Annotated in this window: 128 protein-coding genes, 1 tRNA gene, 1 rRNA gene, 2 pseudogenes and 1 riboswitch (1 of these 133 running past the window's edge); of the genes and pseudogenes, 50 read left to right on the forward strand and 82 right to left on the reverse strand. The window is 57.3% G+C overall.

Going from position 1 to position 109,842, the window contains the following annotated elements:
• Nucleotides 1-1,051: YDG domain-containing protein (locus DEALK_RS10060; protein WP_244881567.1), on the reverse strand; the 1,051-nt coding region annotated here is incomplete at its 3' end.
• A gap of 1,023 nt (nt 1,052-2,074) precedes the next feature.
• Here DEALK_RS10060 and DEALK_RS01290 point away from each other — a divergent pair.
• Complete coding sequence (locus tag DEALK_RS01290; RefSeq protein ID WP_065128659.1) at nt 2,075-3,235, forward strand: HD domain-containing phosphohydrolase; 1,161 nt, start codon at nt 2,075-2,077, stop codon at nt 3,233-3,235.
• A 4-nt stretch (nt 3,236-3,239) separates the two neighbouring features.
• On the forward strand, nt 3,240-4,826 hold the full coding sequence (locus tag DEALK_RS01295) for an HD domain-containing phosphohydrolase (RefSeq protein WP_058437987.1): 1,587 nt from the start codon (nt 3,240-3,242) through the stop codon (nt 4,824-4,826).
• A 128-nt stretch (nt 4,827-4,954) separates the two neighbouring features.
• Here the strand turns inward: DEALK_RS01295 and DEALK_RS01300 are convergent, their stop codons facing one another.
• The 3 genes from DEALK_RS01300 to DEALK_RS01310 form a co-directional block, all read right to left on the reverse strand.
• Nucleotides 4,955-7,768 (reverse strand): hybrid sensor histidine kinase/response regulator, encoded by a 2,814-nt coding sequence (locus tag DEALK_RS01300; protein ID WP_058437989.1) that lies wholly within the window; start codon nt 7,766-7,768, stop codon nt 4,955-4,957.
• A gap of 951 nt (nt 7,769-8,719) precedes the next feature.
• Entirely contained in the window at nt 8,720-9,172 is a 453-nt protein-coding gene (locus tag DEALK_RS01305; protein WP_065128661.1) for a phosphatase domain-containing protein, read from the reverse strand.
• Nucleotides 9,173-9,176: 4 nt separating this feature from the next.
• Nucleotides 9,177-9,749 carry a hypothetical protein gene (locus DEALK_RS01310; RefSeq protein WP_058437993.1) on the reverse strand — a complete coding sequence of 191 codons (573 nt, stop codon included), beginning with the start codon at nt 9,747-9,749 and terminating at the stop codon, nt 9,177-9,179.
• A gap of 96 nt (nt 9,750-9,845) precedes the next feature.
• On the opposite strand from DEALK_RS01310, the gene DEALK_RS01315 reads away from it, so the two are divergent.
• Nucleotides 9,846-10,079: a helix-turn-helix domain-containing protein gene (locus tag DEALK_RS01315; RefSeq protein ID WP_058437995.1), complete on the forward strand. Its 234-nt coding sequence runs from the start codon at nt 9,846-9,848 to the stop codon at nt 10,077-10,079.
• A 369-nt stretch (nt 10,080-10,448) separates the two neighbouring features.
• Here the strand turns inward: DEALK_RS01315 and DEALK_RS01320 are convergent, their stop codons facing one another.
• Nucleotides 10,449-11,123: a site-specific integrase gene (locus DEALK_RS01320; RefSeq protein ID WP_058437997.1), complete on the reverse strand. Its 675-nt coding sequence runs from the start codon at nt 11,121-11,123 to the stop codon at nt 10,449-10,451.
• A 318-nt stretch (nt 11,124-11,441) separates the two neighbouring features.
• Here DEALK_RS01320 and DEALK_RS01325 point away from each other — a divergent pair, with 318 nt between their 5' ends.
• Both DEALK_RS01325 and DEALK_RS10200 read left to right on the forward strand, forming a co-directional pair.
• The gene (locus DEALK_RS01325) at nt 11,442-12,341 is read left to right on the forward strand and encodes a hypothetical protein (protein WP_144437060.1); all 900 of its coding nucleotides are present in this window, start codon (nt 11,442-11,444) and stop codon (nt 12,339-12,341) included.
• Nucleotides 12,342-12,355: 14 nt separating this feature from the next.
• A pseudogene (locus DEALK_RS10200) lies at nt 12,356-13,387 on the forward strand (recombinase family protein); the annotation flags it as partial.
• Between the two features lie 488 nt (nt 13,388-13,875).
• On the opposite strand, the gene DEALK_RS01330 reads toward DEALK_RS10200, so the two are convergent.
• Nucleotides 13,876-13,952: transfer RNA gene (locus tag DEALK_RS01330), tRNA-Ile, on the reverse strand.
• A gap of 193 nt (nt 13,953-14,145) precedes the next feature.
• Nucleotides 14,146-15,640 (reverse strand): 16S ribosomal RNA (locus DEALK_RS01335).
• A 282-nt stretch (nt 15,641-15,922) separates the two neighbouring features.
• Here DEALK_RS01335 and DEALK_RS01340 point away from each other — a divergent pair.
• The 5 genes from DEALK_RS01340 (at nt 15,923) to DEALK_RS01360 (ending at nt 21,044) form a co-directional block, all read left to right on the forward strand.
• On the forward strand, nt 15,923-17,299 hold the full coding sequence (locus DEALK_RS01340) for a TldD/PmbA family protein (RefSeq protein WP_058438001.1): 1,377 nt from the start codon (nt 15,923-15,925) through the stop codon (nt 17,297-17,299).
• A gap of 1 nt (nt 17,300) precedes the next feature.
• A complete protein-coding gene (locus DEALK_RS01345) occupies nt 17,301-18,608 on the forward strand; it encodes a TldD/PmbA family protein (RefSeq protein ID WP_058438003.1) in 1,308 nt (435 codons plus the stop codon).
• Between the two features lie 73 nt (nt 18,609-18,681).
• On the forward strand, nt 18,682-19,497 hold the full coding sequence (locus tag DEALK_RS01350) for a PAC2 family protein (protein ID WP_244881568.1): 816 nt from the start codon (nt 18,682-18,684) through the stop codon (nt 19,495-19,497).
• On the forward strand, nt 19,472-20,491 hold the full coding sequence (locus tag DEALK_RS01355) for a HEAT repeat domain-containing protein (RefSeq protein ID WP_058438005.1): 1,020 nt from the start codon (nt 19,472-19,474) through the stop codon (nt 20,489-20,491). Before DEALK_RS01350 ends, DEALK_RS01355 begins: the two co-directional genes overlap by 26 nt.
• Nucleotides 20,481-21,044, forward strand: a complete 564-nt coding sequence (locus DEALK_RS01360; protein WP_058438007.1) for a GNAT family N-acetyltransferase — start codon at nt 20,481-20,483, stop codon at nt 21,042-21,044. The genes DEALK_RS01355 and DEALK_RS01360 overlap by 11 nt, the downstream gene beginning before the upstream one ends.
• Here DEALK_RS01360 and DEALK_RS01365 read toward each other — a convergent pair.
• Nucleotides 21,041-21,472 carry a MaoC/PaaZ C-terminal domain-containing protein gene (locus tag DEALK_RS01365; RefSeq protein ID WP_058438009.1) on the reverse strand — a complete coding sequence of 144 codons (432 nt, stop codon included), beginning with the start codon at nt 21,470-21,472 and terminating at the stop codon, nt 21,041-21,043. The two genes, DEALK_RS01360 and DEALK_RS01365, sit on opposite strands and share 4 nt — an antisense overlap.
• A complete protein-coding gene (locus tag DEALK_RS01370) occupies nt 21,465-21,887 on the reverse strand; it encodes an FAS1-like dehydratase domain-containing protein (RefSeq protein WP_058438011.1) in 423 nt (140 codons plus the stop codon). The genes DEALK_RS01365 and DEALK_RS01370 overlap by 8 nt, the downstream gene beginning before the upstream one ends.
• A gap of 107 nt (nt 21,888-21,994) precedes the next feature.
• Here DEALK_RS01370 and DEALK_RS01375 point away from each other — a divergent pair, with 107 nt between their 5' ends.
• Nucleotides 21,995-22,750: a methyltransferase domain-containing protein gene (locus DEALK_RS01375; protein WP_058438014.1), complete on the forward strand. Its 756-nt coding sequence runs from the start codon at nt 21,995-21,997 to the stop codon at nt 22,748-22,750.
• Between the two features lie 12 nt (nt 22,751-22,762).
• On the opposite strand, the gene DEALK_RS01380 is transcribed toward DEALK_RS01375, so the two are convergent.
• The gene (locus tag DEALK_RS01380) at nt 22,763-23,188 is read right to left on the reverse strand and encodes a hypothetical protein (protein WP_058438016.1); all 426 of its coding nucleotides are present in this window, start codon (nt 23,186-23,188) and stop codon (nt 22,763-22,765) included.
• 57 nt (nt 23,189-23,245) lie between these two features.
• Nucleotides 23,246-23,683, reverse strand: a complete 438-nt coding sequence (locus tag DEALK_RS01385) for a hypothetical protein (RefSeq protein ID WP_144437061.1) — start codon at nt 23,681-23,683, stop codon at nt 23,246-23,248.
• 103 nt (nt 23,684-23,786) lie between these two features.
• Here DEALK_RS01385 and mtnA point away from each other — a divergent pair, with 103 nt between their 5' ends.
• From mtnA to DEALK_RS01435, 10 genes are all read left to right on the forward strand, one after another.
• Nucleotides 23,787-24,800, forward strand: coding sequence for an S-methyl-5-thioribose-1-phosphate isomerase (gene mtnA / locus DEALK_RS01390; RefSeq protein ID WP_058438020.1), 1,014 nt, complete (start codon nt 23,787-23,789; stop codon nt 24,798-24,800).
• A 223-nt stretch (nt 24,801-25,023) separates the two neighbouring features.
• The gene (gene mtnP / locus DEALK_RS01395) at nt 25,024-25,890 is read left to right on the forward strand and encodes an S-methyl-5'-thioadenosine phosphorylase (protein ID WP_058440001.1); all 867 of its coding nucleotides are present in this window, start codon (nt 25,024-25,026) and stop codon (nt 25,888-25,890) included.
• A gap of 89 nt (nt 25,891-25,979) precedes the next feature.
• The gene (locus DEALK_RS01400; protein WP_058438023.1) at nt 25,980-26,438 is read left to right on the forward strand and encodes a ferritin-like domain-containing protein; all 459 of its coding nucleotides are present in this window, start codon (nt 25,980-25,982) and stop codon (nt 26,436-26,438) included.
• Nucleotides 26,439-26,523: 85 nt separating this feature from the next.
• Nucleotides 26,524-27,549: a uroporphyrinogen decarboxylase/cobalamine-independent methonine synthase family protein gene (locus DEALK_RS01405; protein ID WP_058438025.1), complete on the forward strand. Its 1,026-nt coding sequence runs from the start codon at nt 26,524-26,526 to the stop codon at nt 27,547-27,549.
• Nucleotides 27,550-27,620: 71 nt separating this feature from the next.
• The gene (locus DEALK_RS01410; protein ID WP_058438027.1) at nt 27,621-28,001 is read left to right on the forward strand and encodes a hypothetical protein; all 381 of its coding nucleotides are present in this window, start codon (nt 27,621-27,623) and stop codon (nt 27,999-28,001) included.
• Between the two features lie 11 nt (nt 28,002-28,012).
• The gene (locus DEALK_RS01415) at nt 28,013-29,593 is read left to right on the forward strand and encodes a bifunctional aminoglycoside phosphotransferase/ATP-binding protein (protein ID WP_058438029.1); all 1,581 of its coding nucleotides are present in this window, start codon (nt 28,013-28,015) and stop codon (nt 29,591-29,593) included.
• Between the two features lie 53 nt (nt 29,594-29,646).
• A complete protein-coding gene (locus DEALK_RS01420; protein ID WP_058438031.1) occupies nt 29,647-30,906 on the forward strand; it encodes an adenosylhomocysteinase in 1,260 nt (419 codons plus the stop codon).
• 20 nt (nt 30,907-30,926) lie between these two features.
• Nucleotides 30,927-32,126 carry a methionine adenosyltransferase gene (metK, locus tag DEALK_RS01425; RefSeq protein WP_058440002.1) on the forward strand — a complete coding sequence of 400 codons (1,200 nt, stop codon included), beginning with the start codon at nt 30,927-30,929 and terminating at the stop codon, nt 32,124-32,126.
• Nucleotides 32,127-32,283: 157 nt separating this feature from the next.
• Entirely contained in the window at nt 32,284-33,720 is a 1,437-nt protein-coding gene (locus DEALK_RS01430; RefSeq protein WP_065128663.1) for a phosphoglucomutase/phosphomannomutase family protein, read from the forward strand.
• 76 nt (nt 33,721-33,796) lie between these two features.
• Entirely contained in the window at nt 33,797-34,867 is a 1,071-nt protein-coding gene (locus DEALK_RS01435) for a bifunctional phosphoglucose/phosphomannose isomerase (RefSeq protein WP_058438033.1), read from the forward strand.
• A 106-nt stretch (nt 34,868-34,973) separates the two neighbouring features.
• On the opposite strand, the gene rpsI is transcribed toward DEALK_RS01435, so the two are convergent.
• The 37 genes from rpsI to rpsL all read right to left on the reverse strand — a co-directional run bounded on the left by rpsI (nt 34,974) and on the right by rpsL (nt 54,866).
• Complete coding sequence (gene rpsI, locus DEALK_RS01440) at nt 34,974-35,369, reverse strand: 30S ribosomal protein S9 (RefSeq protein ID WP_058438035.1); 396 nt, start codon at nt 35,367-35,369, stop codon at nt 34,974-34,976.
• 68 nt (nt 35,370-35,437) lie between these two features.
• The gene (gene rplM, locus DEALK_RS01445; RefSeq protein WP_058438037.1) at nt 35,438-35,869 is read right to left on the reverse strand and encodes a 50S ribosomal protein L13; all 432 of its coding nucleotides are present in this window, start codon (nt 35,867-35,869) and stop codon (nt 35,438-35,440) included.
• Entirely contained in the window at nt 35,856-36,641 is a 786-nt protein-coding gene (gene truA, locus DEALK_RS01450; protein ID WP_058438039.1) for a tRNA pseudouridine(38-40) synthase TruA, read from the reverse strand. The genes rplM and truA overlap by 14 nt, the downstream gene beginning before the upstream one ends.
• A gap of 7 nt (nt 36,642-36,648) precedes the next feature.
• A complete protein-coding gene (gene rplQ / locus DEALK_RS01455; RefSeq protein WP_058438041.1) occupies nt 36,649-37,002 on the reverse strand; it encodes a 50S ribosomal protein L17 in 354 nt (117 codons plus the stop codon).
• Between the two features lie 11 nt (nt 37,003-37,013).
• Nucleotides 37,014-38,024, reverse strand: a complete 1,011-nt coding sequence (locus tag DEALK_RS01460; RefSeq protein WP_058438043.1) for a DNA-directed RNA polymerase subunit alpha — start codon at nt 38,022-38,024, stop codon at nt 37,014-37,016.
• A 60-nt stretch (nt 38,025-38,084) separates the two neighbouring features.
• Nucleotides 38,085-38,708 carry a 30S ribosomal protein S4 gene (rpsD, locus tag DEALK_RS01465; RefSeq protein WP_058438045.1) on the reverse strand — a complete coding sequence of 208 codons (624 nt, stop codon included), beginning with the start codon at nt 38,706-38,708 and terminating at the stop codon, nt 38,085-38,087.
• 9 nt (nt 38,709-38,717) lie between these two features.
• Nucleotides 38,718-39,110 (reverse strand): 30S ribosomal protein S11, encoded by a 393-nt coding sequence (rpsK, locus tag DEALK_RS01470; RefSeq protein ID WP_058438047.1) that lies wholly within the window; start codon nt 39,108-39,110, stop codon nt 38,718-38,720.
• A 26-nt stretch (nt 39,111-39,136) separates the two neighbouring features.
• A complete protein-coding gene (gene rpsM / locus DEALK_RS01475; RefSeq protein WP_058438049.1) occupies nt 39,137-39,526 on the reverse strand; it encodes a 30S ribosomal protein S13 in 390 nt (129 codons plus the stop codon).
• A gap of 8 nt (nt 39,527-39,534) precedes the next feature.
• Nucleotides 39,535-39,648 (reverse strand): 50S ribosomal protein L36, encoded by a 114-nt coding sequence (gene rpmJ, locus DEALK_RS01480; protein ID WP_058438051.1) that lies wholly within the window; start codon nt 39,646-39,648, stop codon nt 39,535-39,537.
• Between the two features lie 14 nt (nt 39,649-39,662).
• Complete coding sequence (infA, locus tag DEALK_RS01485; RefSeq protein ID WP_058438053.1) at nt 39,663-39,884, reverse strand: translation initiation factor IF-1; 222 nt, start codon at nt 39,882-39,884, stop codon at nt 39,663-39,665.
• Between the two features lie 14 nt (nt 39,885-39,898).
• Nucleotides 39,899-40,651 carry a type I methionyl aminopeptidase gene (gene map, locus DEALK_RS01490; protein WP_058438055.1) on the reverse strand — a complete coding sequence of 251 codons (753 nt, stop codon included), beginning with the start codon at nt 40,649-40,651 and terminating at the stop codon, nt 39,899-39,901.
• Nucleotides 40,651-41,289, reverse strand: a complete 639-nt coding sequence (locus DEALK_RS01495; protein ID WP_058438057.1) for an adenylate kinase — start codon at nt 41,287-41,289, stop codon at nt 40,651-40,653. Before DEALK_RS01495 ends, map begins: the two co-directional genes overlap by 1 nt.
• Nucleotides 41,290-41,298: 9 nt before the next feature.
• Nucleotides 41,299-42,615 (reverse strand): preprotein translocase subunit SecY, encoded by a 1,317-nt coding sequence (gene secY / locus DEALK_RS01500; RefSeq protein WP_058438059.1) that lies wholly within the window; start codon nt 42,613-42,615, stop codon nt 41,299-41,301.
• Nucleotides 42,616-43,059, reverse strand: coding sequence for a 50S ribosomal protein L15 (gene rplO, locus DEALK_RS01505; protein WP_058438061.1), 444 nt, complete (start codon nt 43,057-43,059; stop codon nt 42,616-42,618).
• Nucleotides 43,059-43,241 (reverse strand): 50S ribosomal protein L30, encoded by a 183-nt coding sequence (gene rpmD / locus DEALK_RS01510; RefSeq protein ID WP_058438063.1) that lies wholly within the window; start codon nt 43,239-43,241, stop codon nt 43,059-43,061. The genes rplO and rpmD overlap by 1 nt, the downstream gene beginning before the upstream one ends.
• Nucleotides 43,234-43,758 carry a 30S ribosomal protein S5 gene (rpsE, locus tag DEALK_RS01515; protein WP_065128665.1) on the reverse strand — a complete coding sequence of 175 codons (525 nt, stop codon included), beginning with the start codon at nt 43,756-43,758 and terminating at the stop codon, nt 43,234-43,236. Before rpsE ends, rpmD begins: the two co-directional genes overlap by 8 nt.
• A gap of 8 nt (nt 43,759-43,766) precedes the next feature.
• Nucleotides 43,767-44,132, reverse strand: coding sequence for a 50S ribosomal protein L18 (rplR, locus tag DEALK_RS01520; protein WP_058438065.1), 366 nt, complete (start codon nt 44,130-44,132; stop codon nt 43,767-43,769).
• Entirely contained in the window at nt 44,132-44,680 is a 549-nt protein-coding gene (gene rplF / locus DEALK_RS01525; RefSeq protein ID WP_058438066.1) for a 50S ribosomal protein L6, read from the reverse strand. The genes rplR and rplF overlap by 1 nt, the downstream gene beginning before the upstream one ends.
• Nucleotides 44,681-44,697: 17 nt before the next feature.
• Entirely contained in the window at nt 44,698-45,090 is a 393-nt protein-coding gene (gene rpsH, locus DEALK_RS01530; RefSeq protein ID WP_058438068.1) for a 30S ribosomal protein S8, read from the reverse strand.
• Nucleotides 45,091-45,127: 37 nt separating this feature from the next.
• Nucleotides 45,128-45,313, reverse strand: a complete 186-nt coding sequence (locus DEALK_RS01535; protein WP_058438070.1) for a type Z 30S ribosomal protein S14 — start codon at nt 45,311-45,313, stop codon at nt 45,128-45,130.
• 9 nt (nt 45,314-45,322) lie between these two features.
• Nucleotides 45,323-45,868, reverse strand: coding sequence for a 50S ribosomal protein L5 (gene rplE, locus DEALK_RS01540; protein ID WP_058438072.1), 546 nt, complete (start codon nt 45,866-45,868; stop codon nt 45,323-45,325).
• Nucleotides 45,869-46,180 (reverse strand): 50S ribosomal protein L24, encoded by a 312-nt coding sequence (gene rplX, locus DEALK_RS01545; protein ID WP_058438074.1) that lies wholly within the window; start codon nt 46,178-46,180, stop codon nt 45,869-45,871. It abuts the gene before it with no gap.
• An 8-nt stretch (nt 46,181-46,188) separates the two neighbouring features.
• Nucleotides 46,189-46,557, reverse strand: coding sequence for a 50S ribosomal protein L14 (gene rplN / locus DEALK_RS01550; protein ID WP_058438076.1), 369 nt, complete (start codon nt 46,555-46,557; stop codon nt 46,189-46,191).
• Entirely contained in the window at nt 46,558-46,848 is a 291-nt protein-coding gene (gene rpsQ / locus DEALK_RS01555) for a 30S ribosomal protein S17 (RefSeq protein ID WP_058438078.1), read from the reverse strand.
• Between the two features lie 5 nt (nt 46,849-46,853).
• On the reverse strand, nt 46,854-47,051 hold the full coding sequence (gene rpmC / locus DEALK_RS01560; RefSeq protein ID WP_058438080.1) for a 50S ribosomal protein L29: 198 nt from the start codon (nt 47,049-47,051) through the stop codon (nt 46,854-46,856).
• Nucleotides 47,052-47,053: 2 nt separating this feature from the next.
• Entirely contained in the window at nt 47,054-47,497 is a 444-nt protein-coding gene (rplP, locus tag DEALK_RS01565; RefSeq protein WP_058438082.1) for a 50S ribosomal protein L16, read from the reverse strand.
• Nucleotides 47,498-47,525: 28 nt separating this feature from the next.
• Nucleotides 47,526-48,386, reverse strand: coding sequence for a 30S ribosomal protein S3 (gene rpsC / locus DEALK_RS01570; RefSeq protein ID WP_058438084.1), 861 nt, complete (start codon nt 48,384-48,386; stop codon nt 47,526-47,528).
• Complete coding sequence (rplV, locus tag DEALK_RS01575; protein ID WP_058438086.1) at nt 48,386-48,724, reverse strand: 50S ribosomal protein L22; 339 nt, start codon at nt 48,722-48,724, stop codon at nt 48,386-48,388. The genes rpsC and rplV overlap by 1 nt, the downstream gene beginning before the upstream one ends.
• A 14-nt stretch (nt 48,725-48,738) precedes the next feature.
• Nucleotides 48,739-49,023, reverse strand: a complete 285-nt coding sequence (gene rpsS / locus DEALK_RS01580; RefSeq protein WP_058438088.1) for a 30S ribosomal protein S19 — start codon at nt 49,021-49,023, stop codon at nt 48,739-48,741.
• Between the two features lie 46 nt (nt 49,024-49,069).
• Nucleotides 49,070-49,894: a 50S ribosomal protein L2 gene (gene rplB, locus DEALK_RS01585; protein WP_058438090.1), complete on the reverse strand. Its 825-nt coding sequence runs from the start codon at nt 49,892-49,894 to the stop codon at nt 49,070-49,072.
• 2 nt (nt 49,895-49,896) lie between these two features.
• A complete protein-coding gene (locus DEALK_RS01590) occupies nt 49,897-50,181 on the reverse strand; it encodes a 50S ribosomal protein L23 (RefSeq protein ID WP_058438092.1) in 285 nt (94 codons plus the stop codon).
• Between the two features lie 12 nt (nt 50,182-50,193).
• Complete coding sequence (rplD, locus tag DEALK_RS01595) at nt 50,194-50,826, reverse strand: 50S ribosomal protein L4 (protein ID WP_058438095.1); 633 nt, start codon at nt 50,824-50,826, stop codon at nt 50,194-50,196.
• Nucleotides 50,827-51,450, reverse strand: coding sequence for a 50S ribosomal protein L3 (gene rplC, locus DEALK_RS01600; RefSeq protein WP_058438097.1), 624 nt, complete (start codon nt 51,448-51,450; stop codon nt 50,827-50,829). It lies immediately after the preceding gene.
• Nucleotides 51,451-51,484: 34 nt separating this feature from the next.
• Nucleotides 51,485-51,793 carry a 30S ribosomal protein S10 gene (gene rpsJ / locus DEALK_RS01605; RefSeq protein WP_058438099.1) on the reverse strand — a complete coding sequence of 103 codons (309 nt, stop codon included), beginning with the start codon at nt 51,791-51,793 and terminating at the stop codon, nt 51,485-51,487.
• A gap of 14 nt (nt 51,794-51,807) precedes the next feature.
• The gene (gene fusA / locus DEALK_RS01610) at nt 51,808-53,901 is read right to left on the reverse strand and encodes an elongation factor G (protein ID WP_058438101.1); all 2,094 of its coding nucleotides are present in this window, start codon (nt 53,899-53,901) and stop codon (nt 51,808-51,810) included.
• 35 nt (nt 53,902-53,936) lie between these two features.
• Complete coding sequence (gene rpsG, locus DEALK_RS01615) at nt 53,937-54,407, reverse strand: 30S ribosomal protein S7 (protein ID WP_058438103.1); 471 nt, start codon at nt 54,405-54,407, stop codon at nt 53,937-53,939.
• 30 nt (nt 54,408-54,437) lie between these two features.
• On the reverse strand, nt 54,438-54,866 hold the full coding sequence (rpsL, locus tag DEALK_RS01620; protein ID WP_058438104.1) for a 30S ribosomal protein S12: 429 nt from the start codon (nt 54,864-54,866) through the stop codon (nt 54,438-54,440).
• Nucleotides 54,867-55,189: 323 nt separating this feature from the next.
• Here rpsL and bfr point away from each other — a divergent pair, with 323 nt between their 5' ends.
• The 11 genes from bfr to DEALK_RS01675 all read left to right on the forward strand — a co-directional run bounded on the left by bfr (nt 55,190) and on the right by DEALK_RS01675 (nt 66,189).
• Nucleotides 55,190-55,660: a bacterioferritin gene (bfr, locus tag DEALK_RS01625; protein ID WP_058438106.1), complete on the forward strand. Its 471-nt coding sequence runs from the start codon at nt 55,190-55,192 to the stop codon at nt 55,658-55,660.
• Between the two features lie 320 nt (nt 55,661-55,980).
• Complete coding sequence (aroF, locus tag DEALK_RS01630) at nt 55,981-57,030, forward strand: 3-deoxy-7-phosphoheptulonate synthase (protein WP_058438108.1); 1,050 nt, start codon at nt 55,981-55,983, stop codon at nt 57,028-57,030.
• Nucleotides 57,031-57,034: 4 nt separating this feature from the next.
• Nucleotides 57,035-58,111: a 3-dehydroquinate synthase gene (gene aroB / locus DEALK_RS01635; protein WP_058438110.1), complete on the forward strand. Its 1,077-nt coding sequence runs from the start codon at nt 57,035-57,037 to the stop codon at nt 58,109-58,111.
• Nucleotides 58,108-58,761, forward strand: coding sequence for a type I 3-dehydroquinate dehydratase (locus DEALK_RS01640; protein WP_058438112.1), 654 nt, complete (start codon nt 58,108-58,110; stop codon nt 58,759-58,761). The genes aroB and DEALK_RS01640 overlap by 4 nt, the downstream gene beginning before the upstream one ends.
• On the forward strand, nt 58,758-59,588 hold the full coding sequence (locus DEALK_RS01645) for a shikimate dehydrogenase (RefSeq protein ID WP_058438114.1): 831 nt from the start codon (nt 58,758-58,760) through the stop codon (nt 59,586-59,588). The genes DEALK_RS01640 and DEALK_RS01645 overlap by 4 nt, the downstream gene beginning before the upstream one ends.
• Nucleotides 59,585-60,115, forward strand: a complete 531-nt coding sequence (locus tag DEALK_RS01650; RefSeq protein WP_058438116.1) for a shikimate kinase — start codon at nt 59,585-59,587, stop codon at nt 60,113-60,115. The genes DEALK_RS01645 and DEALK_RS01650 overlap by 4 nt, the downstream gene beginning before the upstream one ends.
• The gene (aroA, locus tag DEALK_RS01655; RefSeq protein ID WP_058438118.1) at nt 60,096-61,361 is read left to right on the forward strand and encodes a 3-phosphoshikimate 1-carboxyvinyltransferase; all 1,266 of its coding nucleotides are present in this window, start codon (nt 60,096-60,098) and stop codon (nt 61,359-61,361) included. The genes DEALK_RS01650 and aroA overlap by 20 nt, the downstream gene beginning before the upstream one ends.
• 501 nt (nt 61,362-61,862) lie before the next feature.
• Nucleotides 61,863-62,960, forward strand: coding sequence for a chorismate synthase (gene aroC / locus DEALK_RS01660; RefSeq protein ID WP_058438120.1), 1,098 nt, complete (start codon nt 61,863-61,865; stop codon nt 62,958-62,960).
• Nucleotides 62,957-64,036: a prephenate dehydratase gene (pheA, locus tag DEALK_RS01665; RefSeq protein ID WP_058438122.1), complete on the forward strand. Its 1,080-nt coding sequence runs from the start codon at nt 62,957-62,959 to the stop codon at nt 64,034-64,036. Before aroC ends, pheA begins: the two co-directional genes overlap by 4 nt.
• Before the next feature lie 3 nt (nt 64,037-64,039).
• Nucleotides 64,040-64,927: a prephenate dehydrogenase gene (locus DEALK_RS01670; RefSeq protein WP_058438124.1), complete on the forward strand. Its 888-nt coding sequence runs from the start codon at nt 64,040-64,042 to the stop codon at nt 64,925-64,927.
• Between the two features lie 74 nt (nt 64,928-65,001).
• The gene (locus DEALK_RS01675; protein ID WP_058438125.1) at nt 65,002-66,189 is read left to right on the forward strand and encodes a hypothetical protein; all 1,188 of its coding nucleotides are present in this window, start codon (nt 65,002-65,004) and stop codon (nt 66,187-66,189) included.
• A 195-nt stretch (nt 66,190-66,384) separates the two neighbouring features.
• Here DEALK_RS01675 and DEALK_RS01680 read toward each other — a convergent pair whose 3' ends face one another.
• From DEALK_RS01680 to DEALK_RS01695, 4 genes and pseudogenes are all read right to left on the reverse strand, one after another.
• Nucleotides 66,385-67,563 carry an aminotransferase class I/II-fold pyridoxal phosphate-dependent enzyme gene (locus DEALK_RS01680; protein ID WP_058438126.1) on the reverse strand — a complete coding sequence of 393 codons (1,179 nt, stop codon included), beginning with the start codon at nt 67,561-67,563 and terminating at the stop codon, nt 66,385-66,387.
• Between the two features lie 57 nt (nt 67,564-67,620).
• Nucleotides 67,621-68,105: pseudogene (locus DEALK_RS01685) on the reverse strand (Lrp/AsnC family transcriptional regulator).
• A 103-nt stretch (nt 68,106-68,208) separates the two neighbouring features.
• Nucleotides 68,209-68,580, reverse strand: coding sequence for a hypothetical protein (locus DEALK_RS01690; RefSeq protein ID WP_133240229.1), 372 nt, complete (start codon nt 68,578-68,580; stop codon nt 68,209-68,211).
• 136 nt (nt 68,581-68,716) lie between these two features.
• Nucleotides 68,717-69,190 (reverse strand): DUF6174 domain-containing protein, encoded by a 474-nt coding sequence (locus tag DEALK_RS01695; RefSeq protein WP_058438128.1) that lies wholly within the window; start codon nt 69,188-69,190, stop codon nt 68,717-68,719.
• A gap of 102 nt (nt 69,191-69,292) precedes the next feature.
• Here DEALK_RS01695 and DEALK_RS01700 point away from each other — a divergent pair, with 102 nt between their 5' ends.
• Nucleotides 69,293-69,595, forward strand: coding sequence for a 2TM domain-containing protein (locus DEALK_RS01700; RefSeq protein WP_058438130.1), 303 nt, complete (start codon nt 69,293-69,295; stop codon nt 69,593-69,595).
• A gap of 32 nt (nt 69,596-69,627) precedes the next feature.
• Here the strand turns inward: DEALK_RS01700 and DEALK_RS01705 are convergent, their stop codons facing one another.
• On the reverse strand, nt 69,628-70,128 hold the full coding sequence (locus tag DEALK_RS01705) for a ferredoxin-thioredoxin reductase catalytic domain-containing protein (protein ID WP_425479139.1): 501 nt from the start codon (nt 70,126-70,128) through the stop codon (nt 69,628-69,630).
• Complete coding sequence (locus DEALK_RS01710) at nt 70,125-70,403, reverse strand: glutaredoxin family protein (RefSeq protein WP_058438132.1); 279 nt, start codon at nt 70,401-70,403, stop codon at nt 70,125-70,127. Before DEALK_RS01710 ends, DEALK_RS01705 begins: the two co-directional genes overlap by 4 nt.
• A 153-nt stretch (nt 70,404-70,556) precedes the next feature.
• Nucleotides 70,557-70,637, forward strand: a riboswitch (ZMP/ZTP riboswitch).
• Between the two features lie 44 nt (nt 70,638-70,681).
• Between DEALK_RS01710 and DEALK_RS01715 the strand changes: the two genes are divergently transcribed.
• Nucleotides 70,682-71,155 (forward strand): hypothetical protein, encoded by a 474-nt coding sequence (locus tag DEALK_RS01715; RefSeq protein ID WP_058438134.1) that lies wholly within the window; start codon nt 70,682-70,684, stop codon nt 71,153-71,155.
• 54 nt (nt 71,156-71,209) lie between these two features.
• Here the strand turns inward: DEALK_RS01715 and gatA are convergent, their stop codons facing one another.
• Together gatA and gatC are read right to left on the reverse strand one after the other, a co-directional pair.
• Complete coding sequence (gatA, locus tag DEALK_RS01720) at nt 71,210-72,670, reverse strand: Asp-tRNA(Asn)/Glu-tRNA(Gln) amidotransferase subunit GatA (RefSeq protein ID WP_058438136.1); 1,461 nt, start codon at nt 72,668-72,670, stop codon at nt 71,210-71,212.
• A 3-nt stretch (nt 72,671-72,673) separates the two neighbouring features.
• Nucleotides 72,674-72,961, reverse strand: coding sequence for an Asp-tRNA(Asn)/Glu-tRNA(Gln) amidotransferase subunit GatC (gene gatC, locus DEALK_RS09725; protein ID WP_083496305.1), 288 nt, complete (start codon nt 72,959-72,961; stop codon nt 72,674-72,676).
• A gap of 67 nt (nt 72,962-73,028) precedes the next feature.
• On the opposite strand from gatC, the gene DEALK_RS01725 reads away from it, so the two are divergent.
• Nucleotides 73,029-73,667, forward strand: a complete 639-nt coding sequence (locus tag DEALK_RS01725) for a carbonic anhydrase (RefSeq protein ID WP_058440006.1) — start codon at nt 73,029-73,031, stop codon at nt 73,665-73,667.
• Between the two features lie 65 nt (nt 73,668-73,732).
• Here DEALK_RS01725 and DEALK_RS01730 read toward each other — a convergent pair whose 3' ends face one another.
• The 3 genes from DEALK_RS01730 to DEALK_RS01740 are packed head-to-tail and all read right to left on the reverse strand — an operon-like array spanning nt 73,733 to nt 77,137.
• Nucleotides 73,733-74,374 carry a response regulator gene (locus DEALK_RS01730; protein ID WP_058438138.1) on the reverse strand — a complete coding sequence of 214 codons (642 nt, stop codon included), beginning with the start codon at nt 74,372-74,374 and terminating at the stop codon, nt 73,733-73,735.
• Nucleotides 74,361-76,136 carry a histidine kinase gene (locus DEALK_RS01735; protein ID WP_058438140.1) on the reverse strand — a complete coding sequence of 592 codons (1,776 nt, stop codon included), beginning with the start codon at nt 76,134-76,136 and terminating at the stop codon, nt 74,361-74,363. Before DEALK_RS01735 ends, DEALK_RS01730 begins: the two co-directional genes overlap by 14 nt.
• Entirely contained in the window at nt 76,133-77,137 is a 1,005-nt protein-coding gene (locus DEALK_RS01740; RefSeq protein ID WP_133240228.1) for a BMP family lipoprotein, read from the reverse strand. The genes DEALK_RS01735 and DEALK_RS01740 overlap by 4 nt, the downstream gene beginning before the upstream one ends.
• Nucleotides 77,138-77,460: 323 nt before the next feature.
• Between DEALK_RS01740 and DEALK_RS01745 the strand changes: the two genes are divergently transcribed.
• Nucleotides 77,461-78,591 carry a type IV pilus twitching motility protein PilT gene (locus DEALK_RS01745; protein ID WP_058438144.1) on the forward strand — a complete coding sequence of 377 codons (1,131 nt, stop codon included), beginning with the start codon at nt 77,461-77,463 and terminating at the stop codon, nt 78,589-78,591.
• A gap of 8 nt (nt 78,592-78,599) precedes the next feature.
• On the opposite strand, the gene DEALK_RS01750 is transcribed toward DEALK_RS01745, so the two are convergent.
• Nucleotides 78,600-79,046 carry a YkgJ family cysteine cluster protein gene (locus DEALK_RS01750; protein ID WP_058438146.1) on the reverse strand — a complete coding sequence of 149 codons (447 nt, stop codon included), beginning with the start codon at nt 79,044-79,046 and terminating at the stop codon, nt 78,600-78,602.
• Between the two features lie 180 nt (nt 79,047-79,226).
• On the opposite strand from DEALK_RS01750, the gene DEALK_RS01755 reads away from it, so the two are divergent.
• Nucleotides 79,227-80,093: a universal stress protein gene (locus DEALK_RS01755; protein WP_058438148.1), complete on the forward strand. Its 867-nt coding sequence runs from the start codon at nt 79,227-79,229 to the stop codon at nt 80,091-80,093.
• Nucleotides 80,094-80,108: 15 nt separating this feature from the next.
• On the opposite strand, the gene DEALK_RS01760 is transcribed toward DEALK_RS01755, so the two are convergent.
• Genes DEALK_RS01760 through uvrB form a run of 3 tightly spaced genes read right to left on the reverse strand, consistent with a single transcriptional unit; the run spans nt 80,109 to nt 82,835 of the window.
• Nucleotides 80,109-80,678, reverse strand: a complete 570-nt coding sequence (locus tag DEALK_RS01760) for a class I SAM-dependent methyltransferase (RefSeq protein ID WP_058438150.1) — start codon at nt 80,676-80,678, stop codon at nt 80,109-80,111.
• Nucleotides 80,675-80,836: a hypothetical protein gene (locus DEALK_RS10065; RefSeq protein WP_165802780.1), complete on the reverse strand. Its 162-nt coding sequence runs from the start codon at nt 80,834-80,836 to the stop codon at nt 80,675-80,677. The genes DEALK_RS01760 and DEALK_RS10065 overlap by 4 nt, the downstream gene beginning before the upstream one ends.
• Nucleotides 80,826-82,835 carry an excinuclease ABC subunit UvrB gene (gene uvrB / locus DEALK_RS01765; protein ID WP_058440007.1) on the reverse strand — a complete coding sequence of 670 codons (2,010 nt, stop codon included), beginning with the start codon at nt 82,833-82,835 and terminating at the stop codon, nt 80,826-80,828. Before uvrB ends, DEALK_RS10065 begins: the two co-directional genes overlap by 11 nt.
• A 66-nt stretch (nt 82,836-82,901) precedes the next feature.
• Here uvrB and dxr point away from each other — a divergent pair, with 66 nt between their 5' ends.
• The 5 genes from dxr (at nt 82,902) to DEALK_RS10070 (ending at nt 87,000) form a co-directional block, all read left to right on the forward strand.
• On the forward strand, nt 82,902-84,026 hold the full coding sequence (gene dxr, locus DEALK_RS01770; RefSeq protein WP_058438152.1) for a 1-deoxy-D-xylulose-5-phosphate reductoisomerase: 1,125 nt from the start codon (nt 82,902-82,904) through the stop codon (nt 84,024-84,026).
• Nucleotides 84,027-85,064, forward strand: coding sequence for a M50 family metallopeptidase (locus DEALK_RS01775; protein ID WP_058438154.1), 1,038 nt, complete (start codon nt 84,027-84,029; stop codon nt 85,062-85,064). It abuts the gene before it with no gap.
• 24 nt (nt 85,065-85,088) lie between these two features.
• Entirely contained in the window at nt 85,089-86,153 is a 1,065-nt protein-coding gene (gene ispG, locus DEALK_RS01780) for a flavodoxin-dependent (E)-4-hydroxy-3-methylbut-2-enyl-diphosphate synthase (protein WP_058438156.1), read from the forward strand.
• 33 nt (nt 86,154-86,186) lie between these two features.
• Nucleotides 86,187-86,774 carry a hypothetical protein gene (locus DEALK_RS01785; RefSeq protein ID WP_058438158.1) on the forward strand — a complete coding sequence of 196 codons (588 nt, stop codon included), beginning with the start codon at nt 86,187-86,189 and terminating at the stop codon, nt 86,772-86,774.
• Nucleotides 86,775-86,862: 88 nt separating this feature from the next.
• The gene (locus DEALK_RS10070) at nt 86,863-87,000 is read left to right on the forward strand and encodes a hypothetical protein (protein WP_165802781.1); all 138 of its coding nucleotides are present in this window, start codon (nt 86,863-86,865) and stop codon (nt 86,998-87,000) included.
• Nucleotides 87,001-87,127: 127 nt separating this feature from the next.
• Here the strand turns inward: DEALK_RS10070 and DEALK_RS01790 are convergent, their stop codons facing one another.
• The 8 genes from DEALK_RS01790 to DEALK_RS01825 form a co-directional block, all read right to left on the reverse strand.
• Nucleotides 87,128-88,114, reverse strand: coding sequence for a radical SAM protein (locus DEALK_RS01790; RefSeq protein ID WP_058438160.1), 987 nt, complete (start codon nt 88,112-88,114; stop codon nt 87,128-87,130).
• An 82-nt stretch (nt 88,115-88,196) separates the two neighbouring features.
• The gene (locus tag DEALK_RS01795; RefSeq protein ID WP_058438162.1) at nt 88,197-88,463 is read right to left on the reverse strand and encodes a hypothetical protein; all 267 of its coding nucleotides are present in this window, start codon (nt 88,461-88,463) and stop codon (nt 88,197-88,199) included.
• A gap of 15 nt (nt 88,464-88,478) precedes the next feature.
• Nucleotides 88,479-89,009, reverse strand: a complete 531-nt coding sequence (locus DEALK_RS01800) for a hypothetical protein (RefSeq protein ID WP_133240227.1) — start codon at nt 89,007-89,009, stop codon at nt 88,479-88,481.
• A gap of 45 nt (nt 89,010-89,054) precedes the next feature.
• On the reverse strand, nt 89,055-90,518 hold the full coding sequence (gene gltX, locus DEALK_RS01805) for a glutamate--tRNA ligase (protein ID WP_058438166.1): 1,464 nt from the start codon (nt 90,516-90,518) through the stop codon (nt 89,055-89,057).
• A gap of 127 nt (nt 90,519-90,645) precedes the next feature.
• Entirely contained in the window at nt 90,646-91,164 is a 519-nt protein-coding gene (locus DEALK_RS01810) for an RDD family protein (RefSeq protein WP_058438168.1), read from the reverse strand.
• A 65-nt stretch (nt 91,165-91,229) separates the two neighbouring features.
• A complete protein-coding gene (locus DEALK_RS01815) occupies nt 91,230-92,123 on the reverse strand; it encodes an RluA family pseudouridine synthase (RefSeq protein ID WP_186007568.1) in 894 nt (297 codons plus the stop codon).
• Nucleotides 92,124-92,126: 3 nt separating this feature from the next.
• Nucleotides 92,127-92,588, reverse strand: coding sequence for a signal peptidase II (lspA, locus tag DEALK_RS01820; protein WP_058438170.1), 462 nt, complete (start codon nt 92,586-92,588; stop codon nt 92,127-92,129).
• Between the two features lie 4 nt (nt 92,589-92,592).
• Complete coding sequence (locus DEALK_RS01825) at nt 92,593-92,964, reverse strand: TraR/DksA family transcriptional regulator (RefSeq protein WP_058438172.1); 372 nt, start codon at nt 92,962-92,964, stop codon at nt 92,593-92,595.
• Between the two features lie 200 nt (nt 92,965-93,164).
• On the opposite strand from DEALK_RS01825, the gene DEALK_RS01830 reads away from it, so the two are divergent.
• Nucleotides 93,165-93,779, forward strand: a complete 615-nt coding sequence (locus tag DEALK_RS01830; RefSeq protein WP_058438174.1) for a YqaA family protein — start codon at nt 93,165-93,167, stop codon at nt 93,777-93,779.
• Here DEALK_RS01830 and DEALK_RS01835 read toward each other — a convergent pair.
• Entirely contained in the window at nt 93,757-95,016 is a 1,260-nt protein-coding gene (locus DEALK_RS01835; RefSeq protein WP_058438176.1) for an MFS transporter, read from the reverse strand. The genes DEALK_RS01830 and DEALK_RS01835 overlap by 23 nt on opposite strands.
• An 87-nt stretch (nt 95,017-95,103) precedes the next feature.
• Between DEALK_RS01835 and uppS the strand changes: the two genes are divergently transcribed.
• The 3 genes from uppS to DEALK_RS01850 all read left to right on the forward strand — a co-directional run bounded on the left by uppS (nt 95,104) and on the right by DEALK_RS01850 (nt 98,080).
• Nucleotides 95,104-95,814 (forward strand): polyprenyl diphosphate synthase, encoded by a 711-nt coding sequence (gene uppS, locus DEALK_RS01840; RefSeq protein ID WP_058438178.1) that lies wholly within the window; start codon nt 95,104-95,106, stop codon nt 95,812-95,814.
• Between the two features lie 3 nt (nt 95,815-95,817).
• Nucleotides 95,818-96,612: a phosphatidate cytidylyltransferase gene (locus DEALK_RS01845; RefSeq protein ID WP_058438180.1), complete on the forward strand. Its 795-nt coding sequence runs from the start codon at nt 95,818-95,820 to the stop codon at nt 96,610-96,612.
• Between the two features lie 364 nt (nt 96,613-96,976).
• Nucleotides 96,977-98,080, forward strand: coding sequence for an aminopeptidase (locus tag DEALK_RS01850; protein ID WP_058438182.1), 1,104 nt, complete (start codon nt 96,977-96,979; stop codon nt 98,078-98,080).
• Nucleotides 98,081-98,179: 99 nt separating this feature from the next.
• Here the strand turns inward: DEALK_RS01850 and DEALK_RS01855 are convergent, their stop codons facing one another.
• From DEALK_RS01855 to DEALK_RS01885, 7 genes are all read right to left on the reverse strand, one after another.
• Entirely contained in the window at nt 98,180-98,641 is a 462-nt protein-coding gene (locus DEALK_RS01855; protein ID WP_058438183.1) for a zinc ribbon domain-containing protein, read from the reverse strand.
• 26 nt (nt 98,642-98,667) lie between these two features.
• Nucleotides 98,668-99,327: a zinc ribbon domain-containing protein gene (locus tag DEALK_RS01860; RefSeq protein WP_058438186.1), complete on the reverse strand. Its 660-nt coding sequence runs from the start codon at nt 99,325-99,327 to the stop codon at nt 98,668-98,670.
• Entirely contained in the window at nt 99,328-99,819 is a 492-nt protein-coding gene (locus DEALK_RS01865; protein WP_058438187.1) for a zinc ribbon domain-containing protein, read from the reverse strand.
• Nucleotides 99,820-99,822: 3 nt separating this feature from the next.
• Nucleotides 99,823-101,313 (reverse strand): hypothetical protein, encoded by a 1,491-nt coding sequence (locus tag DEALK_RS01870; protein ID WP_058438189.1) that lies wholly within the window; start codon nt 101,311-101,313, stop codon nt 99,823-99,825.
• Between the two features lie 86 nt (nt 101,314-101,399).
• Complete coding sequence (locus DEALK_RS01875; RefSeq protein ID WP_058438191.1) at nt 101,400-102,221, reverse strand: S1C family serine protease; 822 nt, start codon at nt 102,219-102,221, stop codon at nt 101,400-101,402.
• A 13-nt stretch (nt 102,222-102,234) separates the two neighbouring features.
• Nucleotides 102,235-103,188 carry a trypsin-like peptidase domain-containing protein gene (locus tag DEALK_RS01880; RefSeq protein WP_058438193.1) on the reverse strand — a complete coding sequence of 318 codons (954 nt, stop codon included), beginning with the start codon at nt 103,186-103,188 and terminating at the stop codon, nt 102,235-102,237.
• A gap of 203 nt (nt 103,189-103,391) precedes the next feature.
• Nucleotides 103,392-103,595, reverse strand: coding sequence for a hypothetical protein (locus tag DEALK_RS01885; RefSeq protein WP_058438196.1), 204 nt, complete (start codon nt 103,593-103,595; stop codon nt 103,392-103,394).
• A gap of 146 nt (nt 103,596-103,741) precedes the next feature.
• Here DEALK_RS01885 and gatB point away from each other — a divergent pair, with 146 nt between their 5' ends.
• From gatB to trmD, 4 genes are all read left to right on the forward strand, one after another.
• Nucleotides 103,742-105,217 (forward strand): Asp-tRNA(Asn)/Glu-tRNA(Gln) amidotransferase subunit GatB, encoded by a 1,476-nt coding sequence (gatB, locus tag DEALK_RS01890; protein ID WP_058440009.1) that lies wholly within the window; start codon nt 103,742-103,744, stop codon nt 105,215-105,217.
• A 3-nt stretch (nt 105,218-105,220) separates the two neighbouring features.
• The gene (secG, locus tag DEALK_RS01895) at nt 105,221-105,439 is read left to right on the forward strand and encodes a preprotein translocase subunit SecG (protein ID WP_058438198.1); all 219 of its coding nucleotides are present in this window, start codon (nt 105,221-105,223) and stop codon (nt 105,437-105,439) included.
• 45 nt (nt 105,440-105,484) lie between these two features.
• A complete protein-coding gene (locus DEALK_RS01900; RefSeq protein WP_240608335.1) occupies nt 105,485-106,315 on the forward strand; it encodes an SAM hydrolase/SAM-dependent halogenase family protein in 831 nt (276 codons plus the stop codon).
• Between the two features lie 557 nt (nt 106,316-106,872).
• A complete protein-coding gene (gene trmD / locus DEALK_RS01905; protein WP_058438200.1) occupies nt 106,873-107,628 on the forward strand; it encodes a tRNA (guanosine(37)-N1)-methyltransferase TrmD in 756 nt (251 codons plus the stop codon).
• Here trmD and DEALK_RS01910 read toward each other — a convergent pair.
• The 3 genes in view from DEALK_RS01910 to DEALK_RS01915 are tightly spaced (at most 59 nt apart) and all read right to left on the reverse strand, a layout consistent with a single transcriptional unit that may run on beyond the window.
• On the reverse strand, nt 107,625-109,094 hold the full coding sequence (locus DEALK_RS01910; RefSeq protein ID WP_058438202.1) for a dihydrolipoyl dehydrogenase family protein: 1,470 nt from the start codon (nt 109,092-109,094) through the stop codon (nt 107,625-107,627). The genes trmD and DEALK_RS01910 overlap by 4 nt on opposite strands.
• A gap of 59 nt (nt 109,095-109,153) precedes the next feature.
• Nucleotides 109,154-109,297 carry a hypothetical protein gene (locus DEALK_RS10075; protein ID WP_186007569.1) on the reverse strand — a complete coding sequence of 48 codons (144 nt, stop codon included), beginning with the start codon at nt 109,295-109,297 and terminating at the stop codon, nt 109,154-109,156.
• A gap of 6 nt (nt 109,298-109,303) precedes the next feature.
• A protein-coding gene (locus DEALK_RS01915; protein ID WP_058438204.1) for a DUF1295 domain-containing protein crosses the window boundary here: on the reverse strand, nt 109,304-109,842 show its 3' portion. It continues 238 nt past the right edge of the window; the window shows 539 of its 777 coding nt (coding positions 239-777); the start codon falls outside the window, past its right edge — the gene reads right to left on this strand; it ends in the stop codon at nt 109,304-109,306.

Consider the following 109,842-nt stretch of genomic DNA (forward strand, 5'->3'; position numbering starts at 1 on the left):
TTGGCTGAGTCAGCGTGTAGTTGGCAACATCAGCGCCACCGATGGTCAATCCGGAGATAGTCACTGTTTTACCGGTGCCGATATTTTTATCTGCAAAAGCGCCAACTGCACCGGCCGTGTTCAAGGTGACGGTTTGGCCACCAAGTACACCTACCAGAGCCGCGCCGCCTGTGTTCAAATTGGCTGTAGTGTTGCCATTATAAACTTTGTTCACCCCGGTTATGCCACTGACCGTTAGAGCCTTCGGTGTGACAGTGACGGAGGCGGTGTTTGACAGGACCGGGGAAGCCAGAGTACCTGTAACGGTCCATGGGCTACCAGTAACGGTCGCCGCACTAAAGATATTGGCTGCAAAAGAACCGCCGCCACTGGTCGTGAAAGTGGTCGATCCAGTGACATCCCAGGTGTTGTTAAATTGATCATGGGCAGTGGCGGTGTAGGCTTGAGTACTGGCTACAACAACACTCGCACTACCCGGAGTGATAGTAATGCCGGTGGCGGTACCATGTACGGTGGTGAAGTTCCCGAAACTGGTTACGCCATCTGTAACGCCGACAATCCCAGGACCAGAATGGGTCACGTTAACCGAACCCACAACTGTGCCCGTAGGTCTGACCTGGATATTCGAAAAAGTTAAGACCGCCGGAACGGTTGTAGAATGGGCAGTAACATTGAAAGTCAAGGTATTAGTGCCTGGTGTGATGACCCCATTTCCCAAGGTTAAATCAGTACCGTTGAGGCCAATAGTCACGTTTTGCCCAATATTAAATTCCCAGCCAGCAGGTAGGGTCAAAACATGCAAGCCGGTGGCGATTCCGCCGACAGCATTCTCTGTAATTATCGGCCCTGAAATCGTACCCAAAGCGGTCCATGTGCTGGTGCCACCGGCGGCTGAGGTGGTATCAATTGAGACCGTTGTCGCCGTCGCCGGAGTTATGGATACCCCACTAACGGCAGACATTGGAAGAGAGAGCATCGCCATTGCTACCAGCGCGATTGGCGCCGCGACCAGGATCCTTTTTAACCATTTCAGAAAACCATTTGAGTCCATTTGAACCTCCATCTTTGTTCAGATTTTTGCAAACAATAAGTCAGCTTTCTTAAAAAGCTGACTTACCTTAGAGATAGCCTGTCAGGGTTCCCTGAAAACGCATCAAGGAAACCAGCGGGGTTCCGAGAACCAGAAACCCGAGATATTTCAGACTTGCACCTCCTCAATCCGGAGTAGTTAACAAACAGTGGAGAGACCAGAACAAGCGAAACAAAAGAATTAGAGATATTTAACTCCACATTATTAAACTTGTCAATAACTATTTTTAACTTACCAGAAAATTTCAGAATCGTTGCGAAAAATCTTGGGTATATTCAACACTGCCTGTATAACGAAACACAATAGTACTTTAGGCTAACTAAGAAAAAACTTTAGTAATGGTCAATCATCAATAAAAATATTTATGGTTATCTTTAGTCTGGTAGGACAAACAGAGCCATTGTTTCCGGCCTGTGCCTGAGTGAACAAAGAAGAACACCCTCACCTTTTGCATTTCCCACTTGGGCGAGGGAGTTGGGGAAATTTCGGTTCAGCCTCCGAACTGCTCAAGACGAAGGGACGAATAATCAAGACAATTCAAATTTAATTTCTGCATAAACACGATCCACATTGAATCCTGATAGTCGCCTTCCTCAACAATCTAGAGTTCAACGGCTTTACTTGCACATATTCATGGGTGTTTCTTGGGTTCTTTGCGATTCTAAATTTCAATTGTGTATTTTGTTCTTCCTTATGCTCAGGTTTAACCCGAACGGTATGGAACAAGGTATATTCTCGATGGTAAAGAAGAGCAGCGGGACCATGTTCCTGTTGTCCCAATCATGCTGCTTGGTATTAATTTTACGGAGATGATGAAGGAACAGTTTCGAGCATTAAGCTACCACCGTTTTGCGGGGCGAGTGCTTCTAAAAGATTGTTCTGCGGGCTACCTCGTGCTACCATGTGTTCTCAAATCGTATCGAGATAGCCTGAATGCTATGAATATCAATGGCTAAGAATACCACGAGATAGAGGAAGCCTAGCGTGAACAAGATCAGAGAGATAGTCCTTATCGTCGACGATGAGGAGCCCATACGGAAACTCCTCTACCTGGCGCTGTCCAACGAAGGCTATGCATGCCTTACCTCCACGACCGGCGCCGAAGCCTTGTCCATTCTCCTGGAGCAACATATTGATTTGGTCCTGCTTGACCTTAGCCTCCCTGACAAATCAGGCGTCGAGATTCTTTCTGAAATCAAGTCCCAAGGCATTGACACTGCAGTTATCATGGTGACGGGAAATAGCGACGCCAACACGGCGATGCGCTGCGTTCGGCTCGGTGCTTACGACTACGTCACCAAGCCATTCACTCTCGAAGTGATTGCCTTAAGCGCCCGGCGAGCGCTTGAAAAAAGGAGTCTTGAACATAAAATCATAGAATACCAGGCGACTCTGGAGCAACGAATAAATGACCGATCGAAGGAGTTGGCCCATGCTGTGGCCAGGCTCAAATCTGCCTCGATCGACACCGTTATCCGCCTGTCGCGAGCGGCCGAGTATAAAGACGGTGACACGAGCAGCCACATTTTGCGGGTAAGCAGGTATTCCACAATTATCGCCGAGCGTTTAAACTTGTCCCCATCTGAGATTGAAGGAATCCTTTACGCTTCAATGATGCACGACATCGGGAAAATCGGCGTCCCCGACAAAATCCTCCTTAAGCCTGGCCGGTTGGATGAGGCAGAATGGGAGTCGATGAAGCAGCACACCACGATCGGCTTTGGGATTCTTGATGGCGCCGATTCTGACATCGTTAGGCTGGGAGCCAGTATCGCTCTCAACCATCATGAAAAGTGGGATGGCACCGGGTATCCCTTCGGACTGAAAGGTGAGGTTATCCCACTCCCCGCCCGAATCGTCTCTCTAGCCGATGTCCTCGACGCCCTGACCTCACGGAGGGTTTACCGCAAGGTGTATTTCACCCCATCCGAAGCCCTAAAAGTCATCGAGCAGAGTGTTGAGCGGCAGTTCGACCCTTCGGTTTTTGCCGCATTGAGGGCTGGCTGGAATGAAATTCTTTCCGAGGCTGAAAGGTTCCGCGATTCTAATAAGGGCCAAGACGGAGGATTTGTCAAAGATACTCCGCTCTCAGAACTGCCTGATTTCCAAGCATTGCTGAATGATCTCGACTTAACGAAAGAATAAAACGTTGAACGAGCATAGACTCGACAATCGAGTTATCGGTACCGAGGAAGAAATTTCAGGAAGTGGCGCTCAAAAGACCTTCGCGACCGAGAAGGGAATTACGTCACTCCCGGGTGCTATCGGAGTTCAGGAACTGCTGGATTCCATGCCGTTCTACGTGCTTCTCGTAGACAGCGATCATCATATTGTCGGCGCCAACAAGGCGTTCTGCGCAAGAATGAGATTGGATTTCCGGGACGTCATCGGGGCATATTGCCCCAAGTTAGTTCATGGGGTCGATCATTTCAACGGATGCCCCCTCGAGGACGTTGTGCGTATGGAGGTCCAGGGTCCCGTCGAGAAGGAGTATCAAGATCCGAGATCCAAGCACTGGATAAAAGCCGCGATATACCCCACCGGACGCTTCACCGAGGCTGGTAAGCCGATCTACCTCCACACGGTACGGGATATTACCGAACATAAGCTAACAGCTCTTAAACTTGAAAAACAACACCGTCTTCGGGGAGCTATTCAGGAGATATTGAATCTCTCATTGAAAGATGTGTCCCTTGAAGAACTCCTTTCTCAGGCTCTTGGTATCATTATCTCTGCGCCGGGTCTCACTATCGAATCCAAAGGCGCGATCTTCCTTGTCGAGGACGATCCTCAGGTGTTGGTAATGAAAGCCCAGGCGGGGCTGGACCTGCCGGTCAAGGAGATATGTTCGAAAGTGCCTTTCGGCAAGTGCCTGTGCGGGATTGCGGCATCAAGCCAGGCGATCCAATTTACCCAGGGCCTTGACGATAAGCATGAATTTCGATATCCGGAGATCAAAGAACACGGCCATTATTGCCTGCCGATGGTATCGAATGGAACTACCCTGGGCGTGATCAACGTCTATCTCAAGGAAGGCCACCAAAAGGATTCGGAAGAGGAATCGTTCCTGGTTTCCGCCTCTGATGCTTTGTCCGGGGTGGTTCTCCGTAAAAAGGCAGAGCTTAATCTGACCCAAACCCTTTCAAGGCTTCAGCGTACTTTCAAGCAGACAATAGTGGCGATTTCAAAGGCCAACGAAGAGGTAGACCCATATACCGCCGGGCACCAGAGACGCGTCGCCCAGCTCTCCAGTGCAATTGCCTCGGAGATGGGTTTGAGCTCCGATCGGGTCGAAGGCATCGAAGTGGCCGGGTTAGTCCATGACTTCGGTAAAGTCGCCATTCCGTCTAGCATATTGGCAAAGCCGGGGCGTCTGAACGAATTTGAAATGGGTTTAGTGCGTATCCACTCAAAGATCGGGTATGAAATCCTGAAAGAAGTTGATTTCCCATGGCCAATAGCTCAAATGGTCCTCCAGCACCACGAAAGGCTTAACGGCTCGGGTTATCCTGACGGGCTGACCGGCGATGCAATCTTAGAAGAAGCAAAGATACTTGCCGTGGCAGATGTTTTCGAAGCAATGTCTTCACATCGGCCATACCGGCCGGCATTAGGTGTCAGCGCGGCCTTGAATGAAATTATGTCTCAAAAGAGTGTGCTCTATGACCCCAAGGTGGCGGATACTCTTCTAAAGTTGGTGGTCGAGAAAGACTTCAAATTCTCCTTAATTGAATAGAGACGCAGTAAAACACATTAACGGCATCGTGGAAATCGATTCCTTCGGAAAGCTTAACCTTTAAACGCAACAAAGCTCAGCTTCATTACAGTCGAGACAATCCCGTTTTTTCCGGCTTAGGGGAAATCCTAGACACTCCCGCTTGTCAAAACCAGCCTAGCCAATTGGTTCAACACCTCTTGCCGGTCGAATGGTTTGGCCAGGCAGGGGACTCCCTTGGCGGCGATGAACTGGGAGGTGACTGCATCGTTGGTATCACCGGTAGTAAAAACGATGCGCATGGCTAAGTTCGGCCATCTCGAGGATATCTGATCAAATAATTCGATACCACTTGTCCCCGGCATACGGATGTCAAGCAGAATCATGTCATAATTTTCGTTGGAAAGTGTAACGAGTGCTTCGTCGGCGGTTTCTGTAGTTTCAACCGAGTGCCCTTCCCTGACAAGCATAGCTTCAATGAACAATCTCACTGAAACTTCGTCATCTATTACGAGCACTCTCGCAGTCCTTGTTGGCACCATGGCCGCCACTTCCATCGGCAAACCAGTATCGCTTGAACACGCCAGTCCCAGCGGTAGTTCAACAATAAACGTGGCCCCACTGCTGCCAATGCCCCCAAGTACAATATCTCCGGCGTGCTCGAGGACGATCCCTCGCGATAGGCTAAGGCCAAGACCGGTGCCCTCCCCGGGCACCTTGGTAGTGAAGAATGGCTGGAAGATCTTGTCCCTAACCTCTTTGGGAACGCCAGGCCCGTCGTCACTGAAAAGAAACCGAAACTTGTCAGGGTCTTTGCGAGCGGTGATGGTCAACCTGCCGCGGCCATGCGTCTTCTTCATAGCATATTCAGCGTTCACGATCAGGTTCAGGAAAACCTGCTGCAACTGCCCCGGGTCGATGTTCAATGCTGGCATATCGGGACTGTAATCGCGGACGACCTCGATGTTGGCTGTGTCAAGGACATATTTACGGAGTTCTAGAGTGTTGTCGATAAGGTCTGTGACACTAATGCACGTACGCAAAGGTTTCTGTTGGCGGGCGAACGTAAGCATGCGCCGAATGATCTCTTTGACCCGCTGGCTTCCCTCGTTGATCGTTTCAAGATCTTGCCTAACGTCATCCGGCAGATCTGTACGCCCCAGTAGGAGTTCGGCGAAGCCTATGACCCCGCTAAGGGGGTTGTTGATCTCATGGGCGATGCCGGAGGCCATCTCACCTACCGCAGCCAGGCGGCTAGTCATTTCAGCTTTGTCGCGGAGGTGCTGCTTCTCGGCCTCCTCCAATTTACGTTGCGTGATGTCATGGAACACATGAATGGTGAATGTCACCTTGCGATGGTCATCCATGATGGGGAAGGTACGAACCTCAGAGTGATTGTTGTGCTCCGGATCAAATGACTCAAAACAGGCCGGTTTACCAGTCTTAAGGGTCTGAAGGTGCGGGCAGCCAGCTATAGGTGTTTTAGTTCCGTGGATCAGTTCAAAACATGTTTTGCCTATGATCTCCCGGAATGGTTTACCCAATGCCTCGGCGTAAGCTTTGTTAACGCGGGTGATTTTAAAATCACGGTCCTGAATCGAGATCATGTCGCTCATGGAATCGAAAGTTGTTCTCCACTCACGGGATGCCCGGCGGGCTTTCTCTTCTATTTGTTTGCGTTCGGTGATGTCCTGGGCAGCCGATAACGCACCGATCACTTTGCCACTAGAGTCTTTCAAAGGTCTGCACCACCACCCAAGCAAACGTTTCTGACCGTCGCGCCTCCTCTGCCAACTTTCGACATAAACCGTTTGCTCATCGCCATCGAAGACCGGTTGCACGGAGTGGTAGGTGTCCTGAGCTCCTTCAAAATAAAAAGACGCCTCTTTGCCAACCATGTCGGATCCGAAGAACGCAATCGCAGCTGGGTTCGCCCAAGTGTAAACTTTTGTGAGGTCTACCTCGACGATCATGTCGGGGACGGTGGAAAGCACCGTTTTTTGATGCTCAGACACTTCCCTCAGTATCGATTCGGCCTTTTTGCGCTCAGTGATATCTCTGATGACACTGACTAGCATCCTCCCGCCCAAAATATCTGCGCCGCGAGAACTGACCTCCACCGGGAAAATACTGCCGTCCCTGCGGAGATGGAGAGTCTCGAAGATAATACCAGAGGAGTCGGCCTGCCGGATCTGGCTGGACACTGACGCCCGGGTGTCGGGTGCCCGCAGATCGGAAATTGTCCTAGAAAGCAATTCCTCACGAGAATACCCATATGACTCGACGGCTGCCAGATTGGCCTCGAGGATATGGCCATCGTCACAACTCAAGAATAGAATGATGTCCTTGGTGTTGTTGGCGATAAGTTCGTATTTGCGCAGTTCGTGCTCAATTTCACGCCGCTTGATATTTTCATCGATCTCATTTAAGCCAAAAGCGATATCGCGGGCCATTTCGTCAAGCAACTCAAATTCTTTGGGACCAATTACAGTCTGAGCGGTGACTATTGCAACGAAAGTCCCCAGAAAATCGTTCTCAAAGATAAGTGGAACGACGATCTTATGGCTGGCTAAAAAGTGTGGTGACACCGGGCAACCGGCACAGATAATTGAAGGATTATTGATTAGACGAGCCTTCATACTTTCCAATGCGATGTTAACGCATGGTGGGGCCCCTCTCTTTAGTATTTCGTTGAGTTGGCTCTGAGCTTCCTCGGTCAACCCAGATTCAGCGACAAATTCCATCGCCCCATGATGGTTGAAGAGCATTGCCCAAGTTTCGACGAGCCCATAATCCCTAGCCAATATCCGGCTAGCTCGTCCGAGCAGCTCTTTAGCATCATTTTTGTTACGAATGATAAGCTGGTTTATGTTACGAACGGCAAGAAGTAACTGGTTTATATGTTGGATCCTTGCCTCGGTGCCTTCATCGGATGTGAAAGATGGGATTTTAATATCGGTCATCGCTGCGATTCAACTTCCAAGAAACACTTTTTCTTTGATCTTGCCTCGGCAAAAAAACAGCCAGCATCGCTGCTGGCTGTGAGGTTTCTTGAAAATGCTTTCCCAAGAGTTGACGGGTGCCCGGGCTTTCATAAACTCTTCTCCTGTTGGCTAAGAAGTTCTGATGGCCATTACCTTCGTGAGGTGCCCAGGAGTTATAAATTGGTTGGATTATCCCATCAGAATATTGGGTTGTCAATAATTATGTTAATGTAAATATAATCAATATTAGTCGGATGTGATATCCAACTTAATCTGCTTTTGTGACCACCACATCCAACGTATTACGCCCGCGAACCATCTAATGCTCCTCTTGGGAAGTTTTTAGGGTTTCAATAGATTTGTCTGGACAGAATTTGATCACCGTAACTGAAGAGAATATTAGTGTGGCGGGGTAAGGGGGCGGAAGAGTAACGATTGAGAGTCGAGGGTGGCGATTTACTAATTGATTCTCAGGCCACCTTCATTCAAGTGCCACACGAAAAACCGCCCCCACCAATAGTAGCTTGGAATTCAAGTGATCTTATGGACGGCCAGGAGCGGCACTTAAATATTATTCAGCCTGAGAATCATGGAGTCCTCCCGAGTTGAAGTGTCGTCCCTCGTTCCAACGCTGACGTTTCCGGATTATTGAGCGCCCCCTTAACGTAGTTTGTTCGCTAACATGATGAGGTGACTTACGTTCAAGGGGCAGAGGGCGGTGGCGGGGGCGGGGTGGTAGTGTATTATATAGATAATTTCAAGTCCACCCCGTCCTCCGAAAACCGCCCCCCAAAAACCGCCCCCTTAACCCAAACCCTCAACGCTCGATCAAGTGGTTGACCGGTTCTCCACGGCACACTTCAGAAATAAAGATGTAGATATATATATAACATAGATGTATAAGGGGTTTGCTGGAAAAGGAGAAAACGCTCAGCGTTTTTTGGCGTACTCTATGACCGCATGTTCTTGGGCTTTGGTTTCAATCGATCCCGGCCTGAGGCTCCGGACATAAGTCATAGCTTTTTGAGCGTCCCAACCCTGGCTTACAAAGTAGCAGGCAAGTATCGTCCCGGTCCGCCCCATGCCCGCTCCACACGAAACACCCACCGGTCTATCTGTTACTAGAGCTTTTGCGATGAACCCCATGATTCTTTTGATTTGATCCTGCTCCGGAGCCGTGAAGTCAGGCACCGGTTCGTGGCAGTCCCACATGCCAAGATGTTCTATCTGGGAACTAGTTATTCTTGTTACCTCGGGCTGCGCCATTCTCACCAGGGCGAGGATACCCTGTTGTTTTAGCCAGAGAAGATCTTCCATGGACGAGGGAGCCTGGTGTCCAGACAGTCTGCCGGCAATAACCCAACTGAAATTATATTGATCCACAAATTTAGTCCCAGCCTAAAGCCAAAATCCGATCATCCCCCAAAATTTTGGCATTCCATGTCATTTGGGAGGCGCCGATGAAAGAAATCTCCGCCTGCTTATCCAATTCCTGGCCAAGTTTAGTCAGAAATTCCTCATTGGAGGCGCGGTTAAAACGCATAAATTCCTGTAGGTCATCCGCAAGGATGACGATGTGGCTCGCCGGTTTCAAACCTCTCCTGTAGGCGGCTTTTGCCAGCGCCAAGGGCAAAACGATTGATAATGGCATCGGATACAAGGCGTAGGGAGATAAGCCCGAGTCTTCTTTCAGCCTAACGCATTGATAGTGTCCGGGCTCGAGATCTGCCAAAATTTCCCAAACAAAAGCAGGGACATATGACTTAACCGTTTCAGGAGAGTCCTCTACCTGTTGAATCATGTTCAGAAAATATGATTTGTTCGCCTTCTCGGGATTATCGGGAGTCCCGCCCCAAAGAACCATCAGTCCCGGTCCCTGCCCCTGAACCAGCCTTGAAAACACACTGTAGGCAGCGTTTTCGAAGTTTACGGTTTTGGCAAGTTCGGTCATCTGGCTCATTTCCGACAACCTCCTTGGGAAAATGATACTTATAGTCTGTAGACTCATAGTATACATCAACATATCATGCGGTCAACATCTTTTTATCTAACTAAAATGACCGACGATACGATACAGAAACGATTCGGCGAGAGAATAAGAACTCTCCGGCAGCTAAGAAAACTATCCCAGGAAGAATTAGCCTTTAGGGCCGGTATCCACCGCACTTACCTCGGTGGTATCGAGCGCGGGGAGCGGAACCCGGCTCTAAGGAATATCAACGCACTCGCCGAGGCGCTCAGCGTCAGCCTCTCCGAACTCTTTAAGCTCGGCGATAAAACCAGGTTTTAGTTCGACCAGATCACACAATTTGTTGAGCCCATTTTTTGAAGGCATTGTCTATAATCGCCCGCCAAGGCTTTACACGCCCAAATAGAATCCAACAATTTGTCTTTTAACTTGATCGATTGTGCAACCCAATTACGGTGAATGGAATTGGTTAACTGGTGATAAATAGAGGCTAATTCTGGATTACGGTGGCGGTAGGAAGGCTTCTTGAACTCTTTCCGGCCCCCCAAGTTTTAGACGTCCACATCTTCATGATGTCGGCAAGTGGGACACCGTTCCGAAAGTGAGAGACAAATCATGAAGAATGCCGGGTACTTAAAGTAGAGGATAGAATTAACCCACAGGTTTGGATAGAAGATCGTTAAGGCCGTATTACCAGAGCTGTTGGTACCATTTTCGGTGTTCTTCGCCCGCGATTTTACGGTATTTTGCTGTCGTATTGAACGACGCATGTCCTAAGTGTTCCTGGAGCAAACGCATACCGTTTCCAGAGTCGTCGCATTTCATGGCGTGGACGGCGAAAGCGTCCCGCAGCTTATGGGGTGAGACCGAATGAATCTTGCCGGTATCAGCGTTAATTATCTGCGGTAATCCGGCTTTTTCTGCCAAATTCTTGACGATTTGCCAGGCGCGGTGGCGGTTGATGCCGAAAAGCACCAGCCGGCCGTTACGCTCCACCGGACCTCCGGAGGAAATAAATTTCTTGATTAGTCCCAGAAGATTATCTTCAAGCGGCAGGATACGCTGGCGCCTCACATCTTTGATTTCCTGTACGGCCGACTCCACTTTCACCCCACATGTCGGGCAGAATATTGTTGTTAGACTCAAAGCGGCCTTGCAATCCGGGCATTTGAGTTTGATTCTGCTTTTAAGGTGCTTGATGGTGACCGTGCTATTCGTAAAGTCGATGTCCTCAACCGCAATGGCCAGCATTTCGCTGACGCGGCAACCGAGACGAAAGAGCGTTAACACAAGTAGCTTATCCCGGGGATTGATCGCGGTTTCGGCTAACTTCGAGACATCAACAGGCTCAAGGTAGATTTTCATCGGATCTATTTCTCAGCTTTATCGTTGGAATCAGAATCCGTTGCGTGTACATGGCATTCGGACGAATGTGGATCAATGACATCTCGATAGGCTGGATGCAAGCCGGACGCCTTGAGACGACGCCGGATGATCAGTTTGGCGAGGATCCTTATGGCCAAACGACGGTTTTCAGAGTAGTCAGAATTTGTTGCGGTGCCCACAATTCTAATTATAAGACTGGCATCAACGCAGATATCTATGTCAGTTACGTATTGACAATAGCATATTTGTATGGTATGGAATATGATATCAAAGTTAAAAAGCATCCGGGAGGTCGTTATGCCCAGAAAGAAAATCCCCTCCCCCAAAGAGGTTAGAGAATGGTTGGAATGGCGGGAAAATGGAACCTCTGAGGTCGCCATCGCCAGGAAAACCGGCCGGGACATCCGCACCATTAGGGCTGGCCTTCAAAAAGCAACTGATGAGCGAAGACTCAACCTTGCTCAAATCGAGCTTTTAAGGAACGCTCTAAAACTCCATCAGGAGCAACTCATGGGGGCTGTTGATTGGCTCCAGCAGTCGAACACCTTGCCGCTACGCGATCTATACGTACAATGGAGGACAGAGATTGAAGAAAGCAGTTCTTCCAAAGGGGCGGAACCGCCACCGGCAGTTGCTTTGCTTAAGGAGCACCTGCCCAAGGACCAGTTGTGGACTAGACTCGAAAGCTGGCAGAAAATTTCGAAAAACTATATTGACAGTCTGATTAGATTCAAACAAATAGCAGCCGAAAAGCTTAAGCAAAGAACAGGTGGTGTCTTCGTCGACGCCAACTTCAATCCTATCGAAGATGCTCCAACAGTCGAAGAAGGAGTCAAGCTCGTTGCTACCAACGTCTTGGAACTAGCCTATTCCAGGTCTATAGATCGGGTATTTGGGATTAAACCCCGGCTCATGGAGAAGATTGAAGAACGTATCCAGTTAGATACCCGTAACGGCGAAGTTCGCCTGGGTCCAGGACACACTCTGGCGGTTTGCCCAAGACAAGAGGAGGCGTGTCGCAGTTCGATTCTTTCGGTTTTGGAAGAATTGCCCACAACACCCGAAGCTAAAAAAATTGCATCGTCCTGGGACGAACTCGCCGCCGCTAAAACGCAACTTGATGAGGCGCTTCAGGAGATAAAACTCAGCCTGTTGATTACCGGTCAGTGCCGGATTTGTAAAAGACTTAAGGGATAATAAAAGAGGCTGCTATGAAAGTAGTTCTTTACGCGAGGGTATCATCAGAAAAACAGGACACTGATCTGTCGCTGACAGCTCAGTTGAAAGCATTGAGGGCTTTTGCTAAAGCCAAGGGTTATGAGATCTACAGAGAGTTTGTCGATGAGGCTGAAACCGGCCGCACCACCTCCCGTCCAGCATTTAAGGAGATGATATCGATTGCCAGACGCCAAAGCAAACCATTTCAGATGGTTCTTGTTTGGAAATACTCGAGGTTCGCCAGGTCCCGGGAAGATTCCATAATATTCAAAACCCTGTTGCGTAAAAACGGGGTTCAGGTTGTCTCCATCAACGAGCCCTCAGAAGACACTCCTGTAGGCAGGCTCATGGAAGCAATTATCGAAAGCCTCGACGAATTTTACTCCGACAACTTGGGCGAAGAGGTTACCCGAGGGATGAGGGAAAGCGCCTCTAGAGGCTTTTATCTTTCCTATAGGGCGCCCTATGGATATTCCAAGGTTAGGGTAACCGATGGCGGCAAGGTCAGGACCAGGTTGGAACTGAACGCCGCTCAAGTGCCGATAGTCAAGTTCATCTTCGAATCAGTGGTCTCAAGTAAGGGTGTCGTGGACGTGGTGAGGGAATTAAACGCAAAAGGTGTCCCCAGCGCTAAAGGCAAGAACTGGACTAAGGGCACCATTTATTCCATGCTAACCAATGAGATTTACACAGGAACGGTAGTGTGGGGTCGACACAGTAAACGCGGTGTTGAGCCGGTTAGGGTGCCCGGCGCTTGCCCTGCCATAATCGACATGGAAACGTTCGATGTAACCCAAAGGATGTTGGCATCGAGAGCGCCGAAAGTTGTTCACCCCAGAGTTGTGTCCAGTCGATTCCTGTTAAGCGGTCTGGCAAGATGCGGCTATTGCGGTCGCGCCCTCACCGGGCAGGAAGCCAAGAGCGGCAAGTTTGCATATTACGTCTGTGGCAGCCTAACTAAAAAGGGAGCCGGATCCTGTGACTGCAAATACCTGAGTGTGCCGAAGTTTGAAAAAGCTGTCATTGACGAAATCAGGAAATCAATCCTTACCCAGGACAACCTAATGGAGCTTGCCAAGGCAGCCAGTGAAGAGTGGAATGAGTCCCTGGCTGGTTTTAGGCAGGAGATAGATTCCATCGATGACGGCATTAAAGATACCCAATTGCGGCTATCTAACATCTACGATGCAATAGAATCAGGAAAGATTGAATTGTCTGATCTGGCGCTCCGGATCAAAGAACTCCGCATGCGCCAAGATAAGTTGATCGCACGAAAAGTTGAAATCGAAGCTCAATATTCCGAACATCGGTATGAGGCCTTGGATCCCGTTGAGATGGCGACCTACGTTGAGGATCTGAGATCATTACTTGAAGATGGTGAGATCTGCGAACGGAAAGCTTTCATTAAAGGCTTCGTTAAAGAAATCCGAGTCAAAGGTGATGAAGTTACCGTCGAATACACGCCTCCGTTACCTGACGGCAAGAGGGAAACGGTTCTGGCTATTGAAGGTCATGGTGGGCCATCTTGGTCTCGAACCAAGGACCTCGGTCTTATCAGGACCGCGCTCTAACCAGCTGAGCTAATGGCCCGGGGTGAAACAAGCGAGGTTAATTCTAACCCACGGCCGAGGCCAAAATCAAGCGCCGGCATACTGAAAAAGTCTGTAAAAACAGTTTCACCTTAACCCCTGGATAGCGGAAGGAAAAATTAGGCCAATCTTTACTCCGGCTTGCGCCGGAGACCGACCTAGGAGTGGAGAGCCGAAGCTCTCAAGCTCCCTAGAAAGGAGGTGATCCAGCCGCAGCTTCCGCTACGGCTACCTTGTTACGACTTCGTCCCAATTACCAGTCCCACCTTGGGCGACTGCCCCCCTTGCGGGTTAGCCTATCGACTTCAGGTGTTACCAGCTTTCATGACGTGACGGGCGGTGTGTACAAGGCCCGAGAACGTATTCAACGCGCTATGCTGACACGCGTTTACTAGCAACTCCGACTTCACGCAGGCGGGTTTCAGCCTGCGATCCGAACTGAGGGCGGTTTTGGGGATTAGCTCCCGGTCACCCGGTGGCAACCCATTGTGCCGCCCATTGTAGCGTGTGTGTAGCCCAAGGCATAAAGGCCATGCTGACTTGACGTCATCCCCACCTTCCTCCCCGTTTTGCGAGGCAGTATCGCCAGAGAATATAACTGGCAATAAGGGTTGCGCTCGTTGCAGGACTTAACCATACACCTCACGGCACGAGCTGACGACAGCCATGCAGCACCTGTGATAGCTCCTGATTTGACAGGTCGTTCCCCTTTCGGTTCACTACTTCTAACATGTCAAGCCTTGGTGAGGTTCTTCGTGTAGCATCGAATTAAACCACACGCTCCGCTGCTTGTGCGGGCCCCCGTCAATTCCTTTGAGTTTTAGTCTTGCGACCGTACTCCCCAGGCGGGGTACTTAAAGCGTTAGCTTCGGCACAGAGAGGGTCGATACTCCCTATACCTAGTACCCATAGTTTAAGGCGTGGACTACCAGGGTATCTAATCCTGTTCGCTCCCCACGCTTTCGGGCCTCAGTGTCAGTTTCAGCCTGGAAAATCGCCTTCGCCTCTGGTGTTCCTCCCGATATCTACGCATTTCACCACTACACCGGGAATTCCATTTTCCCCTGCTGTACTCAAGTCCAACAGTATCGGATGACCCCTCCCAGTTGAGCCGGGAGATTTCACATCCGACTTGAAAGACCACCTACGCCCACTTTACGCCCAATAAATCCGGATAACGCTCGCCTCCTACGTATTACCGCGGCTGCTGGCACGTAGTTAGCCGAGACTTATTCCTCAGGTACCGTCATTATTCTTCCCTGAGAAAAGAGGTTTACAACCCGAAGGCCGTCATCCCTCACGCGGCGTCGCTGGGTCAGGCTTTCGCCCATTGCCCAAGATTCCTTGCTGCTGCCTCCCGTAGGAGTCTGGGCCGTGTCTCAGTCCCAGTGTGGCTGACCATCCTCTCAGACCAGCTACCGATCATCGCCTTGGTAGGCCGTTACCCCACCAACTAGCTAATCGGAGACAAGCCCCTCCTCAAGCACCTTGCGGTTTTAGTGATCCTTCTTGTGAAAGAGCACCACATGCGGTATTAGCACTTCTTTCGAAGTGTTATCCCCCACTTAAGGGCAGGTTACTTATCCATTACTCACCCGTTTGCCACTGTCCCTTGCGGGACCGTGCGACTTGCATGCATAAGGCGCGCCGCTAGCGTTCATCCTGAGCCAGGATCAAACTCTCCAGGCTATTTAAACGAATTTACGCTGCAATAAAATTGGCTTTTCCTTCCGCTATCCAGTTGTTAAGGTGCTCCGTCAATCGCTGACGAATTGAAATAATATCATAGCCGTATAATCAGTGTCAAGACCTGGAATTGTGCCCCCCGACGTTCATCCGTACGTCATTCTGGTTTTCATAAAAACAAAGTCCGCCGCCGGGATCCGGTTTTCAAGCGCGGCTCCCTGAATGGAAATTGACACCTTGACCATGCCGCCTTACACTTTAATTATCCCCAGAATAGGAATGAACATGCCAGATATCGATTCCGTCGCCGAGCGCCTCGCCGGCAAATTGAGAAGTTACCGCGCCGACCATATAGAAGTCCGCCTGGAAGAGACCGAATCCTCCGCCGTCTCCTATCGCGGCCGGGAGCTGGAAGCGGCTACCCGCAGCCGGGACGCCGGGGGCAACGTCCGCGCCCTCGTTGACGGCGGCTGGGGCTTTGCCACCTTCAATTCTCTTGAGGCTATCGAAAAACGCATCGCTCAGGCGGTGGAGCAGGCGCGCCTCGCCGGTAAGGCAAAAAGTGAATTCGCCCCGATGCCCCCAGCCTCCGCCGACGTGACCATCGACGCCAAACACGACCCGCGGCGAATCAGCCTGGCTGAAAAAAAGGCCTTGCTCGACGAATACAACCAGACCATCTGGTCAGTATCCGGTCTTCAGACCTCCAGCATCGGCTACGGCGACTCGCGCCGCCGCTGCATCCTGGTCAACTCGGACGGCTCGGTCATCCGCCAGGAGCGCGCCGATATCACCCTGCGGGTCACCGCGGTGGCCGCCGGCTCCGGCGAGGTGCAGCAGTCAGGCATCTCCATGGGCTCCCGCGGCGATTTCGAGGAAATCAAAGGCCTCCACGCCCGGGTCAAAGAGACCGCCGAGCGGGGGGCGGCCCTCCTCAAAGCACCCCAGGCCAGGGGCGGCGAGTACACCGTGGTGCTGGACCCGGTGCTGGCCGGCGTTTTCGTCCACGAAGCCTTCGGCCACCTGTCGGAGGCGGACCACATCTACGAGAATCCCCAGCTCAAGGAAGTCATGGTGCTGGGGCGCGAGTTCGGCGGCGGGCACCTTAATATCATCGACGATGCCACAATCGACAACCTGCGCGGTTCCTATGCCTTTGACGACGAGGGTGTCCCGGGCCAGCGCGTCCACCTCATCCGGGAAGGCAGGCTCTCCGGACGACTGCATTCCCGGGAAACGGCGGCCAAGATGGGCGAGAAGCCATCCGGCAGCGCCCGGGCTATCTCCTTCCGCCACCCGCCCATTGTGCGCATGGCCAATACCTACATCGAGCCGCGTGACGTTACTTTCGACCAGATGATCGGCGATATCAAAGAAGGCATCTACGCCCGCAACTGGTACGGCGGCACGACTTCCATGGAGATGTTCACCTTCTCCGCCGGCGAAGCCTTCATGATCCGGAACGGCCGCGTCGAGGAACTGCTGCGGCCGGTGGTCCTCTCCGGCAATGTCTTCGAGACATTAAAACGAATCGACGCCATCGGCAACGACCTGGAAATGAACCAGGGCGGCGGCTGCGGCAAGGGCGGCCAATCGCCCCTGCCGGTATCCAACGGCTCGCCCCACATCCGCATCCAGAAATGCCTGGTAGGAGGCCGCTAGAATGGCTTACGATTTCGAACGCCTCCTGGAGCGGGCAGCCAGGGTCGCCGAACAAGCCGACCTCTTCATCGTGGATTCCGAGGAAACGCCGGTCCATTTCGAGGCCAACCGCCTCAAGAGTCTGCAGGCCAGGCAGAGTTCCTCCGTCGCCCTGCGCGTAATCAAGGAAGGCCGCCTGGGTTTCGCCGTGTCCACCCGGCCTGACGACGGCGAGAAACTGCTGGAGATGGCCCTGGAGACGGCGCGTTTCGGCCAACAGGTCGATTTTGAACTCCCCGGTCCGGGCGCATACCCTTCGATCGATGTCTACGACAGCGCGGTGCTCGGCGTGCCGACAGCCAGGATGGTTGAACTCGGCGAGCGGATGATCTCGGCGGTCACCGGAAAACACCCCGACGTGCTGTGCGACGGCGGCGTGGAGACCGCCGCGGTTTCGGTGCGGGTGATGAACTCCCGCGGCGCCGACGCCGGCTACCGGAAAACGGTCATGGGGCTCGGCCTCCAGGGGACCCGCGTCCGCGGCACCGATATGCTTTTCGTCGGCGACGACCGGGATGACTGCCGGGTCATTCATGATGTTGATGAGGTTATCAGTAACACCCTGACTCAACTTGAGCGGTCCGGCAGGAATGCCTCGGTCAGGTCGGGGGAACTGCCGGTGCTCTTCACCCCGTCCGGCGTTGTCTCGGCTTTCATCCCGGCGCTGGCCTCAGCCCTGAACGGCAAACTGGTCTTCGAGGGCGCTTCCCCCTTGTCCCGGCGCCTCGGAGAGGTCGTGCTGGATGAAAATTTCTCGCTCTACGACGACGCCGCCATCCCGATGCGCCCCACCTCCCGCCCCTGCGACGACGAGGGCGTGCCCTGCCGCCGCACCCCGCTCATTGAAAACGGCCGCGTCGCCAATTTCTATTACGACCTGAAAACTGCGGCCAAAGCCGGCAAGACCTCCACCGGCAACGGCTCGCGCGGCCGCGGCGGCGCCCCGGCGCCGTCGGTCAACGCCCTGGTGGTGGCCTCCGGTCAGGCGAGTTTCGAATCGCTGTTGTCCGGCATCAAAGAGGGGCTGGTGGTTGAGTATCTGATGGGCGCCGAGCAGGGCAACGTCCTGGGCGGCGATTTTTCGGGCAATGTCCTGCTGGGCTACAAGGTTGAAAACGGCGAGATCGTCGGCCGGGTCAAGGATACGGTGGTCGCCGGCAATGTCTACAAGCTGTTGTCCGGCATCACCGTCGGCGCCGATGCCCGCTGGCAGGGCGGCGTCTTTACCCCCTCGATCTTCTGCCCGGCGGTGCCGGTGGCGGCCAAATGATGCCCGGTTTTGAAGACCGAAGGTATGCCGGCGGGCGGCATTTGGAAATATATAAGCACAGGAGCGTCAACATTTGAGCGGCATCATCAAGATCCACGCCCGTCCCAAGCTTCATGAGCCCAACATGCTGGCCGCCTGGCCCGGCATCGCCAATGTGGCCATGATCACCGGAACCTACCTGGCGCACAAACTTAATCCCAAGCCGCTGGCCGAGGTCATCGCCCCCTATTTTTTTGATCCCATCGGCGTGCTGGTACGGGACAACCTGGTGGAGTCGCCGCAGTTTCCGGAGAGCCGCTTCTTTTACTGGAAGAACAAGCCGGGCAAACGCGACCTGATCCTCTTCCTGGGCGATGACCAGCCGTCCTCCAAGACCTATGAACTGGCGCATGCCGTCATTGATGTCGCCGAGCGCTTCGGCGTCAAACGCCTGTACACCTGCGCCGCCGCCCTGACCCGGATCCATCATTCGGAGCAGCCCAAGGTCTGGGGCGCCGCCACCCGCGATGCCATCCTGGACGACCTTAAGGCGCAGCGGCTGGTCATGGGCGGCGACCTGCAGATCTCCGGCCTGAACGGCCTGTTGCTCGGCGTGGCCAAGGAGCGGCGGCTGGATGCCGTCTGCCTGCTGGGTGAAGTGCCGCACTACGCCTCGCGCTTCCCCAACCCCACCGCCGCCCTGGCCATCGCCGAAGCGATGCAGAAGATGCTGGACATTGAAGTTGACCTGGCTGAACTCAAGGAACAGGCGGCTGAGGCCGCCGGCCGTCTCAAAGAGATGACCGCCGAGGCCATGGGCGACTATATAGACTATTTCACTGAACCCATCTGGGAGCGGGGTGAGAATGAGGAGGAGGAAGAGGATGGCAGCCCCGGGTCGCAAAACTAAGCCTGAGAAACCATCATTCCAAAGCGTCATCCAGAAGCTGACGCAGGGAGACCGGAAGCTGTCGAGTACCGACATCGCCGCCCTGTCATTGGCGGCGCCGCAGGACCAGGCGCTTTTCAAGGAACGCTGGCCGGATATCGCCGCCGAGGTCAAGGCCGGCCTCCTGGGACGCATGGAGGAACTGGCTGAGGGCGACGCCACGCTGGATTTCTCCGCCCTCTACCGCGTCATGCTGGCCGATCCCCTGCCGGCGGTGCGCGCCGCCGCCCTGCGGGGCTTGTGGGAGTCCGAGGACCCCACGCTCATCCGAAAACTCATCCCCGTTATGCAGTCCGATCCGGATGCCGGGGTGCGCGCCGCCGCGGCGGAGGCGCTGGGCAAATTCGCCATGCTGGCCGAACACGGCAAGCTGCGCCCGGAGACTGAAGAACTGCTGGCGGCAAGCCTGCTCGGCGTTTTCAGCGACGCCGGGGAGGAAACCGCGGTGCGACGGCGGGCGCTGGAAGCGGCTGCCTACCTGTCGCGGCACGAGGTCAGGCAGGCGATCACCGACGCTTATGATTCCGGCGACCCGGAACTCAAGGCGGCCTCCCTGTTCGCCGTCGGCCGTAATTTGGACTCGTCGTGGCTGGAAACACTGCTGGATGAGACGACCGCCGAGCTGCCGGAGATCCGCTACGAGGCGGCGGCGGCCCTCGGTGAATACGAAGACGAGCGGGCGGTGCCCTGCCTCATACGGCTTACCGCGGATTGCGATGCCGAGGTCCGGCTGGCCGCCATCACCGCGTTAGGCAAGGTCGGCGGGAAATTGTCCAAAGCCCACCTGGAGGAACTCACCCGGTCTGAGGATGAGGCGGTTAGGGAGATGGCCGCCGAGGCGCTGGAAGACCTGGCGGAAGCCGCCGGCTTGCTTTCCGGCGAGATCGAGACCGTCAGGCCGGTTGACGCCGAAGAGGAAGAGCGGTATTGGGACGGGGAGACGTATGCCGGCTGAACTGCCGAAAGTAAACCTCCGGCCGAAGCGCCTGGAGGATGCCGAGCTTGATTACCAGTGGCAGACCGACCCGGAGTTCGCCAGCCTCCACGCCAAGGAAGCCGTTACCCTGTCGTTCGCCCAGTTCCAGGAAGAGTACGCCGAGGTCTTCAAGAACCGCTGGCCGGGGCGGCTCCATTTCGCCATCGAGACCGAACAGGGCCTCTGCATCGGTGACTGCGCCTGTCACAACATCAGGCATGACGAAGCCGAGGGGGAGGTGGGCATCAATATCGCCCGCCGCGAATACTGGGGGAAGGGCTACGGCGCCGCCGCTTTATCCCAGTTCGTCGAGTACATCTTTTCCTGCACCGGCCTGAAGAAGCTTAAGCTGCGCACCCTGGAAGGCAACCTCCGGGCGCAGCGGAGCTTCATCCGGGCCGGTTTCCGGCCTGCCGGCGTTCTCGAAGACGGGGGTCATCGCTTCCTGCGCATGGAACTGTCCCGCGAGGAATGGCTGAAAATGACCGGCCACCATGACCGGATGCCGGCCGATTCCGCTGAAGAGAGCTAAACCGGCCGCCGGGGCAGTTCGACGACGGCGGTTCCGGTCACCGTCTTCTCCCCCCTCGGGTTCTCCGCCCAGATGGACAGGGTTACCAACCCGTCACCCGCCTCCGATTTCCTGGCGACGACGCCGCGCAGCAGCAGCTTTTCGCCTGGGAAAGTCATCGCCTTGTAGCTGACCGAGTGCTTCTTAAGCGAACCGGCTGGCCCCAGCCAGTCGGTGACCAGCTGTATCAGGCAGGACGAGACCAGCTGCCCGTGGACGACAATGCCCGGCAGCCCCCTGGCGGCGGCGGCTTCCCGGTCGTAATGGATGGGATTGAAATCACCGGAAGCCCCGGCGTACATCACCAGTTGCCTCGGCGTGGGCAATTTTTCCAGCGCCGGCAACTCGGCTCCGACGGCGGTATCCTCGAAGTACGGGGTGTCAGCCATTTTTCTGCACTATGGCCGTCTGGCGGCAGGCCGCCACTGGCTGACCGAGTTGATTGGTGTAAGCGGCGTCGACGTTGACGAAAACCATCGTCTTGCCGCCGGAGACGCGCTCGCGCGCTGAAGCGATCCTGGCCTTCATCGTGACGCTGTCCCCCAGGCGCGCCGGCTGGAAAAACTCGACCTCGGTAGCCCCGTGCAGCACCGCCACCTCATCAGCGGAAGCCAGCATTTCGTAGACGCGGTCGAACCCCAGCGCCGGGATCAGCGACGGCGGCGCCTCGGTTTGCCAGCGCGGGGACCGGTCGCCGACCGCCGCGGCAAAACGCCGGATGAGCGTCCCGTCGATATCGAAAGACATGACCGGCAGCTCAAATCCCGCTCTGTCCTTGAGTTCGTTGAAGGGGATGCGTTCCACCGGAATAGATTAGCGAACCGCCGAGCCAGTGTCAAAACGGCGCTCAAAATGTGCTATCATCACCGCGGTGAAAATAATGGCTGAAAATATGCGGCGGGATACCGGCGATGCCGGATAATGCCGCTCGTTTCTCCAGCAGGGTTGCCGACTATGTAAAATACCGGCCCTCGTATCCGGCGTCATTCCTGCATTACCTTGCCGCCGAGGTCGGCTTCGGTCCGGAATCCGTGGTGGCCGATATCGGCGCCGGCACCGGCATCCTGTCTAAGCCCCTTGCCGGGCAGGTGAAGCAAGTTTTCGCCGTTGAGCCGAATGCGGAAATGCGCCTGGCCGCCCTGGAATACTGCAAAAATATCCCGAACATCGAGATTATCGATGGCGCCGCCGAAGCCGCGGGCCTGCCGGACGGCAGCGTCGATTTCATCACCGCCGCCCAGGCCTTTCACTGGTTCCGGCTCGATGAAGCCCGGCAGGAATTCCGCCGCATCCTGCGCCCCGGCGGTAAAGTGGTTCTCGTCTGGAACGTCAGAGGTGTCACCGCCCCTTTCGGCGCGGAGTACGAGGCGCTGGTCAGGCAGCACTGCCTGGAATACCTCGGCTCAGGCGGCGGCTCGGGTGAAACTCTGCCTTACCGGTTATTCTTCAAGGACGGCTGCTACCAGCACGGGGACTTCCCCAATGACCGCCGCCTGGATCTGGAGACCCTTATCGGCTATTCGCTGTCCACTTCTTACGCTCCGGTTAAAGGCGATTCCGCCTACCCCCGGTTCATCCAGGACCTGGTGGATGTCTTCAACAAGTATGCCGAAAACGGTACGGTGCTGCTGGCAACGACGGCGCAGAGCTATGTCGGCGAGGTGTGATCCGTACCGGCTTTAACCTTCGTTCATAATGACTGACAAGCCGAATCCGATGCACCCGCCGAAAAAAGCGGCGACACCGCTGTCGAACAGCGTCATCCCGAGTCCGGCATTGATCAAACCGAAGGCTGAAGCGGTGACGTGGACAACAAAGCTGGCGGTAAATCCCAGCACCGCCCCCGCCGCGGTGTTGAGCACCGGGAAAAAATTGAAGGACTCGGTCTTGTTCCGGGTTCTGGCAACAGCGTATACAAAGTAGGCGGCGGTGAACACAGCCAGCCCGACGCTGGCTCCGGCGGCGATGGTGTAATTGTGATAAGGCAGTTCATCCACGTGAAAATCCGGCTGCTTTGCCGAACCAATGGATAAAAATCCGGCCAGGGCGCCGTATCCGGCGCAGATTATCGCCAGTAATACAACAGGGATAAACCTCTTTTGCATCAGACAGCATTGTACCACGGGCCACGCTCTAAGAAAGCCCACTAGGCCGCAAACTGGCTAGTTATTCTCGTTGATAACAACAGCCGCCAGCAGTCCAATCCCACCACCGAAAAACGCGGCAATTCCGCTGTCAAGCACCACGGCGCCCGTACTGCTGGCAAGCAGCCCAAATTCCTCGGCAAAAAAGTGGGTCGTTGCCGTGGCACCAGCGCCGATGGCGATGCCGGTGAACGTATTAAGGATGTAAAAGAAATTGTATGTATCGGCCTTGCCATTGTTCATTGCTTGCCTGTAGAAACCATACGCCAGGATAAATCCCAGCAAACCGATGCCCGCGTCGGCAGCAATCGCGAAATTATGATACGACATCGGGTTGAACATCAGGTTGGGGGCTTTAACCTGGGTTGCGAAAAAATAAGCGATAAAAGAACCGTACGCCACACAGACAAGGATCAGTAAGACCATTCTCAAGATTTTCGTGCTTATTTTCGTCATCAGCCTCATTATACCTCTCGGTTCAAGTGTTCATCGCCGTCGTTTCACCTTGCGCCTGTCTCATCCTCTGCTATAATGACCTAATCCCGCTGTCGGGGGTGATATGACCGCCATCAGACCTGTGGAATGGCTCGGCGACCGGCTGATGATCATCGACCAGACCCGGCTACCGCAGCACGAGGTTTACCTGGAGCTGGCCGACGTCCACCAGGTGGCCGAAGCTATCAGGAGCCTCAAAGTCCGCGGCGCGCCGGCTATCGGCGTGGCCGCCGCCTACGGCATCGCCCTCGGCGCCCAGCAGATCGAGACCCGCGACCCTGAAAAGTTCCGCCGGGAATACCAGTCGGTATCCGCCGAGATCGCGGCGACACGGCCCACCGCCCGCAACCTGTTCATGGCCGTGGAACGCCTGGCGGCGGCGGTCGGCAAAGCCGGCGGCGTCATCGAGGCCAAGGAGGCTGTCGTCGACGAGGCGGAAAAGATCCACTCCGAGGAAATTGAGGCGACCCGGAAAATCGCCGAATTCGGCGCTGCCCTGGTTAAAGACGGCGATACCATCCTGACCCACTGCAACACCGGGCCGCTGGCCACCACCGGCCGCGGCACCGCCCTGGGCGTCATCATCGAGGCCTACCGGCAGGGTAAAAGAATTGAGGTACTGGCAACCGAGACCCGGCCGCTGTGTCAGGGGGCGCGCCTCACCGCCTGGGAGCTGAAGCGGGAGAAGGTGCCCTTCCGCCTGATCACCGACTCCATGGCTGGCCATTTCCTCAAGGAAAGCCGGGCGGACTTGGTTGTTGTTGGCGCCGACCGGATCGCCCGCAACGGCGACGCGGCCAACAAGATCGGCACCTACTCCATCGCCGTACTGGCCAGGGAGAACGGCGTGCCGTTCTATATCGCCGCGCCGTCGTCGACTTTCGACGAGAGGATAGCGACTGGCGCCGAGATCGTCATCGAGGAACGCTCGGCCGACGAGGTCACCCACCTCTACGGCAAGCGCACCGCGCCGGAAGGGATAGAGGTCTGCAACCCCGCCTTCGACGTCACCCCGGCCCGCTACATCACCGGCTTCATCACCGAACAAGGCGTGACCGCTCCGCCGCTAAAAATATAGTGCCGAAAACGACAAAAGCCACTTGACAGCCATGGGGAACTAGTGTGCTATAATCTCCTGAAATTTTTCAGGCGCTAGGGATAGCAGGAAAATCGTTTATGTTTTTGACCAATATCGAACCCAAACGCGAGTCATTGAATTCCAAACGCGCCGCCCGGTAATCGTTTCCGGGAAAAAGGCTTCTTTTCAGATGAAACAAAAACAAAACTGGGAGGAAAAGGGCATGACCGACGCCGTGAAACTGGCCGTCATCGGCGGCACCGGGCTCTACGACATTGAGGGGCTGACCGCCAAAGAGGAACTCGACATCGATACTCCTTACGGCAGACCTTCCGACGTCATCGTCACCGGCGAGCTGTCCGGCGTCCGCGTCGCCTTCCTGCCTCGTCACGGCCGCGGCCACCGCATCATGCCCACCGACATCCCGGTACGGGCCAACATCTGGGCTTTGAAGAGCCTCGGCGTGGAGCATATCATTGCCATCAATTCGGTCGGCAGCTTCAAGAAAGACATCGCCCCCGGCCATCTGCTCATCCCCGACCAGCTCATCGACCGTACCTCGCGCCGGGTGAATAGCTTTTTCGGCGACGGCGTGGTAGCCCACATCGGCTTTGCCGAGCCCTTCTGCCCGAATATGAGGCAAATCCTGACCGGCTGCGCCCGGGAGGCCGGTGCTGCGGTCCACGACGGCGGCACCTACGTGGTTATGGAGGGGCCGGCCTTCTCCACCCGGGCGGAGTCCCGGCTGCACCAGTCCTGGGGCGCCGATGTCATCGGCATGACCGCCCTGCCGGAAGCCAAGCTCGCCCGCGAGGCCGAGATATGCTACGGCATCATCGCCTGCTCCACCGACTACGACTCCTGGCATGAGGAAGAAACGCCGGTATCCGTCGACATGATCATCTCGACGCTAAAGGCGAACATGGAAGTCAGCAAGCGCATCATCAAACTGGCCGCCGCCCGGCTACCGCCATCCAGGCGCTGCGCCTGCCCCGATGCCCTGAAGAACGCCATCGTCACCGACCCGGCAGCCATCGCCCCTGACCGTAAGGAGCACCTGAAGCTTATCATCGGCAAATACATACGCTGAACCACAGCGGAGCCTGAGCCGGCGATGGTACTCTTTGCGCCGTCCGGCGGCTGGAGTAAAATAAGGGAAATTCTTAAGGAGCCGGAACGATGACCAAGGCTAAGGCTGGACCCGCGCCGGAGAACCTGGAAGTCATCAGCCTGCTGAACCAGGTACTCAAGCTGGAGTACACCATCGTCATCCATCTACCGCGGATCACCGCCGCCTTTCACGACCGTGAGATCCGGGACAAGGTACTGCACCTCTCCAGCGCCTCGGTAAAACACGCCGATGAAGTTGCCACCGCAATCGAAAAGCTGGGGGGCAAGGCGGAGTGGGACTTCGAACCGTTCCCTGATGACGGCGACCTGATTAAGATGTTCGAAATGCAGGTCGCCAAAGAGGATGAAGCACACCGCCTTCACCTGGAGTGCGCCCGGTTGGCGCCGGGCCTGACCATGAAAGAGCAATTCCGTAAAATGGCCAAGGATGAGGAATGGCACGCCTCGGTTGCCCGCACCGTGCTCAGCTATTTGAAAACCAGCAGACCGCCAGGCATCCAGCCGTAACGGCGTCCGACTGTTTCCCGGCCGATGTGTCGCCATCCTGCTGTTTATGGTTTAATATGGTACAGTCACCCCTCGCGGAGCAAAGATGACCAACACCGAATTCAACCTAATGCCTACCATCATCGGAAGCATGCCTCACCGGGACCCGGCGGCGGCTTGCAGGGTCATCTCCCGCTACCTGACGGAATTGCCGGCCTGGCCGCAGCTCCCCCGCCGCGACTGGCGGGAACTGATGACCGCCCAGTATTCGGAAGGCTTCCCGGGTATTGATATTACCGAAGATAGAATCACCGCCCGCAGACCGGAAGGCTGGGACGATCAACTGATCGCGCTGTACGGGGATTATATCGCCTCTGAACCGGCCAGGTACGCCATTAGCTCTGAATTCGCCGCCGGATTTCACTCATTTTTGACTGCCCATCCTGCCGCTTCCAAGGGCGTCAAAGGGCAGGTGGTGGGACCGGTTACCTGGGGCTTATCGGTTAAGGATGAGTTGGACACGCCCGCCGTGTACGATGAAGTCCTGGCGGAAGCATCGGCAAAGCTGCTGTGCTTGAAAACTATTTGGCAAGAAGCTCTGCTGCGGGAAATATCTCCCCGCACCGTGATATTCATTGACGAACCAGCCTTATCTTCGTTTGGCTCGGCCTACCTGCCGCTGTCCAAAGAAATAATTCAGGCCCTCTTGACCGAACTTCTCGGTTCTATCAAGGGAGTCAAGGGCATCCACTGCTGCGGTAATACCGATTGGACTCTGCTGACCGAAACGTCGGCTGATGTCATCAGCTTCGACGCCTACAACTACGCCTCTTCATTAGCCCTCTACCCGGAAGAGGTCTGCCGCTTCATTCTGCGAGGCGGCGGCATCGCCTGGGGCATCGCTCCCAACACCGACAAGGGTATCCAGGAGGAGAGTTCCTCCAGCCTCAAGGACCGGCTGGAGGAGGCTATGGCGCCTTTCACCCGCCAGGGTCTGGAGTTCCGCCAAATCCTGCGCCACAGTATCATCACTCCCAGCTGCGGTATGGCTTATATGAGCGAGGAAGGCGCCGAAAGGCTGCTGGAACTCATGGTTGAGTTGACGCACAAGATGAGGGAGAGATATCTTTAACCTACCGCCATTTAATCCATAGGTCTTGGTCGGACCTCAAAATACTTAGTTGATCGAAAGGGGCATCAGAGGTGAACAAAAAAAGCCGCGTCGCCCAAATGAAGCACCGCCGGCGCAAGGAGACTCTAAAGGAGCGCGCCAGGGCCGCAAATCCGGCCGCCAGAGCGGCGGCGCCGGTCCGCACCAAGTATGAAATTGAAGAAACGCCGGCCGCCGCGGCGATAAAAGCATCCAAACCCAAAGCCGCCGCTCCGAAGAAGATCGCCGAAGCCAAGCCCGAGGTCGCGGAAGCCGCCGCCGAAGTCAAGACCAAAGCTGCCGCCAAGCCTAAGACCGAAGCCCCGGCCGCCGAGGCCAAGCCGAAGACGACCAAGCCTAAACCTGAAGCCGCAGCTGAAGATAAGCCTAAAGCCGCCAAACCCAAAGCCACCAAGGCGCCCCCTGCGGAGTAACGCCTCAGTCCATGAGCCAGCTGCCTGAAGTCATCGCCGCCCTGCTGAACCCTGCGCACTACCCTGACGATGCCCCGGCTGAGGTGAAACTCGTCCAGACGCAGATGTCATTCGTGCTGCTCACCGGGAAGCACGCCTACAAGATCAGAAAGCCGGTCAACCTGGGCTACGTCGACTACACCGCATTGGAGAAGCGCAGGCTCTTCTCCGAAAAAGAGGTAGTCCTTAACCGCCGAATGTGCCCGGACGCCTACCTGGGGGTCGTCCCGGTGACCAACCAGGACGGTCAAATCTCTCTGAGCGGCTCGGGCGAGGTCGTCGACTATGCTGTTAAGATGCGGCAGCTTCCGGAATCAGGCATGATGGACCGCCGTCTGCGGGACTGGACTCTCGACGCCGCTATGATCGAGGCGGTAGCCGGAAAAGTTGCCGCCTTCCATGCCGCGGCGGGTACCGGTGGTGAAATCGATAAATTCGGCAGCCTAGACTCCATCAGGCGCAACATCGACGAAAATTTCGAGCAAACCCGTCCGTACATCGGGCGCGCTCTTTCACAAAAGCAGTTCGACCGGCTGAAAACCTTCTTCGCCAGCTTCCTGAAAGGCCACGCCGGGATCTTCGCCCGGCGGGTGATCGAGGGGAGAATCCGCGACTGCCACGGAGACCTGCATGCCGCCCATATTTGCTTCACAGATAGCGGCATCTGCGTCTTCGATTGTATTGAGTTTAACGACCGCTTCCGCCACGGCGATACCGCCTCAGAGGTAGCCTTTCTGGCCATGGACCTGGATCGAGCCGGCCGGGCCGATCTGCGGCAGGCTTTTGTCTTCGAATACCTGAAACAGAGCGGCGACACCGGGTTGTGCCACCTTCTCCGCTTCTACCAGTCCTACCGCGCCCACGTACGGGCTAAGGTGGCCTGCTTCAAACTGGATGACCCATTCGTACCCGCCGCGGAGAAAGCCGTCGAGTTGGACAAAGCCCGCGGCTATTTCGACCTGGCTGTGTCTTACACCCGCCACGGGCCGCGCCTGTTCATCACCTCCGGAGTCACCGGCTGCGGCAAGTCGGCTGTCGCCACCGAGTTAGCCCGCAGGCAAGGGCTGTGGTACATCTCCTCCGACATCACCCGTAAAAAGCTGGCCGGCCTGCCGGCGGCTGAACCGGCAGGCGATGCCATCGGCCGCGGCTTGTACTCGCCGGAGATGACTGAAAAGACTTACGCCTCTATGATGGCCGAAGCTGATGCCGCGCTGGCCATGTGGCACGGCGTCATAATTGACGCCACCTTCCTGCGGCGGGCAGACCGCGACAAGGCAGCCGCGCTGGCAGCCAAACACCATGCCGAATACGTCGTCCTCGACTGCCAATTGCCGGAAGACGAACTTAAAAAACGCTTGGAGCGGCGGCAAACGGAGGTGACGGTTTCCGACGGCACCTGGGAGATCTATCTCAGCCAGAAAACCAAAATGGAGCCGGTTACGGAGATACCGGAGAGCCTGAATCATGTTATAATTAATGGGTTGCGCCCAGTAGCCGAAAACGTCCGGCAGATCATCGATTACCTGCCTGACGCCCCTAGTCCGGAATAATATTAAGGCTGCTGGACGTCGGGGTTTCCCCAAGTCTGTTAGAAAGGCCGAACATGCCACAACCTTCCGACATTAAGGACCCTGCGCTCGCCGCTCTGGGTAAAGAACGCATCGCCTGGGCGGGGAGAGAGATGCCCGTCCTGAAACTCATTTCCGAGCGTTTCCAGAAAGAAAAACCCTTGCGCGGCATCCGCATCGCCGCCTGTCTCCACGTCACTTCGGAAACGGCTAACCTGGCCCATACCCTTAAGGCCGGCGGCGCCGCATTGGTGCTGTGCGGCTCCAATCCGCTGTCAACCCAGGACGACGTAGCGGCGGCGCTTGCCGCCGACGGCATCTCCACCCACGCTATTAAAGGCGAGGATGATGGGACTTATTATAAGCACATCATGTCGGCGCTTGACATTAAACCGCAGCTCACCGTCGATGACGGCGCCGACCTGGTAACCACCCTGCATACCAAACGCACCGAACTTCTCCCAGATATCATCGGCGGCACCGAGGAGACGACCACAGGGGTAATCCGCCTCAGGGCGATGGCCGCCGACGGTAAACTGAAATACCCCCTCATCGCCGTCAATGACGCCAAGACCAAATATCTCTTCGACAACCGCTACGGCACCGGTCAGAGTACCCTGGACGGCATCACCCGGGCAACCAACATCCTGTGGGCGGGCAAAAAGGTAGTAGTAGCCGGCTACGGCTGGTGCGGACACGGCGTAGCCCTGCGCGCTCGCGGCATGGGTGCCTACGTCATCGTCGCTGAAGTTGAGCCGGTACGTGCCCTGGAGGCGGTCATGGATGGCTTTGCGGTCATGCCGATGAAAGAGGCCGCCAAAATAGGCGACGTCTTCATCACCGTCACCGGCGACAAGCACGTCGTCAGCGCGGCGGATTTCGCCGTGATGAAGAACGGCGCCATACTGGCCAACTCGGGCCATTTTAATGTGGAAATTGATATCCCGGCGCTGGAGGAGATGGCCGCGTCTAAGCGGACGGTAAAGCCCTTCGTCGACGAGTATACCCTGGGTGACGGGCGAAAGGTCTACCTGCTGGGCGAGGGGCGCCTCATCAATCTGGCCGCCGCCGAAGGCCACCCGGCCGCAGTCATGGACATGAGTTTTGCCAATCAAGCCCTGGGACTCGAGTACCTGGCAAAAAACCGCGGCCGATTAGCCGCCGGGGTTTATTCGATGCCGTCAGAGATCGATGACAACGTGGCGCTGCTGAAGCTGCGCAGCCTGGGTGTGTTCATAGATACGCTAACCCCGGAGCAGCATAAATACCTGTCAACCTGGCAGGAAGGAACTTAGGAGGTAAGATGCTCAGTTTTATGGATTCCGACAAGTACATGTTCACCTCGGAATCGGTTACCGAGGGTCATCCGGACAAGATCTGCGACCAGGTCTCCGACGCCGTTCTGGATGCCATCCTGACCCACGATCCCTACGGCCGCGTCGCCTGCGAGACCGCAGTGACCAACGGGCTGGTCTTCGTCCTCGGCGAGATCACCACTAAAACCTACGTGGAAATCCCTGATATCGTGCGCCGGACAGTACGCGAAATCGGTTATACCAAGCCGGAGTACGGTTTTGACTACCAGTCCTGCGGCGTCATGGTTTCCATCAACAAACAGTCGCCGGACATTGCCTTTGGCGTTGGCAAATCGATGGAAGCCAAGGCTGGTTCCACCGATCCGATGGATGCCGTCGGCGCCGGCGACCAGGGTATGATGGTTGGCTATGCCTGCACCGACACCCCGGAACTGATGCCGCTGCCGATCGCCCTGTCTCACCGCCTGACCCGTCAGTTGGCAAACGTCAGGAAGCAGGGCGTCCTGCCCTACCTGCGGCCGGACGGCAAGAGCCAGGTCACCGTGGAATACCACCTGGGCAAGCCCAAGCGCATCGAAACCGTGGTCATCGCCGCCCAGCACGACGACGTTCCCCAGGCGAAGATCTACGAGGATGTTGTCCGCGAGGTCATTAAGCCAACCATCCCGGCCGAACTCCTGGATGACAAGACCAACTTTTATGTCAACACTACCGGCCGCTTTATCATCGGCGGCCCCGCCTCCGACACCGGTTTCACCGGCCGTAAAATCCTGGTGGACACCTACGGCGGCATCGCCCGCCATGGCGGCGGCGCCTTTTCGGGCAAAGATCCCACCAAGGTTGACCGTTCGGCAGCCTACATGGCTCGCTACGTTACCAAGAACATCGTCGCCGCCGGCATCGCCGATCAAGTGGAGATGCAGGTGTCTTACACCATCGGCCGCGCCCAGCCGCTGTCGGTGTCGCTGGAGACCTACGGCACCTGCCGGGTCAGCCAGGAGCAGTTGATGCAGTTCGTCCATGATCATTTCGACCTGCGGCCGGAGGCTATCATCGAGAACCTGGGACTGCGCCGTCCCATCTACCGCCAGACCGCAGCCTACGGTCACTTCGGCCGCACTGATATTGATCTCCCCTGGGAGCGCCTGGACAAGGTGGCAGCCCTGAAAGCCGCCTTGGCGGTCTGCGCCCAGGCATAGGCGGTGCCGAACTACGGCCGACCCGGAAAAGTGGATATCGGGAATCGCCGCCGGTTTTAACCGCGCAGGTATAAATCTTGGCATGCCGATGCGTTTCGAACAAAGGTCTAAAATCCCTTTGGCTGATGTGAAGAAACCCTCAACGAGAGGAGCCTGAATGACCAACAACCCGGCTGCCGCCATCAAATTCGGCACTGACGGCTGGCGCGGCCTCATCGCCCGGGACTTTACGTTTGACAACGTGGCCATCTGCGCTTCGGCCTACGCCCGCTACTTGAAGGAATCCGGATTTGGTAAACGCGGCATCGTTATCGGTTACGATACCCGCTTCCTGTCGGAAGCCTTCGCTAAAGAGGCGGCGCTCGTCATCTGCGCTGCCGGTATCAAGGTAACCCTGTCCTGCCGCGCCGTGCCGACGCCGATTGTTTCCTGGTCCGTCTTGAACGCCAAGGCCGGCGGCGGCGTGGTCATTACGGCCTCCCACAACCCCGGCATCTGGAACGGCTTTAAGATCAAGTCGGAGACCGGATCGAGCGCCCCGACCGAGACCATCACCCGGGTTGAAAAACACCTTAAAGCATTCATCGACAGCGCAGAAACGCCGAAGAAGATGACCGAGGACGACGCCGGAAAAGCCGGATTGCTGGTGGTCGCCGATCTGGTGCCGCCATACCTTGAACACCTCGGCAAGCTGGTCAACCTGAATGCCCTCCAAAAAACTAAATTCAAGATCGTCGTCGACTCCATGCACGGCGCCGGCGCCGGGCTATTCCGCGACCTCCTCGGCGATGGTTATGACCTTATCGAGATCAAGGGCGAGCCTAACCCAGCCTTCCCCGGCATGCATCAGCCGGAACCGATAGATATCAATCTCAAGGAGCTTGAGGCTAGGGTGGTGGCTGAAGGCGCAGATGTCGGCATTGCCACCGACGGGGACGCCGACCGCATCGGCATCGTCGACGAAAACGGCGTCTTCGTAACCCAACTCCAGGTAATGTCGCTTTTGGCGCTTTACTTCCTGGACACCCGCGCCGAACGCGGTGCCTTGGTCAAGACCATTACCACCTCCAGCATGTTGAACGACCTGGGGAAACTGTACGGCGTGCCGGTTTTCGAAACCCCGGTTGGTTTCAAATACATCGCCCCGATTATGGAACGGGAGAACGCTGTGCTGGGCGGCGAGGAGTCCGGCGGCTACGGCTTTCGAAACCATGTCCTTGAACGTGATGCCATGGCCGCCGGGCTCTATTTTCTGGATTTCATGGCCCACACCGGCAAGAACCCCGCCGAACTTTTACAGTGGCTCTATTCCAAAGTAGGCAAACACGACTACCACCGCATCGACGTCCAGTTCGACGGCGAGGAACGCACCGCCGTCATCGCCCGTCTCGAGGCGGCCAATCCAGCTGAAATCGATGGGCGTAAAGTTACGCGTGACACCGTCGATGGCTTCCGTTTTACCTTCCCTGACGGCGCCTGGCTGTTGTTCCGGGCTTCCGGCACCGAACCGCTGCTGCGCATCTACGCCGAAGCCGACAGCCCGGAACGCGTTGATCGGCTGCTTAAAATTGGTCGGCAGATGGCTGGAGTCTAGAATATTGTCATTCCCGCGAAGGCGGGAATCCATTCGCCATATCGGTGACGAACCTGCCATTCGATAGGAGATTCAGATGAACGAGATCATGCTCGACGAGCTGTCCGCCTACCCGCAATACGATCCAGCCGGTATGGGTCAGCGGATCCGCGAACTGCCGGAGCAAATCCTGGACGCCTGGAAACTGGCAGGGGAATTTCCCCTGCCCGATGACTACGCCGCTGTCGATAAAGTGGTAGTGCTGGGCATGGGCGGCTCAGCTATTGGCGGCGACCTGGTGAAGCGCGTCATCGCCAATGAGTCAAAAGCCCAGGTTTCGGTGTTCAGGGAATATAATTTGCCTGCCTGGGTGGATGGACGAACGCTGGTCATCGCTTCGTCCTACTCCGGCAACACCGAGGAAACACTCTCCGCCTTCGACCAGTCGCTCAAGACACCGGCCAAAAAACTGGTCATAACCACCGGCGGGAATCTTCTGGATACCGCTCGCCAAAACGACGTCCCGGCCTTCGTCTTCAGCTACTCAGCTCAGCCGCGGGCGGCAATAGCCTGGGGTATTTTCCCATTACTGAATTTCCTGGTCCGCCTGGGGCTGGTGCCGGACAAGGCCGCCGAGGTGGCTGAAGCCGCCATGGTCACCGAACAGTTCGCTCGCAAGATCGAACCGAGCAAACTCCTGTCCCACAACCTGGCCAAGGACCTGGCTTACAAGTTAAATGGTCGTATCGCCGTAATCTACGGCGCCGACGTCGCCGCCGAGGTGGCTTACCGCTGGCAGACCCAGATCAACGAGAACTCAAAGCAGTGGGCTTTCTCCCAGACGCTTCCGGAGCTCAACCACAACGCCGTCGTCGGCTACCAGTTCCCCGCCGATCTGCTCCACAAAATTCAGGTGGTCATGCTGCGGTCCAACCAAATTTACAGGCGCAATCTCAAGCGTTACCAGATTACGGCAGAGCTGCTGACCCGGGCAGGGGCGCGGATTACCTTCGCCGACGGTCGAGGCATTTCCCCGCTGGCTCAGATGATGAGCCTGATCCTGCTTGGCGACTACGTGAGCTACTACCTGGCGATATTGAACCGTACCGATCCTACGCCGGTCGATACCATCACATACCTGAAAGAGCAGCTCGCTGACACTGGTTGACAGAACGGCTCCATGGAACCCATCAAGACCTTCATTAGTCAGCCCCTTTAAAAAACGATTCCCGCCAGATAGGCGGGAATCGTCTTTATTAGCTCGCAGGGGATTATTAACGCTTGGTGTACTGAGGCGCCTTGCGGGCTCGCTTGAGGCCGGCTTTCTTCCGCTCTTTGGTCCGCGGGTCCCGGGTCAGCAGGCCGTTCTGACGCAGCACGGCTTTGTTTTTATCGTCAACTGCTATTAACGCGCGTGACAGACCCATGGCAATGGCATCGCTCTGCCCGGAAATACCGCCGCCGGACAGCTTAACCATGACCGAGAATTTATTGATTGTCTCTGTAACCTCGAGAGGCTTCATCACCGTCCTGACGTATTCCGGCCGGTTGAAGATCTCCTCGAACGGTTTACCGTCGACGACGATGGCGCCTTTGCCCGGAGTAAGGCGCACCTGGGCTACCGCCGACTTACGACGGCCGGTGCCCTGAAAGTAGTTCTTCTTTTCCATTCATTTTCCCCTTCGCGCGGTTGGCAATTCCACCGCCGCAATATCTGATAGTCTGTTGAATCGGCTTTCTATTTGGCCTCGGCGGCGGCTGACACCTGAGCCAGGTGCGGGTGCTCGGCGCCGGCGTAAACGCGCAGCTTCCTGAACATAGCTGAACCCAGCCGGTTGCGCGGCAGCATGCCGCGGATGGCGTGTTCCAACGGGAAGGTCGGCTTTTTTTCAAGCATCTGATTCAAGCTCTCCTGGCGGAAACCGCCCGGATAGCCGGAGTGGCGGTAGTAGAACTTGTCGGTGCCTTTTTTGCCGGTGAAGATTATCTTGCCGGCGTTGATAATAATAACACCGTCGCCGCAGTCCAGGTGCCGGCAGAAAATCGGCTTGTGCTTCCCCATTAACAGCTTGGCAGCTTGAGCCGCCACCTGCCCCAGAACTTTACCCTCGGCATCGATAACATGCCATTCGCGGGTGATGTCCCCCGCTTTAACGCTAAGTGTTTTCATTGTAATCTCCCAAATCTTTCCGGTAGTTGATCTTAATAAGGCAAAGCCCTTTGCCCGGCACTGCCGGCCCAGCCTTGCCTGGTGCATTAATCAATAACAGTCCTTTAAACTCCTCAACGGTCAGATCACCCGTCCCGACCTTAATCAGGGCGCCTACTGTGTTCCTGACCTGATGGGTCAGAAAGGAGTTGGCTACGATCCTGAAAGTCACTTCAGCCCCGTTACGGCTGACACTGGCTTCGTAGACGGTGCGTACCGCACTCCGCTCCGGCCCCTTGTCGGCACTGCCGAAAGCTTTCAAGTCGTGGGTCCCGACCAGAAGCCTGGCTGCCGCGTCCATCGCTCTCTCATCGAGCCTCGGCGCCACCCGGTGGCGAAACCGCTCGTTAAGCGGCGATCGCTCCGGTTCGTTCCAGATACGATAGAGGTATTCCCGGCTGACTGCCGCCCGCCGTACGTCCAGGTCGTCCGGAATCCGATAAGCGGCCTTTATAGCGATGTCCTGCGGCAGGTAGTGGTTCAGTCCCCCGATAATCCGTTCCGGCGCCAGCGTCGATCCGGTTCGGAAACTGGCAACCTGACCCAGAGCCGAAACGCCGGTGTCGGTACGGCTTGAAAGCATTACCCGCAGCTTTTCGCCGGTCAGCTTCTCAATTGCTGACTCTACCTCAGATTGTACGGTGGCCGCTCTCGGCTGGCACTGAGAACCAGAGAACCGCGTGCCGTCATATTCAATTATTAAAGCTACTTTGGTTTTAATCTCGCCGGTCAACGCCGTCCTATTTGACGAACTCGACGATCGCTTCGGCGGCGCCGTCGCCTGCCCGTGGTCCGATCTTAACAACACGAGTATAGCCGCCTGAGCGTTCAGCGTAGCGTTTGGCCATCTCGCCGAAAAGCCTGTCAACCGCCGCTTCATCATATATGTAAGCCGCGGCCTGCCGCCTGGCGGAGAGGTTGCCTTTTTTACCTAAGGTAACCATTTTTTCAGCAACCTTGCGGATTTCCTTGGCCCGAGATTCGGTGGTGGTGATTTTCTCGTATTTTAACAGGTCGGTCACCAGGCCGCGAAACAGGGCTTCACGTTGGCCCTTGTCGCGGTCAAACCGTTTGGTAACTAATCCGTGTCGCATTTATCCAGACCTCACTCTGCCGCCGCTTGAGCGCGTTTGCGCTTTGGCTTCTTTTCTTCTTCTTCAACCGGCGCGACGGCGCTTTCGCCAGGCTGATTGAGTGACAGCCCGAATACTTGCAGTCTTTCCTCAAGTTCGTTCAGGCTCTTCAAACCGAAATTTCTCAACCCCATTAACTCGTCGATTCCCTTGGTCATGACTTCGCCGACAGTAGTAATCCCGGCGTGCCTCAGACAATTCAACGACCGTACCGACAGGTCAAGCTGCTCGATCGGCATATTGAACTTCTCTTCAGGGATGGTCAGTTTTTCAACCCGCTTCTCGCTGATGGGGAACGGCATCCCCCCGAGGCTGGCGAACGGCGCGAATTGCTTGAGCAAAATGTTTGCGGATTGCACTACCGCTTCAGAGGGACTGACGGTACCGTCGGTCCACACCTGAAGATGCAGCCGTTCGTAGCTTGTTTCCTGACCCAGGTGTACCGGCTCAGTGGTGTAATTAACCTTTTCCACCGGGCTGAAGATGGCATCCTGCGGGATCGTGCCGACTGTCGGATTTTCCTTTGAATCGGCCAGGCGATAACCCCGATCAATCTCCACATCCATCTCGACGTAAAAATGAGCGTCTTTGTCGTCCATCGTCAGCAGGTATAAATCCGGGTTAGCCACAGTGAAATCTGACGATGGTTCAATATCACCGGCAGTGACTTTACGCTTTCCTTTGACATCGAGGATGAGCCGCCCCGGGCGTCCGGAAACAGCTTTAAGGCGCAAACCCTTAAGATTGAGCAGGAAATCGATGGTATCTTCCTTGGCCTTGGGCAGCGGTGAAAATTCATGCTGAACGCCTTCAATACGAACCTGCGTGACGGCGGCGCCGGGCAGCGACGACAGGAGCACCCGCCGCAGGGCATTACCCAGCGTGGTGCCGAAGCCTTTGTCCAGCGGTTCGACCACAAAATGGGCAAAGTCACTGCCGTGAGCGCTTTTTATTTCAATTACCGGCTGAGCGATTTCTGACACCAGCCTTACCTCCTTAGTCTCATTGGCGGATTACCGATTGCTTATATCCGCCGGGGTATATTAACGGGAGTAGTACTCCACCGCGGCCTGAGCGTCGAGCTTCATGTCGAGATCGCCAGGTGTCGGTAAAGAAACCACTTTGCAGGCGAGAGTCTTTTTATCAATCGCCAACCAGCCGGGAGTCATCTTGGACCCGATAACCTCGAGCACTTTCTGGTAATACCCGGTCTTGGTGCTCTGTTCTTTAAAAGTGATGACGTCAGATTCTTTTACCAGGTAGGACGGGATGTCAACATTCTTACCGCCGACGTTTATATGACCGTGCCGTACCACCTGCCGCGCTTGAGCCCGGGAATCAGCCAGGCCTGACCGGTAGACGACGTTGTCCAACCGGCGTTCCAGCAGGAGCATCAAGGAGTCGCCGGTAACACCGGGCTGACGTTCGGCTTCGGCAAAAAATCGCCGGAATTCGCGTTCGAGCATACCGAAAGAATAGCGTATCTTCTGCTTCTCCCGAAGCTGGGTACCGCGATCCGAAAGACGCCGCGGCCGAGCCGGCTGCGGCCCGGGCGGCTTGGGCCGCTTGTCAAAGGTGCATTTGCTGAAACACTTATTGCCTTTGAGCATCAGTTTTTCGCCGCTGCGCCGGCACTGCCGGCATACTGCCAAATAGTATCTCGCCATATTTACCTCTTACACCCTCCTTCTCTTAGGAGGACGGCAACCGTTATGCGGAATCGGGGTGACGTCGCGGATGCCGGTGACAATCAGCCCGGAAGCCTGCAGCGACCGGATGGCCGCTTCTCGCCCTGAACCAGGCCCCTTAACGAACACCTCAATCTGGCGCAAGCCGCTTTCCATCGCCTTTTTGGCGCAGTTCTGGGCGGCCATCTGGGCGGCATAGGGAGTGCCTTTCCGCGACCCTTTAAAGCCGGCGTTCCCGGAACTGGTGGTCGCCAGCACATTACCCTGCGGGTCGGCCAGGGTGACGATGGTGTTATTGAACGTCGCCTGGATGTAGGCTTTGCCGACCGGTATCAGCCGCTTTTCTTTCTTCTTAACGCCAACGCGTTTTTTGGTTGCCACTTAATGCCTCCTAATATTTGCTGGGGTTACTTCTTGGCGGCGCCGCGCTTCTGGCCGCGACCGGCTACGGTCTTCCGAGGCCCGCGGCGGGTGCGCGCGTTGGTTCGGGTGCGCTGGCCATTGACCGGCAAACTGCGGCGATGCCGCAGCCCGCGGTAGGAGCCGATATCTATCAAACGCTTTACATTCAATGATATTTCTTTGCGCAGGTCGCCCTCGACACGGAATTCCTTATCGACAACTTCGCGGATCCGGTTGAGTTCTTCCTCGGTCAGCGCCGACACTTTAACGGTCGGGTCGATCTTCAACCGCTCGAGGATCTGTCCGGCAAGGGTTGGCCCGATGCCGTAAATGTACGGCAGGGAAAACAACACCTGCTTGTTTTGCGGAATATCTACACCGGCGATACGTGCCATATTTCCTCCTAACCCTGGCGCTGCTTATGCTTGACGTTGGTGCAGATATTCCTGACCACGCCTTCGCGCCGTACGATCTTGCACTTTTCACAACGGGGCTTAACTGAAGCTTTGACTTTCACTGGTTCTCCTTTAATTACGACTTGAAGCGGTAGGTAACCCTGCCGCGGGTTAAATCATACGGCGATAATTCGACTAATACCCTATCGCCGGGCAGTATTCTGATATAATGGACCCTCATTTTTCCCGAGATATGGGCCAGCACTTCGTGCCCGTTAGCCAGTTCCACCCGAAAACTGGCGTTAGGCAGCGCTTCCAGCACTGTCCCTTCAACTTCAATAGCATCTTTCTTCGGCATAAATACTACACTCGTTACCGGGCGAGGGTCAGAACCTCGGCTTCACCCTCGGTTATCGCGATGGTGTGTTCTGCGTGAGCTGCCAGTTTCCCATCGGCGGTGACCACCGTCCAGGCATCGGCGCCGACTTTATTTTCGCAGCTGCCGGCGCTCAGCATCGGTTCGACAGCCAGAGTCATCCCTTTTCTGAGCTTCGGCCCGCTGCCGGATCTTCCGAAATTCGGAATATGCGGGTCCTCATGCATCGAGCGCCCGATGCCGTGACCACCGTAGTTTTTAACGACATTAAAACCGTGCCGTTTGGCGCAATCCTCTACCGCTTCACCGATATCGCCCAGGTGATTGCCGTCCCGCGCCGCGGCAAGCCCTTCGGCCAGTGAATCGGCGGTGGCTTTGATCAGGTCTTCCACATCAGCCGACACTTGCCCGACACCGGCGGAAATGGCGGCGTCAGCCTGAAAGCCTTCAACCACCGCTCCCAAATCGAGTGACACCAGGTCGCCCTCCTTGAGAATCCGATCACCGGGAATGCCGTGAACGATTTCTTCATTCACGGACACGCATAACGACGCAGGGAAGCCGTGATAGCCCTTGAACGAGGGCGCGGCGCCCATCTTTCGCAGCATCTCTTCTGCTATCTTATCCAACTCGGCCGTTTTCATACCCGGCTTTAATCTATTCCTCAACTCCTCAAGGGTCGTGCCGATGATCCTGCCGGCGCGCCGCATGATGGCGATCTCTCTATCCGATTTTATAATTATTCCCATTAAGATAAGGCTGCTGCAATGCGGCCGGTTACCTCCGATACGTCGCCGGTACCATCGACTTCGGCCAGGATCCCGGCCTGCCGATAGTATTCGACGAGCGGAGAAGTCTCCTTAAAATATACTTCAAGCCTCTTTTTGACTGTTTCCGGCGTGTCGTCGGTGCGCTGGTACAATTCGCCGCCGCACCTGCGGCAAGCGTTGGACGCCGCTTTATCGGCGGCGGTGTACGGAGCCTGACAGCCGCGGCAAATCCAGCGGTCGGACAACCTTTTTACCAGCTCCGCTTCAGGCACCGCCAGGTAAACCACCCGGCTGACTGCCCCGCCGGTGGCCGCCAGCGCCCGGTCGAGGGCCTCGGCCTGTGACAGCGTCCGGGGGAAGCCGTCAAGGATGACTCCGCCCTTGTCGGCCAGCTGACCCATGCGGCCAAGCACCATCGCAACGGTAACTTCATCGGGCACCAACTGCCCCTTGTCAAGGTACGATTTAACCCGCCGCCCCAGCTCGTCTCCGGCCGCGATATGCTTGCGGAACAGGTCTCCTGTAGCCAGGTGAGCAAAACCCATTCTCTCGGCCACCACCGCGGCCTGGGTCCCTTTGCCGGCGCCCGGCGCGCCCAGAAAAATTGCATTATACATTATTTCGGCCTATTTTATAAAGCCTTCGTACCGCCTCATTACCAGCTGGGCTTCAAGCTGCTTCATGGTGTCCAGTACCACGCCGACAACGATAAGCATGCCGAAGCTTGACAGCTGCAGCGTCTGGACGCTGGTGATCTCCCGGGCCAGGAAGGGCATGATGGCCACCGTTGCCAGGAACAGGGCGCCTCCCCAGGTGATATTGCGGATCACCGAGTTCAGGTAGGTCGCCGTCTGTTTGCCGGGACGGATGCCGGGGATAAAGCCGCCCTGCTTCTGCAGAGTGCCCGGCAGGTCTTGCTGTTCGAAAACGACCATGGTGTAGAAAAAGGCGAACGCTATGGTCAACAGGAAGAACATCACCCAGTAAAATGCCCCGATCGGCAGTTCGGTATTGGGATTGAACCAGGTGTAGATAGTGTTCCAAAAATTGGGATCGCTCCCGGCCGGGTTCATGAAGTAGCTGGCGATGGTGCCCGGGAAAATGACCAGCGCCGAAGCGAAGATCAAGGGAATCATACCAGCGGTGTTAACCCGGAGCGGAATATGGGAAGCGCCGCTCTGGCGGTACATTCGGCCGCTCTTGATGACGGTTTTGGCGTACTGCACCGGAATCCGTCGATGAGCTTCGGTAAAGATAACGATGAGGATGGTAGTCGCTAGGGCGATGAGCAGATAGACCCCCAGGCCCAGGAACTGCTCGCGGGCCAGGAAACCTTGACCGATAAGCTGCGGCAGCCCGGCGACGATGCCGGCGAAGATGATTATGGACACGCCGTTACCGATGCCGTACTGGGTAATCTGTTCGCCCAGCCAGACCAGGAACAGTGTGCCCGCGGTCAGCGAAATAATGATGGATACTGTCACCAGGGGGTCGGAAGCCGCCACCACGCCTTCGCGCTGCAGAAGAACCAGCTGCCCCCAGCCACCCAGCGCCGCCAGCGGCACTGTCATCCAGTGAGTAATCAGGTTGATCTTGTTGCGCCCGGCTTCGCCTTCCTGTGACAGCCGCTGCAGGAACGGTATGATCGGCGTCATCAGCGTCATCACGATGCTGGCAGTGATATATGGATAAACGCCCAGGGCTACCAGACTGAAGTTTCTGAGCGCGCCGCCGGAAAAGATGTCGAGCATGCCGAGGACGGCATTTCCTTCCATCAACTCGGCCAGCGCCTGGGAATCAACGCCCGGCATCGGCACGTGGGCAATTACTCGGAACGCCGCCAGAATACCTATGGTAATAAGGATACGCCTCCGGAGATCCGGCAGGCTGAAAGCGTCAACCATCGCCTGGAGCAACTTGGGGCGGCTTGATTTCTCCGGCATTTACGCTACCTCTGTTTTACCACCGGCGGCTTCAATCTTGGCTTTGGCCTCGGCGCTGAAAGCAACGGCCTTCACCGTCAAAGCCCTATCCAGTTCACCGCCGCCAAGAATTTTGAACGGCCGGCTGGCCGATTTAAGCAACCGCGCGCTAACCAGGCTGTCGGCGTCGACAACTGCGCCGCTGTCAAATACTTTCAGGTCGCCGATATTAACTACATCGTATTCAACACGGAATGGATTGTGGAAACCCCGCTTCTGCGGCAGTTTCTTGATCAGCGGGTTCTGGCCGCCTTCAAAGCCGGGGCGGACCCGCCCGCCGGCTCTAGCCTTCTGGCCTTTGTAGCCGCGCCCGGAATAGTTCCCGTGTCCCGAGGCATCACCTCTGCCGACCCGTTTGCGGTTTTTTGAGGCTCCGGGCGAAGGAAATAGCTCGTGTTCTTTCATTATTCCGCCTCCGAGACAGCCACCAGATGCCTGACTTTCTGAATCATGCCCCGGATAGCCTGGTTATCTTCCTGGATAACTGTCTGGTTCATTCTTTTAAGGCCCAGGGACTCCAGGGTGTCCTTCTGGTCGAACTTGTATTTTATGCCGCTTTTAACCCAGGTAATTGCGATCTTAGCCACCGACAACCTCCTCGGCGGAAGTGCCGGCGCGCCGCTTGGCCAGAGTGTCTGCGGGGTTTTTAACCGCCGCTAAAGCGGCTATGGTCGCCCTGGCAACGTTGACCTTGTTGGGACTGCCCATGGATTTGGTTAAAATATCTTTAATCCCGGCCGTCTCCAGCACCGCCCGGACGCTGCCGCCGGCGATGATGCCGGTTCCCGGAGCGGCTGGCTTTAAAAATACCTCGGCAGCGCCGTATTTTATCCGGATTTCATGATGGATGGTGGTGCCTTTCATATCAACTTTGATCAGGTTTTTCTTGGCGATCGCGGAAGCCTTGGCGATAGCTACCGGAACTTCTTTGGCCTTCCCCATGCCCACGCCGACATGACCGGCGCCGTCGCCGGTAACGACGAGAGCGGAAAAGGCCATCCTCTTGCCGCCCTTGACCACTTTGGTCACCCGGTTGATGAATATGAGCTTGTCGTTCAGCGACAGCTCCTGCGCATCGATCTTGGAAATAACCGCTTTTACCATATCAGCTCCTAAAACGATAGTCCGGCGGCGCGGGCGGCATCGGCGAGCGCTTTAACGCGGCCATGATACTTGTACCCGCCCCGGTCAAAAACAACTTCTTTAATACCGGCATCCTGGGCTCGCCTGGCGATGGTTTTCCCCACAAGCTCGGCCTGGGCCATCTTCTCATGGTCCGCGGCGGGTGCTTTAATCTCCGCGTCCAGCGTCGATGCCTGGGCCAGGGTGGCGCCGCGCCGGTCGTCGATAACCTGGGCGTATATATGAGTGAGCGACCGGTATACACAGAGACGAGGCCGTTCAGCCGTCCCGCTCAGGGTTTTGCGCAATCGTTCGTGGCGTTGCTTCCGCGCCGCCAGTGATGTCATTTTAGCCATTACTTAGCCGCCTTTCCGACCGCTTTACCCGGCTTAAGTTTGATCTTCTCGCCGGCATACCGAATACCTTTGCCCTTGTAGGAATCCGGCTTCCTTACCGAACGAATTTCGGCGGCTACCTGTCCGACCTGCTCTTTGTCGATGCCCATAACTTTTAGTTTAGTCGGCGTCTCAAGAGCGAAGCTTATCCCCTGCTTGGGTTTAAACTCGACCGGATGTGAATAACCCACCCTTAGCACCAAATTGTCGCCGGTTTTCTCAGCCCTGAAACCCACGCCGACGATTTCGAGCCCTTTTTCAAAGCCCTTGCTTACCCCGTCAATCATATTGACTAACAGAGTGCGCGATAAACCGTGAAGTGATCGGTGATTCTGGGCATCGGACGGCCGCCGCACCACTATTTTGTCGTTTTCAAAGGAGATCCCCATATCTGGGGAGAACTCACGATATAATTCGCCTTTGGGACCGGTAACGGTCACTTTGCTGCCTTCTATCGTAACTTTAACCCCTTTGGGGACAACCACCGGTAATTTGCCGATACGTGACATTTTAATATCCCTCTAGATTACCAAACTTTGAGAAGCAGCTCTCCGCCGACACCAGACTTCCATGCCTGATAGCCGGTCATCACGCCGCGGGAAGTTGAAAGCACCGCTACGCCCAGGCCGCCGTACACCCGGGGGATTTCTCCCCTCTCGACATACACCCTTAGACCTGGTTTGGAGACTCGCTCGAGGCCGGTAACCGCCGGCGTTCCCTTTTCGTCGTAGCGCAGTGTCACCTTTATTTGCCGCTGCGGCTTGGCGCCGGTAAGCTCAAACCCGGAAATAAAGCCTTCCTGTTTGAGCAACTTGGCAATATTCTGCTTGATTCGCGAAGCCGGTACCAGCGTCGTCTCGTGCCCGGCCATCGCGGCATTGCGGATTCGGGTGAGCATATCAGAAATCGGATCAGTCATTGCAGCCCCCTGGTGTTAGTACACTACTCTTTATCATTTACCAGCTCGATTTCCTGACTCCCGGGATCTGCCCCTGAAGGGCAAGCTCCCTGAAGCAAATGCGGCAAAGGCCGAACTGCCGGATATAACCGCGCGGCCGCCCGCATTTCAGGCAGCGGTTGTGCTGTTGCACCGCGAATTTCGGCGTGCGTTTTGATTTGACGATTTTGGATGTCTTAGCCATAATTCCTCGCTACTCCTTGGCAAACGGCATGCCGATACCTTCTAACAGGGTCCGGCTCTCAGCGTCAGTTTTAGCGCTGGTCACGATGCAAATCTCGAGTCCGCGCATTTTGTCGACCTTGGAAAAATCAATCTCTGGGAAGACTGTTTGCTCTTTTAGGCCCAAAGCGTAAGAGCCGCGTCCGTCGAAGGCGTCAGCCGGCACGCCCTGAAAATCGCGGAGCCGGGGCAGGACGACGCTGATCAGCTTGTCGAGGAAGTTATACATCCGCTGGCCTCTAAGCGTAACCTTGAGCCCGACAGGCATTCCCGCCCTGAGTTTGAAGTTGGCAATAGAGTGCTTGCTGCGGGTGACTACCGGATGCTGTCCGGCGATAGTCGCCAGGTCAGCCTGAGCGGTTTCCACGGCTTTAGGATTGCTGGAGGCTTCTTTGCCCACTCCGACGTTTAACACCACTTTAGTCAGGCGGGGTATCTCCATAACATTGGCGTAGCCGTAGGCCTCTTTGAGCCGCGGCACCGCTTCTTTGACGTATTTTTCTTTGAGTCCGCCCATCTAGTCGATTACCTCGCCGCATGATTTACAGACGCGTACCCGTTTGCCGTCAGCTAACGCCTTGCTGCCCAATCGGGCAGGTTTGCCGCACTTGGCACAGAGCAGCATCACATTGCTGGCATGGACCGGCGACTCTCGTTCGATAATCCCGGCCTGGCGCACCGCGCCGCGCGCCTTGGAATGCTTTTTGGTCATATTGACGCCGTCAACCAGCACCCGGGCGCTGGCGGTGTAGACCATTCTTACCTTGCCGCTTTTACCCCGGTCCTTGCCGGAGATAACCAGCACATTGTCGTCTTTCTTTATCTTCATCTCAGCCTCTAAAGAACCTCAGGAGCCAGCGACAGGATTTTCAGGAATTTTTTATCGCGCAGTTCGCGCGCCACCGGACCGAAAATACGCGTGCCCCGGGGTTCATTCTTATCATTCAGCAGGACAGCGGCATTTTCATCAAATTTGATGTAGGAGCCGTCAGCCCGGCGCAGCGGTGAAACCTGCCTGACGATCACCGCCTTAACCACGCTGCCCTCTTTAACCGCTGAGTCCGGCGCAGCGCGCTTAACCGAAGCGACGATCACATCACCGATGCGACCCCGCAGCTTACGGCTGCCGCCCAGAACATTGACGCACATGATGGATTTGGCGCCGGTATTATCGGCCACCTTGAGACGAGTATAAGCCTGTATCATCTACGTGATCTCCTTGAGTTCGGCAGACTCGGCCACCTCGCCCTTGGTAACGACCCGAAGCAGGCGGAAATTCTTGGTGCGTGATAACGGCCGGGTGGGAATCATTTCAACGATATCGCCGTAATGGGCGGCGCCGTTTTCATCGTGAACCTGATATTTCTTGACCACCTTGTAAGACTTTTTATAAATAGGATGCTCGCGCCGGCTTTCTACCGCCACCACTACCGTCTTGCTGGGTTTATCGGACACCACGCGTCCGATCATCGTTTTTGATGATTTTACTTTTTCCATATAACCTACCTTATGCCCAGGGTTCGTTCGCGTAAAACCGTCTGCAAACGGGCCGCTTTCTTTTTGACTGCCGGAATCTGCCTGTGGTTGACCAGCTGCTTCGTTGCCAGCTTGAAGCGCAGTTCCATGAACTCGCGGTTAGCGGCAACAAGCTGCTTTCTGATCTCTTCGGCTGAAAAAGCCCTTATCTCATCGATTTTCATATCTACGCCTTCTCCTCGGCGGCCGAAACCGTTGCGGCGCCTTCTTTGAGCACGAACTTGCTTTGCAGCGGCAATTTGTAGGCTGCAAGCCGCATCGCCTCGCGGGCGACTGTCTCATCGACGCCGCCCATTTCAAACAGCATGCGGCCGCGTTTAACCACGGCTATCCAGTGATCCGGCGCCCCCTTCCCTGAACCCATGCGGGTTTCAGCCGGTTTGGCGGTTACCGGATGGTCGGGGAAAATCCTGATCCACACTTTGCCGCCGCGCTTGATATATCGCGTCATGGCGCGCCGGGCGGCTTCGATCTGCCTTGCCGTAACCCAGGCGGTAGATGTCGCCTGCAATCCATAGTCGCCGAAATCGACGCGGTTGCCGGCCTGAGCTTCGCCGTGGCGGTGCCCTTTATGGGCTTTTCGGTATTTTACTCGTTTAGGTTGCTGCATGGTCTTCCTCTAGTACAAAGTCGGGGGACTAGGTCTCTTCAGTGTTCGTTTGAGCGCGGCGGGCGGTAGTCCGCTTTGGTTTGTCTTCGGTGACCGCTGCGGTCGAGGTGGCAGCGGCCGGGGCGACTGTTTCGTCCGCTTTCTTCCGGGTGCGCGGCTTGACCTGTTCAACCGGCTTGGCGGCTTCTGTAACAGCAGCCGCAGCTTCAGTCGCCGGTGGTGTCATCTCTGCTGCGCTTAAGTCCTCGTTCTCTGGCTTGGTCTCGGGCAAAATATCGCCGCGGTAGATCCAAACCTTGACGCCGATGCGCCCAAGAGCGGTTCTGGCTTCAGCAAATCCGTAGTCAATGTCCGCCCGGATGGTATGCAGGGGTACCCGTCCGTCATGCATGACCTCGCGCCTGGCGATTTCAACCCCGCCCAACCGGCCGGCGCAAGCAATCTTGATGCCGCGGGCGCCTGCCTGGCGGGTGCGGAACATCGCCTGCTTCATGGCGCGCCGGTAAGCAATACGCTTTTCCATTTGGTCAGCCACGGAGCGGGCTACCAGAAAAGCATCCAGTTCCGGTTGCCCGATCTCATGAATATTGAGTTGGATCCGCTTGCCGGCCAGTTCTTCCAGAAATTTCCGCATCTCATCAACGCGCTGGCCGCCGCGGCCGATCACGATGCCAGGGCGCGAAGTGGCGACCGTTACCGCCACCTTATTGGCCTGGCGTTCGATCTCAATATTTGAGATGCCGGCGTCCGTATATTTCTGTTTGATGCCTTTACGCAGTTTCAAATCTTCCAACAGGCTGGCCGAAAAATCTTTTTCAGCGAACCATTTGGCGTTCCAGCCTTTGATCGCCCCAATACGGAAAGCGTACGGATGTACCTTGCGTCCCATTAAACCTCCTGGTCACCGACGATGACGGTGATGTGGCTCGATCTTTTCAGTATCGGCGAGACTCTGCCGCGGGAGCGCGCTTTATGGCGTTTCATCATTGGCGCTCCGTCGGCAAATATCTTGACGATTTTAAGTGCGTCCGGTTCCATCTGAAAGTTGTTTTCGGCTGAAGCGGCGGCTGATTTGACGGTCTTGGCGACATGAACCGCCGCCGGAGACAAAGCAAAACGCAATATCGCCAGAGCTTCGGCCACTTTCTTGCCGCGCACTAGGTCAAGATACAGCCTGACCTTGCTGGCTGGTACCCCGGTGTTTTTTGACACTGCTTTAACCTGCATGTTTCACCAGTTCCTTATTTTTTGGCAGCCGCCTCGGCCTTGCCGCCGCCGTGGCCGCGGAAAGTCCGGGTAGGAGCAAACTCACCCAGCTTGTGACCGACCATGTTCTCGGTCACGAACACCGGCACGTGTCGCCGGCCGTCATGAACGCCGATGTTCATGCCCACCATGTCGGGCAGGATCGTCGACCAGCGCGCCCAGGTCTTAATAAGAACCTTTTTCCCGGAGCGATTGGCCGCTTCAACTTTTTTCATTAATTTAGGGTGTACTGCCGGCCCTTTTTTAACTGATCGAGACATCGATTAATTCCTCCGCTGCCTGAGGCGCGCTCAGCGCGCGCGATAATTATTTACGCCTTTTAACGATGAGCTTGTCCGAGGGCTTAGACTGGCGCGTCTTGAAGCCCAGGGCGGGTTTGCCCCAGGGGGTCTTCGGTCCCGGCATGCCGATGGGAGTCCGGCCTTCACCGCCGCCGTGGGGATGGTCCCTGGGCGTCATCGCCGAGCCGCGTACCTGAGGCCGCCAGCCCATATTGCGCCGGCGACCAGCCTTGCCGATTGATAAAGTCTGGTGCTCTTCGTTACCGACGGCACCCACAGTGGCGTAGCAGTCGATACGGATCCGCCGCATCTCGCCGGACGGCAGGCGGATTAAGGCGTAATCGCCTTCTTTGGCCATGAGTTGGGCTGCCGCCCCGGCGGAACGCACCAGTTTGCCGCCGCGGCCGGGCTCAAGTTCAAGATTATGGACCAGCGTGCCGGAGGGCATGGAGCGCAGCGGCAGGCAGTTGCCTGGCTTGAGTTCTGCTTCGGGAGCGGTGAGAATGGTCTCGCCCACTTTCAAGCCCTGGGGGGCCAGGATGTAGCGTTTTTCACCGTCGATATAAAACACCAGGGCAATGCGCGCCGAGCGGTGCGGGTCATACTCGATAGCGGCTATTTTACCCGGAATCCCAATCTTATCGCGTTTGAAATCAAGGATGCGGATGATCTTGCGCGCGCCGCCGCCGCGGTGTCTTACCGAAAGTTTGCCCTGATTATTGCGTCCGGCATCCTGCTTGACGCATTTTGTCAGCGATTTCTCCGGCCGGCTCTTGGTTATTTCCTCAAAAGTATAACCAGTCTGGTGGCGCCGCCCGGCGGAGGTTGGTTGGTATGATTTAAGTGCCATAATTAGACCCCTTCAAAGAGCTCGATCTTATCGCCGGCTTTCAATGTAACCAGGGCTTTTTTCCAGTCCGGAGTCCGGAACAATCCCCGGCCCATCCGCTTCATTTTGCCCTTAACCATGATGACATTGACTCCTGTCACCGTAACCTTGTAGGCCGCTTCAACCGCTGTTTTTATCTGCGGTTTGGTCGCTTCCGCCGCAACTTCAAAGGCGTATTTGCCGGTTGCCTGCAGGCGGGCGTTTTTCTCGGTAATCAGGGGTTTGCGTAAAACATCGAATATCTGCATTGTGGTTTCTCCTTAGCTGGACCGGTCGCCCCAGATCTTTTCAACAACCTGAAGAGCCTCTTCAGTGAGCACGAGTTTATCGTATTTCAGCAAATCTACGACATTCAGCAAATCGGCGGGTGTCGTCTTGACCCCGGCGAGATTGCGCGCCGATAAGATAACGTTATTATCGACGCCGGCGGTGGCTACCATGGTGGAGGTGGTGCACTCAAGAGCCGCCAGGGCGCTGGCCATGTCGCGCGTCTTCGGTGGATCAAGGGAAATGGCATCGATTACTTTAAGTCCGCCGCTGGCCGCTTTATCCGACAGCAGGCAGCGTATAGCCAGCTGCCTGACCTTTTTCGGCAGCCCTTTTGAATAGTCGCGCGGCTTGGGGCCGAAAACGATGCCGCCGCCTGGCCGCAGGTTGCTTTTAGCCGAGCCGGCACGAGCTTCGCCGGTGCCCTTCTGGCGGAATAATTTCTTGGTTGAACCCGCGACTTCGGACCGGGTCTTGGTCGATGAAGTACCCTGACGTGCGTTGGCCTGCAGCGCCACCAGCGCCTGATGCACTACCGCGTCGTTCATCGGCACGCCGAACACCGACTCGCTGACCGAAAGGTTTTTAACTACCTTGCCCTGCATACTATAGACGGGTATTTCCATTTAGCTACTCTTCTTAGATTTTTTTACGATTATCAAGCCGTTCTTACCGCCGGGAACGGCGCCGCGTACCAGAAGCAGGTTCTTCTCGGTATCCGCCTTGACCACCTTAAGACAGCGCACCGTGACTTGATCGTGTCCCATGTGGCCGGCCATTCGGGTGCCCTTGTAAACCCGGCCCGGCGTGGTGGTCGAGCCGATAGAGCCCGGCGCGCGATGGCGGTCTGACTGGCCGTGGGTTTTCGGGCCGCCGTGAAAACCATGCCGCTTGACGCCGCCCGCAAACCCGTGGCCTTTGGAAATGCCGGTGACGTCAATCAGTTCGCCGTCGGAAAATAAACTGGCGTCTACCTTACTGCCGACTTCGACGCCGGATACATCTTCCAGGCGGAACTCCCTCAGGTGGCGAAACTCGCCGGTGTCTTTGGTATGGCCCTTCTCTGCTTTGGCAAGCCTCTTAGCGGTGCCGAAACCAAGCTGGGCGGCGACATAGCCGTCATTTTCCAGGGTCTTGACCTGGGTTACAGTACACGGGCCGACCTCGAGAACCGTCACCGGTTCTACTTTGCCGCTGGCGCTGTAGACCTGAGTCATGCCTAATTTTTTGCCGATAATTCCATTTATCATTTCGCGTTCCTAAAGCGTAATCGCTGTGACCGATTTATAGCTTGATGTCGATGCTGACCCCGGCCGGCATATTGAGACTGGTCAGGGAGTCGATAGTCTTCGAGGTAGTCTCCACGATGTCAATCAGGCGTTTATGGGTGCGAACCTCGAACTGCTCCTGCGAATCCTTATCGATGAAGGACGCCCGGATAACCGAGTATTTTTTTATCTGGGTCGGCAGCGGCACGGGGCCGGAAATAACTGCCCCGGTGCGTTCCAGGGCTTCTACGATCTGCTGTGCCGACTGATCGAGCACCTTGTGATCGAAACCCTTTAGCTTGATGCGGATTTTTTGTTTACCCATAGTCCTCAAATCCCCTATTTCGCGACGGCCGCTGACTCCATCACCGTCTTGGCGATGTTGGCCGGCAGTTCCTGATATTTATAGAATTCCATCGACGAGGTGGCGCGACCCTTTGAGATGCCCCGGATAGTGGTGGTATAACCAAACGTTTCCGCCAGCGGCACGTAAGCATGAATCATCGTCGTCTCCCCCCTTGGCTCAATGGAAACGATATGGCCGCGCCGGGAGTTCAGGTCGCCGATAATATCGCCCATGTATTCCTCGGGCGTCATGACTTCCATCTTCATGATGGGCTCAAGCAACACCGGATTGGCTTTGGCAGCCGCGGCTTTGAGCGCCATGGAACCGGCCGTCTTGAAGGCCATTTCGTTGGAGTCGACGTCATGATAGCTGCCGTCAAAAATGGATACCTTGACCCCGACCATCGGGTAACCGGCGAAAACGCCGGTGGCCGCGGCTTCTTTAATACCCTCGGCCGCCGCCTTGACAAAGTTCTTGGGCACCGTGCCGCCGCGGATGTCATCAACGACCTCAACGGCGGTCGACTCGGTGTTGGGTTCAATATCGATTTTGACATGGCCGTACTGGCCGCGGCCGCCCGATTGCCGGACAAACCGGCCGTCGGCCCGGGCCGGCGCGGTGATCGTCTCGCGGTAAGCAACCCGCGGCTGCCCCACTTTAGCCGCCACCTTGTGTTCGGTGAACATGCGGCTGACTAACACGTCCAGATGAAGTTCACCCATGCCGGCAATGATATTTTGACCGGTTTCTTCGTTATAAGTGACCTTGAAGGTCGGGTCTTCATCAGCCAGCTTCTGCAGCGCGTCCACCATTTTATCCTGGTCGGCGCGGGTCTTGGGCTCGATGGAAATGGACACCACCGGTTCAGGGAATTTGATATTTTCAAGCAGCACCGGATGAGCCGGGTCGCACAGGGTATCGCCGGTGAAGGTGCTCTTGAGACCCAGTGAAGCGATAATACTGCCGGTTTCGGCTTTGGTGATTTCTTCCCGGGCGTTGGCGTGCATCACCAGCAACCGGCCGATGCGTTCTTTTTGGTCCCGGGTGGTGTTCATTACCCCGGCGCCGGCGTCCACCGTGCCTGAATACACTCTCAGATACACCAGGCGGCCGACAAAAGGATCGGAAACGACCTTGAAAGCCAGGGCGGCAAAAGGCGCGTCATCACTGACCGGCCTGGAGACTTCAGCCTGAGTCCGGGTATCGATGCCCACAACCGGAGGCGTATCCAACGGGGAAGGTAGGAAGTTGACCACCGCGTCCAGCAGCAGCTTGACGCCTTTTTGGCGGAAGGATGAGCCGCATAACACGGGGATCCCTTTGTTGCCCAGGGTCACCCGCCTTAAACCGGCGATAATTTGGTCGGTCGAGAGGTCACTGCCGTCCAGATAGGCGCACATCACCTCGTCGTCAAGTTCGGCCAGCTTCTCAATCATCTGGTGGCGGGCGGCCTCAACGCGCTCCTTTTCGGACGTCGGGATCGGGATTTCGATCGGCTCGGGAGTATTTTGATCCCCATCGGCGCTGTAGGCTTTGAGTTTGATCAGATCGATGACGCCGCCGAAACTGTCGCCGCTGCCGATCGGCAGCGTGACGGCGATGTGCCGGGCTTTGAGCCGGTCTTCAATCATCTTGAGGCACCGGTTGAAATCGGCGCCGGTGCGGTCCATCTTATTGATAAAACAGATACGGGGCACGCCGTAACGGTTAGCCTGCCGCCATACCGTCTCGGATTGGGCTTCCACGCCGGCCACACCGTCAAAGACAACCACTCCGCCGTCCAGGACGCGGAGCGACCGCTCAACTTCGGCGGTGAAATCTACGTGGCCGGGAGTATCAATGATATTGATACGGTAATCGCGCCAATGGCACGCCGTAGCGGCGGAGGTAATGGTGATACCCCGCTCGCGCTCCTGCTGCATCCAGTCCATGACCGTATTGCCGTCATCGACATTGCCTATTTTGTAGGTACGGCCGGTGAAATACAGCACCCGTTCGGTGGTGGTCGTTTTGCCGGCATCGATATGAGCGATGATGCCGATATTGCGGGTTTTATTCAGTTCCAGGTTTCGATCTTGTTGATTCATAAGAATTTAGTTAAGCCGGCGGTAATCTCTGAGATCTACCAGCGGTAATGGGCAAAAGCGCGGTTCGCCTCGGCCATTTTGTGCGTTTCTTCTCTCTTTTTGACTGCGGCGCCTAAACCCTTGGCGGCGTCGGACAATTCGGCTGACAGCTTCTCGGCCATAGATTTGCCGGACCGGCTGCGGGCGGCTTTGGTCAACCAGCGCAAGGCCAGTGAGAAAGCGCGGTCAGGGCGGACCTCAACCGGCACCTGGTAGTTCGCGCCGCCCACCCGGCGGGCTTTGACTTCTACCATCGGGGTGGCATTTTTTACCGCCTGTTCCACCAGCGTCACCGCATCCTTGCCGTCCTGGGCTGCCATGATCTCCATGGCATCATAAATCACCCGTTCGGCAGTGCTCTGTTTGCCGGCATACATGATGCGGTTGATGAATTTGGATACGATGACACTGTTATACTTGGCATCGGGAAGTGCCGGGTGCCTGATACCTGAACTGCGTCGTCCCATTGTTTTTTAAATGCCTCCCTGAGGGTATCCCTATTTTTTTGCTGCGGCTTTGGCTACTTTGGCGCCGTACTTGGAGCGGCCTTGCTTGCGGTTGGCCACGCCGGCGGTATCCAGAGTACCCCTGACGATATGGTAGCGGACGCCCGGTAAATCGGGTACCCGGCCGCCGCGGATCAAAACGACGGAGTGCTCCTGGAGATTGTGCCCCTCGCCCGGGATGTAAGCCGTTACTTCCATGTGGTTCGATAAACGGACGCGGGCGATCTTCCGCAGCGCGGAGTTCGGTTTCTTGGGGGTTGTCGTCTTCACCTGAAGACATACGCCGCGCTTCTGCGGCGAACCGGCGCCGTACGACGTGCGGTTCTTGAGCGAATTGAAATTATAATGCAGCGCCGGAGTCTTGGCTTTTTTGGCCAGCTTATGGCGCCCTTTTCTGATTAACTGATTCACTGTCGGCATATCGCGCTCCTCTATACCCCCGGACAATGTTAAAGGACGAGACGAGCTCATCCTTCACCCGGGAAGCCCGCTGGCAGACTGTTTTAAGACATCATCTGCCGCCTGCGACTCTAAAAGCCACAGACAATCGGTTATATTATCACCCCCGATATTGGATGTCAATAAGCCAATCCTGACCCCTCAACAACGGCGTATTGCGGCGATAAGCAAGAGGGTGAAGAAATGGGGTATCCCCATTTTCAAACCCGGAGCGCCGATGGTGTTGGGGAACCGGCCGGTTCTCTGATAAGATAAAATAGCATTCGAAAATACAGGAGGTTTTTATGAAAGGCGATCCCCAGATCATTGCGACCCTCAATTCCCTGCTGGCTGACGAGCTGACCGCCATCAACCAGTACATGGTCCATTCGGAGATGTGCGACAATTGGAATTACGGCAAACTCCACAAATCCATCGAGAAGCGCGCCATCGTCGAGATGAAACACGCCGAGAAGCTTATCGGCCGCATCCTGTTCCTCGAGGGCATCCCCATCGTCTCGGATTACCGCAAAGTCTATATCGGCGCCGACGTGCCCAAGATGTTCGAGAACGACCGCATGGCTGAAGTCGGCGCCGTCAAGTCATACAACGCCGCCGTCAAACAGGCCGGGGACCTCGGCGACTTCGCGACTCGCGATATCCTCCAGGCTATCCTTAATGATGAAGACGGTCACCTTGACGAAATAGAGGGGGTGCAGGACCAGATCTCACAGATGGGCCTTCAGATTTTCCTGTCCACCCGCACCGAAGTATAACCTGAGCTTATTAAACCGGCTTTCCCGCCGCCGGCAGGCCTCATCTGTCTGCGGCAAGCCGGTGCAGCGCGCGCCGTCCGACGAAGGGAGCCGTAAAAGCTCCCTTCGTCGTTTCTTGACAAGCCGCCTTCAGGATGTTATCGTTCTTGCCGATGGTTCGTTTTTATTACGCCTATTACTTTACCTGGTGCCTGCAGGGCACGTCGGGGAGGTTCGGCGTTTCTGCATAAGAGCACTTAGACCGCATAGTCCAGGCAGCAAATCCTCCCAACGGAGGATTTTTTAGTTTAAGGGGTCAATAGAAGGGAGCAAAGTAAACCATGATCATTATGAAAAAGGACGCCACGGAGCAGCAGATTCAGCATGCCGTTGACGAAGTGGCTAGAGCCGGCCTGCGCACCGATGTCTCCCGCGGCCAGTACCTGACCATCATCGGCCTTATCGGCGATGAGACCAGGGTCGACTTTACCCACCTGGCAGCCTTGCCCGGAGTGAAGGAGGCCAGGATGATCCAGGCGCCCTATAAACTGATCAACCGCGAATATTCCAGCGCCTACGGCGAGACCGGCACCCGCATCGTCAAGGTCGGCGACGTCCAGTTCGGCGCGCCGGAGCCGGTGTTCATCGCCGGACCCTGCGCCGTCGAAAACCGGGACGACCTGTTCCGCATCGCCGAGCAGTGCAAAGCCGCCGGGGCCCACATTTTGCGCGGCGGCGTCTTCAAACCCCGTTCCTCAGTCCATTCCTTCCAGGGTCTGGGTTCGGCCGGGCATGACGAGGCCATAGAGGCGCTTACCTGGCTGCGGGAGGCCGGCAGGACGTTCGGTATGCCGGTGGTCACCGAGGTCCGCGGCGAGGCGCAGGTGGACCTGGTCGCCGAATTCGTCGATATCATCCAGATCGGCGCCCGCAACATGTACGACCAGGACCTGCTGCAAACCGCCGCCCGCAAAAAGCTGCCGGTGATGTTCAAGCGCCACTTCGGCGCCTCGGTCGAGGAGTTTTTATGCTTCGCCGAGTATATCGCCGCCGAGGGCAACAAGGACATCATCCTGTGCGAACGCGGCATCGTGCCGATGGGCAAGGGTAAGAATTACACCCGTTACATGCTCGACCTGGCGGCGGTACCGGTGGTGCAGAAAGAAACCTTCCTGCCGATTATCGTCGACCCCAGCCACGCCACCGGCCGCCGCGACCTCATCCGTTCGATGAGCCTGGCCTCGATCGCCGCCGGCGCCGCGGGGCTGATGATTGAGGTCCACGACCGGCCGGAGGACGCCCGGTGCGATGCGTCGCAAATGATCCAGCCGTCGGAGCTTAAAGAAATTATCGCCGCCGCGCGACAGTTGAGGACGATTGCTTTAAAATAAGGCCATGAAAACGCAGATTGACGTCAACCTGACCGGCCGAAGTTACCCCATCCGCATCGGGGAAGGGCTGTTAACCGAACTGCCGGCTCTGATGCAAAGCCTGAGCCTGGGCGGCCGGCTGATGGCGGTGACCAACCGGGTCGTAGCCGGCCTGCACGGCGGGCTCCTGTCCGAGACCCTGCGCTCAGCCGGGCTGGAACTGGATCTCATTGTCATTCCGGACGGCGAAGGCACCAAGTCGCTGGCCACCGCGGGCAAGCTCTACGAGAGCCTGGCCCGACGCCATGCCGAGCGCGGCACGCCGCTGCTGGCTTTCGGCGGCGGGGTGATCGGCGACCTGACCGGCTTCGTCGCCGCCACCTACCAGCGCGGCGTACCTTTCGTTCAGGTGCCGACGACGCTTCTGGCACAGGTGGACAGCAGCATCGGCGGCAAGGTGGCGGTCAACGTCGGCAAACTCAAGAACATGGCTGGCGTCTTCTACCAGCCCAGGCTGGTGGCCGCCGACACCCGGCTGCTTCAAACCTTGCCGCTGGCTGAAATCCAAAACGGCCTGGCCGAAGTCATTAAATGCGCCGTGATCAAAGACCCGGAGCTATTCGCCTATCTGGAGCACAATATACCTGAAGTATTAGCCAAAAATATCGGAACGCTTACCCATATCGCCGGCCGGGCAGCCCGGGTGAAAGCGGCGGTGGTTGAGCGGGATGAGCATGATTACGGCGAGCGGCAGATCCTTAATTTTGGGCACACTCTCGGCCACGCCATAGAAGCCGTCTCCAATTTCCGGGTCAAACACGGCACCGCCGTTGCCCTGGGTATGGCGGCTGCGGCTAAAGTGGCTAACCGGATTGGACTCCTCGCCGAACCTCATGTCATTCGGATTACCAGTCTCATTGCCGCCGCCGGCCTGCCCGTCACCATGCCCGTCAAACAACCTGAAGCGCTGATTGCGGCGATGCTCCATGATAAGAAAATCTCGAACGGTAAACTCAAGTTTGTCCTGCCGGACGGCATCGGCAGTACCGTGATTAGAGACGATATCGATCCCAGGATGGCCGTTGAGGCGCTCTCCGCATGAGGCCCCAAATCTGCGGCGTCATTGCCGAAGACGAGCCCCGGGCGATCGCCGCGGCCGAGCCGCTGGTTGACCTCTTCGAACTGCGGATCGATCTTGTTGGCCAAACCTGGCCGGCGGTCGCCCGCAACCTGACCAAACCCTGGATCGCCACCAACCGTCCCCGCGCCGAGGGCGGCCGCTGGAATGGCGGCGAGACCGACAGGCAGTCGGAGCTTCTAAAGGCGCTCAGCCTGGGCGCCGCCATCGTGGACGTAGAACTCGCCGCGCCGGGCCTCGACATCCTTGTCGGCGCGGTCAAGAAGAAAGCCCGGTGCCTGGTGTCCCACCATGATTTCGCTGCCACGCCGCCGCTTGAGGAACTTGAGAAGATTATCGAGCGGCAGATTGCCGCGGGAGCCGACATCTGCAAAGTCGTCACCGCGGCAGCTTCGTTGGATGATAATTTTAAATTGCTGAAATTATACGCAAAGTTTCCTGGCCGGAAAATAGTCGCTTTCGCCATGGGGCTGGCCGGGGTCTTGAGCCGGGTTCTGGCGCCGCTTGCCGGCGCGGAGTTCGCCTACGCTTCCCTGCTTGATGGCAAGGAGTCGGCCCCGGGACAGCTCTCCGCCGCCCGGTTCGACGAAATTTATCGGCTGCTGCAGATATGATTGACTCAAACACCAGGCTGATCGCCCTCCTCGGCGACCCGGTGGCTCATTCGGTATCACCGGCAATGCAGAACGCCGCTTTCGCGGCTGCCGGTTTGAACTTCGTCTACCTGGCCTTCCCGGTGCCCGCCGCGGCCGTCAGCGGCGCCGTCGCCGGGCTGCGGGGCCTGGGAATTCGCGGCGCCAACATCACCATACCCCACAAAACGGCGGTGATGCCGTTCCTCGATAGAATCGATGACCAGGCCCGCCGTATCGGCGCGGTCAATGTCATCTTAAATGACGGCGGCAGGCTGACCGGCTGCAACACCGATGCCCCGGGTTTCCTCGCTGCTCTGAAATGCAGCGGCTTTGAGCCGAGCGGCAAAAAGGCCGTGGTCATCGGAGCCGGCGGTGCCGCCCGCGCCGTCGTCTTCGCTCTGCGGGGCGCCGGTGCGTCGGTCGCAATCGTCAACCGGACGCGGGAGACCGCGGCTTCGCTGGCGGCCGATACCGGCGCCGCCGCTTTGCCGATGACCGATGCTGGTTTTTCGGAAGCCCTGGCCGGCGCCTCTCTGGTGGTCAACGCCACATCTATCGGCCTGTCGCCGGATATTGAGGCTACCCCGCTGCCGGCTAAGTTCCTGCGGCAGGGGCTTGTCGTCTTCGACATTGTCTACCGCCCGCAGCAGACGCGTCTGCTGCGGGACGCTGAAGCCGCAGGCTGCCAGACCATCGGCGGACTGGAAATGCTGGTTGAGCAGGGGGCGCTGGCTTTCGAATTGTGGGCAGGGCAACCCGCGCCGCGCGATGTCATGAGCGGGGCGGCGGCCGGGGCGCTGGCATGAAAACCAACATTGCTCTTATCGGCTTTATGGGTTCCGGCAAATCGACCGCCGGCCAGAGATTAGCCCGACGGCTGGGCCGCGAGTTCATCGAACTCGACCGGCTAATCGAGCAGCGCGCCGGGGACACGATTCCGGAAATATTCAAAGAGAGGGGAGAGTCAGGCTTCCGCGACCTGGAAGAAGCGGTCATCGAGGAGGTCAGCCGGTCGGCGAAGAATGCGGTCATCGCCCTGGGCGGCGGCGCCGTACTTCGTCCGGTCAATGTCGAACGTTTGAAAGCGTCAGCCACGCTCGTTTATATGGAAACCGAGGTCGAAGTCCTCCAGGACCGGCTCGCCCGGAGCCGCAAGCGGCCGCTCCTCGACCGCCCCGACCGCGACCGCATCATCGAGGAACTTCACGAGGCGCGGCGCTCAGTGTACGAAACAGCTGCCGACATCACCGTCCGAACCGGACGCCGCCCTTTCGCCGCCGTCATCAACGAGATTATTGAGAAATTGGTAATCGATGAAAGCCGTAATCGGTAAAGGCTGTGCCGGCGGTGCCGTCGCCGCCCCGCCGTCCAAGAGTTACACCATCCGCGCCCTGTTCGCCGCGGCCCTGGCCGAAGGCCGAAGCGTGATCAGGAATCCCCTGGCGGCCGACGATTCTGAAGCGGCGGCGGATGTCCTGACCCGTCTCGGCGCCGGCATCGAACGCGGGGCAAATACCTGGACGGTCGCCGGCGGCAACCTTGAACCGCCTCATCAGAAGCTGGACTGCCGCCAGTCTGCCGCTACCCTGCGCTTCCTGGCGCCGGTCTGCGCCGCCCTCGAAGGCGTCAGCCGCATCACCTTCGCTCCCGGTTTGGCGCGCCGGCCGATGGCACCCCTTTTCGAAGCCTTCTCACAGCTCGGCGTCGCCTCAGAGTTGGCCGGCAACTATTTCACCGTTCATGGTACTGGCGGCAGGTTTAAATCAAACGCCGTCTCGCTGCCCGGCAACGTCAGTTCCCAGTTCGTCTCCGGTCTGCTGCTGGCGGCACCGCTGGCCGAGGCAGGTCTGGAGATCAGGCTGACGTCGCCGGCCGAATCGAAGGATTATCTGTGCATGACCCTCGACTGCCTGAGGTGCTTCGGCATCGAGGTGACACCAGGCGCCGAATTGACCGGGTTCCGCGTTTCCCGGCAGCAGTACCGCCCGGCGGAATACACCGTCGAAGGCGACTGGTCCAGCGCCTCATACTTCCTTGGGCTGGGCGCCCTGGCCGGACGGGTAAACGTCTCAGGTCTGAGCGAGGCCAGCCTCCAGGCCGACCGTTTCATACTGCGCTGCCTGCGCCGCATGGGGGCGGCCATATCCACGGATTGCGAGACAATAACCGTCAGCCGGGCGCGCCTCAAAGCCATCGACGTTGACCTGAACGAGGCCATTGATCTGCTGCCCACCGTTGCCTGCCTGGCCGCCGCGGCTGAAGGGACCAGCGTCATTACCGGGCTGGGGCGTGCCCGACTCAAGGAGTCGGACCGGATCAGTGCCGTGACCGAAAATTTGAAGCGAACGGGCATCGCCGTCGTCGAAGGGACAGACTGCATGACCATCACCGGCGGCTTGCCGCATGGCGCCGTCGTCGACAGCTGCGACGATCACCGCGTCGCCATGGCCTTCGCCATGCTCGGCGCCGCTTGCGGGGATATGGTCATCCTCGGCGCCGAATGCGTCAACAAAACCTATCCCGGCTTCTGGGAGGATTTCAGGAAAGCCGGGGGAAAGGTGGATCTCCAAATAAAATAGCCAGTGCCGTACACCGGTTGGGCCTGAAATATGGCTGGAAAAACGACAAAAGTCGCTTGACAATCATTATGAACTGGTGTGCTATAATAACTGCTTGATTCTTCCCCTGCCGGAGGGCAAGTAGATAACAGGCAAAGGCAGGACTCAACGCGACCGCCGCCTGCCCGGCCTGGGTATGAGGTTGATTCCGGCGATTGAGATCCCGGCTGCGCGGCAAAAACGAGTCCCGTTGGGAAAACGAATCCCGCGTTTAGTTCATACGTAATGAACCAGAATCGTTACCGCAAATTTCTTATTATATGAAAGACGAAAAACAAATCCTGATTCACGGAAACCGGCGCCATCGACCGGCCCAGTCGTTCCAGTCGTTTTTTATGCCGGCGAAATACCCGAATGATGGTGTGGCGGCTGAAAGCTGAACGCTGGCCGCTATAGTAAAAGGGAGGAAGGGCAGCTGACGGCTGATAGCTGACTGCTATAATAGAATCGAGGCGATGATCATTGAATAACTCTCTGGGCGAAATGTTCCGCATCACTTCCTTCGGCGAAAGCCACGGCGACTGCATCGGCATCGTCGTGGACGGCTGCCCGGCCGGGCTGCCGATCGGCGTCGAGGACATCCAGCGCGAAGTGGATAAACGCAAGAGTTCCCGCGGCCGGCCGCTGGCCACCGGCCGCCGCGAGACCGACAAGGTGGAGGTTTTCTCCGGCGTCTTCAACGGCTTCACCACCGGCGCGCCCATCTGCCTGGCCATCTGGAACCGCGATATCGATTCATCCGCCTACGAGAAGATTAAAAACGTCCTCCGCCCCGGCCATGCCGACTTCACCGCGTATGAGAAATACGGCGGTTTCAACGATTGGCGCGGCTCCGGCAGGTTCTCCGGCCGCATCACCGCCGGCTTCGTCATGGCGGGAGCGGTGGCTAAAAAGCTGCTGTCCACCATCGGCATCGAGGTGACAGCCCACGCTGTCGAGATCGGCGGAATAAAGGCCGCTCCGCCCCAGGATGTCGAGTCCATTCGGGAGAGGATGGCGGGCAATGAGGTCTCCTGCGCCGACCCGGCCGCGGCGGTAAAAATGATCGAAGCCATCAAAGCTGCCAGCCGGGACGGCGATTCCCTCGGCGGTATTATCGAGGCACGGGCAGAGGGGCTGCCTGTCGGTCTGGGCGAACCGGTCTTCGACACCATTGAAGGCTGCCTGGCCAAAGCCTATTTGGCTATTCCCGCGGTCAAGGGCGTCGAATTCGGCGCCGGCTTCGCCGCGGCTCGGCTCAAGGGCTCTGAAGATAACGACGCCTTCGACGTGAAGAGCGGCAGGGTGATCACAACAACCAACAATCACGGTGGCATTCTGGGCGGCATTTCCTCCGGCATGCCGCTGGTAGCCCGCCTGGCGGTCAAACCGACGCCTTCCATCGGCAAACTCCAGCGCAGCGTTGACCTGGACAGCCTGGAACCGACGACGGTAGCCGTCGGCGGCCGCCACGACACCTGTATCGTCCCGCGGGCGGTGGCGGTGGCGGAGGCTATGACCGCGGTGGTATTGGCTGATTTCGCCCTCCGTCACGGGAAGATCGAGAGGGTTTTAAGATGAGCCTGGATGACCTGAGAAAACGCGTTGATGAACTTGACGAAAACATCATCAAACTTCTGGCTGAACGGTTGTCCACCGCCGAAGCCATCGGCCGGGAAAAGGCCGCCGGCGCCGCGCCGACCCTGGACGCCGGACGCGAGCGTCAGGTCATTGATCGGGCAATAAGCCTGGCTGCTGATGCCGGCATGACCGCAGCTGAGGCTGCCGAGATCTACGAGCGCATCATCAAGCTGGCCCGTGAGCGCCAGTCGGTGTCCGCCGCCTTTCAGGGTGAGCCAGGCGCTTATTCGGAGGCTGCCGCTCTGGCCTTTTTCGGTCCTCGGGCGGTGACCCGCTCTTGCGAGTCGCTTGAGGCAGTCTTCGCCGAAGTCGAAAGCGGCCGGGTTCAATACGGCATGATCCCCATCGAAAATTCCATCGAGGGCAGCATCTCCCGCTCCTATGACCTGATGCTGGAGCACAGCCTGATGGTTTCCGGCGAACATCACCTGAGGGTCAACCATTGCCTCATCGGCAACCCCGGCGCCACTCTTGACGGTATCCGGCGCGTCTATTCGCACCCGCAGGCGCTGGGCCAATGCGGCCACTTCCTGCGCCAGCTCAAATTCGAGCTTCAGCCTACCTACGACACCGCCGGCGCGGTCAAACTCATCAAGGAGCAGGGCGTTTGCGACGCCGCCGCGGTGGCTTCGGAACGGGCGGCGGCTATCTACGGCATGAAAATCCTGGCCCGAGACATCATGGATAACCCCCAGAACTTCACCCGCTTCTTCGCCCTGGCCAGGTGCGACGCCCCGCCATCGGGCAACGACAAGACCTCGGTCGTTTTCGCCGTGAAGCACCGGCCCGGCGCTCTGTACGAGTTCCTGCGCATTCTGGCCGAGCGAAAGATCAACCTGACCAAGATCGAGAGCCGCCCCACCCGCAAAAAGGCCTGGGAGTACAACTTCTACCTGGACTTCGATGGCCACCGGGAGGACGAGAGCTTCAAGGCCGCCCTGCCGGCGCTGGAGGATCAGACGCTGTTCATCAAGATTCTGGGATCCTACCCCAGGGCTCGGGCTGAAGGAAAATAGTCGATGGTTGATATCGGACCCAAGAACATCGCTATCGTCGGCGGCTGCGGTAAAATGGGCGCCTGGTTCGCCCGCCTGCTGAAAAGCGAAGGCCACCAGGTTACTCTTATCGGTCGCGATAAGCACAGGCTGGCCACAACCGCCGCCCAACTCGGCGTCGAGGCCGCGGACCGCGTTGACGCGGTCACCGCGGCCGATATTGTCATCATCTCGGTACCTATCGATTCATTCGATTTCGTCTGCAGCGGCCTGGCGCCTCACGTCAAGCCCATCCAGAAGGTTTTTGACCTGACTTCGGTCAAGACCGGGCCGGTGACGGCGATGCACCGCCATTTCCCGCATTCGCTCATCCTCGGCGCCCACCCCGTCTTCGGCCCCGGCGCCAAAGGGCTTGCCGGTCAGAACTTCATCCTCACCCCGACCAGCGATGCCGAAAACGAGTTGGCGCGGAAGTTATCGCATTGGTTGACCGGCCGCGGCGCCCGGGTGCGCCTCACCTCCCCGGAGGAACACGACCGGTTGATGGCCATCTCGCTCGGCCTGGCCCACTTCATCGCCATCGTCACCGCAGACGCCCTGGTCAGCCTGGACAGGCTCACCGAAATGTCCGGCGCCTCCGGCATCACCTACAAGGCGCTGCTGACCCTGGTGGAAAGTGTCCTGTCGGAAGACCCGGCGCTGTATGCTTCGCTGCAGCTCAACCTGCCGCACCTGCCGGAGATAGAAAGCCTTTTTGCCGATAAGGCCGAGTACTGGGCAAGCCTGGTCAAAGACGGCCGCCGCGATGAGTTTGCCAGGCGCATGGCCGCTTTGAAGTCGAAATTGGAAACGGCAAACCCGGACTTCGGCGTCTCTTACCAGGCACTCTATCGCCTGACCGACCGGGGCTAGATCTGGCTTCCGGTGCTTGACTTATAACAAGCGCGCCCCTGATAATTAAGTCTAATAACCGGCATTGGAGCATCATGGGCTTCCTCAAAGGCCTCGCCCTGACACTGATCGGTATACTATTATTTTTATCTATCATGCTGTTCGGCGCCGGATTGACCTTCAATTTCACCGCCTTGAGTCCTACCTTCGTTAACCGTCAGATCGATGACCTGGACGTCGCCGCCATCATCAAGGACTCTATCCTGGAGATTTCAGCCGGCAACGATGTTCCGGATGCGCTGCGGGAATTTTTGGACGGTGAACTGCCGAATTATTCGGTAGAGCTCAAGGCCGCCATCGCCGAAGCGGTCGACCGGCTTTACGATTATATTCTCGGCCGTACCGACACCCTTGACCTTAATGTTGTCATCGGCGAGACCATTCTCGACCCGGAGTTGTTTTATTCCCTGGCCGACAAGATCGACTGGCCGGATCTGGCCGAAGAACTGGTTAAGCGCAAGATCGGGACCGAACTCAATCCGACTTTAAGCTATCTTGCCGATTACGTCGACGATGCCATGCTGGAACTCGATCCCTGGTTCAAGCAAACGCTCCGCAGAGTGGTGCCGCCGGTACACGACTACCTTCTCCAACTGAGCCCAACTCTTCAGGTATCGGTGCCTCTCCTGGAACCGGCGATTGTCATGTACAATACCCTCTACGATATATATACCCGATTCCCGCCTCCGGAACTGGCCGGAGCAACCCCCGAAGAGCGTCTGGCTGAATTTAACAATTTTTTCTTCTTTGAATTGATCCCGAATCTGCCGGCGGCTATTGAGATCGACAACACTTTTTTCGAAGGGGCGCCGCAGAGCCTGACCGACGGTCTGGCGGAAATCAAAGTTGAAATTGACCGGGCTAAACAAAATCTGGTTTATTACTGGCTGGCTTTTTACAGCCTCGGGTTGTTTATCATCATACTGGTGGGGTTGGCCTTCCTGATTTACCGGAAGGCCTACAAAACCCTTCACTTTGCCGGCACCGTATTTTTCATCTTCGGACTGGTTGGCTTTGTCGGTGTAATGGTGACCAACTCGATGCTCAACCCGGGTTCGGTAATAACCTCCGGCATACCGTCAGCGGTTGAGTTTTGGCTGCCCGGAGTCATCGAGAACGCCCTTCGGCCGTTCCTCCTGTTCAGCATCGGCATGGGAGCCCTGGGATTGTCCGGCATCGTAGGCTCGGTGCTGCTGCACCCCCACTCGACTCGCCCGGTCTAAGCACCCAGGCAGGGGTTGGGATGTGTTTCGCAGTTTTTAGCGTGGCGGGAGAGGCTATTCTCTTGAAAAAACTGAACGGTCTTACGCAGCACCGATTCTATCTATTGTTATCCGATGGCAGGAGAGCAGCCTAACCGAAATAGCGACAGCTATGGTCTGGCCTTTCACCCAACAGCCCCGCGGCAGACCGAGCGGTTACAACCGGTTGAGAAAGCGCTGAATACGTTCCAGGGCTTCCTCGATTTGGGACATGGCAGTTGCGTAGCAGCAGCGAAGATAACCCTCGCCCTGCTCTCCGAAGGCTGTGCCGGGAACCACAGCTACCTTTTCCTCTTTCAAAAGCCGTTCGGCGAACTCATCGGAGGACAGGCCGGTAGACTTAACCGAGGGGAAGGCATAAAAAGCGCCGCGTGGATCGAAGCAGGATAGGCCCAGCGAGTTGAAGCCGGAGACCATGACCATACGGCGGCGGTTATAGTCGTCGACCATAGCGGTGATATCGTCCTCGCCGTTTTTTAACGCCTCGACGGCAGCGGCCTGGCCCATCGAGGAAGCGCACAGCATGGTGTACTGGTGAATCTTGGTCATCCCGGCGACGATTTCCTTGGGTCCGGCGGCGTAACCTATGCGCCAGCCGGTCATGGAATAACATTTCGACACGCCGTTGAGGACGACGGTGCGCTCCTTCATACCGGGCAGGCTTGCGAAAGACGGCACAGTGACGCCGTAGGTCAAGCGGTTATAAATCTCATCAGAGATGACGATGAGGTTATAGCGCTCGGCAAGTATGGCGATCTCCGCCAGTTTGTCGGCTGGCATGACGGCGCCGGTGGGATTGGCCGGATATCCGAGAAGAATGGCACGGGTCCGGGGCGTGATGGCACGGGCGACGTCGGTGGGGTTCAGTTCAAAGGATTGACTCTCGTAGGTGGGCACCGGGACCGGCACTCCGCCGGCCAGGGTGACGCATGACGGGTATGAAACATAGCAGGGATCGGGAAGTAAAACCTCGTCGCCGGGATCGAGAATAGCCCGGGCCGCCAGGTCAAGGGCTTCTGAGACACCGACGGTAACGACAACTTCAGACAACGGGTCGTAATCAAGATTGTGGGTACGGCTCAGATAAGAAGCGATCTCCCTCCGCAGTTCAGGCGTGCCTGAATTGGAAGTGTACATAGTCCGGCCGTGCTCCAGGGCATAGATGGCGGCCTCGCGGATGTGCCACGGAGTGGCGAAATCAGGTTCGCCAACACCCAGGGAAATGGCGCCCTCCATCCCTGCTAGAAGGTCAAAGAACTTCCGGATGCCAGAGGGCTTGATGGCTTTAACCCGCCGTGAGGTCAATGAACGGTCGGCTTTGGATTCAATAGTCATAGTATTTTTTGTTCGGTTTAGCGGGCTAAAGATTTGAGTGTCCCCGCAGAGTAGGTATTAAAGGACTACCTGCTGGCGCTGGATCTCCTCGGCGCCGGCTAGTACTTCACCATCTTCTTTATAGCGCTTGAGCATGAAATGAGTGTGGTACCCTGGACGCCTTCAATCTGGGCCAGTTTCTGGGAGACGAAATCGGCCACCTGGTGCATCGTTTTACCTGTAACCAGAACCGCCAAGTCATAGGTACCGGACATGAGATATACCGTGCGGGCTTCCGGGAAGTTATAGATATGCTTGGCTATAGCATCAAAACCGGTATCGCGCTGGGGGGTTACCTTGACCTCGATGATGGCTTCGACACGGTCATTGGAGACTTTTTCCCAATTGACGACTGTTTTGTAGCGGACGATGGTCCGGTCCAACTCAGCATCTCTGATGATTTGCTTGACCTCGTCGAGCAAGCCGCCGGTCATGCGGGCAATCTGTTCCGGAGTGGTACGCGCGTCGCTTTCGAGGATTTTAAGGACTTCGTGCTTCAGCATGGTCAACCTCTTTGTACCGTTGACGAAGTGATTAAACGCCATTATACGCATACAGGTGAAGGGTGTAAAGGCAATTCACCGGCCAAAGGGCCGCGGTCTTGGATCAGATGACTCGACCCTGCTTGTGGGCGATAGCGTCGCCTATAGCGCCTAGGAACAAGCCGATGGCGCTGCCTAAGGCTAATCCAACACCAATATTACCGAATACCAACCCCGCCACCGTGCCGATTCCAGCACCAACCACCATACCCGCCCCTAGACCGTCGCCTTCTTCAGCCAAGCGGTGCGCCCTTTTAAGATGCGTAATTATCGCATCAAGAGACCGATAATAGACCTTCCACTCGTCAATAGACCATGAATCAACAGATTCAATTTTCTCCAGCAGTGAACCGACTGCGGCGTGGTGGCCGGGGCAGTCAGTGCAAGCATTAGCCAGGCCACCCAGCCGCCGGTCAATGCGCACCACCATGTCCAAACGCAGGCGCTTCTGGTTTTTGAGGGACAGGTCGAGGCGGAGAGCCTCAACACGAGCTTCGATTGAATCCGGATTGGAGCGCTGTTCGATAGCGATACCTCGATTACGTTATTGCGGCAATATAACCAAAATAAAATTACGGGGCCGGGTTAAACGTATCAACAAAATATGCGATCTCGTCATCAATGGCATTCTCGATGCGGTCTATGGAGATCGAAACAGGATAACCGTACGCAGGATGGTATTTAACGTCAAGGCTGGCAACCTTGTCATCTAACGCCTTTTGGATGATGACAAAGAGTTTATCGATGGTATCGAAAGGCTTAAAGAAATCATTGGTTACCTCTTTCGGTTCCTTAGAGTACGCCACGCCGATGTTGACGCCGTTCGCCACTTTCACAACCACCGGGGAAACGATATCCGGCGGGCAGAAGCAAGCGACGCGCAAATGATATTCGTAATCAGTGATGCCGGTGGCGCCCCACTTCGCCTTGGCACCGTTAAGGTCCCGCTGGAGCGGCTCAATAACCAGGTCACAGCCGGGAAATAGACTCCCCGCTATCGCCACCAGGAGAAGGACGATCAGTACGGTGCTGGCTTTGTCCCTCATACCATATACAACCTCATGTAAGGTGAAAAGTTAGCGCACAGGACTTGAAACCCGCCGGCGGAGTGTTAAAATACATCTATCGGAGCATCGGGAGGGGCTGTTATGTCTGAAGACACTTCCGAGAGGGAAATCTATGAGCAAGCAAGGAAGCGGGTCGAAGAGAAAAAGGGCTTTTTCGTCCATCTGCTGACCTACATCGTCGTAAATTCTGCCCTGGTGATCATCTGGTTGATGACCGATCCTGGCGGCTATCCCTGGTTTATCTGGCCGTTGTTCGGCTGGGGCATCGGCCTGGTCTTCCATTTCTTGGGCGTCTGGGTTTTCGACCGCAAAACCGATTGGGAACGGAGAGAAATCGAAAAGGAAGCAGCCCGGCTGCGGAAAGAATCCAGACCCCAAAATTGACTTACAACCCCAATCATGTCGAGCCAAATTAATTACACGAAATGCTCGAACCGGTCTTTTGAAGCCTTACAGATGGGACAGACCTCCGGCGGCTCTTCTCGCCCGCAGAGATAGCCGCAAACTTTACAGCGCCATACCGGTTGAGAAAGCTTGATGACCGCTCCGACGGCTGGCGTTTTCGCCTTTTTATCGGCCACTTTTCCCCTCCTTTCAGGCACCGGCCCAAGCTTCCGCTTGCCCTGGAGCACCTCGGCGGAGACATACAGGGCACAGAAACACGCGCCGTGTTCGCTCAAATCAGGATCCCGATAGTCACAAGGACAGATTATATCCAGGTCTTTGGTGCGTTCCCCCGCGGCCAGCCGGCAAGGGCAGGCCTGATAACCGTAACGGGCGGTGTTGGTTAATAAGCCTTCGACCAGCGAACGGGTGAATTCAGCGTCAGGGTTCAGGTTATAACCGCCTTGCCGCGCATCCGCGTCAAGCTCCTCATACAGCCGATCAACCGCTCCGGTGTCTGGCATCGTTGTCATTTCAACGCCTCTTTGATCTCCGCCTCCCGGAAGCCGACAATGGTCTTGTCATTATCGAAAACAAGGGTCGGGAAAGACTTGGACGGATTCCATTTGCTCAATTCTCGAACAGCCGCATCCCGTTCTGCGCCGGTCAACAGATCAACGTATTCATATGTATAGGCAACCCCCAAATCGTCTAATAGTTTCTTGGCCTTACCGCACCAGACGCAGGTGGACAGGGCAAATAACAGGATATCGCCCTTGTTCTTGCCGGGAACTTTGACACGAGCCATGTTTTTCTCCTTCAAAGGCTTTATGAACAATCATCTGGACTACGTTCCAATTGTCCCTTAAGGGGGGTGTTGTGTCAAAAAACTTCGATGTTCGTCCCGGCAACGCTGGTTGACAGCCCGCCGTGTCTGAACTTATAGTAATTACAATCGAATAATTCATCGCGCGACTGGCGGAAGTGGAGTGCACCACACGGAGCGCGATGTTAGTGACTGCCGACCGCCTGGGCTATTTGGCTCAGGCGGTTTTTGTTTTAGGATAAAAGGAGAGGTAAAGAGATATGTTTTCCCGCGAATGGTTCGTTTACGTCTTCGGGCGCTGGATCCTGCTGTCCGGCATCGCCGGGGCTATCATGCAGGTCATCATCGCCGATAAATTCGGCGTACCCACATTCCCGGCCTTCCTGCTGAACCAGCTTATTTTAGCCTCAGTCTTCTGGTATGTGGATAAATACATTTTCCAGCGCCATTTCGGCGCCGTCAAAGAGGTCTTCAAATTCCCCCGCGTCCGCGGCCAGTTCACCCCGGAGCACCAGTTCAACAAGATCGCCGAGGAATACGCCGAGTTCGCCGCAGCCTACAAGAAAAACCCCGCCGACCATGGCAAATGGCTGCACGAGTTTCTTGATCTGTCGCACGCCGTGGAAATGACCGAGCGGGTGCTGAAGGAGAACGGCGCCGATGTCAACGCGGAGTTTTATAAGATTGTGCAGCAGAATAAGGCCAAAGGATTGTATGAGAGAGAGGGATCCTGACCAAAAAAGAGCTTCCGTTCCACATGCTCATCGCGACGGTCTTTTAGGGCTTGCCTAGAGCTGTGGCTGCCGCAGATGCCAGTCGGTGACCTGCTGGAACGCGTGGCCGAGCTTTAATATCGTCTTCTCGGCGAAGGGCTTACCGATGATCTGCAGCCCGATTGGCAGATTGTTGTGGAAGCCGCCTTGGATGGAGATGCCCGGAAGCCCGGCGATGTTGACCGGAATGGTGCAGATGTCGGACAGGTACATCGAGAACGGGTCGGCGGCTTTCTCGCCGATCTTGAACGGAACCGTCGGTGCGGTCGGCGTGATCAGGGCATCGTACCTCTCGAAAGCAGCATCGAACTCACGGCGGATGACGGTGCGCACCTTCTGCGCCTTGACGTACCAGGCGTCGTAATAGCCGGCGGACAGGGCGTAGGTGCCCAGCATAATGCGCCGCTTGACCTCCGGCCCGAAGCCCATAGCCCGGGTCTTTTCCATGGCCTGCCACATGCTGTCGGTCTCTTTATAGGAGAAGCCGTATTTGACGCCGTCGTAGCGGGCCAGATTGGCCGAGGCTTCCGACGGGGCGATGATGTAATAAACGGCCAGGGCGGCGTCGGTGGTCGGCAGGGAACACTCCTCGATGCTGCAGCCCAGATCCTCATAGACCTTGAGTGCGGCGTCGACGGCGGCCTTCACCTCCGGGGTGACCCCTTGGGCCAGGTACTCCTTAGGTACCCCGATCCTCATGCCCTTTACGCTGCCGCCAAGACAGCCGTGGTAGTCGGTCTCGGGCTGCGGCACCGAGGTGGAATCGCGCGGGTCGTACCCGGCGATGGCGTTCAGCATGAGGGCGGTGTCGGCGACGTCTTTGGTGAACGGACCGATCTGGTCCAGCGATGAAGCGAAGGCAATAAGCCCATAGCGCGACACTAACCCGTAGGTCGGCTTCAGGCCGACCACAGAGCAGAAAGCCGCCGGCTGGCGGATGCTGCCGCCAGTGTCGGAGCCCAGGGCGGCCGTGGCCAGGCCGGCGGCCACCGCCGCCGCCGAGCCGCCGCTGGAGCCGCCAGGGACCCGCGATGTGTCCCACGGATTCCTAGTCGTAAAATAAGCTGAGTTTTCCGTCGATGAGCCCATGGCAAACTCGTCCATGTTGGATTTGCCTATGATGACGGCGCCGCAGGCGTGCAGGCGCTCTACGACGGCAGCGTCATAGGGCGGAATGAAATTCTGAAGCATCTTTGACGAACAGGTAGTGCGGATGCCTTTGGTGCACAGGACATCCTTCAGAATGATGGGTATACCGGTCAAAGGATGACCCTCGCCGCGGGCAAGGATCGCGTCGGCTTTCTTGGCCTGATTGAGGGCGACACCTCCGGTGACGGTCATGAGCGCCTGAATTTTTGAATCGACGGCTTCGATACGATCAAGGTAGGCGCGGGTTAGCTCGATTGAGGACAGCTCTTTAGCCCTGAAAAGTCTCCCTGCCTCGGCTATGGTGAATGCACAAACGTCGATGGTCATGGTTTATTCGAGTACAGCTCGGATACGGAAGAAGTCGCCCTCTCGCTCCGGGGCATTCGATAGCACGGCGTCAATCGGCAGCGATGAAATAGGTTCGTCGTAGCCTAGAATGTTGCACTGGGCTACAGTGTGGGCGGTAGGCGGCACGCCGTCGGTGTCCACCTGTGACAATACGGCAAAATGGCCGAGGATGTCCGAGAGTTGGCTTTGCAGTCGATCTACTTCAGCATCATCGATACCGAGCCGAGCCAGCCGGGCTATGTGAAGGACTTCTTCACGCGTCAATTCCATAATTGGAGGATTATAGCATTGCAGGCTACGAGTTGCATCCTCCGACTATTTATGAGCAAATAAGGTGGTGAAAGATATCGAGCGGTTCATCGCTGGTTTCAGGGCTTTCCGCGAAGACTATTTCGGCGCTGGAGGCTCCCGTTTCGACGCCCTGAAGAACAGCCAGCGCCCCCGGACGATGATCATCGGCTGCTCCGATTCCAGAGTCGACCCGGCTATGCTCACCGGCGCCGGACCCGGCGATATTTTCATCGTGCGCAACGTGGCGAACCTGGTACCGCCCTGCGAAGACGGCGGCGGACACCACGGCGTCAGCGCTGCCCTTGAATTCGCCGTTTGCCAGCTTGAGGTTGAACATATCGTGGTACTGGGACATTCCGGATGCGGCGGGATAAACGCCCTGATGGCCGGCGCTCGCGGTGAAAATTACATGGGCTTTCTGACCAAATGGATGGATATTGCGTCGGCGGCTCGGGACCTGGTGCTGTCAGATCTGCCCGGCAAAAGCCCTGAATTACAGCGGCGGGCGGTGGAGATGGCTTCGATATTGCTGTCCCTGGAAAACCTGCATACCTTCCCTTTCATCACCGCCAAAATGGCTGTCGGCAGGCTGTCGCTCCATGGCTGGTACTTCGACCTCCACGCTGGGGAACTGCTCGAATACCACGCCCCGAGCAGTGTTTTCGAGAGGATAGACCAACGGTAGTCAAACAACCGCTCCGCAGCTATTGTCTCAGGAATTCCGAGCAGCTGCGTCGTCCCCTTAAGATGCTATTTGATCAGTTTTTGCTTAAGCGCCATCGACACCGCTTCGGTTCGTGATGTGACACCGAGCTTGGAGAGAATGTTGGATACGTGGAACTTGGCGGTTGAGGCGGAGACGCCAAGTTGATCGGCGATTTCCGAGTTAGGCAGGCCATCCACCATCAGCGTCAGGATCTCCTTCTCCCGTTCCGTGAGGTCATAATCCCGGGCTGAAGGATGCCGCATTTCTTCAATCAATACCTGGGTGGCTTCTGATGACAACTTGGACTGGCCGGCCATGGCGCCGCGGATCGCGGCTACCAGTTCAGCTGCCGAGACTGTCTTAAGCAGGTAACTCATAGCGCCGGCCTTGAGCGCCCCGTCCACCTGTTCCCGTTCCTTGAACGAGGTCAGGATAATCACTCTGGCCGCGGGGCAGCGCTCGTGGATCAGTTTGGTTGCCGCAACGCCGTCCATCACCGGCATCAGCAAATCCATCAGCACAACGTCCGGTTTCAACCTTTCGCACTGACGGACGCCTTCCGACCCGTCGGCAGCTTCGCCGACTAGCTCAAGGTCGTCCTCAGCGGCTAACATGGCGCTCAACCCGCTGCGCACCACGCTATGGTCATCAACCAGCAGAACCCGGATCGGTTTAGTCTCCGCCATGAATTTCCTCCCCGGCCGGCAGGCGCCATTTTAAATTCACCACGGTGCCGCGGCCAATTTCACTCTTTACTTCAAGATCAGCCCCGATATCGCGGGCGCGGTCTCGCATGATGCCCAGGCCAAGGCTTTCAGGCCTGGTTGCTGAACGATCAAATCCCAAACCGTCGTCACCGACGCTGAGTACGGCGGAGCCGCCTTCGCAGCGCATCTGTATTATAATATGATTAGCTTGAGCGTGCTTGGCGATATTGTTGAGCGCTTCCTGGGCGACGCGGTAAAAAGCCACCTTAACCTCCGGAGTCATCTGACACTCTTCGGACACTTGAAGATCCACCGGAGTGGGTTGGCGGGTGTTGAACGATTCCACCAGTTGGCGCAGCAGGTAGCTCATATCAGCGTCCGCCAGCACCTGCGGCCGCAGTTCGAAGAGCAGGGTGCGCATCTCAGCCAGGGCGCCCCGGGTCAGGCGCTGGATCTCATCTAGCCGCCGGCGTCCTTCTTCCGGATTCTTAGCCCACAGCTTGGGTAGGACTTCCGCGATAATACAGGTAGAAAAAAGCGTTTGGCTGACCGCGTCGTGCAGGTCTCTCGCCAGGCGGTTGCGCTCTTCAGCCGCAGCGTGTTCCAGCTTGCCTTCGGTAGCCTGGAGGCGCTCTATCATTCGGTCGAAGGAGCGGGATAATTGCCCAAGCTCGTCCGTTCGGTCCGAAGCTGAGATGCGAGCCAATTTGCCCGTAGCGGCGATGCTGTTGGTAGCCTCGGTCAGCTTGACAATGGGGCTGGTCAGATTGGACACCGCCCGGAAAATGGCGGCGGTGCCGATGACGCCCATGGCTACCCAGAGAGCGACGATAGTAGCTGCCATGCGGTCAATCGGCGCATGCGCATCCGCCTCAGATTGCTGGACAATAACGCCCCAGCCGGTCAAGCCGCCGACCGGGCTGAAGGCCGAAAGCACAACCTGTCCGCTTTCAGCTTCGGTATATTCTACGAAACCCTCATTGCCGGCGATCAAGACCGATATTTCCTCCGGCAGCGGACGGCCTATCATGGCTGGTTCCCGGTGAGCGATGATCTCGCCGCTCCTCGATACCAGATACACGAAACCGGTTTGGCCGAACGTTATCTGCTGGATACCCCCCCAGATGCCCTGAAGATCAATTTCCAGCACTACCGTCCCTAACGCCGGGTTGAGCGGTAAACCCAGATGCATTACCGGGATATTTTCAATCGGGCTGAAGGCCACCTCAGACAGGAAGGTGCCCTGTGTCCGGGATGATCGGTAGGCATCCAGGACTGAGTCGTTGACCGGCACTGCCGGTCGCGCCAGGATTTCGGCGCTGGTCAGCCTGAATAGATTGTCTACGCTATCGTTGATATAAAATCGCAAAACGCCCTGGGAGTCATAAAAATAGATGCTTCGGTATCGTTGGGGCGCCGACAACCGGAGCGACACCGCGGCGCCGACTTGTCCGGATAGATCCGGATTAAGCAGTTCCAGGTGCCGGGTAAAGTTTCGGGCGTCGGCCAGGATCTCCGCCACCTGGGCGTTCAAGTCACGGCCAATGATCGAGGCAATCTGAGTGTTGCGCTGGCTGGTCTCCTGAAGCATATAACTCTGACCGAAACCAAGAAAAGCCAGGCTGACTACGCTCACCGCCACAATCCAGAAGATTACGCTGGAAGTGACCAGTTGCCGCTTGAGGCTGAACTTGACCCAGCCGTTCTTGGGCAGTAACGAAGTTTTTTCTTCCAAAGTCATTCGGTCAGTATCGTTAACAGGCCGCCGGTGATCTGCTGCTTCAACTCGTCGAGGCGCGCCAGCATCTGGGGTGTAACCAGATCGGTATCGAATGGGCCAAGGGAAAAGCCATTCTCTTTCAGACCAAGCGACCGGGTGCCGGGAGTGAATTTTTCATTCTTGACTTCCTCAACGAGCAGCAGCACCGCCGTATCCACCCGTTTTGGGCGGTTGCCGACGACATTGCCCGGAGCCAGATAGCGCTGGTCGCCGCTGGTGCCAGTTGTCAGCTTACCGGTCTGCTGGGCAGCCTGGATGATCCCCAAGCCGGTGCGTGAGGCGGCATTGTGGATTATATCCACACCCTCGCTATAGCGTTTTAGCGCCAGAGCCAGGCCGACCTGCGGATCGGCGAAAGTGCCGGCAAAGTCGGTTATCACTGTGACTGAAGGGTCCTGATGGGCAGCCCCTTGAGTAAAACCTGACATGATGCGGCGAATGGCTGGGATATCTGTGCCGCCAATGACACAGATTTTTTTGGTTTGGGTGAGCATCGCCGCTAAAGCTCCCATTAAAAAGTCGGCTTCCTGCTCCCGGTAGACGATTGAAGACACATTCGGCGCGGTCAGTTCAAAATCAATTCCGGCGAATTTGACGCTTGGGAATTCCGCTGCCACAATCTTCAAAGACTCCAGGTTTTCAAACGCCACGGCAATGATAAGATCATATCCGCTGCGGGCAAAAAGGCGCAGGGCGTCAATATTTGCTTCTTTGCTGCCGGAGGCGATGGTTTCAAACCGGATGTTGTATTTCGTTTGGGCTTCGAGCAGCCCGGCATAGGCAGAGTCGTTAAAAGACCGATCACCCAGACCGCCGCTGCCCAGCAACAGACCGACATTAAGCACTCTGGTCTGCTGCTCAACAGGAGCACACGAGGCTGACGGCAGGATTAAAACAAAGGCGATCAAAATAAAGGATAATCGCCGCAACGACGAAATCATTTCAACACTTTCACCTGACAATGCAATATCCTACCTAGCGGGTCAATTGTTGTCAATCGTTATTTTTTAATGCGTTGAATTATTATTTAAGTTGTTCCACTGCTAAGCTAATTGAGTTCAGTAGAACAAGCACATTGAAGATTCGGTAGCTGTCAACTCGTTTCCTGGTCAAGTCCTATATGTTCAATTATGGCTAATAATATTAACTATCGTAAGATAGAATATGCATTCATCCCGATCTTGTCGACGGTATTATTGCCACTTTCACGTTCGTTTAATCAATACGAAAAATATTTCTTTAAAACCTCTTGTATTTTATTCATTACCAGATATAAACTGGACTCATGGACGTATTAGAATTGGTACGCAAAGCAGTTGACCTGAAAGCATCGGATTTACAATTGGTGATTGACAGCCCGCCGCTCCTTAGAATCGACGGCGAACTCCAGGCGGTTGAAGGGTTCGGGGATCTGACGCCGCACGATATTGATGTCGCTCTGGTTCAGCTTACCGATGAAGATCAGCGTCAGGTTTTCCTGAACACCAAAGAACTGGATTTCGCATATTCGATGCAAGACCTGGGCCGGCTGCGGTGTAACGTGGCCAGGCAGATGAACGGTTTGAGCTTGGCTATCCGGCTTCTGCCGCCGAAAGTACCGACTATCGACGAACTTGAGCTGCCTCAGATTCTGAAGGAACTGGTGCAGCAACCCCGTGGTTTGCTGCTGGTCACCGGCCCGACCGGCTCCGGTAAGAGCACCACTCTGGCGGCGATGATCCACCACCTGAACCAGACCGGTGGTCACCATATCATCACCATCGAAGATCCGATCGAATATGTTCACCGCCGGATCAAATGCGCTATCACCCAGCGCCAGCTTGGAGACGACACCACCTCTTACCCTTCAGCGTTGCGCCACATCCTGAGACAGAACCCGGACGTCATCATGCTGGGCGAAATCCGCGACCCGGAAACAGCCGCCGCCGCGTTAGCCGTGGCTGAAACCGGGCACCTGGTGCTCTCCACCAGCCACGCACCTTCAGCGCCCCAAGCGGTTGAACGCATCATAGATCTGTTCCCGCCGCAAGAGCGGCATCTCGCAGAGACCCGACTTGCCTCGCTATTGGTTGCGGTGGTTTGCCAGACGCTGGTACCCCGTGCCGACAGTTCCGGACGCATCGCCGCGGTTGAGTTGATGATTGCCACGCCGGCCGCACGCGCCCTAATCCGGGATGGTAAGGTTTATCAGCTGCACAATGTCATCACCACCAGTCGGGAGAACGGTATGGTGACGATGGACGAAGCACTGGCTGAACTTTATAAAAACGGCAAAATAAGCCTGAAGGCGCTTTTTGCCCACTGCAACGATTCCAACGAGGTGAAGAAGTACCTTGGCACGACGCTACATCCTTTTGAAGAGACCGTAAAGAAGCAGCCTGCCAAAAAAGGCGTAGCGGCGCCGAAAGAATCCTGACGCCGAATTTAGGTTTGTTCCAGCGAAACGATAAAGGCTTGCAGCGAGGCCACGTCTGCCGCTTCGCCGACAAAATGACCAGCTTCATCAACCTTTAGATTCCAGCACCTTGCCAGCCCATCACGGCAGTCTTTTTTATCCGCGTCGGCGTTCCATTCGACACATGAAGCCGGCTTGAACTTCTGGATGCGGCAAAAGAAGATTCTCCCGCCGGGTTGAGGTTCCAAAAACACACAGTGGCCGCCGCTGTGGCGCAAGAGCACCGTTTTAACGTCTGGCCAAGCATTGTCAAGATAGCCCGACTCGAAGGTGTCCCATTCAATCCTCAGCTTTTCGGCGATACGGTGAGCCTCTCCGATTGTCATCTGCACCTGGTATTTGGAACAACAGACGCCGCAGCAGAAACACCGGAAAGCTGGTTCGGTTTCGGCTTCATTTTGTACCTGAAGTGCCAAATTATCACCTCATAAAGCGAAAGCCCAAGGCGTGAGTCACGGCCTCAGGCTCAGAAATGTTTTATGTCTGTTGCACGAATTATAGCCGAATCAGCTGTAGATGTCACCTGCGTTTGCCGTCGCGGTTTGCGGCGGGTATACTTAAGTTAACGCAGGCGTTGACTGAAAGCGAGGGCTTCCATGCCCCAGATCAAGCAGGTGGTGATACCGCTGGACGGATCGGCCGAGGCCGAAATCACCCTGCCGTATGGCCTAGCCCTGGCGCAGCACTTCCAGGCCGCCCTGGAACTCGTCTCTGTGGACGAAAGCGGAGGCGCCGACACAACCAACCTGTTCCGCAGCTACCATCAGCACCTCGACGAACGACTCAAGTCTAAATACCCGGGTGCGCCAGCCTGGCAGACTTACCTCCGCAGCGGCAAGGCACCCGATGAGATCAACAAATTCATCGCCGAAAAAAATGCCGACCTGGTCATCCTATCCGCCCATGGCTCCTCCGGTCGCGGTGCGGTGCTTTTGGGCAAAACGGCGGCTAAGATATTGTCCGGTATCATCAAACCCGCGATTCTTGTTCAGACCCCGCCGCCGGAGGGCTCGCCATTGTTCAGCAAGATCCTGGTACCGCTGGACGGTTCCGGCATCGGCCAGGCCGCGCTAGACCTGGTTGCTGAACTGGCCCCGGCTTTCGGCGCCGAGGTGGTACTAATCCAGGTAGTTGAGCCAGTGCGCTATATGCCCAGCGTCGACGGCTTGGGCGCCTATACGTTGCCCATTGACGACGCCGAGATCGAAAAAGAGGCGAGTATCTTCCTGGCTCGGCGTGCCGAAGTACTGCAGCAGAAGGGTATCAAGGTGTCAACAGTGGTCAAGACCGGCTCAGCCGCGGACCTCATCCTGAAATATGCATCGGAAAACAAGGTCGATCTGATCGCTATGTCCACCCACGGCCTGTCCGGCATTACTCGCTGGGTCTTCGGTTCCGTCACTGAGAAGATCATGCAGTATGGGACACTGCCGGTTCTCGTCGTCCACCCGCCCGGAGGTTGAACCCGGCTGTCTTGGTTATTTCAGGCCGAGACTGTAATAATGCTTCTCCGTCCAGTTATCGCACCGGAAGTCTTTAAAGCCCGCCCGACGGAACATGGCTTCGATTTTTTCGGCTGATATTCTTATCTTCTGCGGCGGGCCGGGGCTGTCGAATTCCGCCCGCCACTCCATCGCCAGCAGCCTGCCGCCCGACTTTAATAACCGGTAAGCCTCATCGAGTGCCTTCTGCGGCTCTTTGGTCTCGTGCAGGATAAATGCCGCCAGACAGAATTCGGCGATACCGTCATCCAGGCCGGTTTTGGTGAAGTCTGATTTGACCGGCAGGACATTTTTTGGCGGCTTGCGGGATTTCAGGATATCGAGCATGGCGTCAGAGTCATCGACGGCGTAGACATAGCCCACCGTTCCGACGATCTCCGCCATAGGTAAGGCAAACGTCCCTGTACCGCAGCCCAGGTCGACGCAGACCGTCCCGGCTTTCACCCCGCCGGCCTTGCGGAGAAGTTCAGGAATCCTCAGCTCGGCGATGCGGCCTGGGTTGTCCAGGCGGGCGGCATTGCCGGTCTCGAAATGATTATTGGTCATCTGTTAGATTTCTTTTCCCCGGCCCGCCGCTCAACGCTTTGCCTGTATATCAAAGCGATTGACTTGCCGTGATGGGTCATCTTGGAGCGCTTGGCTGTCCGCCGCATTTCACGACGCTCCTGGCGGGTGCCGCAATCTATTTCTTCGTTATTTGCCACGGGGTCTGGCCTCGGGCTCGATCAATTCCCGCTTCAGCTCCACAATGCGATCACGTAGAAGGGCAGCGCGCTCAAAGTCCATCAGCTTGGCGGAACGCTTCATCTGTGTCTCCAGCTCCCGGACGAGGCGCGCCATGTCTTCCTTCGTCAGCGGCGTAACCCTGTAGGCCGCGGCCTGTGAATCGGCCACCACTGCCTCAGCGGTGCGGATGCGCTCGGTGATGTCTTTGATGGCTTTCCGAATGCCCTGCGGTGTGATTCCATGCTCGGCGTTGTAGGCCTCCTGGACAGCCCGCCGCCGCTTGATCTCGGTGATAGCGCGGTCCATGGAACCGGTGACCGTGTCGGCGTACATGATGACTTTGCCGTCCACATGACGGGCGGCGCGGCCCATGGTCTGGATGAGCGCCCACTCCGAACGCAGGAAGCCTTCCTTGTCGGCGTCAAGGATGGCGACCAGTGAGACTTCCGGCAGGTCGAGGCCTTCGCGCAACAGGTTGATGCCGACGACAACATCGTAGACACCGAGCCGAAGGTCGCGCAGTATCTCTACCCTTTCAAAAGTCTCCACCTCGGAGTGGAGATACTGGGTCTTGACGCCGGATTCGCTGAGGTATTCTGACAGTTTCTCAGCAAGTTTCTTGGTGAGGGTCGTCACCAGGCAGCGCTCGCCCTTTTCGACGCGGAGTTTTATCTGGTGAATCAGGTCGTCAACCTGACCTTCAGTGGGTTTGACTTCTATCACCGGCTCTAACAAACCAGTCGGTCGGACAAGCTGCTCGACAGTGTTCTGGGAATGCTCTTTTTCATAAAGCCCCGGGGTCGCCGAAACGTATATTACCTGGGAAAAACGCTGCCGGAATTCCGAGAAGTTCAGAGGGCGGTTGTCCAGGGCTGAGGGCAGGCGGAAGCCATAGTCCACCAGGATTTCCTTACGTGCCCGGTCGCCGTTATACATGCCGCGTATTTGCGGCAGCGACATGTGTGACTCATCAACGAAGAGAATGTAGTCCTTAGGGAAATAATCAAGCAGCGTCCACGGCGAGGAGCCCGCCGGCCGCCCCGCCAGGTGGCGGGCATAGTTCTCAACGCCGTTGCAGTACCCGGCCTGTTCAAGCATCTCCAGGTCGTAGTTGGTGCGCTGTTCCAGCCGCGCAGCTTCAAGCAGCTTGCCTTGCTTCTTGAGTTCGCCGACTCGTTGAACCAACTCCTCTCGAATAGCCTGAATTGCCTTGACGAGCTTCTCCGGCGAGGTAACGAAGTGCTTGGCCGGGTAGATGTCCACTAATTTGAGTTCTTCCAGGTACTCTCCGGTCAGCGGATCAATGCGGAGCATGCGCTCGATCTCATCGCCGAAGAACTCCACCCGGATGGCGGTTTCCTCGTAGGCCGGCTGTAATTCCAGGGTATCGCCGCGCAGGCGGAATTTCCCTCGGGAGAAATCAAGGTCATTGCGCTCGTACTGCATGTCTACCAGGCGGTGTAAAATGTCGCTCCGATTGTACCTCGCCCCCTTCTCAAGATTCAGGATGAACTTCATGTACTCTTCCGGCTCGCCCAGGCCGTAGATGCAGGACACCGAGGCGACGATAATGACATCCCGCCGGGATAGCAGCGAACGGGTGGCGGCGTGCCGCAGCTTGTCGATCTCGTCGTTGATGTCGGCGTCCTTTTCGATGTACATATCCTTGGAGGGGACATAAGCCTCGGGCTGGTAATAGTCGTAGTAGCTGACGAAATACTCCACGGCGTTATTGGGGAAAAACTCCCGGAATTCGGCGTAGAGCTGGGCAGCCAGGGTCTTGTTATGAGAGATGATCAGCGCCGGCCGGCCGCAGCGGGCGATAATGTTGGCCATGGTGAAGGTCTTGCCCGAACCGGTGACGCCGAGCAGTGTCTGGTCCTTGAGGCCGTCAGCCAAACCCTGGGTCAAGCCGGACACCGCCTGTGGTTGGTCGCCCATCAGTCCAAAATCGGAAACGAGGTTGAATTCAGTCATATTTGAATTATAGGGCATCGGCTATAAAAGACAAGACCCCCTCGTTTACGGTATTATATTTATGTAATGACACCGAAAAACCTGGCCGTCCTGGGTTCGACCGGCAGCATCGGACAGCAGGCACTGGACGTAGCCCGCCGGCATCCATCAAAGGTTTCGGTCGTTGGTTTGGCTGCCGGCGAAAATTTCACCCTGGCGCAAAAGCAGGCCGACGAATTCCAGCCCCGTTTCATATCCTGCGCCGCCAAGCAGCTAACTTGCGGCAACTCAGTGTGCTTGCCGCTGGAGACCATGGCGACGCATCCCGATGTCGATATCGTCATCGTCGCTCTGCCTGGGGGCGCCGGACTGGGTCCGGCCCTCGCAGCGGCGCGGGCGGGCAAGATAATCGCTCTGGCCAATAAGGAATGCCTCGTCGCTGCCGGCGAGATATTGCTCGCTGAAGCCCGAAAGCACGGCGCCCAGGTCCGCCCGGTTGACTCGGAACATTCGGCCATCTGGCAATGCCTCACCGGCGAACCCAGCCAACCGGAAAAGCTCCTTTTGACAGCCTCCGGAGGGCCGTTCCGCGAATACCCGGCCGAAAGAATAGCGGCGGTGACACCGGAGCAGGCGCTGGCCCACCCTTCGTGGAAGATGGGCAAAAAGGTGACTATCGACTCAGCGACGCTGATGAACAAAGGCCTCGAGGTCATCGAGGCGCACCGGCTCTACGGCTTGCCTTACGAGCGCATCGAAGTGGTCATCCACCCGCAGTCAATCATCCACTCGATGGTCGAGTTCGCCGACGGCGCGATTAAAGCTCAGCTTTCACCGCCGGATATGCGGCTTCCGATACAATATGCTCTTTCCTACCCTGAGCGCTGGGACAATGCCGACCTGCCAAGGGCGGACTGGGCAAAAATCTCCCGCCTTGATTTTTCAGAGCCGGACTTCAGCAAATTCCCTTGCTTGAGACTGGCAATTGAGGCTGGTAAGCGGGAGAGCACTTTTCCTGCGGTGCTGTCTGCTGCGGACGAGGCGGCAGTTAACCTCTTCCTCGCGCGCAGAATTGCCTTTACCGACATCGCCCTGCTGGTAGCCGGAGCGCTCGATGGGCATAACCCAGAGGGCGAACCTTCGTTAGAAAACATAGCCGCGGCCGAAGTGTGGGCGCGGCAGAAAGTCTTAGAGCTGGCAAGGAGTCTTTAGTTGTTCACCATAATCGTCTTTTTACTCGTTCTAGCGGTAGTGGTGCTGTCTCACGAAGCCGGCCATTTCTTCACGGCCAAAGCCTTCGGGGTAAAGGTCAATGAATTCGGTATCGGCTACCCGCCGCGGTTATTCGCTGTCAAGAAGGGCGAAACCGAGTATTCGGTCAACCTGCTGCCGCTGGGCGGCTTCGTCAAGCTGTCCGGCGAGGAAGACCCGACGGCACCGGGCTCGCTGGCCTCAAAAAGTCACGCCAAACGTATCACCGTGCTGGCCTCCGGCGCGGCCGTAAACGCTCTGCTGCCTATAATTTTTTTCACCGCCGCAATGATCCTGCCACACGACGTAGCTTCGGGGCGGATCGAGGTGGTCGAGGTATCGCCCGACTCGCCGGCCTCAACGGCTGGCATCGTTCCCGGCGATGTCATCACCAGGCTGGATGGTCGTGACCTTATCAACAACAATGAGCTGGGCAGAGTTATTATCCTGAATCTGGGTGAAGCGATCCCCATGGAAATAGTTAAGGCAGATGGTACAACGCAGACGGTGTCCGTGACGCCTCGATGGAACCCGCCCGAGGGACAGGGCGCGGTAGGCATACGCACCCGGACTGCCGATGTGGTCATCGAAGAAACAACTGTGCCCTTTTTCCGGGCAATCGACCAGGGGTTGCGTGAAGCCGGCGAGACCATGGTGCTTTTTAAGAACTCTATTTTGATGATGGTTTTCGGCGCCGACGCCCAGATCGCCGGCCCGGTCGGCATTGCCCAGATGACCGGCGAGGTAGCTCGAGCCGGAATTTCCCCGCTGTTGGAGTTCACCGCTTTCCTGTCGCTCAACCTGGCCATCCTGAATCTGCTGCCGATACCGGCGCTGGATGGCGGCCGTATCGCCTTCGTCGTTGTTGAGTGGGCGCGAAGAGGCAAGCGCATCGACCCGCAGACCGAGGGCAAGATCCACTTCATCGGCTTCGTTATCCTCATCGGCCTGATCATCATGGTAACGTTTCAGGATATCCTCAGAATTGTCGGCGGATAAATCCGAAATACGAAGTATAATCCCATGACTGAATACCAGAGTATTACCAGGCGGCGGAAAAGCAAAGTCATTAACATCGGCGGCGTTATTGTCGGCGGCGAAGCGCCTGTGTCTGTTCAGTCGATGACCAAGACCGACACACGCAAAGTTTCGGAGACTGTTGCCCAGATCAAAGAGTTAGCCGCGGCCGGCTGTGAGATCATCCGCTGCGGCGTGCCGGACATGGAGGCTGCCGAGGCACTGCGGCAAATCAAGAGTCAGAGCCCGATTCCAGTCATCGCCGACATCCACTTCGATTACCGGTTGGCTCTGACAGCCATCGCCTCGGGCGTTGATGGTTTGCGGATCAACCCGGGCAACATCGGCGATGCGGAACGGGTGAAGCAGGTGGTGGTCGCGGCGAAAGAAAGACAGGTACCGATCCGCATCGGAGTCAATGGCGGGAGCCTGCCGCCGGACTTCGAGCCGATGAAACCTCTGCACCAGAGGATGGTTGACTCGGCGATGGAGCAAGTGAGGCTCCTTGAGAGCCTGAACTTCGACCTGATCAAGATTTCACTCAAAGCCTTCGACGTGCCTGAGACGGTGGCGGCCTACCGAATGATTTCTTCGATGGTCGATTACCCTTTGCACCTGGGCATGACCGAAGCCGGAACGCCGCGCACCGGTATCATCCGCTCAGCAGTTGGCATCGGGGCGCTCTTGGCCGAAGGCATCGGTGACACCATCCGTGTATCGCTCTCGGCAAACCCGCGCGAGGAGATCGTCGCCGGTTACGAAATACTGAAAAGCCTTGACCTTCGCCAGCGGGGGGCTGTCCTGGTTAGCTGCCCGTCTTGCTCTCGTACGGAGGTGGACATTGTCGGTCTGGCCGAGCGGGTCGGAGATGCCCTCCTGGTCATCGACAAACCCATCAGGGTGGCCGTCATGGGCTGCGCCGTCAATGGTCCCGGCGAGGCGCGGGACGCCGATGTCGGCATCGCCTGCGGCAAGGGTCAGGGAATTTTATTCCGCCGCGGCGAAAAGGTCCGCGTGGTAGCCGAGCCGGAGTTCTTCACCGCCCTTTTAAATGAACTCAAAAACTTTTAGAATATAGTCCCGACATCCGAACGAGGAGCAGCGTTGGATAATACATTCTGGCAAGCGGTTACAGCTTTATCAGTGGCTGTCCTGACCATTGGCTTCCTGGTCGGCATCGTTAAGTATTTGCAATTCCGCCGCCGCGATGACGCCAAGCTGGCCATCGACCTGTTCCGCGACTTCCGCAGCGACGAGTTCAAAGCCGTAATCCGCAGCATCTATTCCGTAAAGCCGGAGCAATGGGCTACTCTGGCCGACTACCAGCGGGTTCGGATCGACCACCTGGTGGACTGGCTGAATCTGCTCGGCGCCGTCACCCGCAATAAGGAGATCAATGAGAACTTGGCCATCGAGACGCTGGCCGGACCCACCGCCATCCGATGCTGGTACCGTCTGCTGCCCTACCTCCGGCAGGAGACCGAGCGGCGTGGTTTCTATTGCGACGCATTCGAGGATTTCACCCGCCGCTCACTAGCCCACTTCAAACAGAAAAATGTCCCCATCTGGTTCAACTGGGGCGCCGAACGCGTTGAATTGGTCAAGCTCCTCCAGAAGCCGGAATTTAAACCGCGGACGATGGAAGAGATTCGCGGCAGCACCCGGTTAGCGGTTGAGGACAAAGCTGCATAATACGAGCAGTATTTTTCAGGTGGATTTCCCGAACAATGCTGTGTTATAATTCCTGGTTAGTCTCAAATTTTCGGAGTTTATAATTACAATGGCTAAAAAAATTCCAGCCTCTGAAAAACGACAGGTCCCTTTATCGGAATTCACCCAGGGCGTCAATAAGAAAGACGAGGTCTCCGGCCTCAAGATTAAATTCGCTTTCTGCAACCGCAAACGCAAAGGCGGATAATCCCGCTTGCCGCGGGCGGTAGACTTTGAACAATCCCTTTCAAGCTCGACACGGTCGAGCTTTTTGGCGTTTGTTAGAGGACAGCAGTGTTCATGGATTGCCGCACTGAAATAACGGCGGCGCCGGACTACCCCCGCTCGAAGGGGTGACCTTCGAAGTTGAAATCCGGCAGGTAATAGTCCCTGGAGCCCTCGCCCTGAAGCCAACCGTTCTCCAAACCAAGGACGTCCAGCAGGTTAACCACGCGGCGGTATTCTGCGGTGGTGATGCTGCGGGCGATAGGCGGTACTTCCATCGCCTTGTGCCGCGGGTAGTATTGGGCCATCAAGCTGACCGTTACCGAAGGCGACAGTTCAGAAGCGATCCAACGCATCGATTCTTCGCTCCCGGCCAACTCATTAGGCAGGATCAGGTGACGGACAATCAAGCCGCGCACCGCGATATCGTCGCTGTCAACCACCAGGTTGCCGACCTGACGGTACATTTCGGTTATTGCCGCCCGGGCGGTTGGTACATAGTGAGCGACATCTGACAGTTTAGCGGCGATGCTGTTGGAAGCGTATTTAAGATCCGGCAGGTAGATATCCACCACGCCTTCCAATTCCCGCAGCGTATCCACGGCGTCATAAGCGTTCGTGTTGTAGACAATTGGAAGATTCAAGCCGCGCGGTACGGCCTCATAAATGGCGCGCATGATCTGCGGCACATATTGAGTGGGACTGACCAGATTGATATTATGACAGTCCAGGTCGTTCTGAATATACAGCATCCGGTTGGAAAGGCGCGAGGGTGTTATTTGGTTTGGGCGCTGCCGCTCCGGGTCCTGGGAAATCTGATAATTTTGGCAGTAGACACAGCGAAGATTACAATTGCCGAAGAAGACGGTACCGGAGCCGCGGCTGCCCGAGATGGCCGGCTCCTCCCCGCGGTGAGCACAGACTGCAGCGACAGCCACCAGTTTGCCGGCGTTGCAGGAACCGATCTCTCCATTCAGCCGGTTTGCGCCGCAGCGGCGGGGGCAGATATCGCAGTGTTCAAGACGAGCCTCAAGCCGTTGGACCCTCTGTTCAAGCTCGCCGGACTCATAGAGTTGGATATAGCCGGGATCAGTCAAGGCAAAACCTCACCGAGGAGTACCCGTTGCGGTCTTCTAACCCGCTGCTGGGGTGAAGGTCGGCGCTGCGCTGCACCGCGAGTCAATAAAGGAGCTTGCCCTGTTCCTTGAGCAGATGCTCCACGTTCTTCCGCACCAGAGCGCAGTCCGACTCATTTTTTAAGGCTAGAATTTTTATCAGGCCGGGCCAGACCTCTTCTTCAACGTTGCGGGGTACGGATAACACCGACCCCTTTTTTACATCGGCTTTCCTGAAGAGCACCTTATTATCGATAGAATCCCAATAAGGGATAATGCCGTATTTTACGAGCCAGTTTAACGCATCTTGACGTGACAGAGCCGTGCTCATAACAGATCAGCCTCCTTAAACCCGTCGCCTTAACTTTAGCGTCAAACCCTTTTGGGACGCAAGTTGGCTGAAAGTTTGCCTCAGGAGCGCTGTTCTGCCCTTCATTTCAGAGATCCTCGAAAGATCCTCCGATAGGTTCCCGAAAACTGCCTGAAGTTCGTCAAGCGGCAGCAGTTGTACCGCCAGGCAGAAAAATCCCTTGCTTCGGCCATCTTTGTATGTTGCCAGCAACTCGGCGAGGAAAGCCGCCCGCTCCTCTTGCAGCCGGGCAAACTTACTAATGCCCGCTTCACGGATGCGACGATGGTTGGCTGGCACCGGCAGGTATGAGATAAACGAATCAGCGGTGGCTGCGGCTTTGAATACCCGGTCAAGCCTGGCACAGCCCTGGGTCTCGGAACATTCGGCGCAACACTCCATACGGTGTTCCTTAACACAGCACCGCTGCACAGAGCAGCCCGGGTCGACAAGGCCTCGGCGGCACAGCGGGGCATCGCGACGGACCATCGGTATGGTAACGGGAACACAGTCCGCAATCCAGGCCACAGGCGCCGACTGCGGGAATCCGTTTGAATACCTGCGCTTCCGAGGTTACTCCGGCAACTCGTAGGTCTTGGCGATGGCTGATTTCAGACGTTTGGTTGTCCGCTCCCGCCCCAGCACCGCCATGGTCTGGAAAAGCGGCGGTGATACCGTTTGCCCGGTGACTGCCACCCGCAGGCAACCGAAGAGCTGTCCAGGTTTGAGCCTCAGTTCCTCGGCCAGAGCTCTGAGCGAGTTCTCCATAGCGTCGATAGTAAAGCTGTCGAGTGTCAACAGACGCTCGAGGGACGATTCGAGAGCCTGCCGCGTCGATATGGTGGTGAATCCTTTGCCAACCAGGTCGACAGCATGATATTCCAGGTTCTCGTAGAAAAAGAACCGGGTCAGTTCGGGCTGATCACGCAGTTCGCCCAGCTTCTTCACCCGCTCCTGGATAAGGGCCAGGACGCCCTTAAGATATTCCCTATCATATGCTGCCGCCTCCGGCACCCCAGCCTCCAAAAAAGGCTGCGCCCGGTCGGTGAATTCATCCAGTGGCAGCGCTCTGATGTAGGAGCCGTTCATCCAGTCCAGCTTCTCGATGTTGAAGATGGCCGCCGTCTTGGAAATGCGTTCCAGCGAGAAATTATCTATCACCGTTTTAACGTTCATAATCTCGGTGGTGGCGTCCAGCGACCAGCCGAGGAGAGATAAAAAGTTGACCATCGTCTCCGGCAGGTAGCCCTGGTCCTTGTATTCGATAATAGATACGGCGCCGTGGCGCTTGGACAGCTTCGAGCGGTCCGGGCCTAAAATCATCGGCAGATGGGCATAGACTGGCGGCTCGTAGCCCATGGCCTTATATAGTTGGATATGTTTGGGCGTGCTGGACAGCCATTCCTCGGCGCGCATGACATGGGAGATCTTCATCTCGTGGTCGTCGACAATATTGGCCAGGTGGTACGTCGGAAAGCCATCGCTCTTTAAGAGAACAAAGTCGTCGAGCAGTGAATTGTCGAAAGTCACCTCGCCGCGGATGACGTCGTAGAAGGTGGTCGTCCCCGTCAGCGGTACCTTGAAGCGCACCACCGGGGTGACGCCCGCGGGGCTGATATCGCACCTGTCGCGGCATTTACGGTCATAGCCGGTCGGTTGCTTGGCCGCCGTCTGGGCCGCCCGTACATCCTCAAGTCGCTCCAAGGAGCAGTAACAGCGGTAAGCGTGGCCACTCTCGATGAGCTTCTCCGCCGCCGCCCTGTACTTTTCCAGGCGCTGCGACTGGAAATAAGGTCCGTAAACGCCGTCCCTCTCCGGCCCTTCGTCCCAGTCCATGCCCAGCCAGCACAGGCCGTCCAGTATGGCTTCCACGGCGCCAGGGACGTAGCGCGCCTGGTCGGTGTCCTCAATCCGGACAATAAACTTACCGCTGTGGTGACGGGCGAATAACCAGTTGAACAGGGCGGTGCGGATGTTGCCCACATGTGGGTAGCCAGTGGGTGAAGGGGCATAACGGACTCGGACTGTATCGGTCATTTATTCCTCGATCCAATTCTGAAGCGCGTACTCCGGAAACCGAAACAAATCCCAATTCAACCTCGCACAAAGATCAATACATATTGAATATTCGGTCATTCGAGTATGTTTCGGATTTCGTATTTTACTATGCTGCTGCCGTCGGCGGGGCGGCGTGATTGACCTCGGCGACGGGCGGCAGTTTGATTACGACGGTATCGGCGATCTTATCATGCCAGCCCTGCTTGCGGGAATCGAAGGCAATCCAGACGAAGCCGAGGAATAAAGGTATGATCGAAACGATATAGCCGAGATAGCGGATCACGGCATGACCGGCATCGACGGCGGTGCCGTCGGAGCGGATAACTTTCATACCTAAAAGCATCATTCCCAGAGTCTGGCCGCGCCAAACCCAAAAGGCAGCGAAGTATGCTCCACTTAGGATGGCCGACATTACATTGGCCAGGGCGTTGGCCTGGGCAGCCCAGATAGTAGCGTCGAACGAAGTGTGGATTTCGAAAACCCGCCCGAAATCGGGCCACAGCAGCGGCTCAAAGAAGGCTGAGAAGGCGGCGATAACAAAGGCGTCCACGATGTAAGCGCCGAATCGGCGCCAAAATCCCGCGTATTCGAGCGCAATAGCGCCCTTGGTTTTAACTTCAGACATCGGGGTAGACAGCCTCCGGAACTCGAAGGGTGACATGGTATTATACAACGCACGGCGAACGATAGCTATACTAGGCGGGACAGCGGGGCGGCCAGGTCCGGCGGTAATTCCGAGGTGAACTCCAGAATCGCCCCGGTCGAGGGCTGCTTGAATTTAAGCCGGTGGGCGTGGACGAACTGGCGCGGGAAAATCTCCGACCGGACGCCGTAGGTTTCATCGCCGACAACCGGGTAACCAATGGCTGAAAAATGCACCCGTATTTGATGGGTTCGGCCGGTAAAGATGCGCACTTCGAGCAAGGTATAATGCCTGAAATATTTCGCGACGAGATACTGGCTTCGGGCTTCCCGGCCGGACTCGGTGACCGCCATCTTATTGCGAGTGCCAGGATGGCGGCCGATGGCGGCGTCAATAATCCCGGCTGTTGGTTCGACGCGTCCCTTGACCAGCACTAGGTAGACCTTAGTTACTTCCCTCCTCTTGAACTGATCGGAGAGGGCAGCCTGAGCGCGGCGCGAACGGGCTATGACCATCAGCCCGGAGGTGTCCTTGTCCAACCGATGAACGATGCCTGGTCGGTCGCCTTCGGCCTCACTCAGTTCCGGATACAGAGAGACAATGGCGTTCAAGAGGGTCCCGCCTGGGTGACCCGGAGCCGGGTGGGTTGTCAAGCCGGCTGGCTTGATGATGACCGCCAGGTCATTATCCTCATAGATTATTCGAAGCGGGATAGCTTCAGGGATGATGTCGCTGGGCGGCGGCGGCGGAATGGTTACCTCAATACAGTCCCCCGTTTTAACCAGGTGGGACGGCTTGACCTGTCTGCCATTTAAAGTGATCTGCCCACCTTCAATAAGCGCGCGTACCCGAACACGGGGAAGCTCCGGGTCTTTTTCAGAGACGAATTTGTCCAACCGGAGACCGCCGGTCTCTGCGACTAATTCCAGATGGCGGTCCAAATCCTACCGGCCCCCTGGGGTGGATTCTGAACGAATGTAGAGGAATGTGATTAGCAACATGCCGGTGACCATGGAAGCGTCGGCGATATTGAATGCCGGCCACGGACCTGCTTTTAGGAAATCGGTCACGAAGCCATAGTATACCCTGTCGATCAGGTTGCCAAGCGTACCACCGGCGGCAAGGCCCAGCGCCAGACTGCCCCAGGTATTCTCAAGAAAAAAGAAACGTTTAGACACCACCACCCAGACGATCACAGCGAGGGCAATTGAACTGAACACCGCGAGATAGGGAGTGGCGTTTTCAAATATCCCGAATGCAGCGCCGGTGTTCTGGGTATGAACTAACCGGAAAAAACCCGCGTCCGGAATGGAGTCGTACAGCGCGATATTTGAGCGAACCAGATGCTTAGTTAGCTGATCCAGCGCTACTGTTACAAACGCCACCAGTGGCACAATGATGGGCAATCGGTTAAGCCGACCGGTTGAGTTTGCCCTTACAGACGACACAGTACTTGGCATATGGCAGGATCTCCATGCGCGCCGGGTCGATAACTTGGCCGCAGTTCTCGCAACGGCCGAAGACGCCTTTTTCAAGCTTGCCAAGGGCATAGTCGACCTCGGCCATCTGGTCAAGGACGCGCTTCTCCAGTGCCAGCCGGTTCTCCAGATCAGCGGTTTCGGTAGCCTCCTCCTCACGCTTGCCAAACGGTGAGCCTTCGCGGCGATCTTCCTGCGGCCTGGTAGCCCGCAGTGCCTCCAACTGGTCCGAGAGCCGCTGGTATTCACCTTTCAGCCTCGTCCTAAGGTTGTCGAAGTTATATTCTTTATTCTCTGTCGCCATCGTAAAAACCCCTTACGGAAATCCCTCCAGATAACACTTGACTGCGGCTGCGCGCCGCTTCCGGACAATTTTTGGAATCCCGGCTGCGAGGTACGCTAATACAAACCGCAAACGCCGGTACTGTTTAGTGTAGCCTATCAGACACCTGTTGGCAACATTACTAAAGCGCCTGACAGCCACTATGCTACAATGTCAGCCTGATGGCCGATAATACCGACCTTACGCCGCCCCCGGAACTGGAACCTGCTCGCGGCAGCTGGGTCAAGCGCCGCCTGCTGCCGGTTCTGTCTCTTGCTGCCGTGATAACCATTGTCGGGACAGTCCTCTATATTTATCGCACCAATCCCGAATTCATTGAAAATCTGGAGGAATATGGCTACCTCGGTGCTTTCCTTATCAGCATGATTCTTAACGCTACCGTGGTACTGCCGGCAGGTAATTTCCTGGTATTGGCAGCGCTGGGGGCTGCACTGCCGGCACCAACCCTGGTCGGCCTGGCTGCCTCCCTGGGTGCTGCGGTGGGTGAGATGACGGGCTATCTGGCTGGTTACTCCGGCCGCGCTGTAGTGCCGCAGAATAGCCGCTGGTACGCTCGTATCCGTAACTGGCTGGACCGCTACGGCATGTTAGCTATTTTCGGGCTGTCAGCGGCCCCGCTTTTATTTGACGTGGCCGGGCTGGCTGCCGGGGTTATGCGTTTCCCGGCGCCAAAATTCTTTGTCGCCTGCTTTCTCGGCCGCAGCCTGCTATATATCATGCTGGCCTGGGCAGGGGCATTAGGCTGGGAACAGGTCATCGACTGGCTGGCGTCCTAGTCTTTTTAATCAACAGGCCGCCCAGGATAAAATATACGAGACAGGCTCCAAGCATAATCTGGTAGCCGAGATTGACCTCCACCCGGTTGAAGTGGTCAATAGCCGGACCGATTAATCGAGCCAGGGCGGCGCCCCCCGCCGTAGCCATATTAGCGATCGCCAGATAGCGGGCTTCCTCCCCTTTCAAAACCAGGTCCGTTGCTAATGCCCAATTGGCGACGCTGAAAGTGCCGATAGCATAGCCTGTCATACCGGCAGCGATCATAACTGTGGTCGATGAAGGCGACAGCAGCAACAGGATTACTCCCCCGGCGCCGAGAACCACTGCGGCTTGCGACAGCCAGATCTTCCCGTATCGGTCAGCCAGATAACCAGCCGGAAAGATCGCCAGTCCCATCGAGATACCGGCAACGATAATGAAAGCTGCGGCTGAACCGGCCGGATTTTCAACTCCGATAACGTCCCTGAGGTAGAAAAGGGCGAAGGTCTGCAAGGTGGCCGACGCCATGAACACAAAAAGCCGGGATCCAAGAAACCAGCCGAACGACGGATTGTCCTTCGGGCTGAAACGATATGACAGAAGCGGATTCCGGAATGGCGCCAACGAGCCAGCCGTGGGCGTTTCCTTGAGTCTCAACCATAAATACCCCAATATTGCGGCGATAATAAGTGACAAAACCGCCAGCGAGTCCCATAAGCCGCTCTGATTGGCCGTGGTATAGCCTGACATTAGACGGCCGATAATGAAGATGCCAAATGCGCCGCCTAAAAGCTCCATCAAGGCTTTGAAGGAGGAGGCGCGACCGCGCCGGTCGAGCGGCACTAGTTCCGGAAGGTATGCCTGATATGGGCCTTGGGCAGTGTTAGCCGCTAATTGGATCAGGCAGTAGAAAAGGAAAAGTCCGGCAAAGCTCCCAGCCAAGCCGATCCCCGGTAAAAGCACCATGACCGCAACTCCGCCAGCCATGACGTAAGGTTTCCGCCGGCCCCAGCGGGACGAGGTTGAATCCGAAAACGCGGCGGCAACCGGTTGAGACAGCATAGCCAGGACCAACCCTGTGAAGGTAACCGCAGCCAGGGCGGTATTCTTGCCGGCTTCTCCGGCAAAATCCAGTACCCGGAGCGGCAGAAGGATTGCGTGTGAGCTCTGTGAAAGGGCGGCCAATCCCAAGCTAAGCACGGTTATTTTGAAATAGTCCGGCAGCTTGATCACCGGCCGCAGTCTTGGCAGGTTCATCGGCAAAGCTTAACAGAGAGTGTAATTTTTCTCAACGAATGCGATAACCTTGCTGATAGAAGCTCATACGCTTACAATAACGCCTTGATGATACCCTCGCCTGAGTTCCCGGGGTCTGTCCCACGCCATGTCGCCCTGATTATGGACGGCAACGGCCGCTGGGCTACTGCCCGCGGCCTGCGGCGTCTGGAAGGCCACCGGGCCGGGCTGGAAAAAGTGTCTGAGGTAGTGCTGGGCATGGCCGAGGCCGGCGTTGAGTTTGTAACTCTCTTCTCTTTTTCAACTGAAAACTGGAAGCGCCCCAGGGACGAGGTCGCCGGCATACTGAAGCTGCTGGCCGAAGCGCTGGAACGCACCGCCGGCGAGTTGGACGACCGTAATGTTTCCATCCGCCATCTTGGACGGCTCGACCGGCTGGCCTTGCCGCTGCGCCAGGGCGTCGAACGGGTCGTGACGCGGACCGCGGCCAACACCGGCGCCGTTGCCTCCTTCGCCTTCGACTACGGCGGCCGGGCTGAGATCGTCGAGGCGGCGCGCCGGGTGGTAACTGACAAGATCGATGCCCATTCGATCGATGAGACGGTCTTCGGGAAATACCTTCATACCTCCGGACTGCCCGATGTCGACCTGCTGGTGCGCACCGGAGGCGAGAAACGCCTCTCCAACTTCCTGCTGTGGCAGTCTGCCTACGCCGAGCTGTATTTTACCGATACCCTGTGGCCTGATTTCGGCCGCGAGGAAGCCAGCAAAGCGCTGGCGGAATACGCCAAACGACAGCGCCGCTTCGGGGGTCTTTAAGACTTGCTTAAGAAACGACTTGTCTCAGGTGTCTTGTTAGGCATTATCGCCCTGGCGGCTATCTGGTTCGACGAACCGCTGCCCTGGCTGACCATCGGCGCGGCAATCTGGGGCGTCATGGCCATCGCCGAATTCAACCGCGTCGTGTCCCAGGTCAAGGCGCCGCCTTTCGCCGCCATCGGGACTATCGGCGTGGTGCTGTTTATTGCCTCGCCGCATGTCGAGGGCAGCCTGGCGCCGCTGCTGGCCGGCTTTACCGCGCTGTCGCTGCTGTACCTGTTGAAACCCGGCGACCGGTCTCAAAGCTTCGTCCGCTGGGCCTGGACTCTGGCCGGGGTGATTTACGTCGGCTGGCTGCTTTCCTTCCTGCCGGCGCTGCGGCTGCTTGAGAGCGGCCGGGAATGGTTGCTCTTCGCCATCGGCGTTACGGTGGCCTCGGATACCTTCGCCTATTTTATCGGGCGGGCGACAGGCCGCCACAAAATGGCGCCGTCGATCAGCCCGGGCAAGAGTTGGGAAGGCGCCTTCGCCGGAGCTATCGCCGCGGTGATAACCGCCGTCATCTTGAAACCGGTCCTCGGGCTGACGCCGGATTATCTCACCCTGGGCCTGCTGGGGCTCCTGGCTTCCGCCGTCGGACAGGCCGGAGACCTGGTGGAGTCCCTGTTCAAGCGCAATATGGCCATCAAGGACTCCGGCAACGCCATCCCCGGCCACGGCGGCTTCCTGGACAGAATGGACTCGGTGGTGTTTGCCGTCATGCTGGTTTATTACTACGTGGTGGTGTTCGCGGCCTAGCCGGACTGTCATTTGATTTACCCCTAAATATTCTTCTTTTCCGGAAACGATTGCTCTTTGCCGCGTTGGCGGCTCGATTGGGAGTCGTTTATCGATCGCTTTGAAACAACCCCGATCGGCTTCCGAGGACAAAATTCTTCCCCTGGCAGCCAGGTACATAGTCTGAGCGCATGACAGGCATTATAGCACATGTGTTCAGAGCCGAGGTCAAGCGAGTTTTGTCGTTTTTGGCGGCATATTTTATTATGTTGAGTACCTGAAGCGCGGATTTGAGATTGCTTCGTCCCGGCGCCGCCGGTGACTCGCAAAGACGTTTGGCTGCAGTGCTATAATCTCGGCGATAGTGTTAAAAAGGAGAGTCCACATGCAAGACCCCCGCGTTGAAAAACTGGCTGACCTGCTGGTCAACTACTCCGTTGCCGTGAAAAAGGGCGACCGAGTGGCGATTTTCGCCCCTGACGCCGCCCGGCCACTGGCCGATGCCCTATTCGTCGAAACCCTGAAGGCCGGCGGCTTTCCCATCGCCATGGCCTGGCCGGCGCAAACGGCGGAACTGCTCTTCAAATACGGGACTAGAGAGCAGATCGAGTATGTCCATGAACCGATGGCGCACATCACTGAAAAATACGACGTCCGCATCTCGGTGCTGGCGGAGGAGAACACCCGCCACCTTTCCCGCGTCGACCCGCAGAAGATGACCTGGCACTCCGCAGCGCGCCGACACCTGGTGAAGACGATGATGCAGCGGTCCGCCGCCGGAGAATTCCGCTGGACGGTCGCGCCCTACCCGACCAACGCCATGGCCCAGGACGCCGACATGAGCCTTTCGGACTACGCCGATTTTCTGTTCGGCGCCTGCATGCCCGACCTGTCGGACCCGGTCGGCTACTGGAAAAAATTCTCGGCCGACCAGCAGCGGGTCGTCGACTGGTTGAAAGGCAAGAAAACGGTGCATATCACCGCCCCGGAAACCGACATCAAATTCAGCATCGAAGACCGGTCCTGGGTCAACTGCGACGGCAAGCGGAACATGCCCGACGGAGAGGTCTTCACCGGGCCGGTGGAGGACTCCGCCGAGGGGCGCGTCTACTTCTCCTACCCGGCCATTCACCAGGGACACGAGATCACCGGTGTCCGGCTGTGGTTCGAAAAGGGCAAGTGCGTCCGGGCGACAGCCGAAAAAAACGAGGACTACCTCAATAAAATCCTCGACACCGACGCCGGGGCGCGCTGCCTGGGAGAACTGGCCATCGGCACCAATAAAGGCATCAAGTCTTTCACCCGCGAGATTCTCTTCGATGAAAAGATCGGCGGCAGCTTCCACATGGCCTTAGGCGCCGGCATACCGGAGACCGGGTCCAAGAACGAGAGCGCCATCCACTGGGACATGGTCTGCGACCTGCGGCAAGGCGGGCAGATCACGGTGGACGGGAAATTGCTGTATAAAAACGGGGAGTTCGTGATTTAACTGATAACCCAGGTGGGATGTTCCCACCAGTGGGATTATCCCACCCGCGCCTACGGGCGGAGTTGCTGTTCGTGATTTAGCTGAAGTATTCCGGTGATGTTACTCAAAACTGAAATCGGAGAACGAAAAGCCGGATTCGGCCATATCCAGGACGATTACCACGCCGACCCATATCAGGGTAACCAAAAAACCCAGCGCCAGCATTTTGCGCGCCGTCGAAGGATTGGTCCCGGTAGCCGCTGCCCAGGCGATGATACCGCCCAGCCAGCCGAAAAGGACCGGCAGTACCCATAGGGCGCCCGGCGGTTTGCCTGCCGCGGGTTTAGCCGGCACCGCGCCCGCCGGGGTGGCGGGCTGAGCCGCAGGCGCCCCCATGGCAGAACCGCAGCCCTCGCAGAATTTACTGCCGGCCGGATTAGGCGTGCCGCAGCGCTGGCAATAGACCCGAACTGGAGCAGGCGCCGCCGGAGTTACCGGACGGGCTACGGCCAAAGAAGCTCCGCAGACGCCGCAAAAGCGGGACCCTGCTTCATTGGCGCCGCCGCATTTGGGACACCGCATCTCTAGAACCCCCCGATTCATACTACTCAGCGTAACGAACGGCCGCACCGGTTGCAGAAGCTCTGACCGGGTGAAGCCGTGTTGCCGCAGGCCGGGCAGGCGGTTCCGGCGGCCGCCGCCGCCAGTGATCGGCCGCAGGCGCCGCAGAATTTTCGCCCGGGCGCGTTGGCCGAGCCGCAGGCCGGACAGGCCGAAGCCGCCCTGATACCAGCCGGATGACCGGACGCTGAAACCATCATCCGCCTCGCCAGCAGGGTGCCGTTCATGCCGACGGCGATACCGGTGGCCAGGTAAACGGAGGATAACCCGTAAGCGGCGATAGTGTCCTGGCCGAGCATTGCCAGAAGCTGGGTCGCGCTGAAGGACAGCCCCCAGATCAACAGATAGAAAACGGACCTTTTTGCCGTCACCCTGTCGCCGGAGACATCAAGTTTGGTGGTGAAGCCCTGGAAGGCGCCCCCGGCCAGGCCGGCAGCGAGCAGCGCCAGCGAAAGCGTGGTCGGCTCGCCAATATCGAGCAGGAACCGGTACAGCACCAGGAATGCGGCGGAGAAGACAACCTGGAGAAGCAGACCCAAGGCCACGAGAGGCCGCGGCTTGCCGATGGTGCGGACCATGGCGAAGACCGACAGCAGCACCAGCGGCACCGAGATATAGCCTGCAATCATAAGAACGGTATCGAGCACCTATTGCCTCCCGGTCCCGCAGGCGTTGCAGAATTTAGCCGCCGCAGCCACAGGCTGCCCGCAGCGGCGGCAGTAGACGATCCTGGAGCCATCGGCTGGTAAAGCCGAAGCGGCGGCGACCGGAGCGCCGCAGTTCAGGCAGAATTTGGATCCGGCGGGCACCTTTACGCCGCAGCGGGCGCAGCCCTGCGGCTGTCCGATCCGCTGAAAATAATCGTGCCAGCCTTTTAATGCGGTAGGGGTCAGCCTGCTGTCCGGCTCGCCGGCCAGCCACCGGCCGCCGTCCAGCCGGTACCAGCGGCCGGTGCGGGCGCCGATGGTCCAGACCCGCTGGCGTTCATCGTAAAACCGGAAGGCTTTCATGCCTTCAGTGAACTGGCGGAAGGTTATCCGGCCTTCACGATGGACGGCGCAGAAAAAATAGAAAAGCTCGAACGCCTCCAGCGGATGGAGTGACGGCGGTTCAGGGATTCTGGAATCCGTCTGCGCCATGGCCTACCTGCTCTTGATCCTGTTGTACATATCCATAAACTCGTTGACCTGAGCCGGATTGCTCCTGTCCGGCGGCCCGTCATGTTTCTGGAAGAATTCGGCATAGGCCTGATGGGCAGCGTCGTCTTTCTTGACGCCAGCCAGCAGCTCCGCCGCGGCACCGGCATCGGGGGTCCGGTTGTCGAAAACGGCCAGCGGGGCTCCGGACAGGTCGCGGGTAACATTACCGGGCAAACCTTTAACATTTTCTACCGCCGGCGTAATAAGCTGGTTGGCCTGGCGGACAAATCTTATAGCTGCTTTGCCGTTGTCAGCGACGACTTCCCGCTCCACCTGCTGGATCAACTGCTCTGGGGTCTGGCCTAGGGCCCGGGTCAACTCGGCGCCGCTGCCGAACACGCCCTGCCGTATCCGGCGGCCGCCCTCCTGTTCCAACTCTGTCTGCCGCCTGACCTGTTCCGGGGGATCGCCCTCACCCCAGGGAGCGTGGCGTTTGACGTTTTCCCACCAGTCGCTGAGGCGTTTGTCCCAGGGGTCTTTATTGGTCAGCGATTCAAAAATCTGGGGCCGCGTCGTCGGCGGCTCTGCCCTGTTGGCATCCCGGAGTTCCCGGTATTTATCCCATGCCCGCTTGATGTCGTCGATCACATCCTGAAGATTGCCGCCGGCTACCATGACGCCGTCAGCCGGGTCTTCCGGCGGCGGGATTTCGGCGATCTCGATCGGCGGGCGGAGTTCCGGCGGCAGCGTTTCCGGGACGTAGTCCGGCACAATACGATCGTCAATGGCCTCCGGCGATGCGATCATGGACTCTTCATTTTCTTCCGGCCACGGCGCCGGTTCTGTTTCGGCGGAACCGCCGCCGCGTTCGATCCGGTTCAGAAGGAGCGCCGTCCCGCCGGCCAGCGCCGAACCGGCCAGCCCGGCGGCGGCCGCCGCGCCGGCCGCGCCGAAGCCCCCGGCGAGGTCCTGGGCGAGATCGTTACTGGAAATATCGTTGCCGTCGGTATGATGCCAAACCGCGGCCTGGGCGTCCGAACCGAAACTCTCCGCCCGATTGATATTCCTCAGCGTCTGCAGCAGGCTGCCGGTGGCGAAACCGCCGGCGGTGAAGACATCGGAACTCCGCGGGCCGGAGTCGTGCTGTTCGCCGCAAAAGGCGATGATGAGACTCTGGCTGCTGCCGGGGGGAACTGAAATTGTCTCGGCGCCGGCGGTATACATCGTCTGAACGCCGGCATTCTGCGGCAGCAGCGCCAGGCCGATGGGGACCTTCACAGTAAGCGGGGCGCCGGTGCTGTTGGAAAAGGTGGCGCGAATCGACTGGCCGTAGTAGCCCTGACCGGAACCGTTGACGACTACGCTCAGTCCGGGGACGGCCCCGTTCATGACATCGTGGAGTTCGTAGTCAGCGGCGGAAAGCGAAACGGGAAGAACTGAAAAAAGGGCGAGGATAAATAACGCAACCAGCAATATTGGAGCCAGGCGCTTCAATTCGGCGCTCCTGATATCGGCTTGGCTCTACTTTATGCCCGCGATGAGCGGTTGTCAATACTCTATTTCGAGACGACCAGCAGGTGTCAGCCGATCCCGGCCAGCAGCGAAGCCGCGGCGTCAACGGGAATGTAGAGGTAAATGCCATCCGCCTGCGCCAGCGAGGCGACGGCCACCAGCCGGCCGTCCAGGGTGAACAGACCGCCGCCGCCGCTGCCGGGGCCGATGTCAGCATCGCTTTGAACGAAATAGTAGTCAGCGGCGGTGCGCAGCGCCGAAACGATGCCGACGGTGAAAGTGGCGGGACCGTCCAGTTCCGGGCTCAGCGGGAAGCCGGCGGCGATTACCGTCTGGGCGACGGACAGGGTATTGATCGAACCAACAGGCGCCGCCGGGAAATCGGTCCGGGTCGTCGTCATTTTCAGCAAAGCCAGATTGGCGGCGGTGTTTGAGGCAACGATCGTTGCCTGGAACTGCTCCCCGGTGCTCAGGGTGACGGTGATCGAACCGGCGCCGCTGACGGCGTGCAGGACGGTCAGGACGTAGCCGCTGGACCTGACGATCACCCCGGAACCGTAGCCCCTGAGGCCGGGGCCGGTGGCATTGAGCTTGACCACCGAAGGCTTGATGGCCTGCATCACGGTGTTGAATTCAGCCTGAGCCGCTCCGGAACCCTGCGCCAACTGATTGACGGCCGCCCGAAGCGACAGCAGCGACGCCGCGCTTTGAGCCTGCGCCGCGGTCAGGGCGTCAATCTGGGTTTTGACCGCATCGTTGGCGGTCACCAGCGAAGCGATTTGCGACTGGTCGGCCTGAAGCTGGCTGCCGGCATCGGCCCGCAACAGGGCGATGCCCCCGTTAGCCAGGATTACGACGGCGATGATGGCGGCGGCGACGGCGTTTTTCATATCTTACTGCCCGCTAACCCACGGCGCTCTGGATCAGCGCTTTGACCGCGTCGATGGGGATGGAGGCGTTAATTCCGGTGGCGAATCCGTAGGCCGGAATGCCGATGAGCTCCCCGTTCAAATTGAACAGGCCGCCGCCGGAGTTGCCCGGATTTATATCGGCGTCCATTTGAATGTAATCAAGCCTGACATTGGGATTATCGGTATTGGCGGAAGGCAGGTTGCGAATGGCTGAAACGATGCCGGCGGTGAAGGACGCCGGGCCGAACTGGGCGTTGCCGAACAGGTCAGACCCCAGCGGGAAGCCGCAGGTTAGCACCTGCTGGCCGATGACCACCCCGGCCGACGAGCCGAGGGCGGCGAAGGGAAAGTCGGTACGGGTGGTGTTCAGCCGGAGCACCGCGGCATCCAGGTCGGCGTTCGAGTTGATCAGGGTGGCGCTGAAGGATTCGCCGGTTTTCAAAGTGACCCGGATGGAGGTGGCGCCGCTGATGACGTGCTGGTTGGTCAGCACGAAGCCGTTGGGTCTGATGATGGTGCCGGAGCCGGTGCCGGCGCCGGTGCGCCCGGAGGCTTCGATATAAACGGTGTAGGGCTCAATTTTCCTGGCCGCGGCGGTGAAATCGGTAGAGGAAGCCGGGGGCGGCGCCGTCGTGCCCAGGCCGGCGACTGTCTGCTGCAAGGCCGCCAGGTCAGCCTGAAGCGACGAGGCCCCGGCCTGCGCCTGGCTGAGGGATGTCTGCAGGGCGGCGTTCTGGGTGTTCAGCGCCGAGAGGTCGGCGCCGGCCTGGTCCAGGCTGTCTTGTTCCTGCAGCCAGAGGGCGCCGTTGACACCGGTGCCGATAAGGAGAATGGCCAGCAGCAGCGAGACAAGCCAGCCGCCGCCTGATTTTTTCGGCGGCGCCGCAACGCCGGAAGGCCCCGGCCGGTAGTAACTATCCTGAGGGGCGGAGGGCACCGTTTCCATGCGAGCATCCTTTCAGGGCTACGGGGCATAACCCGACCTTATTACGGTAGCACCTTTTTATTATGCCTCAAAATGATGAAGGAATTATGTAGTGGACCTTATTGTAGGGATAATTAGTGCAATCTCAACCTTGCCGCTTTGATCGGAAGACAAAAAGCGGCCTCGCATTCTGACGCCGGTCAGGTTGGGGAGATTTCCAGAACTTATTGCATGCTCTCCTTCCTGCTTTCCAATTCCGCCACCTGCCGCTTGAGTGCGTCAATCTCGGTCTGCAATTCCTGGTTTTCCCGCGCTTGCCGGTTTAAAAGGTTTTTTCTACGAATAAACAGTCCAGCTAACACAATCGGAAAAATCATCAGCGCGACAACTATAGCCATAATCAGTATTTCTACAAACCCGATTCGCATCATCGCCTCCGGTTATTATTGCTAACGTTGTTCCCGGATGATAACACTCGAGTCTCAATATGGCAATACTTCTTTACCTCTTTACCCCGTTAGTAACGGCCGTTGCCCGCCCCATCTGCCCCTGCTATACTTACAAGGTTAATTTCATGACGAACGCCACAACCAACAAATACGAGACGGTCATCGGGCTGGAGGTCCACGCGCAGCTGGCCACGGCCAGCAAGATGTACTGCCGCTGCGCCTCCGACTATGCCGACGCCCCGCCGAACAGCCGCGTCTGCCCGGTGTGCCTCGGCGCTCCCGGCGTCCTGCCGGTGATAAACAAAAAGGCCGTGGAGTTCACCATGCTGACGGCGCTGGCTTTGAACTGCACCATCGCGCCGCATTCAAAGTTCGACCGCAAGAACTATCCCTACCCGGACCTGATGAAGGGCTATCAGATTTCCCAGTACGACGAGCCCATCGGCCGCCAGGGCTGGGTAGACGTTACCGCCGACGGGCGGACCCGGCGCATCGGCATCACCCGCGTCCACCTCGAGGAGGACGTGGCCAAGCTGCTCCACCGCGACGAGATCGGCGGGCCGGGCTATTCCCTGGTTGACGTCAACCGCTCCGGCGTGCCGCTGATGGAGATCGTCTCGGAGCCTGACATGCGCACCCCGGAAGAAGCGCGGCAGTACCTTCAAAAATTACGTTCGATCCTCCGTTACCTCGGCGTGTCAGTGGCCAACATGGAGGAGGGCTCTTTCCGCTGCGACGCCAACATCTCGCTGCGGCCGCGCGGCGAGACCGGGTTCAACCCCAAGGTGGAAGTCAAAAACATGAACTCCTTCCGCGCCGTGTTCCGGGCGCTGGAATACGAGGAAAAACGGCAGGCCAGGGACTATGACGCGGGCGTCCGCATCAGGCAGGAGACCCGGGGCTGGGTTGACGATAAAGACGAAACCGTCTCGCAGCGGAGCAAGGAGTTCGCCCACGACTACCGCTACTTCCCGGAGCCGGATTTGCCGCCGCTGGAGTTCGACGATAAATGGATCGCCAGGATCCGCGCCAGCCTGCCGGAGCTGCCCGAGGCGCGGCAAGCCCGGTTCATGACCGACTACCAGCTTTCCGAATACGATGCCTCGCTGCTGACCGCCGCCCGCGACATCGCCGACTATTTCGAGAGCGTCCTGTCCGCCGATATGAAGCTCTCCCCCAAGGACGCCGCCAACTGGGTAGCGGGCGAGGTTTCCCGCATCATCAACGCCGCCGGTATCGACATCGCCGCTTTTGCCGAAAAGGTGCCGGCCGCGGCGCTGGCCGGGCTGATCACCGCGACGGGCAGGGGTACGGTTAACACCGCCACCGCCAAGACCGTCCTCGACGAGATGTGGCGAACGGGCAAAGGCGCCGAGGCGATCATCGCCGAGAAAGGCCTGGCTCAGATCTCCGACGACGCCGCCATCGCGGCCATGGCGGCTCAAATCATCGCCGATAACCCGACCGCCGTCGCCGACTACAAAGCCGGCAAGGAGCAGTCGCTGAAATTCCTGGTCGGCCAGTTGATGAAGCTGTCCAAGGGGCGCGCCAATCCGGCTGCCGCTTCTGATATAATTCTTACGAAACTCAAAGAAGGATAAGAAATGCTGACCTTTTTATTGATTGCGCAAATCGTCGTGGCGGTAACCCTCGGCCTGTCGACCCTGCTGCAGGTCAAAGGCGGCGGGCTGGGGGGCATCTTCGGCCAGGCCGATACCGTCTTCCGCACCAAGCGAGGCGTTGAAAAAACCCTCTTCCAGATGACCATTGTCCTGGTCGTCCTGCTGGTGCTCATCTCAATCTGGGTCCTCTTAATCATCTGACGCCGGGGCGCGGCAAGCCGCGCCTTTGATTCGTGGAGGGTCGCGGTGGCCGCCATCATCACCCTGACCACAGACTTCGGCGAAGCCGGCGGTTACACCGCCGCCCTGAAGGGCGTCATCCTAGGCATAGCGCCGGATGCACAGATCGTGGATATCAGCCACAAAATCCAGCCGCAAAACGTCTTCGAGGCGGCTTTCCTGCTGTCCACGGTATACCGCTGCTTTCCCCGTTCGACCGTTCACCTGGCTGTTGTCGATCCCGGGGTCGGCACCAGCCGTAAAATCATCATCCTGCGCACGCCGGAAGGCACTTTTGTCGGTCCGGACAACGGCATCTTCTCCTATGTGGCGCGTGATTACGTCAGCGGTCCCGGAGAGACGGTATCAGGTTTGAAACGCATGGCCCTGTCCGGCGATGCCCACGCCTTTGAAATCACAAACCCCCGCTTCTTCAGACAGCCGGTCTCGCCGACCTTCAACGGCCGGGATATCATGGCGCCGGCGGCGGCGATGCTGGCCCAGGGATTCCAGGCGCCGGCCTTCGGCCAGGCCATAAACCTGATCCATATGCTGGATCTGCCGCGGCCGGAAACAGGCCCTGACGGAAACGTGACGGGGCACGCGGTGTATTTCGACGGCTTCGGCAACATCATCACCGACATCAAAGCCTCCGACCTGCCCCAAACCAGAACGCCGCGGGTGGAAATCGGCCGGCACGCCATCGAAGGCCTGGTGAAGACTTATGCCGAGGGCGGCGGGCTGGCCGCCCTTATCGGATCCTCCGGCTATCTGGAAATCGCCGTCAGGGGCGGCAGCGCGGCGGCGCTGACCGGGACCAGGATCGGCGACACGATTAAAATCAGGGCGGGCGACTAGCTAGTCCGCTTAATCGCCCGCCCGGTAACTCCGTTTGAAACCTGTTAACCTTTTGTTGGTTGTTTGGCTCCTCTGGAAATTATTCTGTTTTCGTTGCTTGGGGTTTCCCCCGGCTTCGCTCTTTACTTCTCCAGCCTGATCAAAAAGACCAGATGGGTTTCAATCCATTTATGAAAAGCTCAAGAGCCTTCTTCCAGACTCCTCGCCTCGGACACGGAACCTAGGATTCGCCACCTCCAAGCGAGGAGTGTTTCCAGGGAAACAGCCAAATCCCAAGAACGGCTTGTCTCTCTACCATCCTACCTCCTTTCGCTTATTTGGCCTGCGGGTACCGCCCGGTACCCACATTTCTAATGTACTCCCAAACCAGGTTTTGGTCAAAGGGAGACAGCAGTGAATAGAGGCGATTCAGGCTGATTGCCATGCCAGTCTGCGATGTCCGATCACTCTACCGCTCTCTCTAGCTCCCTAAAGGTTCGATTTTATGCCGCAAACATGATTCGACAATGCCGCCGGCCGCCGCCATCGGAGACAGACGGATATGCTAGAATTAATCCGTGCGCATCGACATCCTGACGCTGTTCCCGGAAATGTTCCAGGGGCCTTTCGCCGCCAGTATTTTAAAACGGGCGGCTGACCGCGGCCTGCTGGATATCCGGCTGCACAACATCCGGGACTGGGCGCACGATAAACACCGGGTGGTTGACGATTCCCCCTACGGCGGCGGCGCCGGCATGGTGATGAAGCCGGAGCCGGTGGTGGCAGCTATCGAGGCGGTCAGGTCGTTGGACGATGCCGAGGCGAGGGTCGTCCTGCTGTCGCCGGGCGGCCGGCTGTTCAATCAGGCGCTTGCCGCCGAACTGTCGATAATACCCCGGCTGATCCTCGTCGCCGGGCACTACGAGGGGTTCGATGAGCGCATCCGGAATTATGTAGACGATGAGCTTTCCATCGGCGACTACGTGCTGTCCGGCGGCGAACTGCCGGCCATGGTGGTGGCCGATGCCGTGGCCCGGCTGATACCCGGAGTGCTGGGCTGCGGCGAGTCTCACCTTGAGGAGTCTCACAGCCCTTCAGCCGAAGGACTGCTGGAATACCCCCACTACACCCGCCCGCCGGAGTTCCGGGGGCTTAAGGTGCCGGATATCCTGCTTTCCGGCAACCATGCCGCCATCGCCAGATGGCGCCGGCAGGAATCGATCCGGCGGACACTGACGCGGCGGCCTGAGCTCCTCAGCGGCGCGGAGCTGTCCAAGACCGACCAAAAAACGATTGAAGAGATACGCTCCGAACAGCCGCCGGACCCTGGCTAAAGCTTTTTCTTCAGTTTTTCCAGGTTGTTGACAAAGCCCGGCATCAGCTCCAGGCCGAGCCGGATAATGGGATTGGCGGCCATCCTGTCCAGGTAGCTGATATCGCCCATGCGCTTAAAGATGGCCTCCGAATAGGTCGGATAGGCGTGGTTGACGAAATGCAGGGTATGAAGCGGCTTGCGGTACACCCGCAGCAGTTCGGCTTCATGAGCCATTTCTTCGGCATGCAGTCCCAGGATATGGATGCCCAGCGGCTTGCCCCCGGCGTCGGTGATGAACTTGGCGACGCCGAAATCCTGCCGGTCCACCCGGGCCCGCCGCATTCGGCTGTATTCATAGTGATAAATCTTGACCTTGTCGCCGTACCGTTTCCGGGCTTCTTCTTCTGTCAGACCGACATGGGCCAGCGGCGGGCTGGTGTAGGTGATCCACAGGATAGTCCGGTAATCAGCCCGTTTTTTGATTAGCGGGATCAGCGCGTTGTTGGCGGCGATAAGCGCCTGGTACTCGGCCACCGCGCCGGTCTGGAACGGGCCGACGACATCGCCGGCGGCATAGATGTTATCCGCCGTGGTGCGCATCCCCAGGTCGGTTTTGATGCCGCGCGGGGTGACGGCCACCCCGGCCTTATCCAGCGACAATCCTTCTATGTTGGGGACGCGGCCGATAGTCATCAGCAGGGCTTCCGCGGTCAATACCCTGGTTTCGCCGGAGGCGTTCTTGATTTCGGCTGACACCTCTTTGCCGGAGCGGTAGAGCCTGACCGTCTGCCAGCCGGTCAGCAGCGCCACCCCGTTCTGGCGCATCCGGTCCGCCACCAGTTTGGTCATCTCCCGGTCTTCGCGGGCTAGGATGGTTTCGGCCAGTTCCACCACCGTCACCTTAAGCCCCAGCATGCAGTAGGCGGTGGCGTATTCAATGCCGGCGGGCCCGCCGCCGAGGATGATGATCGAGGCCGGAAGCTTGTCCTCGCCGAAAATGTTTTCGGTGGTGAAATACGGCGTTTCGGCGGCGCCTTCGACGTTGAGACGCGCCGGGCTGCTGCCGGTGGCGATGATAAATTTGTTACCGGAAATAATCCGGCTGCCAAGCTTGATGCGGTGCCGGTCCACGAACGAGGGGGCGCCGAACTCGATGTCGATGCCCATCTGTTTGAAGCTTTCGGGATTGTCGATGGCGCCGACTTCCTCGATGACGCGCCGGACGTATTTGTTGACCAGCGAGGTGTCGATTGAAGAAAGCTGGCACTCCAGCCCGAATTCAGACGCCGCTTCCAGGTTGCCGAAGGCTTCGCCGGCGCGGATAAGGGCTTTGGTGGGAATGCAGGTCCGCAGCGAGCAGTTGCCGCCGAGGCGGCCCTTCTCAACCAGAAGAACTTTCTTGCCCAGCCCGGCGGCCATGCCGGCGGCGGAGAAACCGGCGATGCCGCCGCCTAGAATGATCAGGTCGTAGTCATATCTGGACATCGGCTCCTCTACTGGGCTGGGTTATTTGTCTGACCCTCGACCGAGGGCCTGGCGGATTCTCAGCAGCCGGGCTCGCCCGGATGGCCGCAGCAGCTCTGCCGCCGGCTGATTTTTATCCAGTTGTTTCTGAAGGCTAGATAAATCTTGCGGCGCAGCGGCATCGGCGCCCACCAGTTGGTGAAAAAGGCTTTCAGGCTCGGCATGTCGGATCACCCTTTCTTCGGCGGCAGCGGGATAAAACTGCTGGTGCGGTGCTGATAGTCAACATATTCCGGATTTTGGGACAACGTTTTTTCCAGCATCGGAATCCCGGAGACCTTCAGAATCAGGAACGTAATCGTGACCGGGCTGATAATGCCTGCCCAACCATACTCCACGCCGAGGGCCATGGCAAATATGCCCCACCACTGGACCACTTCGCCGAAATAGTTAGGGTGCCGCGAATAGCGCCACAGCCCGGCCTGAAGCACTTTGCCTCTGTTCTGGGGACCGGCGATAAACCGGTCCAGCTGATAATCCGCCGTCGCTTCGATAACAAAGCCGGCCAGCCAGATTACGGCGCCGACCGCGGTTAATAGACCGAACGGGGGCGCGGCAGCCCGGTTGATCAGGACGATCGGCACGGCGACCAGCAACATCAAAACGCCCTGGACGATGAACACCCGTAAGTAGCTGTTCAGCAGCCAGGCCCGGCCCCACCCCTGCCTCATTTTCCGATACCTGAAATCCTCGCCCCGGCCGCGGTTGC

Origin of the sequence: Dehalogenimonas alkenigignens, assembly GCF_001466665.1 — a bacterium.
GTDB lineage: Bacteria > Chloroflexota > Dehalococcoidia > Dehalococcoidales > Dehalococcoidaceae > Dehalogenimonas > Dehalogenimonas alkenigignens.

Bases quoted from the DNA above. Each gene is read 5' to 3' on its own strand.
- aroB (WP_058438110.1), top strand. From the start codon at position 57,035: ATGAAAACGCAGATTGACGTCAACCTGACCGGCCGAAGTTACCCCATC.
- DEALK_RS01495 (WP_058438057.1), bottom strand. From the start codon at position 41,289: ATGTATAATGCAATTTTTCTGGGCGCGCCGGGCGCCGGCAAAGGGACC.
- rpsH (WP_058438068.1), bottom strand. From the start codon at position 45,090: ATGACTGATCCGATTTCTGATATGCTCACCCGAATCCGCAATGCCGCG.
- mtnA (WP_058438020.1), top strand. From the start codon at position 23,787: ATGACCGCCATCAGACCTGTGGAATGGCTCGGCGACCGGCTGATGATC.
- DEALK_RS01810 (WP_058438168.1), bottom strand. From the start codon at position 91,164: ATGTCTGAAGTTAAAACCAAGGGCGCTATTGCGCTCGAATACGCGGGA.
- DEALK_RS01715 (WP_058438134.1), top strand. From the start codon at position 70,682: ATGTTTTCCCGCGAATGGTTCGTTTACGTCTTCGGGCGCTGGATCCTG.
- DEALK_RS01415 (WP_058438029.1), top strand. From the start codon at position 28,013: ATGAGCCAGCTGCCTGAAGTCATCGCCGCCCTGCTGAACCCTGCGCAC.
- bfr (WP_058438106.1), top strand. From the start codon at position 55,190: ATGAAAGGCGATCCCCAGATCATTGCGACCCTCAATTCCCTGCTGGCT.
- rplR (WP_058438065.1), bottom strand. From the start codon at position 44,132: ATGGCTAAAATGACATCACTGGCGGCGCGGAAGCAACGCCACGAACGA.
- DEALK_RS01695 (WP_058438128.1), bottom strand. From the start codon at position 69,190: ATGAGGGACAAAGCCAGCACCGTACTGATCGTCCTTCTCCTGGTGGCG.
- rplM (WP_058438037.1), bottom strand. From the start codon at position 35,869: ATGAAAACACTTAGCGTTAAAGCGGGGGACATCACCCGCGAATGGCAT.
- infA (WP_058438053.1), bottom strand. From the start codon at position 39,884: ATGCCGAAGAAAGATGCTATTGAAGTTGAAGGGACAGTGCTGGAAGCG.
- DEALK_RS01910 (WP_058438202.1), bottom strand. From the start codon at position 109,094: ATGTCCAGATATGACTACGACCTGATCATTCTAGGCGGCGGCATCGCC.
- rpsS (WP_058438088.1), bottom strand. From the start codon at position 49,023: ATGTCTCGATCAGTTAAAAAAGGGCCGGCAGTACACCCTAAATTAATG.
- DEALK_RS01325 (WP_144437060.1), top strand. From the start codon at position 11,442: ATGCCCAGAAAGAAAATCCCCTCCCCCAAAGAGGTTAGAGAATGGTTG.
- gltX (WP_058438166.1), bottom strand. From the start codon at position 90,518: ATGACCGATACAGTCCGAGTCCGTTATGCCCCTTCACCCACTGGCTAC.
- DEALK_RS01730 (WP_058438138.1), bottom strand. From the start codon at position 74,374: ATGGCGGAGACTAAACCGATCCGGGTTCTGCTGGTTGATGACCATAGC.
- pheA (WP_058438122.1), top strand. From the start codon at position 62,957: ATGAGCCTGGATGACCTGAGAAAACGCGTTGATGAACTTGACGAAAAC.
- uppS (WP_058438178.1), top strand. From the start codon at position 95,104: ATGATACCCTCGCCTGAGTTCCCGGGGTCTGTCCCACGCCATGTCGCC.
- DEALK_RS01670 (WP_058438124.1), top strand. From the start codon at position 64,040: ATGGTTGATATCGGACCCAAGAACATCGCTATCGTCGGCGGCTGCGGT.
- uvrB (WP_058440007.1), bottom strand. From the start codon at position 82,835: ATGACTGAATTCAACCTCGTTTCCGATTTTGGACTGATGGGCGACCAA.
- rplN (WP_058438076.1), bottom strand. From the start codon at position 46,557: ATGATACAGGCTTATACTCGTCTCAAGGTGGCCGATAATACCGGCGCC.
- DEALK_RS01640 (WP_058438112.1), top strand. From the start codon at position 58,108: ATGAGGCCCCAAATCTGCGGCGTCATTGCCGAAGACGAGCCCCGGGCG.
- DEALK_RS01320 (WP_058437997.1), bottom strand. From the start codon at position 11,123: ATGAAAATCTACCTTGAGCCTGTTGATGTCTCGAAGTTAGCCGAAACC.
- rpsQ (WP_058438078.1), bottom strand. From the start codon at position 46,848: ATGGAAAAAGTAAAATCATCAAAAACGATGATCGGACGCGTGGTGTCC.
- rpsC (WP_058438084.1), bottom strand. From the start codon at position 48,386: ATGGGACGCAAGGTACATCCGTACGCTTTCCGTATTGGGGCGATCAAA.
- DEALK_RS01710 (WP_058438132.1), bottom strand. From the start codon at position 70,403: ATGGCTCGTGTCAAAGTTCCCGGCAAGAACAAGGGCGATATCCTGTTA.
- DEALK_RS01400 (WP_058438023.1), top strand. From the start codon at position 25,980: ATGACCAAGGCTAAGGCTGGACCCGCGCCGGAGAACCTGGAAGTCATC.
- DEALK_RS01385 (WP_144437061.1), bottom strand. From the start codon at position 23,683: ATGACGAAAATAAGCACGAAAATCTTGAGAATGGTCTTACTGATCCTT.
- DEALK_RS01380 (WP_058438016.1), bottom strand. From the start codon at position 23,188: ATGCAAAAGAGGTTTATCCCTGTTGTATTACTGGCGATAATCTGCGCC.
- DEALK_RS01680 (WP_058438126.1), bottom strand. From the start codon at position 67,563: ATGACTATTGAATCCAAAGCCGACCGTTCATTGACCTCACGGCGGGTT.
- DEALK_RS01590 (WP_058438092.1), bottom strand. From the start codon at position 50,181: ATGCAGATATTCGATGTTTTACGCAAACCCCTGATTACCGAGAAAAAC.
- DEALK_RS01300 (WP_058437989.1), bottom strand. From the start codon at position 7,768: ATGACCGATATTAAAATCCCATCTTTCACATCCGATGAAGGCACCGAG.
- DEALK_RS01760 (WP_058438150.1), bottom strand. From the start codon at position 80,678: ATGACCAATAATCATTTCGAGACCGGCAATGCCGCCCGCCTGGACAAC.
- DEALK_RS01360 (WP_058438007.1), top strand. From the start codon at position 20,481: ATGCCGGCTGAACTGCCGAAAGTAAACCTCCGGCCGAAGCGCCTGGAG.
- DEALK_RS01735 (WP_058438140.1), bottom strand. From the start codon at position 76,136: ATGACTTTGGAAGAAAAAACTTCGTTACTGCCCAAGAACGGCTGGGTC.
- rpsE (WP_065128665.1), bottom strand. From the start codon at position 43,758: ATGGTAAAAGCGGTTATTTCCAAGATCGATGCGCAGGAGCTGTCGCTG.
- DEALK_RS01375 (WP_058438014.1), top strand. From the start codon at position 21,995: ATGCCGGATAATGCCGCTCGTTTCTCCAGCAGGGTTGCCGACTATGTA.
- DEALK_RS01705 (WP_425479139.1), bottom strand. From the start codon at position 70,128: ATGACAACGATGCCAGACACCGGAGCGGTTGATCGGCTGTATGAGGAG.
- secY (WP_058438059.1), bottom strand. From the start codon at position 42,615: ATGCCGGAGAAATCAAGCCGCCCCAAGTTGCTCCAGGCGATGGTTGAC.
- DEALK_RS01435 (WP_058438033.1), top strand. From the start codon at position 33,797: ATGAACGAGATCATGCTCGACGAGCTGTCCGCCTACCCGCAATACGAT.
- DEALK_RS01310 (WP_058437993.1), bottom strand. From the start codon at position 9,749: ATGAGCCAGATGACCGAACTTGCCAAAACCGTAAACTTCGAAAACGCT.
- rpsD (WP_058438045.1), bottom strand. From the start codon at position 38,708: ATGGCGAGATACTATTTGGCAGTATGCCGGCAGTGCCGGCGCAGCGGC.
- rplQ (WP_058438041.1), bottom strand. From the start codon at position 37,002: ATGCGACACGGATTAGTTACCAAACGGTTTGACCGCGACAAGGGCCAA.
- DEALK_RS10070 (WP_165802781.1), top strand. From the start codon at position 86,863: ATGGCTAAAAAAATTCCAGCCTCTGAAAAACGACAGGTCCCTTTATCG.
- rplE (WP_058438072.1), bottom strand. From the start codon at position 45,868: ATGGGCGGACTCAAAGAAAAATACGTCAAAGAAGCGGTGCCGCGGCTC.
- aroF (WP_058438108.1), top strand. From the start codon at position 55,981: ATGATCATTATGAAAAAGGACGCCACGGAGCAGCAGATTCAGCATGCC.
- ispG (WP_058438156.1), top strand. From the start codon at position 85,089: ATGACTGAATACCAGAGTATTACCAGGCGGCGGAAAAGCAAAGTCATT.
- rpsG (WP_058438103.1), bottom strand. From the start codon at position 54,407: ATGGGACGACGCAGTTCAGGTATCAGGCACCCGGCACTTCCCGATGCC.
- DEALK_RS01795 (WP_058438162.1), bottom strand. From the start codon at position 88,463: ATGAGCACGGCTCTGTCACGTCAAGATGCGTTAAACTGGCTCGTAAAA.
- gatC (WP_083496305.1), bottom strand. From the start codon at position 72,961: ATGGAATTGACGCGTGAAGAAGTCCTTCACATAGCCCGGCTGGCTCGG.
- rpmC (WP_058438080.1), bottom strand. From the start codon at position 47,051: ATGAAAATCGATGAGATAAGGGCTTTTTCAGCCGAAGAGATCAGAAAG.
- map (WP_058438055.1), bottom strand. From the start codon at position 40,651: ATGGGAATAATTATAAAATCGGATAGAGAGATCGCCATCATGCGGCGC.
- rpsL (WP_058438104.1), bottom strand. From the start codon at position 54,866: ATGCCGACAGTGAATCAGTTAATCAGAAAAGGGCGCCATAAGCTGGCC.
- secG (WP_058438198.1), top strand. From the start codon at position 105,221: ATGCTGACCTTTTTATTGATTGCGCAAATCGTCGTGGCGGTAACCCTC.
- DEALK_RS01850 (WP_058438182.1), top strand. From the start codon at position 96,977: ATGCAAGACCCCCGCGTTGAAAAACTGGCTGACCTGCTGGTCAACTAC.
- DEALK_RS01875 (WP_058438191.1), bottom strand. From the start codon at position 102,221: ATGAAAAACGCCGTCGCCGCCGCCATCATCGCCGTCGTAATCCTGGCT.
- rpsJ (WP_058438099.1), bottom strand. From the start codon at position 51,793: ATGGGTAAACAAAAAATCCGCATCAAGCTAAAGGGTTTCGATCACAAG.
- rplB (WP_058438090.1), bottom strand. From the start codon at position 49,894: ATGGCACTTAAATCATACCAACCAACCTCCGCCGGGCGGCGCCACCAG.
- rplV (WP_058438086.1), bottom strand. From the start codon at position 48,724: ATGCAGGTTAAAGCAGTGTCAAAAAACACCGGGGTACCAGCCAGCAAG.
- rpsI (WP_058438035.1), bottom strand. From the start codon at position 35,369: ATGGAAAAGAAGAACTACTTTCAGGGCACCGGCCGTCGTAAGTCGGCG.
- mtnP (WP_058440001.1), top strand. From the start codon at position 25,024: ATGACCGACGCCGTGAAACTGGCCGTCATCGGCGGCACCGGGCTCTAC.
- rplD (WP_058438095.1), bottom strand. From the start codon at position 50,826: ATGGAAATACCCGTCTATAGTATGCAGGGCAAGGTAGTTAAAAACCTT.
- DEALK_RS01885 (WP_058438196.1), bottom strand. From the start codon at position 103,595: ATGCGAATCGGGTTTGTAGAAATACTGATTATGGCTATAGTTGTCGCG.
- DEALK_RS01830 (WP_058438174.1), top strand. From the start codon at position 93,165: ATGGCCGATAATACCGACCTTACGCCGCCCCCGGAACTGGAACCTGCT.
- rplO (WP_058438061.1), bottom strand. From the start codon at position 43,059: ATGAAAGAACACGAGCTATTTCCTTCGCCCGGAGCCTCAAAAAACCGC.
- DEALK_RS01355 (WP_058438005.1), top strand. From the start codon at position 19,472: ATGGCAGCCCCGGGTCGCAAAACTAAGCCTGAGAAACCATCATTCCAA.
- dxr (WP_058438152.1), top strand. From the start codon at position 82,902: ATGACACCGAAAAACCTGGCCGTCCTGGGTTCGACCGGCAGCATCGGA.
- DEALK_RS01315 (WP_058437995.1), top strand. From the start codon at position 9,846: ATGACCGACGATACGATACAGAAACGATTCGGCGAGAGAATAAGAACT.
- DEALK_RS01880 (WP_058438193.1), bottom strand. From the start codon at position 103,188: ATGGAAACGGTGCCCTCCGCCCCTCAGGATAGTTACTACCGGCCGGGG.
- DEALK_RS01430 (WP_065128663.1), top strand. From the start codon at position 32,284: ATGACCAACAACCCGGCTGCCGCCATCAAATTCGGCACTGACGGCTGG.
- DEALK_RS01855 (WP_058438183.1), bottom strand. From the start codon at position 98,641: ATGCGGTGTCCCAAATGCGGCGGCGCCAATGAAGCAGGGTCCCGCTTT.
- DEALK_RS01825 (WP_058438172.1), bottom strand. From the start codon at position 92,964: ATGGCGACAGAGAATAAAGAATATAACTTCGACAACCTTAGGACGAGG.
- fusA (WP_058438101.1), bottom strand. From the start codon at position 53,901: ATGAATCAACAAGATCGAAACCTGGAACTGAATAAAACCCGCAATATC.
- gatB (WP_058440009.1), top strand. From the start codon at position 103,742: ATGACGAACGCCACAACCAACAAATACGAGACGGTCATCGGGCTGGAG.
- DEALK_RS01340 (WP_058438001.1), top strand. From the start codon at position 15,923: ATGCCAGATATCGATTCCGTCGCCGAGCGCCTCGCCGGCAAATTGAGA.
- DEALK_RS01700 (WP_058438130.1), top strand. From the start codon at position 69,293: ATGTCTGAAGACACTTCCGAGAGGGAAATCTATGAGCAAGCAAGGAAG.
- DEALK_RS01835 (WP_058438176.1), bottom strand. From the start codon at position 95,016: ATGAACCTGCCAAGACTGCGGCCGGTGATCAAGCTGCCGGACTATTTC.
- DEALK_RS01755 (WP_058438148.1), top strand. From the start codon at position 79,227: ATGCCCCAGATCAAGCAGGTGGTGATACCGCTGGACGGATCGGCCGAG.
- DEALK_RS01675 (WP_058438125.1), top strand. From the start codon at position 65,002: ATGGGCTTCCTCAAAGGCCTCGCCCTGACACTGATCGGTATACTATTA.
- metK (WP_058440002.1), top strand. From the start codon at position 30,927: ATGGATTCCGACAAGTACATGTTCACCTCGGAATCGGTTACCGAGGGT.
- rplC (WP_058438097.1), bottom strand. From the start codon at position 51,450: ATGATAAATGGAATTATCGGCAAAAAATTAGGCATGACTCAGGTCTAC.
- rplP (WP_058438082.1), bottom strand. From the start codon at position 47,497: ATGCAGCAACCTAAACGAGTAAAATACCGAAAAGCCCATAAAGGGCAC.
- DEALK_RS01420 (WP_058438031.1), top strand. From the start codon at position 29,647: ATGCCACAACCTTCCGACATTAAGGACCCTGCGCTCGCCGCTCTGGGT.
- DEALK_RS01535 (WP_058438070.1), bottom strand. From the start codon at position 45,313: ATGGCTAAGACATCCAAAATCGTCAAATCAAAACGCACGCCGAAATTC.
- DEALK_RS01865 (WP_058438187.1), bottom strand. From the start codon at position 99,819: ATGGCGCAGACGGATTCCAGAATCCCTGAACCGCCGTCACTCCATCCG.
- DEALK_RS01365 (WP_058438009.1), bottom strand. From the start codon at position 21,472: ATGGCTGACACCCCGTACTTCGAGGATACCGCCGTCGGAGCCGAGTTG.
- rplF (WP_058438066.1), bottom strand. From the start codon at position 44,680: ATGTCACGTATCGGCAAATTACCGGTGGTTGTCCCCAAAGGGGTTAAA.
- DEALK_RS01345 (WP_058438003.1), top strand. From the start codon at position 17,301: ATGGCTTACGATTTCGAACGCCTCCTGGAGCGGGCAGCCAGGGTCGCC.
- rplX (WP_058438074.1), bottom strand. From the start codon at position 46,180: ATGAAGATAAAGAAAGACGACAATGTGCTGGTTATCTCCGGCAAGGAC.
- rpsM (WP_058438049.1), bottom strand. From the start codon at position 39,526: ATGGCACGTATCGCCGGTGTAGATATTCCGCAAAACAAGCAGGTGTTG.
- DEALK_RS01745 (WP_058438144.1), top strand. From the start codon at position 77,461: ATGGACGTATTAGAATTGGTACGCAAAGCAGTTGACCTGAAAGCATCG.
- DEALK_RS01405 (WP_058438025.1), top strand. From the start codon at position 26,524: ATGACCAACACCGAATTCAACCTAATGCCTACCATCATCGGAAGCATG.
- aroA (WP_058438118.1), top strand. From the start codon at position 60,096: ATGAAAGCCGTAATCGGTAAAGGCTGTGCCGGCGGTGCCGTCGCCGCC.
- gatA (WP_058438136.1), bottom strand. From the start codon at position 72,670: ATGACCATCGACGTTTGTGCATTCACCATAGCCGAGGCAGGGAGACTT.
- DEALK_RS10075 (WP_186007569.1), bottom strand. From the start codon at position 109,297: ATGCCGAGCCTGAAAGCCTTTTTCACCAACTGGTGGGCGCCGATGCCG.
- DEALK_RS01650 (WP_058438116.1), top strand. From the start codon at position 59,585: ATGAAAACCAACATTGCTCTTATCGGCTTTATGGGTTCCGGCAAATCG.
- DEALK_RS01645 (WP_058438114.1), top strand. From the start codon at position 58,758: ATGATTGACTCAAACACCAGGCTGATCGCCCTCCTCGGCGACCCGGTG.